This window comes from Conexibacter sp. DBS9H8, assembly GCF_023330685.1.
Lineage (GTDB): Bacteria > Actinomycetota > Thermoleophilia > Solirubrobacterales > Solirubrobacteraceae > Palsa-465.
This window is the reverse complement of record NZ_CP097128.1, coordinates 2,090,536-2,203,782: the sequence shown is the minus strand read 5'-3', so window position 1 is coordinate 2,203,782 and position 113,247 is coordinate 2,090,536. Positions and strand designations below refer to the sequence as shown.

Sequence of the window (113,247 nt, the reverse complement as noted above, 5' to 3'; positions counted from 1 at the left end):
CCTGAAGGAGGTCGGCGCAGCCGGTGTCGTCGGCCGGCGGGTGGAACACCATGATGTCGCCGATCCGGGGTTTCTGGAAGCGGAGCCCGATCCGGCTGACGAGAATCCGCTCACCGACCGCGAGGGACGGCTGCATCGACGCGCTCGGGATCCGGTAGGGCGTGAGCACCCACGCTTGGATTGCGGCGACGAGCGCGAGCGCGGCCACGGCGATGATCGCCAGTTCGACGACCGCGCGCCCCCGGGTGCGACCGGAGGCAGAGCCCGGCTCTGCCGGGGCCGTGCGATCACGTGAGGCCAACGGCGACCTCACGCCGCGGCCTCGGCTCTCAGGCCTCGGCAGACGTGGGTGAGTCTGCGTCCGAGTCGGCGGACTCGGACGGGGCAGCCGTCTCCGGCTCGACGTCGGCGGCCTCCCCGTCGGGGGCGCCGCTGTCGACGGCCTCCGCGGGTTCCGGCTCGGCCTCAACCTCGGGCTCGTCGGCGAACGCCGGCCCGTAGAGCAGCTCCCGGGTGATCACGGGCTCCGGCCCGGTGTTGCGACGCTCCTTGACCCGGGCACGCTTGCCGACCCGGTCACGGAGGTAGTAGAGCTTGGCGCGCCGGACGTCACCGCGGGCGGCGACTTCGATCTTCTCGATCTTGGGCGAATGCAGCGGAAAGGTCCGTTCGACGCCAACCCCGAAGGAGGTCTTGCGCACGGTGAAGGTCTCACGGGCCCCGTGTCCCTGACGCTTGATCACCACGCCCTCAAACACCTGGGTCCGGCGGCGGGTGCCTTCGATGACCTGGAAGTGGACGCGCAGGCGGTCTCCGGCGTCAAAGGACGGTACGCGGCGGAGCTGGGCGCGCTCCAGGGTTTCGATCACTGTGCTCATGGGCGACGGCTGAGGATAGCGGGTCACTCTGAGGCGGCCTGCCCGCCCCGGAGCCGTGACTGGTCCAGGCGCCAGGCCCGGATGTTGGCGTGATGTCCGGAGAGGAGGATGTCGGGAACCGTCCAGCCTCGGAACTCGGCCGGGCGCGTGTAGTGGGGATATTCGGGCGCGCCGTCGAGGGCGGCGCTGTAGGACTCCTCGATGACGGACTCCTCATGGCCGAGCGCCCCGGGGAGCTTGCGCAGGACCGCGTCCGCGAGCACCATGGCGGCGAGTTCACCGCCGGCGAGGACGTAGCGGCCGATCGACACGCGATCGGTGCAGTAGTGATCGAGGATCCGTTCGTCGAAGCCCTCATAGCGCCCGCAGAGCAGGGTCAGCTCGGGAGTGTTGGCGAGTTCCTCCACCAGTTGGTCATCGAGGATCCGCCCGCCGGGCGTGAGCGCGATCACCCGCCTGGCGCCGCCGTCGGGCCGGGGCCCTCCGAGGGTCACCGGATCGACCCCGTATCGCGCCCGCAGCGCCCAGTCGACGACGTCGACGCGCATCACCATGCCGACGCCACCGCCGAAAGGGGTGTCGTCGACGACGTGGCCGGAGAGCGTCGTCGTGTCTCGGTAGTTGACGTAGGCGAGGCGATGGCCGGCGGCGAGCGCGTTGCGAACGTGGCGCTGGGTCTCAAACCAGCCGAAGGCGTCCGGAAACAGGGTGAAGACGTCGATCTCCACGGTCACCGCTCGCCGAGGAAGTCGAGGTCGACGTCAATCAGCTTCGCCTCGATGTCGACGGTTCGCACCGCGTCGCCAACGAGCGGAATGAGCAGGGTCGGCCCCGGTTGCGCGCGAGCGACTTCGAGCACTTCACAGGAGGGCAGCGCGACGAGCCGCAGCACCGTGCCGACCGGGATGGCACCGTCGACGACCCGACAGCCCTCCAGATCGGTCGCCCACCATTCATCCTCACCGAGCGGCGGGGCAGCGCTTTGAGGCACCGTCAACGTGGCTCCACGCAGCGCGAGGGCTGCGGCGCGATCGGCCACCCCGGCAAGTCGCAGGATCACGTTGCGATCGTGGCCGGCGCGACGGTCGATCGCGTAGGCACGCGCATCGATCCAGACGATCGCTCCCTCACTGAGCAGGCCGGGTGCGGGCTCGGCGACGTGAAAACTGCCGTCGAGTCCGTGGGGTGACGCCACCCGGCCGGCGAAGAGCTGGCCGCCGTCCTCGACCACCGTCAGTCGTCGACGATGTCGACGAACACGCGACCGCCGCCGGAGGCGGAGGCGGCCGCCTTGATGATCGTGCGCAGAGCGGTCGCGGTCCGTCCACCGCGCCCGATCACGTTGCCGTAGTCGTCGGGTCCGACGGTGAGTTCGAGCACGGTCGCGCCACCGTCATCGGCGGCGACCTCCTTGACGGCCACCTGCTCCGGGTCGTCGACGAGCCCCTCGGCGAGGTACTCGAGCAACTCCCGGGGCGAGAAGGCTTCGTCACTCAAGCGACGATGTCTTGGGTCTTGAGGAGCTTCTTGACCGGCTCGGACGGCTGGGCACCGCGGGCGAGCCAGTCACGGATCCGTGCCTCATCGAGGACGATCGTCGAGGGCTCGGTCTGTGCGTTGTAGTGGCCGACGGTCTCAATCACGCGACCGTCGCGCTTGGAGCGCTGATCGGCGACGACGACGCGCCAGATGGGGTTCTTGCGTCCGCCGACGCGGGTGAGTCGAAGTCTGACTGCCATAGGTGGCGCTGAGAGTAGCAGCGAGTCATCCCTGCGTCCCTCGGATCAGCGCCGACGAGGCCCACCGCCCATCAGGGCCCCGAGGTCTGGCGTCTTGCCCTGGGACACCTGGCGCATGACCTTGCGCATCTGCTCGAACTGGGTGATCAGCGCCTTGACCTGCTGGACGCTCGTTCCCGACCCGTTGGCGATCCGCAGCCGGCGCCGGCCCTTGATGATCTCGGGGCGTCGCCGCTCCTGAGCGGTCATCGAGAGGATGATCGCCTGTATCCGATCGAATTCGCGCTCGTCCACCTTGAGATCCTTGATCTGAGAGCCGACCCCCGGAAGCATCCCGAGAATGTTCTGGAGCGGGCCGAGACGGCGAATCTGCTTGAGCTGATCGAGGAAATCGTCGAAGGTGAACTCGTTCTTACGGAACTTGCGCTCCAACTCGCGGGCCTGCTGCTCGTCGTAGGCGGCCTCCGCCTTCTCGATGAGTGACATGACGTCACCCATCCCGAGAATCCGCTGGGCCATCCGGTCGGGATGGAAGCGTTCGAACTGATCCTGCTTCTCACCGGTGGAGGCGAAGATGATCGGCTTGCCGGTGACCGCCTTGACCGACAGGGCCGCGCCACCGCGGGCATCCCCGTCGAGCTTGGACATGATCACCCCGTCAAAGTCGACGGTCTCCCCGAACTGCTCGGCGACGTTGACGGCATCCTGACCGGTCATCGCGTCGACGACGAGCCAGATGTGGTCGGGTCGGATCGCCCGCTTGATGTCGGCGAGCTCCCGCATCAGCGCCTCGTCGACGTGCAGGCGCCCGGAGGTGTCGACGATCAGGACATCTTTGCCTTCGGAGATCGCCCTGTCGCGAGCCCAGGCGGCGATCTTGACCGGGTCGCGGTCGGTCCCCTGCTCGTAGACGGCGGCGCCCGCCTGGGTGCCAACCTTGATCAACTGCTCGACCGCGGCGGGGCGGTAGACGTCGCAGGCGGCGACGGCAACACTCGAGCGGTGCTGTTCGCGGAGGTAGCGCGCGAGTTTGCCGGTGGCGGTCGTCTTTCCCGACCCCTGGAGGCCCGCCATCAGAATCACCGTCGGAGGCCGTGGGGAGAAGGTGAGCTCCTCCGCCTGGCCGCCCATCAGTTCGGTGAGCTCGTCTGAGACGATCTTGACGACCTGCTGGCCGGGGTTGAGCTTGCCGATGATGTCCCCGCCGAGCGCCTTCTCGCGCACGGCCCCGGTGAAGGACCGCACGACCTGGAAGTTGACGTCGGCTTCCAGCAGGGCAAGCCGGATCTCCCGCATCGCAGCGCTGATATCGGCCTCGGTGAGGGTGCCGTGGGCGCGGACGTCGGCGAGCGTCGCCTGCAGCTTTTCCGAGAGAGATTCGAGCATCGCGGACGGGAGGCTAGCGGGCGGGTGGGCTGTCGCCGCCGCCGTCGGTGAGCTGCGAAGGGTCCGTCGGACCGGCCGGCGCGTTGATGTTGCCGAGCCCCCGGGCGATCCCGTTGATCGCCTGGGTGTACTCGGAGGGGATCACGAACACCTTGTTGGCGCTCCCCTGGGCGAGCTGGGGCAGCATCTGCAGGTACTGGTAACTCAGTAGCTCCGCGTCCGGCTTGCCGTCGTGGATCGCCTCGAACACGGTGGCGATCGCCTTGGCCTCACCCTCAGCCCGGAGGATCGCCGCCTGGCGTTCACCCTCGGCCTTCAACACGGCGGCCTGCTTCTCCCCCTCGGCGGTGAGGATCTGTGACTGCTTGACTCCCTCGGCGGTGAGGATCGCCGCCCGACGGTCCCGCTCGGCCCGCATCTGCATCTCCATGCTCCCCTGGATCGAGGCGGGCGGATCAATCGATTTGATCTCGACGCGGTTGATCCGTACCCCCCATTTGGAGGTCGCCTCATCAAGGACGCCACGCAGCTGGGCGTTGATGTGATCCCGGCTCGTCAGGGCCTGTTCGAGGGTCAGTGAGCCGATCACGTTGCGTAACGTCGTCACGGTGATCTGTTCGATCGCCTGCAACGGATTGGCGACCTCGTAGGTGGCCGAACGGGGGTCATTGATGGTGAAGTAGAGGACCGTGTCGATTCCGACCACGAGGTTGTCCTCGGTGATCACCGGCTGGGGCGGGAAGCTGACGACCTGCTCGCGCAGGTCGATCAGTGGACGGACCGTGTCGAAGAACGGAACGAGCAGCGTCATCCCGGGGTTGAGCGTGCGGTGGTAGCGGCCGAGCCGCTCGACGATCCCGGCCTTGGCCTGAGGGACGATCCGCACGCTCTTGGCGGCGGTGACGATCAGCAGAACGACGATCACCGCGGCAACGATCAACCCTGCCATCTGCTCAGCTCCTTGATCTGTGGGTCACGCACCGGCCCGCACCCGGCGGCCGGCACGCTCACTCCATCACGAGCGCGGTCGCGCCCCGAATGTCGACGACTTCGACGTCGGCACCGACCGGAATCTCGCGGCCCTCGTCAAAGGCCCGCGCGCTCCACACCTCGGCGCCGATCCGGACCGTCCCGGACCCCTGACGGTTGACGATCGGTTCAAGGACGATCGCGTGCTGTCCGATCAGCGCCGCGGCCCCGGTCCGCAGCGTCGGCGTGCTGTGCAGCAGTCGCGAGGCGACGATCGGGCGCAGGCTCACCAGAGCGGCAACCGTGAAGATGATGAAGACGATGAAATCGACCGGCTCGCCGAGCCCGATCGCATTCGTGGCGGCCGCAAGCGCGGCCCCAAGGGCGAACGGTGCCAGCCAGAAGCCGGCGGTGAGCGTCACCTCTCCAACCCCGAAACCACAGGCGACGATGAGCCACCAGATCCAGCCGGTCATTGTCCCTGAGAGCTTACTCCTCACGGCGGGGGCGACCACCAGGGAAGGGGTGGGCGGGCATTGCCGGCCAGGCCCAGGCGGAGTGGTTCGCTCAGCTGACGAGCGCCCGGGCGAACTCGGTCGGCTCGAACGGACGGAGGTCCTCGAGGGTCTCGCCGATTCCGATCAGCTTCACGGGGATCCCAAGATCGTGAGCGATCGCCAGGGCGATACCGCCCTTGGCGGTGCCGTCGAGCTTGGTCAGGACGAGTCCCGTCACGGCGATCGCCTGGCCGAACAGCTGCGCTTGGCGCAGGCCGTTCTGGCCGGTGGTGGCGTCGACGGTGAGCAGGGTCTCGTGCGGGGCCTCCGGGATCTGCTTGGCGATGACCCGCCGGATCTTGGCGAGCTCTTCCATCAGGTTGTCTTGGGTGTGCAGCCGGCCGGCCGTGTCGATGATCACGACGTCCGCGCCGATCTCGATCCCGGTCCGCACGCCCTCGTAGGCAACGCTGCCGGGATCGCCGTTGTCAGGACCGCGGACGAACGTCGCCCCCGAGCGTTCCGCCCAGGTGTGGAGCTGCTCGACCGCAGCGGCCCGGAACGTGTCAGCGGCGGCGAGGACGACACGGTGGCCCAGTTCGCGGCTGAGATGGTGGGCGAGCTTCCCGGTCGTCGTCGTCTTTCCGGTCCCGTTCACGCCGGCCATCAAGATCACCGTCGGTTTGGCCCGCAGGTCGATGCGGTCCTCGGTCCCCTCCGGCCGGGCGATGCCTGCGAGCAGTTCGACGAGTCGATCGGTCAGCTCCTGCCCGCCGGTGAGGCCACCCGCGGTCGCCTCACGTTCGAGCACGGCCACGACTTCTGCGGTCGTCCGGGCCCCGACGTCGGCGTAGATGAGCGCCTCCTCGAGCCGCTCCCAGGTCTCGTCGTTGAGCTCCTCGAACAGGGTCGCCTGGATCTCAGCTCCGAGCGCCTGTCGGGTCTTGCGCAGGTTCTCACGCAGACGTCGGAAGCGTCCGACCCGCCGCTCCTCAGGCTCAGGGGCAGGCCCGGGCGACGTGCCGCCCGCATGGTCGGTGATGAACAGGTCCGTCCACTCGCGCGGCATCGACGGCGAGCTTAACAGCGGCGCGGCCGGTTCACTGGGACCGACCGCGCCACAGTCGGTTCAGCGCTGTCCGCCGGAGTCGGCCCGGTGGAGGGAAAAGCTGACGCGCACGTCCTTGAGGTCCGCGTCGAGCACCTGGTCCTCGAGGGCACCCGTCACCTCCGGGGACAGATACAGGTCGTGGCCGTCCCCGGCCGGAACGAGCTGGTCGCCGTCCTGGGGGGCGGGGACGATCTCGATCCCGATCCCGGCCCGGCCGTCTGTCCCGGGTTGCACCTGCAGACGGAGACCGGCCCCTTCCGGCAGATCGGGGTTGTCGAGGAGGGCGTTGACCGCCGCGGAAGCGGTCGGCGTGAGCGTGAGCATCGGCTGCTCCTTTTCGTGATCGGGGCGGTCTGCCCGCCATAAGCGACACAGACCTCTCCCCCAACGTTCTCCCCCTCCCCCGGGCCCACCACATTAAGGGACCCGAAATTCGCTCCGCGCCGCGGGCTCAGGCGGCGATCCGGCCCCCGCCGCCGCGTCGGCCAGGACCCCGGGCCCGACGGTCAGGCGGCGAGAGGAGCGGCCGGACTCCGGGCCGGAAGCCGGCGGGAGATCACCTTGGAGACACCGTCGCCGCCCATCGACACGCCGTACAGCACGTCCGCGGCCTCCATCGTGCGCTTCTGATGGGTGACGACGATGAACTGGGCCCGCTCGCTGTAGGTGTCAAGCAGATCGAGGAAGCGCGAGATGTTGAGGTCGTCGAGGGCGGCCTCCACCTCATCGAGAATGTAGAACGGGCACGGCTGAGCGAGGAAGACCGCGAACAGGAAGGCGAGGGCGGTCATCGACTTCTCGCCCCCCGACAGCAACGACAGTCGTTTCATCGCCTTGCCGGCGGGCGTGATCTCGATTTCCACCCCGAGCTGCTCCCCGTCGGGATCAGCCGGAGCCTCCTCCTCACCGGATGCCGGGTCCGGGACCCCCGGGCCGGTGGCGGCCTGCCCGCCGAGCGTCGCAGCCCGACCGTCCCGATCCGTGACGAGCCGAAGGCGCCCGTTTCCGCCGGGGAAAACCCGTGCCGACAGCTCGGCGAAGTTGGCGGCCGCGGCGGCGAACGTCACCTCGAAGGTCTCGCGGATCTGGCGGTCGGTGTCACGGATGAGCTTCTCCAGTTCGCGCATCGCCGCCTCCAGGTCGTAGCGCTGGGTCTCGAGTTCCTCAACGTGGGCGAGCGCCTCCTCGTACTCCCGCTGGGCAAGCGGGTTGACCGGTCCGAGCTGCTCGCGCCGGCGCAGCAGCCGACTGATTCGATCATTCAGCGCCTCTCGTGCTGCGGACTCGAGGCCCGCCTGCGCCGGCGAGGGCTCGAGACCGAGTTCCGCGGCGAGGTCGTCGAGGGTCCTGCGGGCCTGGGCGACATGGTCGTTGGCGCGCTCGGCGCGCACCTCACGCCCGGTGAGCACGTTGGAGGCGTCATTCAACGCACTCTGAAGCGTCACCTCGGCGCTGGCGGTCTCGCGCAGCTCAGCGGCCGCCGCCTCGCCGGCGGCCCGGTCGGCGGTGAGCGCGGCGTCGAAATCGCCGCGACGGACCGTGATCGCCGCGATGATCTCGCCCAGCGCGGCGGCGATCCGCTCCACCCATGGCACGAGTGCCCGGTCGCGGTCGATCTGCGCCTGCAGCCGCCCGATCCGCTCCGCGCGGGCGGCGCGGTCGGCGACGTTACGGTCGGCCCGGGACTGTTCGGCACGCAGCTCGGCTTGGAGCTGCGCGCGCCGGCCGGCGTGCTCCCCTTCATCCGGAGCGGTGCGCCGCCGCTCGATCTGGGCGCTGAGACGCCGCAGCGCCTCGGCGGCCTCGTCGCGACGATGGACGGCCGCCCGGTGGGCCTGGACGGCGCGGTCGCGGTCGCCACTGCGGAGGTTCGCCGCCTCGAGAACCTCGGCGAGATGGGTCCGCGCCACCTGCTCGGCCTGCACGGCTCCATCGGCGTCAGCAAGCAGCTGCTCGCGACGGTTGCGTTCGGCGAGCACCCGCTCCTCCCCGACCGCAGGCGCTTGGCGCATCTCCCGCGCCGCGGGCGCGTGGACGCGGCCCTCCCGGGTGACGAGCAGCCCAGCGAACCCCTCGGGCGGGGCGGTCAGTTCCGGCAGCACCCAGGCGTCGGCGAGCAGGATGCGCGCGAGCTCTGCCGCGGGACCATCCCCGGAGACCTGGTCGGCGAGGCGCTCGGCGCCGACCTGAGGCGAGGCTCGGGGCCCAGACGCGGGCGCCCGCTGCTCGGGGTCAGCGATCAGGACGCGGCCGCCGTCACGGCCGGCCCGGGCGAGCAGCTCGGCGGCCGCCGCGGCCGTGTCGACGACAGCAGCGCCGAGTCGTCCATCGAGCGCAGCGGCGACCGCCAGCTCATACCCGGCGACGACCGCGAGCCCGTCCGCCAGCGGGCGGCCACCCCCCGGTGCCGCCTGGTGGCTACGCAGAAACTGGTTGACCGCCGCCAGCTCGCCGCCGATGCGGGCGCTCTCCCGGCGGCGGGCGTCGACGACGCGCTCAGCGTCGCGGACCGCCCCCCGCGCCTGTTCGTGGGCGGCCTCAGCCTCATGCCGAACCCGCAGTGCGGCGTCAAGGTCCGCCTCAGCGGCGCCGAACACCGTCTCGGCATCCGTCCGCTGGCCCTCCAGCTCGGCGAGCTGGCGGGCCAGCTCAGCCTCACGGTCGCGCTCCAGCGCGTCCAGCTCGCGCGTCAGCGCGCGGACGCGCGCCTCGAGCTCGAGGTCGGGTTGATCCTGTGCGCGCTCGGACATCGCCGCCGCGAGCGCTGCCTCGGACCGAGCGACCCGGGCCGACAGCGTGGCGAGTGCCCCCGCGACGGCCTCCGCGCGATCACCGACGCGGTCGGCCGCCGATTGCGCAGCGAAGCTGCGCCGGGACAGCTCCTCACGGCGGGCCGAGCGGGCCGCGAGCGTCTCCTCGGCCGCCCGCCGTGCCGCGGCGACCGTCGCGAGGTTCGCCGTGATCCGGTCTCGTTCGGTCCGGGCTTGGGTGGCGGCGGCGACCGCCTCCGCCTGATCGGTGAGGGCCCGGAGCAGGTCATCGCGGCCCAGTTCCCAGCGCGCCTCTAACGTCTGGCGGTGGATCCGGTCGTGCAGCTCTGCCGCCTCGGACTGACGTTTGAGCGGCTTCAGGCGGGTGCGCGCCTCACGCTCGACGTCGAGTGCCCGGTCGAGGTTGTCCTGCGTGTGCCCGAGCTTGAGGGTCGCCCGCCGCCGCCGCTTGCGATGTTTGCCCAGGCCCGCCGCCTCCTCGATCAGCAGGCGACGGTCCGCCGGCTTGGACATGACGATCGCATCGACGCGGCCCTGGGAGATCACCGAGTGCATCTCCTTGCCCAGGCCGGTGTCGGAGAGCACCTCGAGGATGTCGGTGAGCCGACACCGGGCGCCGCTGAGCCGATACTCGCCGTCCCCGCCACGGTCGAGGCGACGATAGATGGACACCTCCGAGCCCATCCCGAGCCGCCCCTCCGAGTCGTCAAGGACGAGTTCCACCTCCGCCGCGGATGCCGCCTGACGGCCTGGGGCCCCGCCGAAGATGACGTCGGCCATGGTCTGTCCGCGCACCGCGGCGGGCGATTGCTCGCCGAGGGCCCAGAGAACGGCGTCGGTCACGTTCGACTTGCCAGATCCGTTGGGGCCGACGATCACGCTCGTCCCGGGGCCGAACTCGAGCCGGGTCCGGTCCGGAAAGGACTTGAACCCCTTGACGGTGACGCTCTTCAGGTACACGCGTCAGACCTCGAACTCCGCCGGGGCGGGCCGGTCCCCCCCGGCGAGCGCATCGAGCGCCGCCTGGGCGGCCGCCTGCTCGGCATCTTTCTTGGACCGTCCGACGCCAACACCCAACTCGCTCTCGTCAATCCGGGCGGCGACGGTGAACGTGCGGTCGTGCGGGGGGCCCTCCTCGGAGAGGACGACATAGGTGACAACGGCGCCGCGACGAGCGAGCTGTTCCTGGAGGGCCGACTTGAAGTCCCCGGGCCGCTCGAGCGCGTCGGCGAGCTCAGGCGCGAACGCCTCCACGACCGCCTCTGCCACCGGCTCGTAGCCGAAGGTGAGGTAGACGGCACCGATCACCGCCTCGATCACGCTCGCGAGCACCCGCTCGGTGCCGAGCAGGGCCGGGACGGTTGCCAGCGCACTCTCGGGCGCGGCCGCGGTGAGGCGGTCGGGTACCCCGAGCCGCTCGGCGACGGCCCGGCAGGAGCGGCCCGACACCGTCTGGGCGCGCACCTTGGTGAGCTGTCCGGCCCCGAACCGGTCCGCTTCCAGGCTCGGGTACAGGTGGCTGGTGATCGCGAGCGAGAGGACGCTGTCACCGAGGAAGGCGAGCCGCTCGTAGGAGTCCGAACGTCGCGTCGTCCAAGAGGCGTGGGTAAAGACGTTGCGGGCAAGCTCGGGCGACAGGCCGTCGAGCAGGGCGGCGAGCTTGGCTGGCGGGTCGGCGCGCAGATGGTTGTCGGTCGCGCGGGGCGGCGGGTCAGTGGCCACTGGCGGTCGTGCTCGGGTCGTTCGCGAGCACGAACTCGACCGCTTGGCCGACCGTAAGGATCTGGGCGGCCTGTTCGTCGGACATCGTCACGCCGTAGCTGTCCTCGAGCTCCTGCACGAGCGTGTAGAGGTCAAGCGAGTCAGCGTCGAGATCCTCGCGGAAGCGGGTCGCCTCGGTGATGGTGGTGGGGTCGATCTCCAGCTCGTCACTGAGGTGACGGCGTACGGCCTCGAGGATCTGCTCACGGGTCATGGGCGATTTACCCTACCGACCGGCACGGACGGCTAGGAGGGAACATCGCGGGCAAGGTCAGCGGGCCGCCGGAGCGCACCTGCCTCCTCGAGCGCTGCACGGGTCCGGATGATGACGCGCTCCTCCACTCCCCGGGCGGCCACCTCGATCGCGCGGGCGAACCCGGTCCGAGTGAACCGACCGTGCGCGACGACGCCGAGCTGGCGCAGCCCGAGCATGTAGGCGCCGCCCTGAAGTTCGGGATCGATCTGGGCCCGCAGCCGCCGGACCGACGGCGCGAGCAGCAGCCCGCCGAGCTTTCCGCGGGTCGAAGACAACGCGGCGTCACGGACGGCATGAAGAACCTCACTGGACGTCGCCTCGATCGCCTTGAGCGTGATGTTGCCGGTGAATCCGTCCATCACGACGACGTCGATCTCCTGCTTGAGCATCGTCGTCGCCTCGATATTGCCGGCGAAGTTGAGTCCGGCCCCTGCCTCCCCGGAGAGCCGCTCGAACACCTCGCGGAGATCCTCGGTGCCCTTGGACGGTTCCTCACCGTTGGAGAGCAGCGCCACCCGCGGGGCGGCACGCCCGAGCACCGCCTGGGCGAAGGCCGAGCCCATGTGGGCGAACTGGACGAGGTGCTCGGGACGGCAGGAGACGTTGGCGCCGACGTCGAGCAGCAGGACCGGATCGCCCCCGGGCCGGGGCAGCGGAAGGGCGAGCGCGGGCCGGTAGATCCCGCGGTCGCGCTTGATGTTGAGCAGGCCGGCCGCGAGGGCAGAGCCGGTCGAGCCACCAGAAACGAGCGCGTGGGCGCGGCCGTCTGAGACGGCCCGCGCGGCTTGGACGATGGAAGCCTCCGGTGTCGTCTTGACCGCCGCCGCCGGGTTGGGCGCCTTGGCGATCGACACGGGAGCGTCGATCAGCTCGACCCCAGCCGCCGCGAGTCGGGCACGCTCAGCGACATCGCCGACGCCGTTCGCGTCGGCGAACAGGATGACATGGATCCCGTGGCCGGCGGCGATCTCCGCCCCGGCGGCCACCTCTGAGGGCCCCAGGTCAGCCCCGTTCCCGTCAACGGCAACGGTCACCATCGCCGCGAACCGTCGCCGGAATCAGTCGAAGTGGTTGGCACCCTCGACCACGGACCGCCCCTTGTAGCTTCCACAGGTAGGGCAGACGCGGTGCGGAAGCCGGGGGCTGTGGCACTGCGGGCAGGTGTTGGTCGCGGGCACGAGGGCCTTGTGCTGGCTACGGCGCTGGGTCGTGCGCGCGTGGGACTGCTTCTGCTTGGGGACGGCCATGGCGATGCAGCCTAGCAGGGGCGATCGGGGTCAGACACCCGCCGATGGTCGGGTCTTCTCCGGGGTCGACTCGCCGCCGGTGTCGATCACGGTGAGGTCGGCGAGTGCGGCCCAGCGCGGGTCGGGATCCGCTGCGTGCTGGTGATCCTCCCCCGCGAGGTTGAGGTTCGTCCCGCACGCAGGGCAGAGGCCACGGCACTCCGCGTCACAGACGAGCGCCGGGGGCAGGGCGAGGACGAGCGCATCCCGCACCCAACCCCCGAGGTCGAGCGTCGCGCCAGTCACGTACGGAGACTCCAGCTCGCCCGCTTCCCCAGGCGCGGACACCTCGCGCGCCTCGACGCGGAACTCCGGAGCGGCCGGTTCGAGGCAGCGCATGCACGGCCCGGTCAGCCGGGCGGAGAAGGCGATGTGAAGGGCATAGCCGTTGGAGACCATCCGTGAGAGGTCGAGGGTGACGTCGGGGTCGGGGCCGGCGAGCTCGCCCGGTCCGGAGGGGCCGCTGCCCGTGACGGTATAGGTGTGGCCGCCGAGGGCAAGGGCGTCGATCGCGACGGTGAGCCGAAGGCGACGGCCCTCGCCGGAGCTGAGCCGGAGAGCAGCGAGGTCGAGAGTGTCGGTGCCTGACGTCATCGGCCAAGGCTACCCCGCCCCGGCGGGGGTCTGCCATGCTCGGTCCGCGAATGTCGCAGTGGTTTCAACGTCACGGGTGGGCGAGCGTTCACCCGGACCTGCTCGTCGGTGCCGGCCTGTTTGACGCCAACGACGCCGCGGCGGTCGCGGCCGAGGGCGTCACGGCCGTCCTCAATCTGATGGAGGAGTCCGAGTATCCCGCCGGCAGCCGGCTCGAGGTCGAGATCGCCCTCGACGCCTACGGCATCGAGGAACGCCGGATCGCGATCACGGACTTCGGCGGCCTTGGAGCCGACCATCTCGAGGCGGCCGTCAGCCTGCTGGCCGGTTGGCTCGACACGGGCGAGCGGGTGTACCTGCACTGCCGGGCTGGATGGCAGCGCTCGGCGACGGTCGCCGCGGCGCTCATCGTCCTCCGGGAGGACCGTCCGCCCGAACAGGCCCTGCAGGTCCTCGCCGAGCGCAAGCCGACGGCCTCCCCCCTCCCCCACCAAGTCCGCGATCTCCTCAGCTGGTGGGAGCAGCGCCGGCCGCGGCCCTGATCGGGTCCCCGACCACTTGCATCAGCCGGCGCGACGACCGAGTTCGACGACCGCTCCGTTGCCCTCCCTCGACTCAGCGGCGAGCGCGGCGTGCTGATCCTCACTTCCGAGGTTGAGCGACCGGGCCGACAGCGTGACCGGGTCGAGGTCGGGCAGCTCGCTTCCCTCGGCGACCGCGCCGTGGTCGGCAAACTTGCGCGCCCCCGGAAGGACCCGGGTCTCAAAGGAGCCGACGGTGTCGTTGTAGGCCTTGACCGTCGAGTTGAGCCGGCTGCCGAGCGTCGCCAACAGCGACGACAGACGCGCGATGCGGCCGTGCAGCTCGCGTCCGAGGTCGGAGATCGCCTGCGCGGACTGGGCGACCTTCTCCTGTTGCCAGCCGTATCCGACGGTGTGGAGGAGCGCGAGCAACGTCGTCGGGGTCGCAATCAGGACGTGGCGGGCCATGGCGTCTTCGATCAGCTCGGGGTCGGCCTCCAGGGCGGCCGAGTAGAAGTGTTCGCCCGGGAGGAACAGGACGACGAAGTCCGGGGTCGTCTCGATTCCCGCCCAGTACGCCTTGTCCGACAGTTGGCGCACGTGCCGGCGCAGGAGGCGGGCATGGTCGGCCATTGCGCGGACGCGCTGTTCCTCATCTGGCGCCTCATAGGCGTCGAGGATGGCCTGCAGCGGCGCCTTCGCGTCGACGAGCACGTGCCGGCTCCCCGGAAGGTTGATGACCATGTCCGGGCGCAGGGTGACGTCGTCGGCGCCGCTGAAGCTCACCTGCTCGCTGAAGTCACAGTGGCGGACCATCCCGGCGAGCTCGACGACCTTGCGCAGCTGCATCTGGCCCCACTGCCCGCGAACGTTCGGCTTGCGCAGGGCGGTGACCAGGGAACCGGTCTCACTGCGAAGACGGTCCTGCCCCTCAGCCATCCCGCGCAGCTGAGCGGCGAGCATCCCCTGCGAGCGCGCGCCCTCCTGTTTGAGGGCAGCGAGCTGCTGGTCGACTCGGCCAAGCTGCTCGCTGATCGGCTTGACGAGCTGCTCAACCGCCCGCTGACGTTGCTCAAGCTCACCCTTGGCGGCGGAGTGCGCCGAGCCAAGCTGCGCGCGAGCGAGCTCGAGGATCTGCTTGGTGTTGGCCTCCAGGGCCTCGGCACTGAGCGCTCGGAAGGCGGTGCTGAGCTGTTCCTGGGCGGCAGTGACCGCGCTGACCCGCTGCTCGGCGAGCGCCCGTTCGTGCTCGAGGTCGCGCTCGGCCTGGGAGACCACGGCGGCGAGCGCCTGATCGAGGGCGTGAATGCGGCCGCGTCCCCACAGCCACGCCACAAACGCTCCGAGAAGACACCCGATGAGGAGAAAGGCGAGACTCATTGAGCTCACCATGATGTGCCCAGAGGCGGACGGAACGGAATTCAGGGAGGGTGGGCTCCGGCTTGCGCCGACGACAGGCCGGCGGTGGGCCAGCCGACCGTCGGCCGCCACCGGTGGCCCGTCCGTCTCGAGCGGGTCAGAGCATCTCGGCCGGCTCGTCCTTGCCGGCCAGGCGGTCGCGTCCCCGTTGGACGGCCGCGATGAACTTCGACAGGTTCGTCTCCAGGGTACCGAGGATCTCGTCGGCGTAGTCCTCGGCGCCGAGTCGGATCTCGCGCTCACGCCCGCGGGCTTCTTCGATGATGTCTTCAGCGGCCCGCTCGGCCTGTTTGACGATCTCTTCCTCGGAGATGAGCCGCTCCTGGCGATCGCGGGCTTCCTTGACGATCCGCTCGGCCTCGCGCTTGGCCTCGGCGAGCATCTCCTGGCGCTCCTTGACGATCCAGCGCGCCTGCTTGATCTCCTCCGGGATCGTCGCGCGCATCTGGTCGAGGATGTCGTAGATCTCCTCTTTGTCCACGCGCACCTGATCGGTCATCATCACGCCCTTGGCGTTGTGGACCAGGTCATCCAGCTTGTCGATCAGTACAAGAACGTCCATTGACACCGTCTGTTTCGTCAGCGGCCGAGTCGTTCCTTCAAAGCGGAGGCGACCTCGGCGGGAACCAGGTCATCGATGCTGCCGCCATAGGTGGCAAGCTCCTTGACCCCACTCGACCTGATGAAACTGTACTTCGCCGAGGCCATCAGGTAAACCGACTCGACATCCGGAGCCTGAAGATTGTTGAGCTGATTCATCTCCAACTCGTACTCGAAGTCCGAGATCGCCCGTAATCCCTTGACGATCGCCTTGGCACCGTGGGCTTGGGCGAATTCGACCACGAGGTTCGCGAACGGCTCGGCGGAGACGTTGCCGAGACCCGCTGTCGCGTTGAGAATGAACCGCACGCGCTCCTCAGCGGTGAAGAGCGGCTTGGATTTGCGGAACGGGCTGTTGGCGACCGCGACGATCACATGGTCGAACATCGCGGAGGCCCGAGCGATCACGTCGAGGTGGCCGTTGGTGACCGGATCGTAGGAGCCGGCGCAGACGGCGATGCGGTTATCAGGTGTCATTCACCGTGCATTCTGACGAGTGTGTCCCCGTAGCGGCGCTCGGTGCGCAGCGGGAGTGTGAGCTCCAGCGGCGCACGGCGATCGCTTTCGGCGACCACGCGGGCTCCGGGAGCGAGGAGCGGGTCAAGCGCGGCACTGAGCGCCGGCCCGAGGTCGACGGCCTTCGCGTAGGGTGGATCGAGGAAGACGAGGTCGTAGCGCAGGCCCCGGGCGGCGGCGTCGGCGAGGTAGGCGATCGCGTCCCGTCGCGACACTGTGAGCTCGGCCCCGAGCGCGTCCGCGTTGGCCCGGATCGTCACGACCGCCCGGGGGGCGATGTCGACGCAGACGGCGGCCGTCGCGCCGCGGGAGAGCGCCTCGATCCCCAAGGCGCCCGATCCGGCGAAGAGGTCGAGCACATGGGCCCCGTCAAGAGGCCCGAGCATCGAGAAGATCGCCTCTTTGACCCGGTCGGAGGTCGGACGAACCGCTCGCCCCGGTGGGGCATGAAGCGTCCGTCCGCCAAAGCGTCCAGCGATCACGCGCATCCCGGGAGGCTAGGAGCGTGGGTCGGTAACGGTTCTGGGCAGGAGTGAGCGCGGCTTGGACAGGCCAGGTTCGCGGTGGGCGGGATCGGTTGGTTGCGGACAATCGGGTTGAGCGCGTCGGTGGCGCCGCTCAGGGCACGTTGGGGCGGGTCATCCGGCCGAGATCAGCACCAGCCCGCCGTTGCGGTGCAGCTTGAGCAGGTTGTGCACCGCGCAGTGGAATCGCCATTGAGCACGAGCGGCGGCCTTGCCGCGTAGCCTCAGCTCACGCGCGTTCTGGACGGTGCTCATCTGTCCGAACACCGGCTCAACGATCGCTTTGCGCCGCTTGTAGACAGCTGCGCCGTTCTTGGTCTTCAGCTTCCGTGCCATCAACTGCTTCGGTGTCGCGTCCTTCGGGATCCGCCCACGCGGCGCCGGCACGGGCGGTTCTGTGTGCTTGAACCGGCCGGTCGCGAGATACGGGTCAAGGCTGTGCTGAGCAGTAACCCGAACGTTCTCCTCGGAGAAGTAGCCGGCGTCAGCGACCAGCGCCGCCTTGTCCGGCAATGACGCGTCGATCGCCGCCAAGTTCTCATCAAGCTGATCCAACGCCGGCTCCAGTTGCCGGGCATCCGGGGCCTGGTCAGAGACATCTGCGACCACGATCACCTGGGTGTGAGAGTCAACGACAGCCTGGGCGTTGTAGCACTGATGAAACGCCCCATCTGACGTTTTCATGATCTTGGACTCAGGGTCGGTGAAGTTCCGTTGCGCCTTGGGTTTGGGCTTGAAGGGATCACGCCCCGACGGTGAAGTCCGCGGCTCGCGACCCTCCTCACGCATCTCCGCCCGCCGGGCTTCCTCAGCCGCTTTGGCCTCAGCCTCCAATGCCTCTTTCGCTTCACGGATCACAGCGAGACGACTTTCGCGCCGCTGAAGCTCATCGGGCAACTCATCACCACGACGATCCACGCCGAACTCAACATCCTCAGCGGCATCGGTCGCGGCAGCGTCCGCGAGAACATCCTTGACCTGGGCACGCAACGCGGCGATCTCCACATCAAGCTCGGTCTCTTTCTTGACCATCCGCCCGTAGCTCATCGCCTTATGCCTGGACGCGTTCGCACGGAGCTTGGTGCCATCCAACGCCAGGGTGCCCAACCCGACCATGCTCGCCTTCTGACACAACCTCAGAGCCTGGACGAACAACTCTCCCAACGCCTCAAGATGACGTTCACGGAACCGGCCGATCGACCTGAAGTCCGGATGCTGATCTGCGCACAACATCCGGACCGCCACGTCACGGTAGGTCGCACGCTCCAGCTTGCGAGACGACGTCACCGCGTTCGCGTACCCATAGATCAACAGCTTGAGCATCAGGCGCGGGTCATAGGGCGGAAAGCCACGCTGCTCCGTGTAATCCGCATAGATCGCGGACAAGTCCAAAACACCGGAATCGACCAGGTCCGACACGAAGTGCGCCAGATCCCCCTCAGGCACCCAGTCCCGAAGCACCGGCGCCATCAACAACACCTGCTCAGGGTCATAGGCCCGGAACGTCTTCTCCACCGCCAGCCGCTCCGCGGCCACCGACACCTCGGGCAGGGCCTCTACCTCAACCAGCCGGTCCTGAACAATCGCGCTCATGACCACATGGTCTTAAACCCGCCGGACGGACCCGGCCGGGTTACCGACCCACGCTCCTAGTGCTCCCGGGCTCGGCTACGACGTGCGGGCTCCCCCCGAGTGCGGCCCCGACCCGGCATGCCGGCGGCCTCAGTGCGGACCCGGTCCGACATGGTGGCGGCCCGAGGTGCCGAGCTCAGGCCGGGATCGGGGCGATCGGTCCGAGGGCGGGGTCGCCGGTGATGGCCCTGGCAAGCAGCCGGTGGGGCGGCGCCTCCAGGGCCGGATCCGCATCGGCGATCGCCCGGGCGAGAAGGGTCGCGCGCTCGAGCAGTTCGGCATCCTCGGGCAGTCGCGCAAAGCGGAAGCTGACGGCTCCGGACTGACGCAGGCCGGCGATCTCCCCCTCGCCACGGAGGGCGAGATCGATCTCAGCGAGGGCAAAGCCGTCGGACTCCCGCTCGAGCGCCTGTAACCGCAGCGACTCCCGCCGTCCGAACAGCACGCACCATGACGCGTGAGTGCCACGGCCGATTCGGCCCCGCAGCTGGTGCAGCTGGGAGATGCCATAGCGGTCGGCGTCCTCGACGAGCATCACGGTCGCGTTCGGCACGTCGATACCGACCTCAATCACCGTCGTGGCGACGAGGACGTCGGCGTCCCCGGCGCCAAAGCGTTCCATCGCCGCCGCCTTCACACTCGGCTTCATCTGACCGTGCAGGAGGACGACCTCATACCCCTGGAGCTCGCCGTGGCGGAGCCGCTCGAACTCGGCGGTGGCCGCTCGGGCCTCGAGGGCCTCGGACTCCTCGACGAGGGGGCAGACGACGAAGGCTTGGCGGCCCCGATCGAGTTCGGCCCGCATCCGGGCGTAGGCGTGGGACCGTTCGGCGTCACTGGCACAGATCCGGGTCTGGACCGGCTGGCGGCCGCGGGGAAGCTCGGCGAGCACGGTGAAGTCGAGGTCGCCGTAGCGGGAGAGCGCGAGGGTCCGTGGGATCGGCGTCGCGGTCATATGGAGGACGTGCGGAGCTTCCGCCCCAGCGCCGAGGTCGGCGCCCTTGCGGTCCAGGGCCGCCCGCTGGGCAACCCCGAACCGGTGCTGCTCGTCGACGACGACCACCCCCAGACGCCGGAACCGGACAGCCTCCTCAATCAGCGCGTGGGTGCCGACGATGAGGGCGAGCTCGCCCGATTCGAGCCGGTTGAGGATCTCGCTGCGCCGGGCGCCCGGAGTCGATCCGGTCAGCAGGGCGGCTTGGAGGAGTTCGGCTCCGAGCAGGCGTTCCAGCGTGCTGAAGTGCTGCTCGGCGAGCGTCTCGGTCGGGGCCATCAGGGCGGCCTGGCAGCCGTGTTCGACGGCGCGCAACATCGCATACAGGGCGACGACGGTCTTGCCGGTCCCGACATCACCCATCAGCAGGCGCTGCATCGGCTCAGGCCGGGCGATGTCAGCGTCGATCGCCGCGAGCGCCGCACGCTGCTCGCCGGTGAGGGTGAAGGGCAGCCCCGTCGCGAGCCAGCGTTCGGTGAGGGTCCGCTCGGTTGCCAGGACGGGAGCACGGAGAGCGTGCTTGCGGGCTCGCCGCGCCAGGCTGAGGGTGAGCTGGCCGGCGAGCAGCTCGTCGAAGGCGAGTCGGCGCCGGCCGGTGTCGACGTCCTCGGGTCCGATCGGAAAGTGAACGGCCATCAGCGCGTCCGGTCGGCTGAGCAGGCGTTCGCGGCAGCGCACGCGCGGCTCGAGCGGGTCGATGACGTCGGCGACGTGGACGGCGTAACGCTGAATGAGCGCGAGAATCTGCGTCGAGGAGAGCCCGTCCGTCGAGGGATAGTGCGCGACGGACGCGGGTCCCCCGCCGGCCCCGGCGACGGCGTCGGTGACGGCGTGAGCCTGGACGGTGAAGCCGCGGGCCGCGTCGAAGCGCCCGTGCAGCAGCAGCGTCGTTCCCGGCGGATAGCGTTGGACAAGCCACGGCTGGTTGAAGAAGGTGACCCGGAGCGTGCCTGACGGATCGCTGACGCGGGCGACGACGAGGGGCCGCATGCCCGGACGACGAACCGGGCGGGTGCCGATCGAACCGACGACGACGACGATCGATGCCGTCTCACCGTCCTCGAGCTCGGCGATCTGGCGGGCCTCACGCCGGTCACGGGGCAGATGCTCCAGCAGTGACTGCACCGTCTCGAGCCCGAGGGTGCGCGCTCCGGCGCGCGCCTTGGCGCCGTCGAACTCGACCACGGCCGCCAGCGCGGACGGGCGCGGCCAGCGGACCGGCGCGGCAAGTAGGTCGGCGGCGGTGCACGCTCTGTCCCCGGTGAAGCGGCGCAGAGAGGTCATATCGAGAGGATGGCGGACGATGGGGACGGCCTCCCGACCTCAGCCGCCACCGAGCCGAGCGCGCCGGCGATGTTGCGATCCGTCGCCACCTCCGAGCCGGCCGCACCGGTGACGTGGACCTCAGCCGCCTCCGAGCTGCACCGCCTTGACGATCAGCAGGACGATGGAGACGACGAGGTAGGACCGCAGCGTCAGCATCGCCGCCCGCTTGCCCGTCGACCAGGTTGGGCGCGAGAGCAGAACCGAGGACGGCATCGTCCACTCCTCCTTGGGGATCAGCCCCTCCCCCTCCCCGATCACCGCAACGTCGCGCCCGAGCCGGTGGGCGCGCAAGACGACGGCGCCGAAGCCAAGCCCGCCGAACGCGAACACGCCGCCGCCGATCAGCGCGACCGTGGTCACGTCGATGGCCGGGAACAGGGTCGTCGCCATCAGGATCAGGGAGAGGAGGATGAGCACGCCGACGATGATTGCGGCGATGACGTTCAGCCAGGCCGGATTGGACCACGGTCCGAGCACCTCGCGGTCGTTGCAGAGCAGCAGCAGGAAGACGCTCGCGGACGGCAGCAGCACCCCGGCGAGGGCCTGCACGGCGAGGGTGATGACCCCGAGCGGCGCGCCGGGGATGAGCACGATCGCCGCCGCGAGCACGATCAGGAGACCGAAGCCCGCGTAGAAGGACTTCGCGTCCTTCACCGAGCGGTGCAGCGACGCCTTGGTCCCGAACACGTCCCCGAAGGCGTAGCTCGTCGACAGGGTGAGGGCGCCCGCACCGATCAGGGACGCGTTGAGCAGGACGATCGCGAACAGATCACCCGCGACGGTGCCCAGGGTGTGGCTGAGCGCGGTGGCGGTCGCCCCCGCGTTGGCGAAGCCGCCGAAGTAGCGCGTGTGCGCGAAGGCGAAGGCGGCGACGGCGATGATCGCCGCCCCGCCGATGACGACGACGACGGCCCCGACGTAGGTGTCGACCCGCTCGTAATTGATCCAGCGCGGAGTGATCCGCTTGTCGATGATGTTCGACTGCTGGAAGAACAGCTGCCAGGGCGCGACGGTCGTCCCGACCATCCCGATGATCAGCAGCACGGAGGTCGAGTTCGCCCCGCCGCGGATGCCGGGAACGATGAAGTGCTCGGCGATCTGGCCGAGGTGCGGATGGGCGAGGATCACCAGCGGCACGACGAGGAAGTTGAGGAACACGAACACGAACATCGACCGTTCCCATGCCCGGAAGCTGCCGGTGGCGGTGATCGCCATCAGGGCGACGGCGGCGATCGGCACGGCGAGGTACTTCGAGACCCCGAAGTAGCCGAGCGCGAGGCTGACGCCGATGAACTCGGTGACGATCGTGAGGAAGTTGAGGATGAACAGGTCACCGACTGAGAACCATCCCCAGAACCGCCCGAACCGCTCGTTGATCAGCTTGGCGTGCCCGACCCCGGTGACCGCGCCGAGCCGGACGACCATCTCCTGGTTGACGATCAGCACGGGGACGAGCAGAAGCAGGACCCAGAGCAGGCTCGTGCCGTAGTTCTGGCCCGCCTGGGCGTAGGTTGCCACGCCGCCGGCGTCGTTGTCCCCGACCATCACGATCAGGCCCGGGCCGACGATCGCCAGCAGCGCGAGCAGCCGCTGGCGCACGGTCCGACGGGCGTCCCGGTCCGCCTGGGAGATCGTGCCGAAGGCACCTTTGATGTCGCCGACGTGGGCGTCGTCGAGGACGAACCGCTCCCGCGCGGGGGCGGTGGGCGGCCGGGAGGGGCGCTGGGGCGTTGTGGGGCTCATCAACTGACCTCCTTCGCGTAAGGTCGGTGTTCGCCGCGACCTCCGCGCTGAGCCCGACGCCCCGGTCAGCGTGACCGCAGGCACACCGTCGAGCCGCCGAAGGCCGCCTGCGGACTTCGGGGTTCGGGTGTCTCCTGGGTGCAGCTGAATGCGGGCATGGCCGCTACAGCATAGCCCGGGGTTCGGCCTAGCGTCGGCGCCAATCCTCGGGCACGACGACGGCGAGCACGTCATCGACGCCGATGACCCCGAGCGGCGTGCCGTCCCCATCGATCACCGGGAGGCCGACGAGGTTGTAGTCGGCCATCGTCAGCGCGACCTCGGGAAGGTCGGCCTCCGGGGTGACGCTCGGACTTGACGCGGCCCGGAGTCCGTCGAGGGTCGCCCCGGCCGAGGCCGCGAGCAGATCCTCGAGGCCGACGGTACCGGCAAAACGGCCGGCGCCGTCGACCAGGACGACGGTGCTGATCGGCTGGGTGTCCGGGTTGACGCCACGGAGGCGGGCGAGGGTCTCCTCGACCGTTGCATCCGGGGCCATCGTCACGAAGTCCGGGTTCATCAGCCCGCCCGCCGTCGACGGGTTGTGGCTGAGCAGGCTGCGGATCTTCACCTGCTTGGCGGTCGGCAGCTCGTTGAGGATCGGCAGGCGCCGCTCCTGACGGAGTTCGAGCAGGAGATCAGCGGCGTCATCGGTTTCCATCCGGGCCATCACCTCGGCGACCTCCTCATCGGAGCGGCCGCGCAGGAACTCGACCTGATGCTCGTCGTCGAGTTCCTCAAACACGTCCGCCTCGAGCTCGGGGTCGTCCCCGACGGCGGCGAGGATCTCGGCGCCCTCATCGTGAGAGGCCGCCTCAACGAGGTCGGCGATCTGGGCCGGGTGAAGCCGTCCGAGCCGCCGGGAGGTGAGCTTCAACCGCGAGCTGGGCACGTGTCCGACGAAGGGCTCGAGATCGGTCCAGGGGATGAGCTGGCCGTGCTCGCTGTCATGTCCGCGGAATCTGCGCGGAGCGAGGCGCCAGAGCCGGGGGCGGAGACTCGGGTCGATCCCGACGACCCGCCAGGTGCCACCTTCGTTGACGAGCTCGACCTCCCGCGCGTTGACGAGCCGGGCCGAGTTCACATCGATGACCGAATGGTCGAGCAGGTCAGCCCGCAGGAGCACCTCCCCCTCGCGGCGTTCAAACTGGGCGAGGTTGAGCTTGGTCGTGTTGGTGACGGCGACGTCCGGTCCGAGCTTGGCCACCCGGGCGATCGGCACGAACATCTCGCGACCGGCGATGCGCGCCTTGAGACCGACGAGGACGGGCAGCGCGTCACCGGCTCCGAGCCGGACGACGGCATCATCGACCTTGCCGAGGCGGTCGCCACTGGGCCCGCAGAGGGGGGCTCCGGCGATCGAGGTGATGTGCGCGATGGCGTCGGGCATAGGCCGAATCCGGCCTGCTCAGCCTAGCGCAGCGACGGCCCGACGGGTCGAGGCGAACGTCATTCGGCCGCCACCAGCCACCAGTAGCTGTCCTGACCCCCGTAGGAGAGTTCGAGCTCGAAGCGGTCGGAGTCGACGAGGCGGCGGACACCGGACTCGTCGAGGGGCGCTCCCTCACCGTGCAGGCAGGTGACGAGCTCGGCTCCGTCGCCGAGTGTGGAAATCACCCGCTCCAGGGTCTCATCGACCGACCCCCAGGCGACGAGTTCCTCCTCCACGAAGCCGATCGCGTCGCCCGTACGGAAACGACCCTGGGGGTCATCGCGAGCGGCCTGAGCCACCGCACCGGTCCGGACCGACGCGAGAAGCTCAGCCATCGCCTCCGCGTTGTCGGCGGCCTGCCGAGCCGGGTCGAGTCCGACGGCGACCGCGAGGCCGGCCTGCTGTGAGCGGGTGGGCAGCACGACGACCTGTTTATCGGACAGCTCTGCGGCCCGCTCGGCGGCCATCCACACGTTGGAGCTGTTGGGGAGCACGACAACCTCCTCAGCCGGCACCGCATGGATGGCGGCGAGCAGGTCATAGGTGGAGGGGTTGAGGGTCTTGCCTCCGTCGAGGGTGACCGTGCCGAGCTGCTCGAACAGCGCGGTGATGCCCGCCCCGGTGACGACCGCAAGGGCACCGCAGACCGGGTCGCCGTCGGATGCCTGCTGGGCGCTGAGTCGGGCATCACGGTCCCGGACCTGCTCGGACATGTCGGCGATGTCGATGTGCGAGACCGTCCCGTGATCGTGGAAGAGGCCGGTCGCCGCGTCAGGGTCATCGGTGTGGACGTGGACCTTGAGCGTCGTGGCGTCGCCGACGACGAGGACGGAGTCGCCGATGCGCTCGAGTTCGGCGGCGAACTGGCGCTGGTCGAGGTGCGCACCGGTGACCGCGAAGTTCGTGCAGTAGCGGAACGTCGCGGACGCGTGCTGGGGATGGGTGACACGCGCCGGGCCGTGGTGGTCGAGGTCAAGGGCCTGTTCCCCGCGCAGCGCACCGGCGATCCCGGAGAGGAGGACGGTCAGACCGTAGCCGCCGGCGTCGACGACGCCGGCATCCCGGAGCACCGGGAGGATGTCCGGTCCCCGCCTGACCGACTCCTGCCCGGTCTCCAACGCCGCTTCAAGCACGTCGGCGGCGACGCGATCCTGATCGCCGTTGGTCGCGCCGGGGGCGAGCCGGGCGTCCTCCATGTGCGCGATCTCGGAGGCGATCCGGTGCGCCATCTCCCGTGCGACGGTGAGAATCGTCCCCTCGGCGGGTTCGCGGACCGAACCGTAGGCCTGGTCGGCGGCGCGAGCGAGCGCGGCCCCGATCAGCATCGGGTCGATCATCTCCCCGGGCCGGGAGGCGAGCTCCTCAGCGGCGCCGCGGATGAGCTGGGAGAGGATCACCCCAGAGTTTCCGCGGGCGCCGAGCAGGGCGGCGCGAGCGACCGAGGCGACGATCTCCTCGCGTCCGATCTCATCGATCGAGCGTCCGTCACTTGCCGATGCGAGCCGGTCGAGCTCGCTCAGCACGGCGCGGAGCGTGAGCACCATGTTGTCCCCGGTGTCTCCGTCGGCGACCGGGAACACGTTCAGGTCGTTGACCTCTTGGCGGCGCTCCTCGAGAGCGGCGAGCCCGGCCGCCACAAGCGCACGAAAGCGAATGATGGCGGGATCAGTCACGAAACTCGCCGACGTCGGGCGGGAGCGGGTGGGTGGCGTCGTGGAAAGCGGCGCCCGGAGCCGCTAGACGGCCTTGGTGACCTTGTTGGCCTTGAGGCAGCGCGTGCAGACATACACCCGCCGGGGCGTGCCCTTGTCGTCGATCCGCACCTTCTGCAGATTCGGGTTGAAGCGCCGGTTGGTGGCGACCATCGAGTGGCTGCGGCTGTGACCGAAGCTCGGGCCCTTGTGGCAGACGTGACAGACCTTGGACATATCGGGGCGGGAGTATAGCCGCGCCCCAACCATCAGCTCGAGCCGGCGGCTAGGCTCCCGTAGATGGAACCGCTCGAGCATCAGGTCAGGACACCGGACGAACGCACGCTGCAGGTCCAGGAGGCCGGGGACCCCGACGGCGTCCCGGTGCTGTTTCACCACGGCACCCCGATGTCGCGGCTGATCTACCGCGGCTGGGATGAGACCGCCCGTGCCCAGCACGTGCGCTTCCTCGCCTATGACCGTCCCGGCTACGGGCGCTCTAACCGCCTCCCGGGCCGTGACATCGCCGCCTGCGCAGAGGATGTCCGCGCGATCGCCGCCGCCCTGGACATCAACGCCCTCGGCGTGATCGGGCTGTCGGGAGGCGGACCGCACGCGATCGCCTGTGCCGCCCTACTCGAGGATCTCGTTCCGCGCGTCGTCAGCCTCGCCGCGGTGGCGCCCTTCGACGCCCCGGGACTCGACTGGTTTGCCGACACGGGCGCCTCGAACGTCGAGGAAACCGAGCTGTTCCTGTCCGATCGTGCCGCGGCGCGAGTTGCCTTCGAGGCGGACATGGCCGCGCTCATGACGATGACGCCCGAGGAGAGCCGGCTCCGCTACGCGTCGATCTACAGCGAACTCGACCTACGCTGCATGGAGGGCGATTTCGGGACCTTTCTCGACGCGAGCACGAAGCTCGGACTGGCTGAGCAGATCGAGGGTCCCTGGGACGACGAGTACGCCTTCGTCGCCGTTCCGTGGGGTTTTGACCTGGGCGCGATCCGCACGCCACTGCGTCTGCGCCAGGGTCGACAGGACCTGATGGTGCCCTACGGTCACGGGGCGTGGCTGGCCGCGCACATCCCGAGCGCCGAGCCGCTGCTGTCGGAGGCCGAGAGCCACCTCTCCCTGCTCGACCACCTCGCCGAGGATCTCGCCTGGCTCACCGCCGGGTGGTGAACGCCCGGGCTCCCGGAGGCATGGAGCGACCCGCGCCGCTTCAGCCGGTGAACCCGGCGCGGCGCGGCCGTTCGCTCAGCGAGCGCTTGACCGCGAGGGCGGCCAGCGCGGCCTCGACGGCATGTGCGCCGCTGTCGCGCTTGGCGCCGCCCTGGACGCGGGCGAGGGCCTGCTCGCGCGTGTCGACGGTGAGCAGGCCGAACCCGACGGGCACGCCGCTGAGCAGCTGCACCTGGCTGATCCCGCGCGCCGCCTCAGCACACACGTACTCGTAGTGGTCGGTCTCTCCGCGGATCACCGCGCCGAGCGCGACGATTGCGGCGAACCGGCCCGAGTCGGCGGCAAAGCGGACGATGAGGGGCAGCTCAAAGGCCCCGGGAACCGCGAAGCGGGTGATCGCCTCCTCCTCCACGCCCGCTTCGGCGAGCGCCGCGCGGGCACCGGCCTCGAGCTTGTCGGTGAGATCCGTGTAGAAGGTCGCGACGCACAGGGCGACGCGGTCGTCGGGCTCGGCGGTCATCGCGATCCTTCCGGTCCTGAGCCCGCCCCCGGCGGATCCTCGCGTCGGTCCCGGTCCCGCTCCTCACGCTGCTCCTGGGCGAGCATCTGCTCGTCGAGGTCGAGTCCCTGGTGGTGGAGCACGTGGCCCATCTTGTCACGCTTCGCGTCGAGGTAGGCGACGTTGTGCGGGTTGGGGGCGTGCTGGATCGGGACCTGGTCGGTGACCGACAGCCCGTATCCGGCCAGGCCGGAGATCTTCTTCGGGTTGTTGGTGAGGATGCGAATGCTGCTGAGGCCGAGGTCCTTGAGGATCTGGGCGCCGATGCCGTAGTCGCGCAGGTCTGCGGGGAGGCCGAGGGCGAGGTTCGCCTCCACCGTGTCGTAGCCCTCCTCCTGCAGCTTGTAGGCGCGCAGCTTGTTGAGCAGGCCGATCCCGCGCCCCTCCTGGCTGAGGTAGAGGAGAACCCCGCGTCCCTCGGCTTCGATCATCGCCAGCGCCGACTCGAGCTGCTCCCCGCAGTCACAGCGCAGCGAGTGGAAGACGTCACCGGTGAGACATTCGGAGTGAACGCGGACGAGCACGTCGCGCCCATTCCCGATGTCCCCCTTGACGAGCGCGACGTGGTGCTTGTGGTCGAGCAGCGAGCGGTACCCGACCGCGGTGAACTCGCCGAAGACGGTCGGAAGGTTGATGTCGACGACCCGTTCTATCAGCTTCTCGGTCCGGCGACGGTAGGCGATCAGGTCGGCGATCGTGATCATCTTCAGACCGTGCTTGAAGCAGTAGGCGGCGAGATCGCCACCGCGGGCCATGCTCCCGTCCTCGTTCTGGATCTCGCAGATCACCCCGGCCGGATTGAGCCCGGCGAGGCGGGCGAGGTCGACGGACGCCTCGGTGTGACCGGTCCGTTCGAGCACACCGCCGGCTCGGGCCTTGAGCGGGTGGACGTGACCGGGCTGGACGATGTCGTCAGCCCCCTTGGTCGGGTCGATCGCCACCTGCATCGTCCGCGCCTGGTCGTGTACGGAGATGCCGGTCGTCACCCCCTCACGCGCTTCGATCGTGACGGTGAACGGGGTCTCGTGCATCGACTCGTTCTTGGCGGTCATCAGCGCCAGGCCGAGCTCATCACACCGTTCCGGGGTGAGGGTCAGGCAGATCCAGCCGCCGGCCTGGCGGGTCATGAAGTTGATCGCGTCCGGGGTGACGAACTGGGCGGCCATCACGAGGTCACCCTCGTTCTCCCGGTCCTCGTCATCGACGACGACGACCATTCGCCCCTCAGCGATGTCCTCGAGCGCGTCCTCGATCGTGGCGAAGGTACTGCTCACGGCGGTCACGCGGCCGGGGTGGGAAAGTGCGCGAGGCTGGCCGTCGCCAGCCGCTCGACGTATTTGGCCACGATGTCGACCTCCAGGTTGACGATCCGCCCGGCAGCCGCCGAGCCGAGGTTGGTGCGGGCGAGCGTCTCGGGGATGAGCGAGACGGTAAAGGTCGCCGAGTCGAGGGCGGCGACGGTGAGCGAGACGCCGTCGACGGTGATCGACCCCTTGACGACGACGTAGCGCAGCAGCTCGGGGGACGCCGCGACCAGAACCCGACGGGAGAAGCCGTCCTCGAGCACGTCGAGCACCTCACCGGTCCCGTCGACGTGCCCCTGGACGATATGGCCGCCGAGGCGGTCGGTCGGTCGCATCGCCAACTCGAGGTTGACCGTGCTCCCCGGCGCGATCTCGGCGAGCGAGCTGCGGGAGAGCGTCTCATTCATCACCTCGGTGTCAAAGCCCGTCGCCGAGACGTTGACGGCAGTGAGGCAGACCCCGTTGGCGGCGACCGAATCGCCGGGCCGGATCTCCCCGGCCAGCTGCGTGGCGACCGACAGCACGACCCCGTCGCGCGACCGGGCGACCGCGGTGATCTCACCGCGATCCTCAATCAATCCAGTGAACATGGGCTCTCCGTCGGTTGGCTTCGGGGTTGGCGCATCACCACTCCGTCAGCCGAGCGCTCATCAGCAGGTCCGATCCGACGTGCTCGCAGTCGAAGCTGAGCGGGCGGACGGCGTCGGCGATCCGGTCAACGCCACTGGAGTCGACCGCGTCCCGGGAGCGGCCACCGAGCAGCAGCGGGGCGATGAAGAAGCGGACCTCGTCAATCTCACCGGCGTCGAGAAATGCGCCCGCGAGGCGAGGGCCGCCCTCCAGCAGAAGCGAGGTGACCCCCGTTGCGCCGAGCTGGTCGAGGGCGCACCGCACCCGGGCCGGCTCGTGCTCGCCGGTCGCGACGATCACGTCCACGCCCTTGACCTCGAGCGCGTCCGTCGCCGCGCGGGGCGCGGCCCGCGAGACGACCACCGTCAGGTCGCCCGCGTCGGTCTCGGTGATCAGGCGCGAGTGCAGCGGCAACCGGCCGAGAGAGTCGAAGACGATCCGGCGGGGCTGGCGATCGGCCGGCGGGTCAAGCCGCGCGGTGAGACGGGGGTCGTCGGTCAGGGCGGTGCCGATGCCGATGGCGACGGCGTCCAACTGCGCTCGCCAGCGGTGGACGAGCGCGCGACTCGCCTCCGAGGAGATCCACTGCGAATCTCCGCTCGAGGTCGCGACCTTGCCGTCCATCGACATGGCCGCCTTGAGCCGCACCCACGGACGCCCGGTCCGGGCGTGTTTGCGGAAGGGCTGGTTCAGCAGCCGTGCCTGCGTGACGATCGCGCCCTCGGCGATCACCACCTCGATCCCCTCATCGCGGAGGATCCCGAGGCCGCGACCGGCGGCGTGGGCGGACGGATCGTCGGAGGCGATCACCACCCGTCCGATACCGGCGGCTCGGATCGCGTCAGTGCAGGGAGGCGTGCGTCCGTGGTGAGCGCACGGTTCGAGGGAGACATACAGCGTCGCGCCGCGCAGGTCGACGGCGTCCCCGACCGCGGCGAGGGCCTCCACCTCGGCGTGGGGACCGCCGGCCCGGCGGTGGTACCCCTCCCCCAGCACTCGCCCGTGTGCGTCGGCGACGACGGCGCCGACCCGGGGGTTCGGGCTCACCTCCCACCCTCCACAGGCCGCCAGCTCAACCGCCCGGGCGAGGTGGCGCGCGTCAGTGTCGGTGTGGGCACCCATGCGTGAACGGACAGGATAGGTGTCGGGAGCCGCTCACTCCCGGCAGGCGCCGCCGCTGAGGTGGTAGATCGAGATCACCGGACCGGGAAGGCGGTACTGCGGCGGTTCGTAGTCGATCGCCCAATCGAAGTTGAACGGCACCGGGTTCGCGCCCGACCGGTAGGGACTGACGCGGTAGACGAGGCGGCCGACGTGGGCGAGACGTCGATAGTAGGCGACCGCGCCAGGCGCCTCGTCCGGCGCGACGAAGGCGCGGCCAGACTGGAGTGTGCCCGAGACGACCCAGCAGAAGGCGTTTGCCTCAAGCCGGGCGATCAAGCCCGGATAGAGCGTCGTCTCGTACTCATCGAGGGTGACGTAGCGTTCCCGGCCGGCCGGGAGGGGGCGGCCGTTGGCCCCGAGGTTCGAGATCTGGGTCGGGTACTGATACCACCGGGCGCCGTCGGGCTCGAACGCGTTCGCCACCCCGGGCGTCGAGCTCCAGTTCCCCGGGATGACCGGCTCGATGTAGACGTTCTCACCAGCCGGAATGTGGGCGATCATCCAGGCCCGGGCGAGGTTGGTCGTGTAGGGACGCGAGAGCACCCGGTCGCTATGCAGAACCGAGGTGAGGCTCTGTCCGAGCAGGGCGACGGTGACCGAGGCGGCGGCGAAGATCGGCGGCAGCGGACGCGGCAGGCGGCCCGACCAGCGGATCAGCTCGACCCCGGCGTAACCGGCAAGCAGCGCGACGGTGGGGAAGATCGGCATCAGCCAACGCCCGAAGAACCGGGCTTGAAGGCCCATGAAGACGATGAACGCGATCTGGCCGGGCACGAGGCAGGCAAGCAGCCACCAGCGCCGCCGGCGCAGAAGCAGGGCGACACCCGCAAGCGCGGCGAGCGCCGGACCGAGCCCGAACCCCCAGCTGAACGTCCACAGGTAGTAGAGGATCCCGGTCTGTTGGCCGCTGCCGAGCTTGGGCGACCCAGCCGCGGCGGCGGCCTGCGCAGCAACGCCGGCGGTGAAGCCGGAGAAGTCGAGGAACCAGTAGGGGTTGGCGAGACTGAACGCCGCCAGCGCGGTGAGCAGCGCCGCGGCGCTCCAGACGAGCGTCCGAACACCCTCCCGCGGACCGGGCCGCCTCGTCGCTGAGGCGGTGGCGGCGACGACGAGCACGACGACGACCCAACCACCGGTGTACTTGGTCGCCGCCGCCAGTCCCACCCCGACCCCGGCGACCAGGTAGTCCACGCCGCGCCCGGCCTGCCAGACCCCGGCTGCGCCGTAGAGCCCGAGGCAGACGCCGAACAGGGTCGGAACGTCGTTGAGCGCGAGGTGGGAGTAGAAGACCGGCAGGAACGCGCACCCGAAGATCGCCGCCGCCAGCAGCGCGGCGGCCCGATGGACGAGCAGGCGCACGCCGGCGCCGTAGAGCAGCCAGACCGCGAGGGTGCCGAGGATCGCGGCGACGACCCGGGCGATAAGGAAGAGGGCACTCGGATCGAGGGTGTAGGCCCGCGTCACCGCGTCAGCAGAGCCGAACCACAGCTCGAAGACGATCGCCAGCAGGTAGGAGTAGGCCGGCGGGTTGAGGAAATAGTGGGGGTTCCAGTCGCCGCCGAGGAATTGCACGGCCTTGGGGAGGAAGTGCTCGGCCTCATCGGCGTTGTAGGAGAACGGGAGCCCCTGGCGGATCCCCCACAGCCGCAGCCCGAGGGTGAGGACGAGCAGGACGGCGAGACCGACGTGGACGGGGTCGAGCCGGCGAGTCCGTCGCGCGAAGCGGCCCCGGCCCGGCGGCCGGCGGCCGGGTCCGGGAGGGGCCACGGTGAGGCGGCCGCGCCGGACGGGCTCGTGGGCGGTGCTCACCAACTCCATGTCGCCGTCGAGTATCCCGCTACCGTTTGGGAACCGCGCTGCCCGCAGCCCACCGCCCGGCCGCGAACGGCCGTTCCCTGTCATGAAGCTCATCATTCAGATCCCCTGCTTCAACGAGGAGGCCCAGCTGCCCGCGACGCTGGCGGACCTGCCACGGCGGGTACCGGGGTTCGACGTCGTCGAGTGGCTGATCGTCGACGACGGGTCGACCGATCGCACCGTGGAGGTGGCGGTCGCCCACGGGGTCGATCACATCGTCAGCTTCACCAACAACAAGGGGTTGGCCGCGGGCTTCCAGGCCGGGCTCGACGCCTGCCTGAAGCTTGGCGCCGACGTGATCGTCAACACGGACGCAGACAACCAGTACGACGGCAGGTGCATACCGGACCTCGTCGCACCGATCCTCGAGGGCCGTGCCGACATGGTCGTCGGGGACCGCCGGGTGATGACCATCGAGCACTTCTCGCCGTTCAAGAAGCGGCTGCAGCGGCTTGGCTCCTGGGTCGTCCGGCAGGCGTCGAGCACGACGGTGCCCGACACGACGTCGGGGTTCCGCGCCTACAACCGGGAGGCGGCGCTGGCGATTCAGCCGGTGTCAAAGTTCACCTACACGCTCGAGACGCTCATCCAGGCGGGCAAGCTCAATGCCGCGGTCGATCATGTGCCGATCCAGACGAACCCGAAGACCCGAGAGTCGCGCCTGTTTCCGTCGACCTCCGCCTACGTCCGCCGCAATGGACTGTCGATCTTCCGGATCTACTCCCAGCACCAGCCGCTGAAGGTGTTCTGGACCGGGGCAGCGTTCTTCGGGGTGATCGGGTTGGGGCTGTTCGTCTACTTCATCGTCGACTTCATCGCCCACGGTGGCCGCGCCGGCCATATCCAGCTGCTGATCGCCGGTGCCGTCCTGTTCAACGCCGCAATGCTGCTCGGAGCACTCGGCGTCATCGGCGATCTCCTCGACGCCCAGCGCACCCTGTCGCAGCGCACCTTCGAACGGGTCCGCCGGATCGAGCTACAGCTCGGGATCGCACCATCGCACTACCAGCCCGCCCAGCCGCGGCTGGCCCGCGGGGACCAGACCGACCCGGCGACCGAGGAGCACCTTCCCGTCTGAGCGGGGTTGTCATCGCGATGCCGTCCGATACGTCCAACCCCCCGGTTCCGACCGGCAACACCTTCGACAAGTACGGGTCGACGAACCCGCTCGTCCGGCGGCTGATGGCCGGCTTCGAGGGGACCCTCGACGAGCTCTTCACCCGGGCCGCCCCCCGGTCAGTCCTCGACATCGGCTGCGGTGAGGCGGTGCTGACGAGCCAGTGGGCCCAGCGACTCGGTGACGGTCGCGTCGTCGGCGTCGACCTCGAGGACCCCAAGCTTGCCGCGCACTGGGCACGCCAGCGGCAGGCGAACCTCGAGCTGTCCGCCCTCGACGTCACCGGCGGCCTGCCCTACCGGGACGGGGAGTTCGACCTCGTGTGCGCGACCGAAGTGCTCGAGCACGTGCCGGCACCCGAGCGTGTGGTCGCCGAGATGGCGCGTGTGAGCGGAGCGCATCTGCTCGTGTCGGTCCCGCACGAACCGCTGTGGCGGGCGCTCAATCTCGCCCGCGGCGCCTACGTGAGCGCGCTCGGAAATACGCCCGGGCACATCAACCACTGGTCCCGACGCGGCTTCGTCGCCCTGCTCGCCCGGCACGGTGAGGTGATCGCGGCGCGGTCGCCGTTCCCGTGGACGATGCTGCTTGTCCGCACCCGCTGAACGTCCGTCCGGCCCGGCCGACGGCGCCGCGACCGCCCGGCAGCTCGCGTCGGGCACGCGCATCCTCTCGGTCGGGATCGCCTCGACGGGGCTGTTCACCTTCGCCTACCTCGCCTTCGGGGCGAACCTGCTGAGCCCGGCCGACTACAGCCGTGTGTCGATCTGCTGGGCGATCATGTACGTGATCCTGTCGGTCATCTACCGGCCGGTCGAGCAGCTGCTGTCCCGCACGATCGCCGACCGACGGGCCCGCGGGGAACCGTCCGCACGGGTGCTGCGGGTGCCCGCACTGCTGCAGGCGAGCTTCGCGGCGATCTTCGTCGCCCTCGCCTTCGGGCTGCACGGACCGCTCGTCCACGGCCTGTTCAAGGGGTCGCGGGAGCTGTTCTGGATCCTCGTCATCGGGGTGCTCGCCTACGCCGCGTCCTACTTCGCCCGGGGGTGGCTGGCCGGGAACCAGCGCTTCGCCCTCTACGGCGGCCTCGTGTTCCTCGAATCGACGAGCCGGTTCAGCTTCGCCGTCGTCGCGGTGCTCGCCGTCGGCGCCCACCTCGGCGCGGTCGGCCTCGGGATGGCGGTGGCCCCGTTCGCCTCTCTGCTCGTCATCCCGCTCGCGTTCGGGCGCGTGCGAGGGCGGCACCGCGAGACGTCCGGGGGCCAGGGGCCGCACCGGGCGGCGGCCGCGGCGGAGATCGAGCGGGTCGACGCCGCGCTGCAGTCCGGCCCCGGCGGCGAGTCCACCGAGGCGGCCTCCACCGACCTGTCCCTGCGCCACGGCAGCGGGTTCGCTGCGGCCGTCGTCGCGATCATGGCCTCTGAGCAGACGTTGATGAACGCGGGCGTCCTGATCGTCGCCCTCGGGCGCGGGGGCGGTGACATCACCAACGGGCTGGCCGGATTCGTCTTCAACGTCCTGTTGATCGTCCGGGCGCCGCTGCAGCTCTTCCAGGCGGTGCAGACCTCGATCCTGCCCCACCTCACCTCGATGGAGGTGGTCGGATCCGCCTCCGAGTTCGCCCGGGCGGTGAAGACGACGGTGCGGGCGATCGCGGTGTTCGCCGGGCTCGTCAGCCTCGGGCTGCTCAGCATCGGACCGTTCGTGATGTCGCACCTGCTCGAGAGCCACGCCCGCCACGCCGCCCACGTGCCGTGGAACCGATACGGGCTCGCCCTCGTCGGCATCGGAATGGGGATGCACCTGTGTGCGGGCACCTTCAACCAGGCGCTCCTCGCCCGCGGCCGGGCGGGGCGGGCGGCGTGGAGCTGGCTGAGCGCCGCCGTCGTGTTCGTCCTGTTCGTCGCACTCCCAACCGTCGGGAGCGGCCCTGACGCGAAGGTCTGGCGCGTGGAGGTCGGCTACCTGCTGGCGACAACGCTGCTCGCCGGCCTGCTCGCACTCGCCTACCGCGGCTCGGGTGCCCCCGCCGGCCCCGAGGACGTCCACGGCGGGCCCCACCCCGGGGCCGAGGACGCCGACGGGGGGCCCAGGCACGGCGGTGGCGTGACCGTTCAGAGCGCGTGACAGGCAGGCACCTTCGCTGCGGCCGCGTCAAGCACCCGATTGCCCTTGGTGGAGAGCCCGACCCCAAGTCGGCCGAGCGAGTCACGGACCGCCGTGGCGAGCGTGACCGCGGCGCTCCGGAAAGCGGTCTGGCTCGTCGTCGGCAGGGCGGCGGCGAGCTTCTCCGAGCGGCCGAGGGTCACCTCGAGCCGGCGGAAGGTCGACAGGATCGTCGCAGCGAAGCTGTTCCCGCCACTGACGGCGGGAACGCCGGCGCCGCCGAGCCGGACGACCGCCCGGCGGCTGTCGCGTGACAGCGCGCCGAGGTAGCTGACGAGTTCTGACCGTCCGGCCGCCGGGGTGAGGCCCGAGGTGCTGGTGAGGCTGCCGCTGCGGGCGGCAACGTCGCGTTCGAAGGGGCCAACCGCCTCACACAGGGCGGTGACATAAGCGGTCGGGGTCACCCGGTTCGTCGACGGCGTACTCGCGCCGCCACACCCCGACAGCAGCAGACCGAGGGCAAGGGCGGCGACCAGGGGGCCCCGGAGCGCTAGCACGGCCGCACCTCTCAGGACTCCCATGCGCTCCGCTCGAGCTCGCGGAAGGCCGCCCCCGGGTCAGTGGCGCCGAACACGGCCGAACCTGCGACGAGCAGGTTGGCGCCCGCGGCGCTCACCTTCGGCGCCGTCGCCGCATGGACCCCGCCGTCGACCTCGAGCCCGATCTCGGGCCCGAGCCGCTCCCGCAACCGGGCGAGCTTCGCGTAGGAGTGGGGGATCAGCTCCTGGTTGCCCCACCCCGGGTTGACGCTCATGCACAGAAGGAGATCGAGCGTGCCGGCGCACTCCTCCCAGACCATCGCCGGGGTGGCCGGACAGAGCGCCAGGCCGGCCCGGGCGCCGCCCTCCCGGATCATCGCCAACGCGTAGTGCACGTGCGGAGTCGCCTCGTAGTGCACGGTGATCCCGTCCGCCCCGGCAGACAGGAAGTCCGGAATCTGGCGTTCGGGCCGCTCGATCATCAGATGAACGTCGATCACCCCGCCGGCGGCGTGCACCTGGTCGGCGAGGGCGGACACCGCTACCGGCCCGAAGCTGATCGGGACAACGAAGTGACCGTCCATCACGTCCACGTGGATGACCCGCGCCCCCACCGCCATGATCTCCGCGACCTGGGCCCCGAGCCGGGCGAAGTCCGCCGACAGGATCGACGGGGCGACGGCGCGGTCGGTGCTCCAGCTCACAGCGCCCGGAGCATCGACGCTCCGCAGTGGTTGCAGGCGACCACGGAGGTCGAGGACATGCGCACGATGGTGGAATGCTCGCCGCAGTTGGGACACATGGACATCAGCTCGTAGCGTTGCAGACAGTTGACACAGCGGTAGCGTCCCGCCGCGGTGGCGCGCAACCACGGCTGACCGCAGTGTGGGCACTCGGCGCCGAGCTTGATCGCGTCCTCCACGCCCGGGGACTCTAACGGCGCCCGCGGTCCGCTGATCGCCGCCTGCGCGGTGGCGTGGCGGCGCCCGCTCATGCCCGCTCGAGTTCGGCGACGAAGAAGCCGTCGGTGCCCTCGACGTGGGGAAGCGTGGTGCGGCGCGAGCGCTGCCACCAGCCCGGGTGGGCGGCCAGGAACGCGTCGACGATCGCCTCGGCCTCGGCCCGGTGCAGGGTGCAGACGCTGTAGACGAGTCGCCCGCCCGGCCGGGTCCGGGCCGCCCCCGCCTCCAGCAACGCCGTCTGCCGTTCACACAGCGAGTCGAGTCGTTCCAGGCGCGGCTGCCAGCGGATGTCCGGGCGCGCGGCGAGCGTCCCCAGGCCGCTGCAGGGCGGATCGACGAGGACACGGTCGAAGCTCCCGATCTCCCCGAGGTTGGCGCCGTCACCGACGTGGACGCGGACGTTGACCGCGCCGGTTCGCTCCGCGGTCCGCGCCAGCGCTGCCGCCCGGCCGGGATGGACCTCGACCGCGACGATCTCCCCGACCCCATCCATCCGGGCGGCGAGGTGAGTCGTCTTGGCACCCGGGGCGGCACAGAGATCGAGCACCCTGTCGCCGGGCTGAGGATCGAGGGTGGCGGCGACGAGCATCGAGGCGCGAGACTGGCCGATCACCTCACCGGCCGCCCACTGGGGGGTGCCGAACAGGTCGACGGGACCGTCGAGGATGCGGGCCTCGGGGAGGACCGGCGCCCCCTCGGTGAGCGGGCCCGCCCAGGGCGGCGCCGGTGCCCAGTCCAGCGGGCGCCCCGGGGGGCGCAGCGTGTTGATCCGCACCGAGGATTCCGCCGGACGGTTGGCCGCCGCCAGCAGCCCCCGGGCGTCCGCCGGGCCGAACTGATCGAAGAACAGGTCCGCCAGCCAGTCCGGGACCGAGTGCAGCACCGCCGCCCGGGCCGGCGTCGCGTCGTCGAGTTCGGCCAACCGCGTCCGCGCCTCGGCGGTGGCGGCGCGCAGCACCGCGTTGACGAGCCGCGCGGCTCCATGGCCGCCCGACTCGCCCTTCACGAGCGCGACGCTGTCGTGCACGGCGGCGTGGTCGGCGACGCCGTCGAGCAGCGCAAGCTGAAACATGCCGAGCTCGAGGGCGGCCCGGGCGCCCGGATCGAGGCGCGTGACAGGACGGCTGGAGAAGCTGTCGATGAGATGGTCGAGGGTACGGCGGCGCTGGACCGTCCCGTAGCTGAGGATCGTGGCGAACGCCCGGTCCCGCGGGCCGAGCCCAGCCGCCCCGAGCGCCCCCTGCAGGGCCCGGTCCGCATAGGCCCCGTCCTCGAAGACGCGGCGGATCACCGTGTAGGCGACCCGCCGAGCGGGGGTGACGCTCACCGTCCGCGCGCCCAGTCGGCAGCGTCCATCCGGCGACCACCGGGGGGCTGGACGCTGAGCAGCTCGAGGGTCCCGGACCGGCACGCGACGAACCGGGGGCCCTCCCCCGTGCTGACCGCCCGGGCGCTCCAGACGCCGAGCCGTCCACCGTGGTGGTCCTCGAGAAACGCCCCGATGTGGGGGGAGAGGGCACGCACCCGGCGGGCAAGGGTGAGAGCGTCCTCGTCGCCGGGATCGAGGCGCCGGTCGGCGGCGGTGATCTTCTCGGCGTAGGTGACCCCCGCATCGGGCTGGGGCACGAACGGCGGACGCTCGTCGAGGGCACGGATGAGCAGATCCGCGCCGATCGCCTCGAGCCGCTCACTGAGGCTGCCGTAGTCGTCCTCGGGCCCGATCGGCGTCTCGTCCCGCAGGCACACCGGGCCGCTGTCGAGTCCGGCGGTGAGCGCCATGATCGACACTCCGGTGCGTTCGTCCCCGGCCAGGATCGCCCGTTCGATCGGCGCCGCCCCTCGCCACCGGGGCAGGAGGCTCGGGTGGACGTTGAGGATCTCCATCCCCCCGAGCAACGGCTCGCGGATGATCGCCCCAAACGCACAGACAACGACGACCTCCGCACCGGCCGCGCGGATCACTTCGACCACCTCGGCGCGGTTGACCGAGTCGGGCTGGGCGATCGGGAGTCCGAGCTCGACGGCGGCGTCGATCACCGGCGGGGCCGCGAGCCGACGCCCGCGGCCCTGGGGCGCGTCAGGCCGGCTGAGCACGAGGACGGGCCGGTGGGGCGAGCCGGCGAGGATGCCCAGCACGCGCGCAGCGAACCGGGAGGTCCCGAGATAGACGGTGGCGGTCACGGGAGGCAGATCACGGCGGCACGGAGACCCGTCAGCGCCCCGACTCGTCCTGCCACTCCCGCAGGCTGCGCAGCGCCTCGCGACGTTCCTCGCGTGAGGTCCGCTTGAGAATGAGGACGCCGTCGAGATGGTCGATCTCGTGCTGGATGACCCGGGCCTCAAGGCCCGAGGCCTCGACCGTCAGGGGGGCGCCAGACGGGTCCTGAGCACGGACGCGGACGTGGATCGGGCGTTCCACCTCGACGTGGATCCGCGGGAGGCTGAGACAGCCCTCGAGGGAGATGTCCTGCTCGCGGGAGTGCCACTCGATCTCCGGGTTGACGAGCGCGGTGACCGGGCCCTCCTGGGTGACGCGGTAGACGAGCAGGCGGCGCAGCCGTCCGACCTGGGTCGCGGCGAGACCGATGCCGAGACCGTCGTGCATGATCTCACCCATCCAGGCGACCTCCGCAGCGAGCGCGTCGTCGAAGACGGTCACCGGACGCGCCTTCTCCCTGAGGATCGGGTCCCCGAAGGTCCGCACATGCGCGAGGGCGGCGTCCCGACGGGCGATCCGCTCGGCGTCGAGCTCGATCGCCTCCTCCGCGTCAAGCTCGGCCGACTCCGCGACGTCCACGGGGTCGGAGGGACCGCCCGCCTCGGCGGCCGGTGGGCCGGCGGCGCGGGCCGCCGTGGCCTGCTCACCGTGGGAAGTTGACTCTGACATCTCCCACTGAGTGTAAGAAAGCCCACGGGCTTTCAGGTTCCGGTGCGGTCTACTGGGGGTCGACGTCGACGCTCACGGCGACCCGGGTGAGGGCGCGTGCGTGCACGAGTGCGTCGACGGCGGCCCGGACGGCACTGATCGCTCCCCCCCGGTCGGCGGCGCGGATCTGCAGCTGGCTGCGGTGGCGGTTGCGCAGACGGAACAGGGGGGCGGGCCCGAGCACCCGGTAGCGGTCCGGGGCGTCCCCGATGGCCGCGCGCAGGGCGGTCGCGACCCGCTGGGCCGGCTCCGGCTCGGGACTGGAGCAGATCACCCGGATCAGCGTGCTGTAGGGCGGGTAGCGCAGGCCCGCCCGACGGCCGAGCTCGCCGGCGAGAAACCCGACGCTGTCGTGGCGGGCGGCGAGCAGGATTGGACGGGCCGCCGGCGCCCGGGTCTGCACGAGCACACGACCGTCCCCGCCGGCGCCGCGGCCTGTCCGGCCGGCGAGCTGGGTGAGCAAGGCGAAGGTGCGCTCCTCAGCCCGGAAGTCGGGGAACCGGAGGGTCTGATCGGCGTCGAGGACGATCCCGAGGCTGACGTCGGCGAAGTCGTGTCCCTTGGCGATCATCTGCGTGCCGACGAGCACCCCGGCGGGCGCGGCGTGGAAGGCCGCAAGGGTCCGAGCGCGCGCCTCATGGCCGGGGGAGTCGGCGTCGAGGCGGAGCACCGGGAAGCCGGGATCGGCCCCGACGACGGCGAGGAGTTCCTGTTCGAGGGCCTCGGTGCCGGCTCCGTGGCGGGCGACCGACACCGACCCACAGTCGGGGCAGCGGCAGGGCGCCGGCTCGCTGTGCCCGCAGTGGTGGCAGGCGACGTGGGCCGGCCCGCCCGCGCGGTGGAGGATGAGCGAGACGTCGCAGTTGGGACAGCTCCAGACCCGGCCGCAATCGGCGCAGCTGAGAAAGTTCGACCAGCCGCGCCGGTTGAGCAGGACAACCGCCTTGGCCCCGCTGCGGCGCACCTCCGCCAGCGCGGCACGCGCCTCCGGGTGCAGCGGATGGTGACGGCCGCGCATGTCAAGGATCTCGACGCGCGGCAGGGGCCGGCCGTCAACCCGGGAGGGCATCGTCAGCGTGCGCTGGGTGGCGACGCTCTCGGGCCGGGGGGTCGCCGACCCGCTCAGCATGACGGCGGAGAAGTACCGCGCCCGCCGCGCGGCAACGAGCCGAGCGTCGTAGCGAGGGTCCCCCTCATGTTTGTAGGAACTCTCATGCTCCTCGTCGATCACGATCAGGCCGAGGTCGTCCACCGGCGCGAACACGGCCGAGCGGGCGCCGATCGCGACACGCGCCTCCCCGCTGCGCACCCGCCGCCACTCCTCGGCGCGTTCGGCGGCGGTGAGTCCCGAGTGCAGGACCGCGACGACCGCACCGAGCCGGGCCTCAAAGCGCGCTCGCGCCTGGGCGGTCAGGCCGATCTCCGGAACGAGGATGATCACCCCCCGACCCGCCGCGAGCGTCGCCGCCGCGGCCGCGAGATACACCTCGGTCTTGCCCGACCCGGTGACTCCGGAGAGGAGCAGCTCGGCGTGGGCACCGGTGCGGATGCAGTCGGTCACCGCCGACAGTGCGACCTGCTGGCCGACGGTGAGCGGCGGGGCGTCGGCCGCGGCGCTCGAGACGGTGTGACGGCGCGGGTCACGGCGGACCGACGCGGCGGCGATCGTCACGAGGCCGCGCTGTTCGAGACGGCGCAGCAACGAGGTGCCGATCGCCCTCGCGGGGGTCGGACCGTCGGCGGCGAGCCGCGCCAGCGCCGCGTGCTGACCGGCACTGAGGCGTGTCTCACCGGCCAGCGCCACCTCACCGGCCGGGGTGAGGGCGGCGGTGAGCGTCGGTCGCGCCGGCGCGGACCGGCCGGCGCCGGGCGGCAGCATCAGCGCGAGCGCGCGGGCGGTCGTCGAGCAATACTCGCTTGCCACCCACTCGGCGAGGTCGACAAGGTCGCCGGGGAGTGAACTGTCGTGCACGGCGGCGATCGTCGCGAGCCGCTCGGGGGGCACGTCGCTGTCGGGCGCGGTGCCGCTGACGACGCCGAGCATCCTCCGGTGGGCGAAGGGAATGTCGACAAGCGTCCCGACGTCGACGGTGACGCCGGCGGGGATCAGATAGTCGAAGCTTCCGCGTAGCGCACGGGTGGTGGTGAGCGGCAGAACCCGCGCGATCCGGCCGTCGTCCATGGGCGTCCGGAAGCGTAGAGTGCGGCCACGACGATGGAGGAAGCGTCCGCAGACCGTGACGGGGAGCCCGATCTCGGGAGACCTGACCGGGGGGCCGAGGCCCGGACGGCCCTCGATGACCTTGACGAGCGTCTCGGTGAGATCGGCCGGCGCGAGCATCGCTTCGCCTGGCTGCGTGACCCAGGCTCTGGCGAGTGGGCGACGATCCCGGCCTACTATCCCAGCCACCGCCTGATCGCCCTGGCCGACGACACCGACCCGGCGCTGCTCGCCCTCGCCGACTCTCTCGCCCCTGCCCACGGGCTCACGCTGCTGCGAATCGGAGCGACGGCCCCGGTCGCCGTGCCAACCCCGGGCGCCAGTCCGGCCGGGGCCCGACCGCCCGTCCCCGGACCTGGCGGAGCGGGCGCGGAGGGGCCGAGCGGCCCGCTCTCCCCCGCCCGCGGGGCGCTCACTCCCCGTGATCGCGACGGTGGTCTGCGGGCCCCGCCGACGGGACGGGACGGCGTCGCGGCCGGGGTCACGCTCGTGTTCGTGGTCGTCGCCGAACTGCTCGTCGGCGGGGTCGCGATCGGGCTCAACGCGGGCGACCCCGTCCTCGGGCTCGGCTGTCTGTTCGACGCCGCCGCCCGGGTGCTCGGCACCGTCCGGGCCTCTCAGGCCGGTGATCTCGATGCCGCCTGGGCAAGCGTGGTCGCCGGATCCCCGGCGATCTGGGGCGCCCACACCGTCGGGGACGGGGAGTTGGGCACGCTCGCCCGCGCGACCGCCGCCACAGCTGGGACGGTTCTCTGCCTCGGCCTCGTCCTCGCGGTCCTGTGACCGGGTCGGATGGCGAGAACGGCTCAGGCGCCGACGGCGCTGCCCAGCCCGGCGGCCTCCCGGAGCAGCCCGGCCTTGTCCGTCGCCTCCCAGGTGAAGTCGGGATCCTCCCGGCCAAAGTGGCCGTAGGCCGCGGTCTTCTGATAGATCGGGCGGTGCAGGCGCAGGTAGCTGCGGAACGCGCCGGGGCGAAGATCGAAGTGCTCGTTGATCAGCTCGAGGATCCGTCCGCGGCCGATCTTCTCGGTCCCGTAGGTCTCGACCATCACCGACACGGGCTTGGCGACCCCGATCGCGTAGGCGACCTGGACCTCGACCCGATCGGCGAGCCCGGCGGCGACGACGTTCTTGGCGACGTACCGGGCCGCGTACGCGGCTGAGCGGTCGACCTTGGAGGGGTCCTTGCCCGAGAAGGCGCCGCCACCGTGGCGGGCAAAGCCCCCGTAGGTGTCGACGATGATCTTGCGTCCGGTGAGGCCTGCGTCCCCGACCGGCCCGCCGATCACGAACCGTCCGGTCGGGTTGACGAGAAACTCGGCCCGCAGCGCGACGGGGTCGAACAGGTCAGCCGGCAGGGTCGGCAGCACGACCTGCTCCCAGAGATCGTCGCGGATGAGCGCCTCCGCCCCCTCGGCGTGCTGGGAGGAGATCAGCAGCTTCTCGATCTGCACGGGCCGTCCGTCGACGTAGCGGACCGAGACCTGGGTCTTGCCGTCGGGTCGCAGGTAGTCGAGCAGCCCCTCCTTGCGCACCTCCGCGAGCCGCTTGGCGAGCTTGTGCGCGAGGCTGATCGGCAGCGGCATCAGCTCCTCGGTCTCATTCGACGCGTAGCCGAACATCATGCCCTGGTCGCCCGCCCCGGCGCGGTCCAAGGGGTCGCCGGCCCCCGCCGCGCGGCTCTCGTAGGCCTCATCGACCCCTTGGGCGATGTCAGGGGACTGCTTGTCGAGGGCGTTGAGGACCGCGACGGAGTCGGCGGCGAAGCCGAGCTGGGCGTCGGTGTAGCCGATCGAGCGGATCGTCTCCCGCGCCACCTCATGGATGTCGACGTACGTTTCCGTGGAGATCTCCCCCGAGACGACGACGAGTCCCGTGTTGACAAGCGTCTCGCAGGCGACGCGCGCGTCCGGGTCGGCCGCGAGGACGGCGTCGAGGACCCCGTCGGAGATCTGGTCGGCGACCTTGTCGGGGTGCCCCTCGGTCACCGACTCGGAGGTGAACAGGTATTCGTTGTCAGCGAACGTCGTCATGAGGTCTGGGCTGGCGCTCCGCGGTCGTTGGTGGCCTTCAATGTACCGGAGCCGTGCGGGCTCTCAGTGCCGGCGCTCGGGGGCGCGGCGTTCGTTGCGCTCGACGAAGTCGATCACGAGCGGGATGCCGTCCATCCGGTAGCGCTCCCGCATCCGGTTCTCGAGATAGTAGGCGTAGTCCCGCGTGACGAGACCGTGCGAGTTGACCTGAATGGCGAAGCGCGGCGGCCGCTCCCCCGTCTGGGTCATGTACAGCAGCTTCAAACGCTGGTTGTGCGCGTTGGCGCCCTTGCCCGCCGGCGGCTGGCGTTGGGCGACGACATCAGCGATGAACCGGTTGAGCTGGCTGGTCGGGATCCGGCCCTGGCGACGGTCCGCGAGCCCGACCGCCTCGGTGAGGATCCGCTCAACGTGGCGGCCCGTCAGCGCCGATGCGGTCATCACTCGCGGCCGGAGCCGCAGCTTGCGGTTGACGCGGACACGCTCGGACTCGAGCTGGTCGGGACCGACGACGACGGCGGGATCCTCCCCGGCGGTGAGATCCCACTTGTTGAGGATGATCGCCGTCGCACAGCCGCTCTTCATCGCCATCTCCGCGACGCGCAGGTCCTGGGCGGTGACCCCCTCGGCGGCGTCGCAGACGACGAGGGCGACGTCGGCGCGCTCGGCGGCCCGCTGGGAGCGCAGGGTCATGTAGTACTCGAGGGACGCGTCGACCTTCGACTGGCGGCGCAGACCCGCGGTATCCACGAGGATGAGCTCGCGACCATCGAACCGGAACGGAATATCGATAGCGTCTCGGGTGGTGCCCGCCCGATCTGAGACGATGACCCGCTCATCCCCGAGGAAACGGTTGACGAGACTCGACTTACCGACGTTCGGTCGCCCGATCAGGGCGAGCCGGATCGGATCGTCGACGGAGGCGGCGAGTACGTCCGCCTCCGCCGGACCGATCTCGACGATCCGGTCGAGCAGATCGCCGGTACCGAGCCCCTGGGCGGCCGACACGGGGATCGGGTCGCCCAAGCCGAGCGCGTGGAACTCGGCGGCGAGGACGATGTCCTTGACCGAGTCGACCTTGTTCGCCGCGACGATCACCGGCACGCGGCCGTGGCGCAGCAGATCGGTCATATCGAGGTCGCCGGGGCGGACCCCGGCCTTCGCATCGACGACGAGCACGGCGACATCGGCGTCGAGCAGGGCAGCGCGAGCCTGGGCCTGGATCTTGCGGGCGAGGTTGTCGGTCTCCTCGAGGTCGACGCCACCGGTGTCGACGAGCGTGAGCCGACGACCGTTCCACTCGGTGTGGAGCTCCTTGCGGTCGCGGGTCACCCCGGCGCTCTCATGCACGACCGCCTCGCGCGACTCGGTGAGCCGGTTGACGAGCGAGGACTTGCCGACGTTGGGATATCCGACGATCGCGACCTTCATTGCCCCGCCCAGCCTAGTACGGGTGGCCCGATGAGCACGCGTGCGCTGCCTCCAGCGACGGTGGCGCTCGCGCGTCCGACAGCGCTGGAGCGGCTGTGGCCGACCGTCCTCGCGGCCCTGCTCGTGAGCCGAGCCGTCGTCTGGGTGGCCGCGGTGATCGCCCTGATCAGCTCCCCGCCCGGGGCGGGCGTCGTGGCGATCTTCGACCCTCGCGGGCTCACGCACCCGTTCAGCTCGCTGCTGCTGAACCGCCTCGTCGCCCCCGCGGCCCGCTATGACTCGGTCTGGTACCTCGGGATCGCCCACCACGGGTACTTCAGCGCCCAGTCCCGCGCCTTCTTTCCCCTCTACCCGCTCGCGATCTCGATCGTCTCCGCGGTGATCGGCACGCCGCTGCTCGCCGGCATGCTCATCTCCGTCGCCTGCTTCACCGGCTCGCTCGTCCTGCTCTACCGGCTCACCCGGCTCGACTTCGGTCCGCAGGTCGCGCGGCTGGCGGTGTGGCTGCTCGCCCTCTTCCCGATGTCGCTCTTCTTCAGTGCCGTCTACACCGAGTCACTGTTCACCGTCCTCTCCATCGCCGCGATCTACAGCGCCCGCACCGAACGCTGGGCGCGCGCAGGGATCTGCGCGGGCCTGGCGGCGGCGGCCCGCAGTGACGGGTTCGTCCTGATCGTCCCGCTCGCCTGGATCTACCTGTGGGGGCCGCGCGCCGCACTGGGGTCGGTCCGGTCCGACTGGCGGACGCCACGCCGGTGGTTGGCGGCGGCCGGGCCAGGGCTCGCCTGGAGCACCCTCGCCCCGCTCGGGCTCGTCGCCTACCTCGTCTACTGCGCCCTCAGCGGGGCGAGCGTCACCGCCCCGTTCCATGCGGCCGCCCACTTCTGGGGGCGCCCGTTTCGCGGCCCGTTCTCAGAGATCTGGATCGCCGTGCGTCAGCTTCCGGCCGACGTCTCGCACCTCCTCACCGGCCAACACGTCCGGCTCTTTGACCAGGACGACCCGCTCAACTGGACCGCCGACAACGTCATCGACGTCGCCTGGCTCATCCCGCTGCTGCTCACCCTCGTGATCACCTGGCGGCGGCTGCCTCGCGTCTATTTCGTCTACGCGCTCGCGATCGTCGTCGCGAGCGCATCGAACCCGTCGCCGCTCGAGCCGATGATGAGCTTCGCCCGGTACGTGATGCCGGCCTTCCCGCTCGTGATCGCCGCCGCGGTCACGCTCGTCGACCGGCCGCGGCTGCGCTGGCTCGTGCTCGCCGGTTCGACGGCGCTGCTCGCGTTCTTCAGCGCCCTATGGGGCATCTGGGCCTGGGTCGCCTGAAGCGACCGGGTCGGGGCCGTCCGCCGACCCGGACCCCGGGCCTCTCACCTCGGCATCACGACAGCGCCGGCCGGTTGGCCATCCGCTCGCGGGCGAGCCTGGCGATCGCGGCGACGACCTCGCTGAGACGCAGTCCGGTGCTGTCGAGACAGATCGCGTCCGCGGCGGCCCGCAGCGGCGACTGGGCCCGGGAGCCGTCCCGGGCGTCGCGCTCGATCTGCTCGGCAAGCGTCTGCTCGTAGGGGGCGCCCGTTTGGGCGCTGCGGCGGCGGGCGCGCGCCTCCGGGCTGGCGGTGAGGAACACCTTCAGCTCCGCCTCGGGCCAGACGACGGTGCCGATATCGCGGCCCTCCGCGACCCAGTCCCCGCCGGCGGCGATCAGCTCGCGCTGGCGGGTGACGAGGGCCGCCCGCACAGCGGGAAGCACGGCGATCCGGGACGCCTCGGCGGACACCTCGGGGTCACGGATTGCGGCGCTCACGTCGACCCCGTCGAGGCGGACAGCATCGGTCAACTCGATCCGGACGCTCGTGGCAACCCGGTCGGGTGCCTCGCCCCGCGTGAGGGCGGCGAGGGCGACGCAGCGGTACATCGCGCCGGTGTCGAGGTAGGTGAAGCCGAGCGCATCCGCGACCGCCCGGGCGACCGTCGACTTCCCGGCCCCGGCGGGACCGTCGAGGGCGATCACCACCGGCGCACCTCCGCCCCCGTGCTCGGCCACAGCTCCCAGAAGGTCGGGCACGTCTTGGCGACCACCTCCGGGTCCTCGAGGGTCACCGGCACCCGCAGCCCGATCAGGCTGAAGGCCATCGCGATGCGATGGTCCTCGAACGTCGGCAGCCGCGTGGCGGGCCGCGGTCGCCCCGGATGGACGGTGAGGCTGTCGTGACCCTCCTCCACTCCGATCCCGAGCCGCCGGAGGTTCTCAGCGGTCGCGGCGAGCCGGTCGGACTCCTTCACCCGCACGTTCGCGAGTCCTTCGATCGTCGTCGGGGTGTTCGCGAACGGAGCGACGCAGGCGAGGGTCATGAACACGTCGGTGGCGTCGGCCATGTCGACGTGCACGCCCGTCAGCGCGCCCGCGGGGCCGTGCAGCGTCAGCCCCCCGGGCGAGTCGCTGAGCGTCGCGCCCATCTGCACGAGATGGTCGGCGAGCCGGATGTCCCCCTGGCCGGCGCGGGCCCGGCTGAGCCCGGGGAGGGTGACCGCCGACCCGGTGAGCGCGGCGGCGGCCAGGAAGTAGGACGCCGTCGACGCGTCCGGCTCGACGTGGTACTCGCAGGCCCGGTACCCGCCGGCGCGGACCGTCACCCCGGTCTCCGTCCGCGCGACGGACGCTCCGAAGGCGGCCATCACCGCGGCGGTCAGTCCGATGTAGGGGGCCGACACGGTCGCCCGGAAGCGCAGCTCCGTGTCGGCGCGGGCGAGCGGCGCGGCGAGCATCAGGCCGGACAGGAACTGGCTTGAGAGGGAGGCGTCGACGTCGATGACCCCGCCGCTGAGCCCGTGCGCCTCGACGGTGAGCGGAAAGGCGTCCCCGTCGATCTCGGCCCCCTGGGCGGTGAGGGCGCCGAGCACCGGGCCGAGCGGCCGCCGGCGGAGCTGCGGGTGCGCGTCCACCTCGAAGCGGCCCGCCCCGGCCCCGAGGACGGGCAGCAGGAAGCGCCCGACCGTCCCGGCCATCCCGCAGTTCACCACGGCCGGCCCCGTCGGCGGGCCTGTGAGCCCGCCGACGGCCACCACGCCCGGCTCGACGTCCTCGACGCTGACGCCGAGGGCCGCCAGGGCGGCGCGCATCACCGCGGTGTCGGCGGCGTCGAGCCCGCCGTGCAGGCGTGAACGACCGGCGGCGACCCCAGCGAGCAGCAGCGCCCGGTTGGTGAGCGACTTGGAGCCGGGGACGGTGACCGTCCAGGCCGCGGACGGCCGGCCGGGCGCGACGGTGACGTGGCCGCTCACGGGCGGTACACCGTGAAGTCGAGTGCGCGCAGGGTCGCCTCGGTGCGGTCGGCGGCCTCGGCGCCGGTCACCCACAGGGCGACGACGCCCTCGGACATGTCCGGGGCCGGGTACAGGGCGAGGTCGGCGAGGTTGACCCCCGCCCGGGAGAGCTCGAGGGTGAGGCCGGCGACGACCCCGGGCCGGTTGGGGACGGGAACCCGCAGTTCCGTCAGCGCCCCGCCGGCGAGCTGCGCGTCGACGAGCGCGCGCCGGTCAGCCCCGGCCCGGTCGTTCCACGCGCCGATTTCCACCCCGTCGCCGGCGGCGAGGAGGGTGCGGACCTCCGCGAGCCGGGCGCTGACCGCGTCGATGCGGGCGAGCAGCGCCTCCCGGTTGGCGAGATAGATGTCGGTCCAGATCGCGCTGTTGGCTCCCGCGACGCGGGTCGCGTCACGGAAGCTCGGCCCGGTCGCCGGCAGGCGCTCCCCCTGGCTGGTGAGCACCGCGGCAGCCTCGGCGACGAGGACGTTGGCGAGGATGTGCGGCAGGTGGGAGACCGCGGCCATCACCGCGTCGTGGGCGTCGGGCTCGATCGCCACCGGGTGCGCTCCGAGCGCGCCGATCAGCCGGTGCAGACGCTCATAGAGGATCCCGTCGGTGTGCTGGGCGGGCGTGAGATACCAGGTCGCGCCGTCGAACAGGTCGGAGCGGGCGTGGACGACCCCGGCGGTCTCGGCGCCGGCGAGCGGGTGACCGCCGATGAACCGGGGGTCGTCGAGCAGCCCGGCGATCTGGCGCTTGGTCGAGCCGACGTCGGTGACCACGCAGCCCACGGGGGCGGCGGCGAGCACCCGCGGGGCGAGCTCGGCGAGCCGCCCGACCGGGGCGGCGATCACGGCGACGTCGGCCCCCTCGAGCGCCCCGGCAAGGGACGCGGCCGCGCGGTCGAGGACGCCGCGGTCACAGGCGATCGCGATCGCCTCCGGGTCGGGGTCGTGACCGACGATCTCGGCGCCGACGCGTTCCCGGGCGGCGAGGGCGATCGAGCCCCCGATCAGTCCGACCCCGATGACGGCGATACGCACGGGCGGGGACGTCGGGCGGGCTCAGGCGGTCGGGGCGCGGCGTCGCGCCCGGACGCCGGCCGCGAGCGTGTCGAGCAGTTCGACGCTCTGCTCCCAGCCGAGACAGCCGTCGGTGATCGACTGCCCGTAGGTCATCGTCGCGCTCTGATCCTGGCGGCCGGCGACGAGGAAGGATTCGACCATCACGCCGGTGATCGCGCGGGAGCCGGCGGCGAGCTGACCGGCGATGTCGGCCGCGATCGCCGGCTGGGCGAGCGGATCCTTGGCGCTGTTGTCGTGGCTCGTGTCGATCATCACCCGCTGGGGCAGGCCGGCGGCGGCGAGCAGCTCAAGGGCGGCCGCCACCTCCGCCGCCCCGTAGTTCGGGCCCGCGTTGCCGCCCCGGAGGATGACGTGGCAGTCGGTGTTGCCGCGGGTATGCAGGATCGCCGAGCGGCCGTCCGGGTCGATGCCGGCAAAGGCGTGGCTCACCCCGGCGGCACGGACCGCGTCGACGGCAACCTGGACGTTGCCGTCGGTCCGGTTCTTGAACCCGACGGGCATCGACAGGCCCGAGCCGAGCTGGCGGTGGATCTGGGACTCGGTCGTCCGTGCGCCGATCGCGCCCCAGGAGACGAGGTCGGAGATGTACTGGGGGATGATCGGGTCGAGGAACTCACACCCGACCGGAAGGCCGGAGCCGAGGACCTCTGAGAGAAGTTGGCGGGCGATCCGCAGGCCGGCGTTGACGTCACCGGTCCCGTCGAGGTGGGGATCGTTGATCAGCCCCTTCCAGCCGATCGTCGTCCGTGGCTTCTCGAAGTAGACGCGCATCGCGATGAGCAGGTCGCCGGCGTGCCGCCGGGCCTCCTGCGCGAGCCGGGCGGCGTAGTCGCGGACAGCTGCGGGATCATGAACGCTGCACGGGCCGATGACGACGAGGAGACGGTCATCGTCCCCGTCGAGGATCGCGTGGGTGGCGGCGCGGCCGCCGAGCACGACGGCCGTCTTCGCCTCATCGAGGGGGACCTCGTCGTAGAGCTCCTGCGGTGTGATGAGGGGAACGAGCTGGGCGATCCGCTGGTCGCGGACGGCGTCGGCGGACACTGATCGGGTGGCGAACATCATGGCGGGGGTTACCTCTGACTGGGCGGAAGGGTAGTTGGTCGCGCGCACTCGAAGCCTGCTCGACGGCGCCCGGCCCCTGGTGTCGACGTCCGCGTGCGCGCACGGACTCAGGGTTCGCCGGCCGGACGCCTAGCTAAATCGCCAATAACGGGACCAACGCGAGATCCGGGATGCGGGAGCGCTGGCCATCGTGACCGTCAGCCTAACAGTTCGCTGAGCGCGGCGACGAAACGGGCGTTCTCCGCCGCGGTGCCGACGGTGACCCGTAGGAACCCGGGCCCGCCGAGGGCCGCGCCGGCGCGGACGAGCACGCCGCGGCGGCGGAGCCCGGCGACGATCTCCGCTTCAACGGTCGCCGTGTCCGCCGTCGGGGCGACCTCGCGCGGCCCGAGCTTGACCCAGAGGAAGTTCGCGTCCGAGGAGGCGACCCAGCAGCCGAGGTCACCGAGCCCGGCCAGCAGCGTCTCACGGGCGGCGACCGTCGCGCTGACGCGCCGCTCGACCTCGTCCTGGCGGGCGAGCGCCTCGACGGCGGCCGCCTGGGCGGCGGTGTTGAGGAAGAACGGCTGACGGACCTGATCGGTGGCGACGCGGAACTCGTCGGTGGCGGCGAGCCCGTAGCCGACCCGCAGCCCGGCGAGCCCGTACACCTTCGAGAACGTCCGCAGCAGGATGAGGTTCGGGTAACGGGCCAGCAGCGGCAGGGAGGCGAGCGGGTCACCGACGGTGAGGCTGAACTCGACGTACGCCTCATCGAGGATCACCGCGACGTGGCGGGGGACCTTGGCGAGGAACGCATCGATCTCCTCGAGCCCGAGCGCCGTCGAGGTCGGGTTGTTCGGGTTGCAGACGATCACCAGCCGAGTGGCGACGGTGATCTCGGCAGCCATCGCGTCGAGGTCGTGGCGGCAGTCGCGGTCGAGGGGCACCTCGATCGCCCGGGCGCCCGCCGCGGCGGCGAGGTGTGGGTAGACGCTGAAGGCCGGCCAGGCGTAGACGATCTCGGCGTCCGGTTCCAGCAGGGCCTCCCCGGCGGCTAGCAGCAGCTCACAGGACCCGTTGCCGAGGGAGATGTGGGCGGGGTCGAGCTCGTACCGCGCCGCGAGCGCGGCCCGCAGCGACTGATAGGCCGGATCGGGGTAGCGGTGAACGCCCGCCAGCGCGCGGGCTGCGGCCGCCTGGACGGACTCGGCCGGGGCGAACGGCGCCTCGTTGGAGGCGAGCATCGCGACCCCGTCGGGCAGATCGTAGGCGGCGGCGGCGGGGTAGACGGGAATCCGTCTCAGTTTCTCGGCGAACTCGATCGGCATCAGGTCAGGACGCTACTGGGCGGAGTCGAGGTCGGTCCGCAACGCCTTCGCGGCGCCGAGGTAGACGTGCCGGGGGATGTGGTCGTCGCCGGCGTAGTAGTGCACGAGGGTGCGCACGACGCGGGGCAGGCTGCCGGGAACGGGAATCTCCCTCGCGCACAGGAGCGGAACGCGATCGAGCCCGAGCGCACGAGCGGCGACGGCAGGGAACTGGGCGTCGAGGTCGTCGGTGACGGTGAAGATCGCCGACACCATTGCCGCGGCGTCGAGGCCGTTGCGGGCCATCAGCTCGCGCATCAGCACGTCAGTGGCCGCGAGGATCGAGTCGGGATCGTTGCGCTCCACGCTATTGGCGCCCCGGAGCGCGAACAACCGCTGCATCGTCGGGCGGAGTGTAGTGAGCGGCGCGCCGGCCCTCAGGCGGCGCGCCGGCGCATCCCGATCGCACCCGGTGCCGGGGTTCCCCTCGGCAGCACGAGCCGCCGCTGCCGGTAGGGGTGAAGCGCACGCCGCCGCCGGTGTCCGTGGTGGTGACCGAGGTGCTGCCACTGCAGGCTCTGCTCAAACGCGCTGGCGGCCCGGCCGACCGGGGTGTCCATCGGGTTGAGTCCGTTGGCGTTGAGCACGCGACTGGTGACCGGCAGGAAGCTGAGGATGAGGAACAGGGTCATCAGGATCGAGACGGTGCGCAGCGCCGGGCTGCGCGCGAGCGCGGCGAGTGGGAGCGTCCAGACGAGATACCACGGCATCAGCCAGGCGATCGACGCCATCAGCGCCAGCTGGGCCCAGCCGGCTCCCGCGATCCAGTCACGGCCCCGCAGGTTGAGCAGGACGACGACCCCGACGGCGAGCTCCATGACGCGGATCAGGGTCGGGGTGGCGCCCCCGATGCCGAGGGCGAGCCCGACGAGGTTCGGGATCGAGTAACCGGTGACGAGTCCGCTCTGGTCCGACACGTTCGGGATGCTCCATCCGAACAGCGCGACGCTGAGCAGCCCGAGCGGAACGGCGGCGAGGACGGCGCCCTCACACAGCCGGCGCCGCCGCGGGTTGGTGAGCACGGCGAGCAGGAAGAACGGGAGCAGGACGATCGTGGTGAACTTGACGGCGACGGCCAGCATCAGTACCGCCCCGGCGCTGCGGTCACGCCCGTCGAGCAGGAGTGCGACAGCCCCCATGGACGGCACGAGCATGAGAAAATCGTTATGAAAACCCGCCAGCTCGAAGAACAGGAAGAGCGGGTTGGCGGCGAGGAACAGTACCGCCGGGCGCCAATCCCGGCCGAGCCGGCGGGCGCAGGCGGCGAGGATCGCGACGAGCCCGAGGTCGAGCAGGACCATGCCCACCTTCAGGGTCCAGTAGGCCGCCGGGAGCGACAGCTGCGCGAGCGGATAGGTGAGCGCGGTGAACAGCGGGCCGTAGGGGCTGGCGAGGTTGCGCCAGCTCGTGAACCCGAAGACCGGGTCGCCCCGTTCGTTGCCGATCACGTGGCGGTAGGGGCTGAGATGGTGGACCGCCCCGAGCCGGGCGTACCCGAGATAGTTGAACACGTCGTTGAGCCGGGTCGGCGGACCGAGCAGGAAGATCGCGGCGGAGCCGACGACAAAGGCGACGATCACCGGCCCCGGAAGCGACCGGGCGCCGGCGAGGACGGCGAGGTAGGCACCGAAGACGACGAGAAAGCCGGCGCTGTAGACGCCGGGGGTTCCGATCGCGGTGATCAGGCGGTGGCTGAGGAGGTGGGCGAGCGGTCCCGCCTGCCAGGCCGGGAACAGGTGAGCCGGGTGCGGGGCGAACAGGTTGTCCCCGCCCGCTCCCAGCAGCACGGCCGCGACGGCCGCGATCAGGAGCAGGCCGAGCCCGCCGAGGGCGACCAGCACCCGGACGCCCACCGGCACCCCCGGAAGGGCGAAACTGGGGAACCTCGGCTCCAGCCCGCCGGTGACCGGCAGGGCGATGGCGCCGTTGCCGGGGTCGGACTGCTGGGGTCGACGTTCAGGAGAGTGCGCCTGCTCCTGCATTGACTCACAGGCTGGCGCGTGCTCAATGGACTGTGGCTGACGGCCAGTTGCGATTCGGTTAGCCGTTCTTGCGGGCACGCGGCCGGCTCCCGACACTGGCGGCGATGGCCACCCTGGCGACCCCCTCCGCCGCCGCTCCCGCACGGGGCGCCTCCCGCCCCCGGACCCGCACGCTTCTGCTCCTGCTGATCGCCGCCGGGGCGCTGCTGCGCTTCTGGGGGCTCGGCCAGCAGGGGTTCTGGTACGACGAGGCCTACTCGGCCCTGCTCGTCCACTTCCGCTTCGGGGACATGCTCGGGCTGATCCCGCACACCGAGTCGACGCCGCCGCTGTACTACTGCCTCGCCTGGGTGTGGGTGCGGATCTTCTCCGATCACGAGGCGGGACTGCGCTCGCTGTCGGCGGTGATCGGTGTCCTGGTCATCCCGACGCTGTACGGAGCCGCCCTCGCCCTCACACGATCGCGGGTCGCCGCCCTCGCCGCGGCCGCCCTCGCCGCCTTCAGCCCGCTGCTGATCTGGTATTCCCAGGAAGCCCGGGCCTATGAGCTGCTCGTGCTCGGGGCGAGTGCCTCCTGGCTGTGTCTCGGGGCGATCCTCGCCTCCCCGCGGCCGCGTTGGTTCCTCGCCTGGGGGGTCGTCGGTGCGCTCACCCTCGCCAGCCACTACTACGCGGTCGTCGTGCTCATCCCCCAAGCCCTCGTGTTGCTCGGGCGCTTCTGGCGGCGGCCGGCCGCCTGGGCGGGTGTCGCCATCGTCGCCGCCGCCGGCGGTGCGCTGCTGCCGCTCCTGATCACCCAGAACAACACGCACAACGACAGCTGGATCGCCCATGTTCCGCTCAGCCTGCGCCTCGGTCAGATCCTCCCCCAGTTCGTGCTCGGGACGGGCACGGCGGCGCGGGTGCCACTGAAGTTCGCCGCCTTCGGACTCGCTGGCGTGGGCGTGGTCGGGCTGGTATGGAGCCGCGCGCGCGGCGCGGTCCTCGCCGCCGTCCTCACGGTCGCGGGCTTCGGTCTGGCGATGCTGTTCGTCGCCGGGCCGAGTGACACGCTGTTGGGCCGGAACCTGATCGGCCTATGGCCGGGGGCCGACCTCGCCGTCGCCGGTGGCCTCGCGGCCCTGTGGCGGGTCCGGCCGCTGCGCTGGGCACCCCCGCTCGCGGTGGCCGGGCTGTGTCTCGTCGGGGTGGTCGCCGTCGTATCGGTTGCCACCACCTACGCGCTGCAGCGGCCGAACTGGCGCCCGGTCGCCCGGCTGCTCGCCGGCCAGCGCTCCGCCGCCAACCGGCTTGTGCTGATCCAGCACTACAGCTATGACCTGCCGCTCTCCCTCTACCTGCCGCGACTCAGGTTCGCGCGTGCGCCGACCGACCCCCGGGTCGGGGAGATCGACGTCATCGCGATGGCCCCCGAGCCCGGCGGTCCGGTGTGCTGGTGGGGGTCGGGCTGCAACCTCGAACCGAGCGCCCTGCAGCGCAGCTACCGGATCCGCGGCTTCCGCGCCGACGGCGTCACCCACATCGAGCAGTTCAGCATCTTCCGCCTCATCGCCGCCCACCCGCGGACGGTCACCCGGGCCGAGATCGCCCGCGCGCTCGTGACGACGACCCTGCCCCGGGACGTGCTCCTGTTCCAGCGCCAAGCAGGGCGGCGACCTCAGCCGGCGTGAGCCGGCGGGCGGCGCCGGCCGGGAGCGGGCCGAGCTGGAGGGGGCCGAAGCCAACGCGCTGTAGTGTGCGGACGCGATGGCCAACGGCGGCGCACATCCGTCGCACCTGGCGTTTGCGCCCCTCCCGCAGCGTGATCTCCAGCCGGCCGGGTCCCAGCACCCGGACCTCGGCGGGTGCCGTCGGACCGTCCTCGAGGAGGACGCCGTCGCGGAGCCGGCGCAGGGCGTGCTCGGAGACCGGCCCGCCGGTGAGGGTCACGACATAGGTCTTGGACACCCCGAAGCTCGGGTGGGTGAGCCGGTGGGCGAGCGGGCCGTCGTTGGTGAGCAGGATCAGCCCGGAGCTGTCGGCGTCGAGCCGTCCGACCGGATAGAGCCGCAACGGGCTCGGAACGAGCTCGACGACCGTGGCTCGGCCGTGAGTGTCCCGGGCCGTCGAGACGACCCCGACGGGCTTGTGGACGGCGTAGAGCACGCGATCCTCGGCGCCGAGCAGCGCGACCGCCTCTCCGTCGAGGGTCACCTCGGCGTCCTCACCGACGTCCCGGGCCGGGTCGGTCACCACCGTCCCGTCGACGGTCACCCGCCCGGCGGCGATGATCTCCTCCGACCGTCGCCGCGAGGCGACGCCCGCATGGGCGAGGTACTTCTGGAGACGCACGGGCTCTCAGGGTAGGGCGTGACGGTCACCCGCCTGCCCACTCGCCGGCGTCGCCTGTCACCCTGTGGGCGTATGGATCTCGCCCTGCTCGAATCGACCCTCGCGGAGTTGGGGGAGCCGGCCTACCGGGCCCGGCAGATCTGGGAGTGGACGGCCCAGGGGGCCGACGGGTACGCCCAGATGACCAACCTTCCGGTGCGGTTACGCGACGCGCTCAGCGAGCGGGTGCCCTTCAGCACGATGACCGTGGAGCGGGAAGCCCGCTCGGCGGACGGGACGATCAAGGTCCTGCTGTCCACCCATGATGGCCGTCCGATCGAGGCGGTGCTGATGCGCTACCGGGACGGCCGTCACTCACTCTGCCTCTCCTCCCAGTCGGGCTGTCCGCTCACCTGCGCGTTCTGTGCGACCGGGGCGATGCGGTTCGGGCGCAACCTCACCGCCTCCGAGATCCTCGATCAGGCACTCCACTTCCGCCGCCTCGGCCGGGTCGATCACGCCGTCTTCATGGGGATGGGTGAGCCGATGATCAACCTCGCCAACGTGCTCGCGGCCTGCCGGCGGCTGCCGGATCTGGGGATCGGCCACCGGCACACGGCGATCTCGACCGTCGGTTGGATTCCCGGGATCACGACGCTCGCGGCCGAGCCGATGCCACTGCGTCTCGCCCTCTCCCTCCACGCCGCCGACCCGGCCCTGCGGGAGGAGCTGATGCCCGTCAACGCCCGCTATCCGCTCGCCGAGGTGATCGCCGCCTGTGAGGCGTTCTATGCAGCCAAGCGCCGGATGGTGTTCGTCGAGTACGTGATGCTCGCCGGCGTCAACGATTCGGTCGGCCAAGCCCGCGCGCTCGCCGACCTGCTCGACCCGCGGATGTTCAAGGTCAACATGATCCCCTACAACCCGACCGACTCGACCTTCACCGGCTCCTCCCCCCGGGCGATCGCCGCCTTCGCCGCCGAGCTCGAGCGCCGCGGGCTGTCGGCGACCGTTCGGCTCACCCGGGGGCGGGATATCGACGCCGCCTGCGGGCAGCTCGCCGCCCGCGTCTGAGGGCCGCCGGGGTCCACCGGCCCTTCACGACCCCCAGTGGAAGCTGGCCGTCGCCCCGGCCGCGAGCGTGTCGGTGAAGTACGCCCCGCCGTCTCTGACCGCGAAGGTGATCGGGGCGGCGGAGTGGTTGTAGGCGAGCAGGGCGAGGCTGCCGTCGGGCTCGACGGCAGCGACGTCATCGAGCCCGGCGCTGAGGTAGTCGCGGCCCGGTCCGGTGTAGTGAGCGGTGACGAACGTGTTGGAGGCGATCCGCACCGCCCCGGGAGCGAAGATCTCCGACGCCTGTCCGACCTCGTCGAGGCTGACGGTCGGCGTGACGGTGTGGGTCGCCGGGTCGATCGTCACCGCGCCGCTGCAGCCGGGGCAGCCGCGGTTGGGCTCCTGCACCGGACCGCCGGCCGGGTTCAGGGCGAGGTTCCACAGCAGGACCTGTGAGGCGTCGTTACGCAGCGACTGGATGACGATCTCAGAGATCGGGACGGTGCTGATGCCGGGAGAGCATTCAGTGACGATCGCCCCGAGGCGCGGGTCGAGCGCGTGGACGGCGCTCATCACCGTCGGCGGGCCGTAGTAGCAGTGCCAGGCGATCGCGGCGAGGTTGCGCGCCGCGTCGCCGGTCGCGATCGCGCGCGCGTAGGCGGGCGACCCCCAGCCGACGTCGGCGCCGTCGATCTGCACGTGCAGGCCGGCGCGGTGCAGGCGGGCGGCGAGGGCGGCGTTGATGAGGGCGGACTCGAACGCGGGCCCGATGTTCATCCCCGGGTAGGCGGTCGGGTTGCCCGGCTCATTCGCCGGGGTGATCGCGGTGATCGGAATGCCGGCGGCCCGGTAGGCCTGGAGGAACCGGATCATGTAGGCGCCGTACTCCCCGCCCGCACCGGGCCGGAGCGTGCCGCGGTCACCGACGTTGCCGAGGGAGTCGTTGCTCTTCATCCACGCCGGCACGCTCCACGGCGTCGCAAGCAGGCCGAGGTGCGGGTCGACGGTGAGGGCCTGATGGAGGGCGGGCAGCACCGCGGCGCGGTCATGGGCGATCGAGAACCGGCGCAACGTCGGATCCGGCGGCCCGTCGTCATAGCTGTAGGGGACACCGTTGGTGGTGAAGTCCGAGGCGCCGATCGGGATCCGCAGGACGCGCAGGTCGAGCTCGGCGGGGCTGAACAGCTCGGTCATCAGCGCCTGGCGGGTCGCCGGGGTGAGGTCACCTTCGATCAGTGCGGCGGCGCTGTCGGTCAGCGCGGCCCCGAAGCCGCTGATCGTCTGGGCCCGGGCGCTCGGGTCGAGACGGATCACGCGTGTTCCCGGGGGCGGGGAGCCGGTTGTCAGGGTGAGCGGCGGCTCGGCCCGGAGGGCGACGTGGGCGGCCGGGTCGGTGAGCAGCACCGAGACGGCCGCGGAGCTCGGGCTTGTCGCCTGCGCGGTCGCCGCTCCGACGGCGAGCAGGAGCGCGAGCAGAGCGACGGCCAGCCGCCCCCAGCCGAGCCACCGTCCGGGTGCCGACGGCCGGCGTGTGGGGGACCGGGCCACCCAGGGGCCCATCAGCCGCTCAATGCGTCAGCCGGCGGAGTCGAGTCGGTCGCCCGGTCCCCGCGGCGCGCCTCCCCCGCGGCGAGGAGTCGCTCGCGCAGCTCCTCCTCAACCTCGGGAGCAGGGTCAAAGGCGCTCGGGTCGGGCAGGTCCGCGAGCGAGCCGAGACCGAACAGCTTGAGAAACAGCTCGGTGGTCCGGTACAGGCTCGCACCGAACTGGGAGCGCCCGGCTTCCTCGATCAAGCCACGCTCGAGCAGCGTCTGGGTCGCCGACTCGGCGTTGACGCCACGGATCCGCCCGATCTCGGGCCGACTCACCGGCTGGAGGTAGGCGACGATCGCGAGTGTCTCCGCCTGAGCGCCCGACAGCGGCGGGGTACGTGGCTTGGCGAGCAGCCGCCGGGCGGCGGCCTCGGCATCGGGGTGGCTGGCCAGCACCCAGCCGCCCGCCAGCTCGCGCAGGACGATCCCGGCGTCCCGCTGACGGTAGCCGTGGGCGAGCTCGGTGAGCGCTGCTGCGATCGCGTCGGGTTCGGCCTCACATGCCTCGGCGATCACCGCGAGGTCGAGCGGGTCGGAGCTCAGGAAGAGCAGGGCCTCCACGTCGCGGACGAGGCTCACTGGCCCACCTCAGGCGCTCGCCCGCAACCCGCGGGCGGACCGGTCAGTCGCGGCGACGGTGATCTCGCCGAAGGGCCGCTCCTGTACCCAGGCGAGTTCGCCCTGCTTGTAGAGCTCGAGCAGGGCGAACAGGGTCACGGCGACAGTGACGCGGTCGGCCCCGATGACGGCGTCGTCAAAGCGGAAGCTGCCGCGGCGCAGCAGCGCGCGGACGTGAGCGAGCCGCTCCGCGACGCTCACCTTCGCGGTCGGGATGTGGCTGACGTTGACCTGGGGCGGCAGGGTAAGCAGCGCACCGATCGCCCGCGTGAGCCGGGCGGGCGGGTAGATCGCGTCCGCGAGCGGGAGCGTCGCGCGAGCGAGCGGCTCAGGCAGCGGAGCCGAGCGGAACCGGTAGGGCCCCTCCGCGGCGAGGCGAGCGCTGAGAAAGTCCGCGGCGCCGCGGTAGCGGTGGGCGGCAAGAAGCCGCTCGAGCAGCTCGGCGGCCGCCTCATCCGGGGCCAGCTCGAGGAGATCCTCAAGTTCCTCGCCGGGCAGCATCAGCCGTGACTTGAGCTCGAGCAGCGCCGTGATGAGGACGAGGAACTCCGTCGCGAGCTCGAGGTCGAGCTCCCCGCGCGCCTCGAGGAAGTCGATGTAGGTGATGACGACATCCGCGAGATCGACCTCGAGCAGGTCGATCTCCTCCCGCAGGATGAGGGTGAGCAGCAGATCGAAGGGGCCGGCGAACACCTCGAGGTCGAGTTCGAGATCGATCAGGCGCAGCGGCGAGGGGCGACCGGGCGGGGGCACCGTGCTCAATCTACCGACGGGGGCGGCGGTGGCCCGGTGGCCACCGCCGGCTCAGGCCCGCCCGGTGGCGCCCGGTGCCCGGAGCGGGCCGACGCCCATCGCCTCCCGCACCTCCGCGAGGGTGCCCGCGGCGATCTCCCGGGCGCGGTCGGCGCCGTCCGCGAGGATCGCCTCAAGGCCGGTCTCATCCGCGCGCAGGAAGCTGTAGCGCTCCCGAACGGGGGCGAGATAGCCGACGACGGCCTCCCCGACGGCACGTTTGAGATCGCCGTAGCCCGCCCCCTGAAAGCGTTCCTCGAGCGCAGGCAGGTTCGTCGACTCGACGACGGCGAGGATCTCGAGCAGGTTCGAGACCCCCGGCTTGTCCGTCCCATGGCGGATCTCCCGGTCTGAGTCGGTCACCGCGGAGCGGAACTTCTTCAGGATCGCCTCCGGTTCATCGAGGACGAAGACGGTTCCCTGCGGGCTCGGGCTCGTCGTCGACATCTTCCTCGTCGGCTCCTGGAGGTCCATGATCCGCGCTCCGATCTCCGGGTAGACGCCCTCGGGGACGACGAGCCGGTCCCCGAAACGGCCGTTGAAGCGGTCGGCGACGTTGCGCATCAGCTCGATGTGCTGGCGCTGGTCCTCCCCGACAGGGACGATACCGGCCCGGTAGGCGAGCACGTCGGCGGCCATCAGCACCGGGTAGGTGAACAGGCCGACGGAGACGAGCTCCTGGCGTCCGGCCTTGTCCTTGAACTGGGTCATCCGCTGCAGTTCGCCGTAACCGGTGACGCTCGTCAGCAGCCAGGACAGTTCGGTGTGCTCGGGCACGTCGGACTGGCGAAAGAGAATGCAGCGCCCCGGTTCCAGCCCGGCGGCGAGCAGGAGCGCGGTCAGGTCATACAGGCTCGCGCGCAGCGCGACGGGCTCGTAGGCGACCGTCGTCGCGTGCAGGTCGACGATGCAATAGATCCCCTCGCCGCGGTCCTGCCAGTCGACGTAGGGGCGGATCGCCCCGATGTAGTTGCCGAGGTGCTTGCGCCCGGTCGGCTGGATCCCGGAGAAGATGCGCGCCATCGTCGCGCTGAGGCTAGCGCCCGGCCGTGAGCGCGGCCCGGGCGACCGCGAGCGCGACCCCGACCCGCGGGGCGAGACTGTCGGCGCTCACGTACTCACCCGGGTTGTGGGCCCCTCCCCCCCGCGGGCCGAGCCCGTCGACGGTGAGCGGGATCGTCGGCGCGAAGTGCGACGCGTCGGAGGCGCCGCCGCGCCCGCCGGCGACGATCGGCGCGCCGTAGCCGGCGGCGGCGGCGGCGATCAGGTCGGTGGTTGCCGCCGCCGCGTCCATCGCCGGCCACACCCGCTCGAGCCGAGGGTCGATGCCGACCTCCCCGACACTGCGGGGCACCGTGTCGAGCACGACGGCGAAGGCCTCCGTGTCGTCGGCGCGGATGTCAACGGTCAGCTCCCCGTGCGGGGGGACCATGTTGAGTGCCTCCCCGGCCTGGAGGATCGTCGGGACGACCGTCAGCCGCTCCGGGCCGGCGGGCGCGTGCAGGCGGGCGAGCCCGGTCGCGACCTCCGCGAGGGCGAGCAGCGCGTTGGCTCCGCGGTCGGGCTGGCTGCCCGAGTGGGCGGCCCGTCCGGTCGCGGTGACCCGCAGCGTCCCCGCCCCCTTGCGGGTGACGATCACCTTCTCCTCGCCGTCACCGGTTCGCTCCCCCGCCTCAAAACAGAGGCAGGCGTCATAGCCGCTAAAGCGGGGCGGGTGGATGAACGGGGCCGTACGCCACTCCTCGTCGCAGACGAGCAGCAGCGCGAGCTCGTTGAAGCGACCCGGTTCGGCCAGCAGCGCCCGGAGCACGGCGAGGCTGACGGCGACCCCGCCCTTCATGTCCGCGGTCCCCGAGCCGATCAGGCGATCTCCCTCCCGGCGCACCGGCTGGTGGCGCTCGTGGGAGACGACCGTGTCGAGGTGCCCGAGCAGCAGCAGCCGACGCGTGCCGCTACCGCGGTAGCGGATCAGCAGGTCCTCAGCACAGGCCGGCGAGGAGCAGGGGATTCGTTCCCGCTCAGCCTCGGCGGGAAGGAAAGAGCTGACGAGCTCGATGCACCGTTCGGCCCCGGGATGGTCTCCCCACGGACTGGAGACCTCACACAGGGCCGCCATCTCCGCGGCGACCCGCGCGACCGTCGCCTCATTCACCTCGCTGCCCATCGCCGCCCCGCCGCCGGCCTACAGTATCTGGCGCAGCACGGGCCGGCGGGCCGCGCCGGCCTCGTCGAGGCGCCGCACCGGGGTACCGTAGGGGGCGTGACGGGCGATCTCGGGGTCGGCTCGGGCCTCCCGGAGGACCTCCGCGACGATCTCGACGAACCGGTCGAGCGTCTCCCGGGTCTCCGTTTCGGTCGGCTCGATCAGCAGCGCCTCCTCGACGAGGAGGGGGAAGTACACCGTCGGCGGGTGGACCCCGAAGTCGAGCAGCCGTTTGGCGAGGTCGAGCGTCTTGATCCCCAGCTCGGCCTTCATCGGCGCACCCGAGAGGACGAACTCGTGCATCGCGAGACGGTTGTAGGCGGCGGGCAGGTACTCCCCGACCCCGGCGGCGGCGAGCTTGGCGAGGAGATAGTTGGCGTTCAGCACCGCCGTCTCCGATGCCTCGCGCAGCCCCTCGGCGCCGAGCGACAGGATGTAGGCGTAGGAGCGGACGAACACGCCGTAGTTGCCCTGAAAGCCGCGGAGACGGCCGATCGACTTGGGCCGGTCGAAGTCGAGGTCATAGACCCAGCTGGTGGCGGGAGGGGTGGCGGTGGGCTCACCCCCGCCGTCCGGCGTCGCCGGCCGCCGGATCACCTGCGGGCGCGGCAGGTAGGGCTCGATCCGGTCCGAGACCGCGATCGGCCCCGACCCGGGGCCGCCGCCGCCGTGCGGCTGGGTGAAGGACTTGTGCAGGTTGAAGTGGACGATGTCGAAGCCCATATCCCCGGGGCGGGTGATCCCCATGATCGCGTTGAGGTTCGCGCCGTCGTAGTACAGCGTCGCCCCGACGCCGTGGATGATCTCGGCGATCTGGGAGATGTTCGGCTCGAACAGCCCGAGCGTGGAGGGGTTGGTCAGCATCAGGCAGGCGACGTCTGAATCGGCCTTGGCCCGCAGGTCGGCGAGGTCGACGTTGCCGTCGCGGTCGGTGGCGAGCTTGACGACCTCATAGCCGGCCATCGTCACCGTCGCCGGGTTCGTTCCGTGCGCGGTCTCGGGCGTCAGCACCTTGGTCCGCCGCTCACCGCGGTCCTCGTGGTACGCGCGGGTGAGCAGCACGCCGGCGAGCTCCCCGTGGGAGCCGGCTGAGGGTTGCAGGCTGACGTGCGGAAGGCCGGAGATCTCCGCGAGCGCCTCCCCGAGCCGGTACATCAGCTCGAGGGCCCCCTGGGCCCGGGCGGGGTCCTGGAGGGGGTGCAGGCGGCTGTTGCCGGGCAGCGCGGCGACCCGCTCGTGCAGCTTCGGGTTGTGCTTCATCGTGCAGGAGCCGAGCGGGTAGAACCCGGTGTCGAGGTCGAAGTTGCGCTTGGAGAGCCGGTTGTAGTGGCGGACGATCTCCGGCTCGGTCACCTCGGGCAGCCGCGGCGGCTCGGGGCGGCGCAGGTGGGCGGGCAGGAGCGCCTCCACCGACACGGCGGGCACGTCGAGGGCGGGGGCGACGAACGCCCGTCGGCCGGGCACGGACCGCTCGTAGATGGTCAGCTCGTCATCTGCGGCCTGGGTGAAGGACCGTCCCGGTCCTGGGGCGACGGCGGTCATCTACAGCGCCTCCTCGATCGTGGTGGCCAGCAGGTCGATGTGGGCCCGGGTCCGCTGTTCGGTGATCGCGATCAGCAACTCGTGCTCCGAGAGCCGATAGCCGGGGTTGATCTGTGCCCGCCGGCAGTGGGCGATGACCGCATCGAGGTCACCGTCGACGGTGATCGGGAACTCCCGGATCACCGGCTGGGTGTGGGAGAGCCGAACGCCCGGAATCGCGGCGAGCCGGCGACGGGCGTAGTCGGTCCGGGCGAGCAGCAGCTCGGCGAGCTCGACGATCCCGCGCCGTCCGAGCCAGCTGAGGTAGATCACGCCGGCAAGCGCGTTGAGCGCCTGGGCGGTGCAGATGTTCGAGGTCGCCTTGTCCCGACGGATGTGCTGCTCGCGGGTCTGGAGGGTGAGCACGAACCCGCGGCGCCCGTCGAGGTCGCGGGTCTCCCCCGCCAGCCGGCCGGGAAGGCGGCGCAACAGTGCCTCGGTGACGGCGAAGAACCCGAACGACGGTCCCCCGTAGTCGAGCCGGTTGCCGAGGCTCTGGCCCTCCCCGACGACGATGTCGGCGCCGACCGCGCCGGGAGCCTGGATGATCCCGAGCGGGATCGGGTCGGCCGCGCAGACGAGCAGCGCCCCGGCGGCGTGGGCGGCCTCGGCGCAGGCGGCGATGTCCTCGACCGCGCCGAGGAAGTTCGGCTGGGCGACGATCACCGCGGAGACGTCGTCGCCGAGCGCGCCGAGCACGGTGACGCCGTCAGTGAGCTCGACGACCTCGACGGTCATCCCGTAGCCGTGCGCGTAGGTGGCGAGCGTCTCGATTGCGTGCGGGTGCACGCCGGCGGAGACGACGAACCGGCGGCGGCCGTTATGGTGCTTGGCGACGTACCCGGCGGCGGCGACCGCAGAGGGCCCCTCGTACACCGACGCGTTGGAGACCGGCAGCCCGACGAGCTCGGAGATCGCCGTCTGGTATTCGAACATCGCCTGCAACCCGCCCTGGGAGATCTCGGGCTGATAGGGCGTGTAAGGGGTGAGGAACTCCGACCGGGAGATGATCGCGTCGACGAGCGCGGGCACGTAGTGGTCATACATCCCGGCGCCGAGGAAGGTGATCTCATCCTCGGCGGACACGTTCGCCGAGGCGAGCCGGGACAGCTCACGGAAGACCTCCTGCTCGGCGAGCCCGGCGGGAAGATCGAGGCGCCGTTCCAGCCGCAGCGGGGCGGGGATGTCGGCGAACAGCGCCTCGACGGAGTCGACGCCGATGACCTCGAGCATCTCGGCCCGGTCGGTGGGGGTGACCGACGTGTAGGTGCTCATGGCAGCGTCGCCGCGTAGGCGGCCGCGTCCAGCAGCGTCTCGATCTCCGCCGGGTCCGACAGGCGGACCTTGACGAGCCATCCCGCTCCGTAGGGGTCCTCGTTGATCGCCTCCGGGTTCGCGGCGAGCGCCTCATTGACGGCGACGATCTCCCCCGACAGCGGGGCGATCACCTCCGACACGGCCTTGACCGACTCGACCTCGGTGTAGGCGGCGTCCTTGCTGACGGTGCTCCCGACGGCGGGCGCCTCGAAGAAGACGACCTCGCCGAGCGAGTCCTGGGCGTACCAGGTGATGCCGAAGGTCGCCTCGTCCCCGTCCACGCGCGCCCAGTCATGCTCGGCGTGGTACTTCAGCTCGCTGGGATAGTCGCCATCAGCCATCAGCAGGTTCCTTTGGGTAGAGGGGCTTGGATGCGACGACGGCCTCACGCGGCGCGCCGCGAACGTCGATCGTCAGGGGGGTGCCGACCGCGGCGTGGTCGGCGAGCACGTAGGCGAGCCCGATCCCCTGCTCGAGGCTCGGGGAGAAGCTGCCGCTCGTGACGGTGCCGATCGGGTGCCCGTCCGAGTCGATCACCGGGTTGCCCGGCCGGGGAATCCCGGGGCCGGTGAGCGTGAAGGCGATGAACCGCACGCTCGGGCCGGCGGCCCGGATCGCGGCGTTTGCCTCCGCGCCGATCCCGCCGCTGTCCTCCTTGACCGCCCAGCCGAGACCGGCGCTGATCGGGTCACGGTCGGTCGACAGGTCGTTGCCGTAGAGGTGAAAACACGCCTCGAGGCGGAGCGTGTCACGGGCGCCGAGACCGGCCGGGACCGCGCCGGCGCTGAGCAGGGCCCGCCACACGGTGGGTGCGTCGGCCGGAGCGAGCAGCAGTTCGACGCCGTCCTCACCGGTGTAGCCGGTGCCGGCGATGAGCATCTCGACACCGGCGACGCGCCCGGGCCGGATCTGGAACCGCTCCGGGAGCGGGCCGTCGCCGAGTCCGGCGACGAGCCTGCGGGCGGCCGGCCCCTGGACGGCGAGCATCGCGTAGTCCTCGGCGGCATCGACGATCTCGACGTCGGCGTTCAGGCCGTGGGCGCGGAACCAGGCGAGGTCGGCGGCGTGGTTGGCCGCGTTGGTGACGGTGAGGAACTCCGTCGCCGACAGCCGGTAGCTGAACAGGTCGTCGAGGACCCCGCCGTCGGGCCGGCACAGCAGGCTGTACTGGGCAGCGCCGTCACCGAGCCGGCTCACGTCGTTGCTGCTGAGGTGCTGAAGGCAGGCGAGCGCGCCGGGGCCGCGGGTGAGGATCTGGCCCATGTGGGAGACGTCGAAGATCCCGGCGTGAGCGCGGACCGCCAGATGCTCGCTGCGGATCGATCCATAGTGGATCGGCATCTCCCATCCGGCGAAGGCCACGAGCTTGGCGCCGGCGCTCACGTGCTCCTGATACAGCGGGGTGCGGCGGATCTCGGCGCTCACCTCCGGGAGGATAGGACCCGGGCCGATGGATCCGGTCACGGCCGTGGTCGCCCACGCGCGTCCGCTCGGGGCGCAGCGGGGCCGACCTGAGCGGTCGCGTGATACAGGCTCGACATCACCTGAAAGGACGGCTTCGGATTGCCGTACTGATCGAGCACGCCCTTGTCGACGAACGGCGGGTTGCCGATCGGGTCGCCTCCGTCGTAGCCCGGTTCGGCGGCGAAGTCCTGCATCGGGAACCAGATCGCCCCCGCGAGCCAGTCGAGCTGGTCGAAGACGCCCATCGAGTAGGCGAGCATGTCGTCCTGATACTGGTAGGTGCCGCGAACCTCGACCGGCCCGTTGCGGTCGCCGCCGTAGCCGACCTCGGTCACCATCAGCGCCTTGTCCGGATAGCAGGCGCGAACGCTCTGCAGGAACGGCTCCAGGGCTTGGCGGTCGGCGGTCGCCCCGCCGTTCTCATCGAACCACCCGAAGTACTCGTTGATCCCGATCACGTCGAGCGGGGCGTAGGCGACGGGTTGGCAGCCGATCCCCGGCCAGTCCTCGACGGCCATCCCGACCGGTCGGGTCGGGTCGAGGCGGTGAGCCTCGGCGGCCTGAGATTTGATGTAGGAGATCTCCGGACCGGTCGCGGTCGCCGGGAGCTCGTTGGCGATGCTCCAGAGCAGGATCGACGGGTGATTCTCGTTCGTCATGATGTTGTCGGCCAGCAGCCGTGCGGCCGCTTGGCGCCAGCCGGGGGAGCTGAGGTTGGCGTCATTCTGCTGCTCGGAGAGGAAGCTGCCGTAGACGGGGATCTCAGACCACAGCAGGATTCCGTCCTCATCGGCCATCTGCTCGGCCTCCGGATCGAGCGGGTAGTGCTCGCGGATGATGTCGGCTCCGAGGTCGTGGGCCCAGGTGAGCAGCTGGCGTTGCTGGGCAACGCTGAGGGCGGCCCCGGTCTGCACGGTCTGCTCGTGGATGCTGACGCCGCGCAGGTGCAGCTGCTGCCCGTTGAGATAGAGCAGACCGCCGTGCCAGCTGATCTCCCGCACCCCGGAGGCGTAGCGGTAGCCGCCCAGGCGCCGTCCCCGCGCATCGGTGAGGGTGAGCGTCGCGGCATACAGGAACGGGTGCCCGGGCGCCCACAGGCGCGGGTGAGCAAGCGTCGCCGTCGCAGTCGGTCGCCACACCCCCCCGACAGGGATGCGCGCCTCACCGAAGTCGAGTGTGAGCGGTCCGTAGCGGCCGGCGAGCGCGACGGTCTCGGGACGACGGGTCGGGTTCGTCACCGTCGCCTGCTCCTCGATCTTCGCCGCGCAGCGTGGGCAGGGCAGGACCGGTCGGATCACGGCCGCGTCGAGGTTCGCCTCGGCGACGGGCCGCAGGTAGACGGCGTCGAGGATGCCTCCGAAGTTCCACCAGCCGCTCTGGGGCCCGGCGGGGAGAGTGGTGGGGGTGTGGGTGTCGTCGACCCTGACCACGAGCGTGTTCGCGCCCGCACGGAGGTCGCCAACCACGAACTCGAACGGAAGGTAGGCGCCCGCGTGGGTTCCGAGCAGGTGGCCGTTGAGCCACACCTCGGCGTCGTAGTTGACCGATTCGAACTGGATCACCCAGCGACGGGCCGAGCGCGGCACGTACCGAGTGAAGGCGTGCGCGGGCACCGTGAAGTCACGCCGGTACCAGCCGACCGTTCCGGCGAAGCCCGCCGCGGTGTAGTTCCCCGCGTTCCAGGCGTTCGGGATCGCGACCTCGCTCCACTGACTCGTCGGGTTGCCCGGTCGCCAGTACCCCTGGCTGATGCCGAGGTTGTCGGGGTCGGGGCGGTAGAGCCAGGTGCCGCCGAGCGTGTAGCGGTTCTCGGGGCCGTCGGTCTCGAGCGCCCCCGGGGTGGGCGGCTGGGCGACGTAGGGAGTGAGCTGGCGGTAGGGCAGGCCGTAGGTCGGGGTGACCGTCGTACCGTTGGCGACCGGCGGCCCGGGTGCCGGGGCGGCGGGCGTCGTTGCGACGCTCCCCCGATCGGGGACCGGTGTCGCTTGGGCCGGCGGCTGGCCGGTGACGCCGAACCAGCCGCCCGCGACGACGACCGTGAGCGCGAGCGCGATCGGGGCCCGGCGGGAACGGCGGCGGTTATGCGCACGCCCGATCACGGCAGGACCCGGATCAGCTCGGTGAGGGTGGTGAGGTTGCCGGCGTGGTCGCGGACGCTGGCGGTGATCCGGTAGACCCCCGGGTCGGCGTAGCGGTGGCTGACGCGGGCGAGCCGGGGGCCGTGCACGGTCGGGGTGCCGTCGCCCCAGTTGAGGGTCACGAGAGCGACGCCGCTGGCGGTGGCGCCCGGCTCGGTCGGGTTCGGCGGATCGGTGGCGTGCAGCGCCGCCCGCTCGAGGAGCCCGGCCCGACGCGGGCCGCTGAGGCGCAGGGCGAGGGTTGGTGGGTAGGTGTCGACGACGAGCACCCCGGCGCGTGAGGTGGAGGTCTGCCCGGCGGGGTTGGTGGCGGTCACCTGCCAGGCGTAGGTGCCGTCGGTGAGCGGGCCGAGGGGGATCGCCGTCGCCGCCGTCTGGGCGACCGGCCGCCCGTCAAGGCTGACCGTGTAGGTGACCGGGCCCCAGTCCTCGGGCGCCGGGTTCCAGGCGAGAGTGGGCCGGCTTGTCGTTGCCTCGACCCGGCCGGGGGCGAGCCCGGGCGAGCCCGGCGGAGTGTAGAGCTGCTCGGTGTCGATCGCCAGCGCTCCCGGGCTGCCCTGGACCCACGCGACGATCCCGTCGCCGCGGCCGTCCCCGGCGATCGCGAGCCCGTCGGTGGACTGGACCGGCCCGTTCGCTGGGCTCGACAGCGCCACCGGCCCACTGAAGTCGACGCCGTCCTCGGCAACGTCGACCATCACCGAACCGAGGCCCGGCCCGCCGTCGGCGACCCAGGTGAGCGCGCTCGTGATGAGGCCGAACACCCCCGGCACGGGGTCCGGAGCGGCCGCATTCGTCTGCGCTCCGACGGGCTGGGTCGCCTGGGGCACGCCGTTGGTGTCGAGGACGGTGCCGGCGACACCGTAGGGAGCGGTCGGGCCGCCACCGGAGGTGGCGGTCCCCGCGACGATCGGTGCCTGTCCGACCGCGGCGGTGATCAGGCCGCGACCGTACTCGCTCATGGCGATCTGTGGATCGTCTCCTGCCAGCCCGGATTGGGTGATCCCGTCGACCGCCGTCGTCGGCCCGGTGTCCTCGGCGATCAGCCGGGTGAGCATCGCCCTCGTCACCGTACCTCCGCCGTCGGAGAACGTCTCGTCGAAGACGATGTCGGGGTAGCTGGAATCACCGCCGGAGGCGACCTGGGGGGCGCCGGCGCTCACTTCGGTGAGCCCGGCGTACGTCGCCGGGTCGTCCTGCTCGGTCTCGACGCTCGTCTCGGTGCCCCACACCCGCCGTGAGTAGACGTGCCCGTTCTCACCCCAGGCGACGATGCCGACCCCGTCACTGGCGGCGACGATGCTTGGAGCGCCCGATCCGGTGCCGGCGTCGTCGGGGGTGACGTTCATCGCCTCCGGACTCGCGGGCGTCCAGGCGGTCCCGTTGAAGTACTCGACGTCGACGGAGCTGCCTGCACTCATCGTGGCGGTGTAGGCGAGGTAGCCGACCCCGAACAGGTTCATCGAGATCGCGGGCGCGGACGCGTCGGTGGCGAGCAGCTGCGGAGGGGTCAGCGCGCCGGCGCCCGAGGTCGCGTCGGTGACGTAGAGGTCCGATCCGCTGAGGAAGGCGATCAGCAGACGACCGCCGGTGTCGGCGCTGATGACCGGATCGGTCGCGCCCGCCAGAACGCCCGTGTCGAGTTGCTGGGGTGGCTGGAGGACACCCCCGAGCAGGCGGGCAAGGTAGACGTGGCTGATCCCGCCGACGGTGGCCGAGTAGACGATCCCGCCGCTGCCGTCCCGGGCGACGGCGACCCCGCCCAGCGTCACCTGACCGAGCCCGCTGACGAGCTCGTGCACCCCGCCGGGCACATCTTGGGCGCCGGCCGGAGCCGGCGCCAGGGCGACGGCGGCGCCGGACAGGAGCGCGACCAGGCACACGGATGCGAGCCACCGCGAGGCGGCGACGGGCAGGTGCCGCCGGTTCGCGCCCGCCACCGCACGCTGCGCCGCGCAGCGGCGGCGGTGATCGCGCGAGGGGGTGGTCAGCGGAACTCGGAAGACGTGCACGGCACTGGGGCGCGCTCCCGCAAGCGCTCCGGGTGAACGGCCTGCGACGCCTCCGCTCTCTCAACGAGACGGTGGGCGGAGAAGTTGCGCGGCGCGTCGGCGCCGCGCGTCTTCGCCATGCGGTCTAGCGGTCCTTGAGGAAGGACGGGATGTCGATCTCGTCGTCCCGGATCTCCAGGCTCGAACGCTGGCGGTCATCGAGTGACACGTCACCGCGCTCGCGCCGCCGCGGACGATCGGTCCCCGCCGGGGCCCGGCGCACGCTGGCAAGTCCGGCGCTCGTTCCGCCCCGTTCGCGGTCAAAACCGGTCGCGATGACGGTGACCCGAACCTCATCGGACATGTTGTCGTCGATCACCGACCCGAAGATGATGTTCGAGTTCGTCGCCGCCGCGGTCTGGACGATCTCGGCGGCCTCGTTGACCTCGAACAGACCGAGATCGTGGCCGCCGGTGATGTTGAGGAGGATCCCGGTCGCGCCCTCGACCGACTCCTCGAGCAGGGCGCTGGAGATCGCCTGCTTGGCTGCCTCGGCCGCGCGGTTCTCACCGGATGAGCTGCCGATGCCCATCAGCGCGGTGCCGGCGTCGTGCATGATCGTGCGGACGTCGGCGAAGTCGACGTTGATCAGGCCGGGGATCGTGATCAGATCGGTGATCCCCTGCACGCCCTGGCGCAGAACGTTGTCGGCCTCACGGAAGGCGTCGAGGATCGTCGTGCGCCGCTCGACGAGCGCGAGCAGCTTCTCGTTCGGGATCACGATCAGAGTGTCGACGTACTCCTTCAGCTTGGCGATCCCGTCCTGGGCCTGGCGGGCGCGCTGGGTCCCCTCGAAGGAGAACGGGCGGGTGACGACGCCGACGGTGAGGGCGCCGATCTCGTTCTTGGCGATGTCGGCGATCACCGGGGCCGCGCCCGTGCCAGTGCCGCCGCCCTCCCCCGCGGTCACGAAGACCATGTCCGCACCCTTGAGCGCCTCCTTGATCTCGTCTCGGGATTCGGCGGCCGCGCCCTGGCCGACCTCCGGGTTCGCCCCGGCCCCGAGGCCCTTGGTGAGCTCGTGGCCGATGTTGAGCTTGATGTCGGCCTCACACATGGCGAGCGCCTGGGCGTCCGTGTTCGCCGCGATGAACTCGACGCCGCGCAGGCCCGCGTCGACCATGCGGTTGACCGCGTTGGTTCCACCGCCGCCGACACCGACGACCTTGATCACTGCGAGGTATGAGCCGCTGCTCTCCATGCTCTTCTTTCGTCCGACCCTGAATGTAGCGTTGAGGCTTTATTGCCCAGCGCCCGTGTTTCGGCAGAGTTTGGCACCTTACGCACCCAGGTTCCGTGCCGTCAACGCGCCGGCGGGGGCGCAACAATTCTTTCAGAACCCAGAACCCTCGATCCTCGCCCGAGACTCTCGACTCGTCTGCGGTATACCTCGACTTTAGGTTGAGGCTTACGTCACCCTCCGGCACCGACCCCTGCGGCCGGCCGCTCGGGGGCTGTGACGTCGATGTAGGACGCGCCGGCCGAGTTCGGGCTCGCGAGCACCGCGTCCGCCGCCGCCCATTTGGCCGCGAGGTCTCGGGTGCTGCCGAAGTACAGCGCCGGTCCGTTGTGCAGTTGCAACGTGACCCCATGTGCGGTGTCGGAGCGGGCGGCGGTGATCTCAGCGAGCATCTGGAACGGTGCCGCGCTCAGGACCGCGAGTGTTGCGAGCGTTCCCGGGGCCGTGATCGGCCGGCCGGCGGCGTCGGGCGCCAGGGTGAGGAGGGGAAGACCGCGCACCGGCCGGCCGGGAAGCAGGACGCCGTGGGCGTCGACGGCGACGAGGGCCCCCCCACTGTGGACCGCGGCGACGGGGATCGTCTCATCGACGGCGATCGTGACCCCGTGGGGGAAGTGCAGCTGCGCGGTGACCCCTGCGATGTCCGGATAGCCGGCCACGGCCTGTTTCAGGGCCGCTGCGGAGAGATCGAGCGTGGTCATCCTCCGGGCCGTGCGCGTGAGGACGGTGCGGATCTGGCGGGCGTACTCACCGGAGAGGCCGGTCACCTGGACCTGTCGGATCGCCACGAGTGAGGATGAGCGCAGCCACAGCCAGCCCCCGCCGAGGAGCAGGAGCCCGATTCCCATGGCCAGGAGGATCCGGCGCCAGCGTCTGGGGCGTACGATCCGCACGCGCCCGCGCGGTCGGCGCAGTGCGGTCGCCACCATCAGCGCTCTCGCCACCTGGCGGGCAACGTCACCTCACCGAGGGTCTGCACCTCGGGCTCGAGCTCGACACCGAAACACTCGTGCACGCGCCGGGCGCCGAGCTCCATCAGGGCGACGACCTCCGCGGTCGTCGCCGCACCGTGGTTCTCGATGAAGTTCGCGTGCTTGGCGGAGAACCCCGCCCCCCCGACCCGGAGGCCGCGGCAGCCGGCGCGTTCGAGTAGCTGCCCGGCGGTCGCCCCCTCGGCCCGAGGGTCGTCGGGGTTCTTGAATGTGGAGCCGAAGGTCTTGATGCCGGCGGGCTGAGACGCCCGCCGGCGCGCCCGCAGGTCCGCCAGCGCCGCTCGGACGGCGGCGGGGTCGGCTGGCCTGAGTCGGAACCGTGCGCGGGTGACGATCTCCCCCGACGTCAGGTTCGACCGACGGTAGGCGAACCCGAGGTCCGCCGGGAGCCGTCGGTTGGTTCCGTCACCGGAGACGACCTCGACCCAGTCGAGCGTCCGGGCGAGCTCGCCACCGTAGGCGTTGGCGTTCATCCGCACTGCACCCCCCACCGTGCCGGGGATCGAGACGCCGAACTCGAGCCCGGCGAGGCCGGCCGCGGCGGCGGCGGCGGCGACGGCGGGCAGGCGCGCCCCCCCTCCGCAGGTGATCGAGGATCCGGTGATCTCCGTGTCGGAGAGATGCTTGTCGAGTTTGATGAGGACACCGTGGAAGCCCTGGTCGGCAATGAGTAGGTTCGACCCGGATCCGATGACCCCTACCTCCAGCCCGCTGACGGTCGCCCAGTCGAGGAGGCCGCGCAGCTCATCGAGGCCGCTGGGGCGAGCGAAATAGGCTGCCGGCCCCCCGGTGCGAACGGTGGTGAGGCGGGCTCCGGAGACGTCGCGGTTCACGCCGGGGGGCGGATGGGTGACAGAGGAGGCCATGGTGGTGCGAGGAAAACGAGGCTGCCTCAGCCAGAGTAGAGCGACCGTCGGAGGGAGCGGCACCCGGCGGTCGGGCCCAACCTCCGGCCGTGATCCGGAGCCGCGCCATCACGGCGGCGCGGCTCAGTCGGGGCTGACGAGCTCCCGGCCGAGCCGGTCAAGGTCACCGGCACCCATCAGCAGGCACAGGTCGCCCTCCCTGAGGGTGCTCGTGAGCCAGCCGCGCAGCTCCTCGCGGGCCCGCAGCCAGAGCACGGTCCGGCCCGCGCCGTGATCGGCCGCGGCCGATGCGACGAGGCGCCCGTCGACTCCGGGAAACGCTCCTGCGCACTCCCGGGCGGGGTAGATGTCGGTGACGGCGACGAGGTCGGCGCCGGCCAGTGACGCCCCAAACCCGTCGGCGAGCATCCGGGTGCGGCTGAACAGGTGCGGCTGGAAGACGGCGACGAGGCGGGCGGGAGCGAGGGTCCGCGCGGCGGCGATCGCCGCCGCGAGCTCGGTCGGATGGTGGGCGTAGTCGTCGTAGACCCAGGCGCCGGAAACGGTGCGTCCGAGCCGCTCCATCCGTCGGCGGGCGCCGCTGAAGTGCGCGAGGGCCGCGACGGCGGCGACCGGCTCGATCCCGGCGAGCGTGCTCGCCCACAGCGCCCCGGCGGCGTTGACGGCGTTGTGCTGGCCGGGAACGGCGAGGGTCACCGTGTGGCCTTGCCAGACAAAGCGAGCCCCGGCCGGACCGAGGCTCGCGGCTGGCGCGTCATAGGCGATCGTCTCCCCCGCCCGGGCGGCGAGCCGACGCAGTGCGGGACGGTCCCAGACGACGGCGCGCTCGGCGCCGCCGAGGAACGTCGCGAGCGTCTCCTCGAGGTCAAGGCGGGAGCGGTAGGTGGCGTGGTGGTCGAGTTCGGCGTTGGTGAGCACCGCGATCGCCGGCCGGTAGTGCAGGAGCGAGCGGTCCGACTCGTCGGCCTCAACCACCATCCACTCGCCCGCCCCCCATTCGGCGTTGTGGCCGCTGCTGCGCAGCTCACCGCCGATCATGTAGGCCGGATCGGCCCCGCACGCGCGGAGGATGTGGGTGATCATGCTCGTCGTCGTCGTCTTCCCGTGAGTTCCACTGACGGCGATCAGTCGCTTGAGGGCTGTGATCTGGGCGAGCAGTTGCGCCCGGTGCAGTTCGCCGCCGCCCCCCTCTGACCGGGCGACGACCCGCTCGGGGTTGTCAGGGTCGACCGCGCTCGAGTAGACCACCTCCGCCCCGGCGGGGACGTGGTCGGCGGCGTGTTCGCCGACGATCGGTTCGATGCCCGCCGACCGGACGTCACGGAGATGGGTGCTCTCGGCCCGGTCAGAGCCGGAGACGGAGGCGCCGAGGCGGTGGGCGATGACCGCCAGGCCACTCATGCTCGCGCCGCCGATTGCGCAGAAGTGCAGCCGCCGTCCGGCCCAGGGCCGGTCGGCGTCCGTCGGGCTGGTGAGACTCACTCCCGGGTGAGGACGACCACGGGGATCTGGCGGTCGGTCTTGGTCTGGTACTCGTCGTAGGCCGGCCACTCCCTGACCATGATCGCCCACAGCTCGTCGCGCTCGGCGCCTTCGGCGTCGCGGGCGCGGGCGGCGAACACGTCCGGACCGACCTGCACCTGCACGTGCGGATCGGCTGTGAGGTTGACGTACCAGGCCGGATGCTCGGGAGCGCCTCCCTTGGAGGCGACGACGACATAGTCGTCGCCTCGGGTGCCGTAGATGAGCGGGGCGATCCGCGGGTCACCCGAGCGCTTCCCCGTCGTCGTCAACAACAGGCAGCGGGTACCCTGCCACTCGTGCCCCTCGGCCCCCGCCGTCGCGATGTACCGCTCGACGTGTTCTGTTCCAAACAGCGCGCTCATGGCTGCAGCGTAACGCGTGCGGCAGCCCGGCTCCCGGCTCGCCTGGCGTTGATCGGCCTGCTCGCCGCGCTGATCGCCGCGGGTGCCGTCGCGGCGCCGGGTCCGGCGCGCGCCGGGGCTCGAATCGGCGCGGCCCGTCCGAGGCGGGGCGGGTGCGCGGCACCGCGTCTGCCGGCGACCCGGGAGCCGAGCAACCCGCTGATGCTCACTCCCGCCCCGTCCGGCGGTGATCCGCTGCGGGGCGCGCACTTCTACGTTCCCGGGCCGGCCCGGGGGGCCGCGGCCGGAGCGATCGCCCGACTGCTCGGCCTCACGAGCGCCCCACTGGGCTCCGGTCGCGCGCTCGCTCCCTTCTCTGACTCGCTCTCCTGGGCGGCGTTCTCCCGCACCGTCGCCGAGGACCTTCCCCATGCGAGCCCGAGGGTCGCTCGACAGGTCCGCCTGCTCGAGAGGATCGCCGCCGAGCCCCAGGCCCAGCGGGTCTCCCGCTACTCCCAGGGCGGCACCCCCGCCGGGATCTTCGCCCAGACCGAGAAGATCTTCTGCACCCTCCTGCAGGCCGACCCGCACACGATCCCGATCATCAGCACCTACTTCCTGCATCCCGAGCTCGGCGGGTGCGCGACGCGGGCCGAAATCGACGCCGACGCGCCGAACTTCCGCGCCCAGATCGACGCGATGGCCCAGGCGATCGGCCGGCGCCCGGCCGTCCTCCTGCTCGAGTTGGATGCGGTCGGCTCCTCCTCCTGCATCGCCCGCCACGGCGGGCTCGGCGCCTGGGAGGGGCTGATGCGCTTTGAGGCGCTCACCCTCGAGGCCCTCCCCCACACCGCCGTCTACCTCGAGGGCGGTTACTCGGATTCCAACTCGCCGGCCTATGCGGCGCGGATGCTCAACGCCGCCGGGGTCCGCCTGATCCAGGGTTTCTTCACCAACGACACCCACAACGAGTGGACGAGCGACGAGCTGCGCTACGCGAAGGCAGTGTCGGCCCGCACCGGTGGCGCCCACTTCATCATCAACACCGCCACCAACGGGCGCGGACCGCTGCTCAACCGCCACCCGCGCACCCAGGGGATCGAGGCGCTCTGTAACCCGCCGGGTCGCGGCCTCGGTATCCCGGATACGACCACCCCGGGCCTCAACAGTCACCTCGACGCGCTGCTGTGGACCTTCCCCCCGGGGAACAGCTCCGGCTCCTGTCACGGCGGGCCGCCGAGTGGCACCTTCTGGGTCGCCCGAGCGATCAGCCTCGCCGCTCACGCCAACGATCAGCTCGGGCCCGGGTACCCGTCCCGCCCCTACTGAGCCGCTCCGCCGCTCGATCCGTTGCGGCTCGCCACGCGGGCGGACCGGGTCGGCGCGTCCGCCCGCGATGAACCTCCCGCGGCGAGCATCTCCGTGTCCGCCCGGCCGATCGTCGCCCCGATGCTTTCGGGGGGTCGCCACCGGGCAAATCCGATTCGGACCGGGACGGCGCCGTCCGCGTCTGCGGAGGCGCTGAAGCGGGCACGAGCGACCTCAATGTCGATCCCCGCCATCACGCAGAGGAACTCGTCGCCCCCGAGCCGGATGATCAGGTCGTAGGGGCGCACGAGCGACCGGAGCCGCGCGACGACACGGAGCAGCAGCGCGTCGCCCGCGGCGTGACCGGCGCTGTCGTTGACCGCCTTCAGGCCGATCACGTCGAGATAGCCGACGACGATCGAACCGCCGTTGCGGCTCGCGCGCACGCACTCCAACTCGAGCTCAGCGAGCCCCGGCGCCCGGGTGAACGCCCCGGTGAGAGAATCCTGCACGCTGGACTGGACCATCGCTGCGAGAGCTCGGCAGTGAGTGAGGGCTTCCGCCCGGTCCTGGGCGGCCCGTTCGCGGTCCCTTGCGGCCCACGCCCGTTCCTCGGCTGCATTTTTCATCCGGGCCGCGGCCGCCTCTGCGCGATAGCGCTCGGCGAGCTGACGCGATCGGGCGGCGCTGGCCAGCAGTTCCGCCCCGGTGACCGGACGCCGGCCCCCGGCCCGGAGGTCGTCGAGGTCGAGGGCGTCGAGTTGCACGTCCCGGAGATCGGCAGCGCCGTCACGGGCGCGAGCCGCTGCGTCGGCCGCTCGAGCCCGTGCCTCGCGGGTCTCGGCCGACTGCACGTACTGAGCCGCACTCCGAATCGGTGATCGCGATGGGAGGAGGTGCAGGTGGGGGTCAGGGGGCATGACGCCCCGTCCGAAGTCGGATGCGGCTCGAGGGGCCTCCCGGCTCTCCGCGCGCGACCGGACAGGATTCACCGGCGAGCCTCCCGGGGTGGCCGATCTCAGGCGAGGGCCCCCTGGGTCCGCGGAGGGCGCACTCTCCGTCACGTCTGGGTCGACGTCACGAGGGACCGGCTGAGTGCCGAGTCCTGACTCACGTGCTGGTGACGCGGTGCCAGGAGGTTGAGGTGGCGTCATGCGAACTCCCGGGTTGTCAGCGAGAACAACGCGAAAGTCCGACCGGACTGCTGTCTCTGACAACGGTTCAGCCTCGCCCTTCCAGCAGGACGCTATCACTGCCGGCGGCCAGGAGCAAGACGCGTGCCCGCGGCGGCTGATCTCGCATCGGCCGCCGTCCGTCACCCGCACGGGCGATGGACGGTATGGTGATGGACAGAGGGCCACTCACGGGGCTGGCGATGACAGAAGCGTGAGCCTGGACTTCCGCGGTCCCAGGCACGCGCGGTTCCATGCTCCCCTTTCAACCTCACTCTGCTGCGCTCGGCTCTCGCGCAGCCACTCCGGGCTCTCGAGGGCTGACGACCGCCCTGGATGTCGCCCTCATGAACGCAGTCTGCCTCGGCCAAGCGGACGCGTACGCGGAGCTCTACCGGCGCTATCACCGGCGCGGTCTACGCCTGGCCCAGTCGATCTGTGGACAGTGGACCGACAGCGAGGACGCCGTCCAGGACGCGTTCCTCTCCCTCTGGCGTAACCCGCGGAGTTACCGGGCAGACCGCGGCACGGTCGCCGCCTGGCTCCTGGGGACCGTTCGCAATCGCGCGATCGACGTGATGCGCCGGAACGGGCGCGAACTCGCCCGCCAGACGGTCGCGCAGGCGACGTGCCTCGAGGATGACGGTCCGGCCGATCTTGCTGATGCGACGGCTCTCACTGAGCAGGTGGCAGAGGTGAGAGCCGCACTGCTCCGGCTTCCCGAGCGCCAACGCGAGGCCATCTGCCTGAGCTACTACGCTGGCCTCTCCCACACCGAGATCGCCCGACGGGTCGGACTACCGCTGGGCACGGTCAAGGGGCAGGTGCGTCTCGGTGTCGGCACGCTGGAGCGTCGGCTCGCCCGCCCGAGTCGCTGAGGCTCCATGCGGTGGGGGGGTCTCGGACAGCAGGATGCCGTCGGGACGCAGGGCGGGCGGCATCAGGCCATAGAGGCGCGCAACCTGTCCCGTGAGGCCGACGAGGATCAGGCGCCCTCCCGCGCGTCGCCTGCCTTCGCCCGCCATCGTGATCGTCCACATCCCGACGAGGTCGATGAACGCGAGCGCGCTGACGTCGAGGACGACGAGGCGCTCACGGCGAGCCGCCAGCGCCGCACTCAGCAGCGGGGCGGACATCAGGTCAAGTTCGCCCCACAGAGCGAAGTTGACGGCATCATGGCGGCCACACCGGATGGTGAGCCCCCACTGACGGAGCACCTCCTCCGGGACTGCGGTGTCTGGGGCGGGGGTGGGTGCTGAGGACATGGGCGCGGCTCCGCGATCGCGATCAACGTTCGGCGAAGTCAGAGCGTGCTGCCGGTCTGCACCGACGTCAGTCGCTGCCCTCCTTCCGAACGATAGTGATCAGGGTCGTCGACGTCCAGTCTCCAGGACCCCCACCCGCGGGGCTCAGGCATCCCGCCGAAGCCCCGTTGGCGAGTCACGTCTCGCCGGTCCCCCGGTCCTCCGGAGTTGCCCCTCCGGAAGCCGCCGGGGTGAGGAAGAACAACTCGATCTCGATGTCCGGGCCGACGTGATGGTTGGAGATGAACGCGAGCACCGTGCGGCCCGTGAGTCGCTCGACCGCCTCGATGAACCGATCCTGCATGGCGTTCTGGAACGCGTTGCGCACCTCTTGCACGATCGTGCCGCGCTGGACCTCGATCAGCGTCTTCTCGACGTCGGTGTAGACGCCACTCAGCACGCAGGCGAGAAGATCGTCGCCAAGGAGGATCGTCCTGGCGGACACCGGCTCGCGGTGGTAGTACCGGTAGTGAAATCCGACCATCGCGCTCGTTACGGCGAGCAGCAGTTCGCTGCCACTGAGCGGACCTCGGGGGGACGCCATGCGCCGCTCTCTCTCATCCTCCGGTTCGGTGTCGCACGAAAGGCAGAAGGACGGGAACCCGCCGGGCTCCTGCGAGCATACCCGACCCGCCGCGCGCAGATGCGAAACGCTTGGTCCTCGGCGGTATGGTGGGTCGATGAACCCGCCGAAGGTCACGCGTCCCCAGAATCACGGTGACGCGCTGACGGAGATATCGGACGGCCTCGTCGCGCTGCTCAAGGAGTTCTACGGTCGTGGCCCGAGCCGGGCCAAGACCTACTACGAAGACGACCTCGTCGTCTGCGTCCTCCGCGGGGGCTTCACGCGGGTCGAGCAGACCCTGCTCCAGGGTGGCCGCGGCGCGATCGTCATCCAGCAGCGGATGGCCTTTCAAGACCTCATGCGCGATCGCTTCGAGGCGGTGATCGAGCAGGCCACAGGACGCAAGGTGATCGGCTTCATGAGCGGCAACCAGCAGGACCCGGACATGATGTGTGAGGTCTTCATCCTCGCTCCCAGCGACCTGATCAACGAGCCCGGCGAACCGGGGGATCCCCGGACGTCCTGAGCGTCACTTCCCTACTCTGACGGTCGGCGGCTCCCGTGCGCGAGGGAGAGCACCTCTGCGGCCACGGCCGTCGCCGCCCCGGGGCGGGCACGGCCAGCCGCAGCGGCCGCCATGTTCGCACGGCGGGTACCGTCGGCGAGGATCGTCGTCGCCTCAGCGGCGAGACGCTGAGGGGTGAGTTCATCGTCGGGGAGCAGGACGGCGCCACCGGCGTCGACGAGCCAGCGGGCGTTGGGCGTCTGGTGGTCGCCGGTCACGTTCGGGGACGGGATGAGGATCGAGGGAACCCCGGCCGCTGCGATCTCGAAGATCGAGCCACCGGAGCGCGAGATGACGAGGTCGGCCGCCGCGAGCGCGTCGACGAGGTTCGGGACATAACCGCGCAGGTCATAGAACGGGCCAGGGACGGTGAGGGACGGAAGGTCCCGCTCACCGGCGGCGTGCAGAACCCGGATCGCGCCGACCCCGGGCAGGGAACCCTCAGCGAAGGCCTTCAGTGCGGCGCCGTTGATGCTCGCCGCCCCGAGCGAACCGCCACAGACGACGATCAGGACCTCAGCGTCCGCCACGCCGAAGCGGGCGCGGCCGGCGGCCCGGTCGCCGCGGGCGGCTGGGAGCGGGCGGCCGGTGACGACGTAGCGCGCTCCGGAGCGCCCCGGGATCGGCAGTCCGAGGCAGATGCGCTGGGCGAACGGGGCGAGAAGCCGGTTCGTGAGCCCGAGGTGAGAGTCGATCTCGGTGAGCACGAGCGGCCGGCCCTGCAGGCAGGCGGCGAGCCCGACCGGCCCGGCGACGTACCCGCCGCCGCCGAGCACGACATCGGGATCGATGTCGCGCAGCAACTGTCGGGCGACCACCAGGGCGCGGGCATCGATCGCCACCGCCCGCGGCACCCGAAGCGGATCCCGCCGCGGCAGCGACACGACTCGGAGCCCGTGGAAGGGGTACCCGGCCTCAGGGACGAGGACCACCTCCTGACGGTCGCCGCCGACGAAGATGACGTCGGCGCCCTCAGCCGACAGCGCGTCGGCGACGGCCAGCGCCGGCACCACGTGCCCCGCCGTACCGCCCGCCGCGATCAGCACCCGAGGTCTCGCCACGGCGTTCACCTCCTCGCGTCTGGGACCCGCCCGCACTCGCCGGCACCGCAGCGCGGTCGGCGTCGACGGCCCGGAGCTCCCGGGCTGAGGGGCGGGCGATGTTCAACAGCACCCCGACGGAGGCGAGCAGCACGATCAATGACGTCGGAGCGTAGGACACGAACGGCAGCGGGACGCCCGTGAGCGGGGCGATTCCGAGCACGACGAAGGAGTTGAGCAGCGCCTGGCAGAGGATCAGGGAGGTGATGCCAACGGCGACGAGCTTTGCGTAGCGGGTCGCCGCCTTCCGGGCGGTACGGAGCCCGGCGAAGGCGATCATCCCGTACAGCACGAGGAGGCCGACGATGCCGACGACCCCGAGCTCGTCGCCGATCACGGCGAGGATGAAGTCGGTCTGGGCCTCGGGGAGGTAGAAGTCCTTGATCAGCCCCTGCCCGAGCCCGACCCCGAAGATGCCGCCGGAGCCGACGCCGACCATCCCCTCGACGCTCTGGAAGCCGGTCGTCTTGATGCTCGACCACGGGTGCAGGAACGACGTGAGCCGCGCCGCCTCATAGGAGCTTGACATGATCAGCCCGAGAACGATGACGAAACCGACCGCGGCGACCGTGCCGAGGTACTTCATCGGAACCCCGCCGGCGACGAGGAGCGCGCCGATGCTGAAGATCACGATCATCGCGGTCCCGAGGTCGGGCTCGAGGTAGATGAGTCCACACGCGGGCAGCACGGCGACTCCGACCGGCGCGAGCGCGGGCCGCAGCCCGCGCGTGAGGCGCCTGGGGTTGTCGGCGAGGTAACGGGCGACGTAGAGGATGAGCGCCAGCTTCATGATCTCGGACGGCTGAAACTCGAGACTGGACGTGCCGATCCAGCGGCGGGCGCCGAGAACCGAACGTCCGATGCCGGGGACGAGAACGGCGACGAGCAGCGCAAACGATCCCCACAGCCCCCACCGGACGACCTCCGGGGTGAGGAACGCAAATCCGTGCCGCTCGGTGAAGCGCATCACCGTGAGGCCGATCGCCGCGGCGATGAGGTACATCACGAACTCCTTGGTCCCGAGCCCGCCGCCGCTGATCGCCCCGAGGGGGCTCGACGCCGAGTAGACCATCACCGCCCCGAAGGCGAGCAGGAGCAGGGTCGCCGTCATCAGAACGCGGTGTTCGAGCGGAGGCTGGGACCGGCGGGTGGTCCGCCGGGCGCCGGTGCGGCTCGCGGCGGTCACTCCGGCCGTTGGGGTGCTCGTGGTCGTGGTCGTCGTCATCAGCGGACGAGCTCCCGGAACGCGTCCCCGCGGGCCTCGAAGTCGGCGAACTGATCAAAACTCGCGCACGCCGGTGAGAGCAGGATCGTCACCGGCGCCGGCGCCGCACTCCGCCGGACCGCGACTCGGGCCGCCTCGACGGCGTCGGCGAGCTCGCCGGCGTGGATGATCGGGACGCCCGCCCGCGCGAGAGTCCTCCCGATCTGCTCGGCGTCCTCTCCGATCAGGTATACGGCCGCACACCGTGCGGCGACCGCGTCGACGAGGGGACCGAAGTCCTGAGCCTTGCCCTGGCCGCCGAGGATGAGGTGCACCCCGGCGGGGACGGCGGCGAGCGCGGTCAGCGTCGAGTCGACGTTCGTCGCCTTGGAGTCGTTGACGTAGCGAATGCCGTCGCGGTCGCTGACGAGCTCGAGGCGATGGGGTACCCCGCGGAAGCTGAGGAGGCCCTCGGTGACGGCGTCGGGAGCCAGGCCGCGGGCGAGACAGACCGCCGCCGCAGCCGCCGCGTTGGCGCGGTTGTGACGACCCGGGAGAGTCACCGCGGTCTCCGCCACGCCACCAAAGCGAACCTGGCGGGCCCGGGTGGGCACTTGATAGCCCTCCGGGAGGACGGCGACGTCGGTCGGCCGCTGGTGGGCGAAGATCCGATGCTTGGCGTCGCGGTAGGCGGCGAAGCTGTGGTGTCGGTCGAGGTGATCGGGGCTGAGGTTGAGCAGGACGGCCGCCTCCGGGGAGAAGGCGACGCAGTCCTCCAGTTGAAAGGAGGAGCATTCGGCGACGATCGTGGCCGCCGGGTCGACTCGGTCCACGAGTGATGAGAGGGCGGTGCCGACGTTACCGGCCGTGGCCACCGGGGCGCCGGCAACCCTGTGGATATGGGCGATCCACTCGGTGGTGGTGGTCTTCCCGTTCGTACCGGTCACCGCGATGAACTCGTTCGACAGGAGGCGCCAGGCCAATTCGAGCTCGCCGAGCACCGGCATCCCGCGCTTGCGGGCGCCCGTGACGAGCGGAGCTTCGGCGGGGACGCCGGGGCTCTTGACGAGCGTCTCGGCGCGTGCGAGGAGAGCGAGATCGGCGGCATGCAGCTGGACTTCGACGCCGATCGCCGAAAGCCTCTCAGCGACCTCGCTGAGGCGATCAGAGCCGGCGGCGTCGGCACCGATGACCGTCTCGCCGCGCTCGGCCAGCAGCCGAGCGGCGGCCTCTCCGGACCGGGCGAGCCCGACGACGAGGAAGGGGCCCGCGGGCAAGCTTGGGTGTCGAGCGTCCGCGGGCACGGCAGCGGGAGCGGGAGGCGTCAGTGGGCCGGCAGGCCGCGGATGCTGTGCTGATAGAGGGTGAACCCGACGGCGCCACAGGCCGCCGCGACGATCCAGAAGCGGAGGATCACCTTCGTCTCTGACCAGGCCTCCATGATGAAGTGGTGGTGGATCGGCGCCATCTTGAACACGCGGCGTTGGAAGTAGCGGAAGGAAAACACCTGGACGATCACTGACGCGGCCTCAATCACGAAGATGCCTCCGATGATGATCAGCAGGACCTCCGTGTCGGTCATGATCGCCAGCGCCGCGATACCGCCACCGAGGGCGAGGGAACCCGTGTCCCCCATGAACACGCTGGCGGGAAAGCTGTTGAACCAGAGGAAGCCGATGCAGGCGCCGCACAGGCAGCCGGCGGCCAGCTCCAGGTCGTGATAGCCGGTCCCCGTGGTGATGAAGGTGATGCCCATGTAGGCGAGGAAGGCGATCGCACAGCATCCGGCGGCGAGCCCGTCGAGGCCGTCGGTGAGATTGACGGCGTTCGTCGTCGACGCAACGACGAGGTAGACGAAGACGATGAAGAACGGTCCGAAGTCGATGTGAGCGTCGAAGGGCCGCAGCGACACGGACGTCGAGACGTGGGCCCAGTGCACCGCGATGAACCAGATGAGCACCGAAATGGCGATCATCCCGATCATCTTCGTCCGGGCGCGCAGCCCGAGCGAACGCTGGTGGTGGACCTTGATGTAGTCGTCGCAGAATCCGAGGAAGGCGCAGGCGAGGACGGCGGCGAACACCCCCATCGACTTGGCCTCCCGCGTGGAGAGGGAGATATAGGGGATCGCGAAGGAGAGCACGATCACGATTCCGCCCATGTTCGGCGTGCCCTGCTTGGCCGCGTGATGGGTGATCTCCTCCTGGATGCTCTGCCCCGAGCTGCGCCGACGGAGAAACTCGATGAACTTCGGGCTGAGGAACAGGCACATCAACAGGCTCGCGGAGGCGGAGATGAGCACGCGGCCGGCCTGGGAGGTGATGAGCGCCGCATGGTCGACGGCGAGCACGAGAAGCCGGTTCATGCCGGCACCAGGGCGGCGCACACCTGGTCGAGGGCGACCCCTCGCGAGCCCTTAACGAGGACAACGTCCCCGGGGCCGAGAAGGTCATGGAGCCGAGCTTGCGCTGCCGCCGCGTCAGCGACCCGATGGATCGGCCCGCTGAAAGCGTCGGCGATCGCCGCGGCACGCGGACCGACGGTGATGATCACGTCGGCGCGCCCGTTCGCGTACGCCCCGATGGCGCGATGGAAGGCGATCTCCGTCGGGCCCAGTTCGAGCATGTCGCCGAGGACGGCGACACGGCGACGGCGCTCGGGCGCCGCCGCTGCCGCGAGCTCGTCCAGGGCGGCCCGCATCGAGACCGGGTTGGCGTTGTAGGCGTCATCGAGCAGGGTCACCCCGTCAGGAAGCTCCACGCGGGCGCCCCGGCCCGGTGAGAGAGCGAGGCGAACCGGGCCGGACGGCGTGACGCCGACCGCGTCAGCGGCGGCGACCGCGGCCAGCAGATTGCGACGCAGATGGGCCTGGGGAAAGTCGACCTCGAGGACGAGCTCACGATCAAACAGGGCGATCTCGACCACGCCGGGCCCCTCCGCACGCAGAAACACGTCTCCTCCCGGCCCGAACCGGACCGTGGTCAACTCCGGCCGGACATGCGGCTCCAGCAGCGGCTCGTCAGCCGGGATCACCGCCGTCCCCGTCACCCCGAGGCCGGCGATCAGTTCGGCCTTGGCCGCCGCGATCGCCGCAATGCTCCCGAGCAGTTCGAGGTGGACCGGGCCGATCGAGACGATCACGGCGACGTCCGGCTCGGCGATCGCGGCGAGTTCGGCGATCTGGCCGGGCCCGCGCATCCCCATCTCGAGCACGACGACCGCGGTGTCAGGCGGCACGGCGAGAAGCTCGAGCGGGAGCCCGATCTCCGTGTTGTGGTTGCCTCGCGACGCGTACGTGACACGCTTGCCCTCGAGCACGGCGGCAAGGAGATCCTTGGTGGACGTCTTGCCCGTCGATCCGGTGACCCCGATCACGCGGGCGCCCGCCTGACCAAGCTCGCGTCGCCACGCACGCGCGAGGCGCTGCAGGGCCGCAAGCGGGTCCCGCGCGGACAGAACGACTCCCGGAGCCGTGGGTTCGGACCCTCCCAGGAGCGACGACGCGTGGTCCGGGGTGGTGAGCACACCCCACGCCCCCGCGGCAAGGACCACGGGCCCGAACCGCCCGCCGTGGGTGCGTTCCCCCGGCAGGCCGACGAACAGGACCCCTGGACCGGCCGCGCGCGAGTCGACGCTGACGCGGACGGGGCCGACCCCCGCCTCGGACCTGACGAGGAGGTCCGCCCCCGCCTCCCGGGCGATCCTCTCGGCGTTCCAGCTCAGCATCGGGACGTCAATCTAGCCATGCCGCTGGACGGCGCCGAGCGCCTCACGCGCGACCGCGAGGTCGTCAAAGGGCAGCTTCCGGCCTCCGGCGAACTCCTGGCCCTGCTCATGGCCCTTTCCGGCGATCAACACGATGTCTCCCGCCTCTGCAGACGCGATCGCGCTGTGGATCGCCCGGGCGCGGTCGACCTCGACTTCCGCCCGTCCCGGGATCGGGGCGACGATCTCCGCAATGATCTCCGCCGGATCTTCTGAGCGCGGGTTGTCGGATGTGATGATGACGTGGTCGGCCTCACGGACGGCGATCTCCCCCATCAACGGCCGCTTGCCACGATCCCGATCCCCGCCGCAGCCGAACACGACGTGCACGCGCCCGGTGGTGAGCGCACGAGCCGTGAGGAGTACGTTGTGCAGCGAGTCGGGAGTGTGGGCGTAGTCGACGATCACGGCAAAGGGCTGGCCGGCGTCAACGGTCTGGAAGCGGCCCGGCACCTGCCCGGCCGAGGCGATCGCCCGGCGGCTCACCGACAGCGGAACCCCCTGGCTGTGGGCGGCCGCCAGGGCGGCGAGCACGTTCGCGACGTTGAAACGGCCCCGCAGCGGGGAACGGAGCTCCTCCTCACCCTCGGGGGTCCGGAGGGTGAAGCGGGTGCCGTGGATGTCACTGTCGATGTGATCGGCCCGGACGTCCGCCCGCGGATTGTCGATGGCAAAGGTGATCCCTCCGAACTCGGCGGCAAGCCGAACCCCGTAGGGGTCGTCGAGGTTGAAGATCGCCACCTCCGGCGCGTGCTCGGAAAACAGCCGCCGCTTGGCCTGGAAGTACGCCTCCATCGTCTGATGGAAGTCGAGGTGATCCTGGGTCAGGTTCGTGAACACGGCGGCGGTGAAGTGGACACCGTCGACGCGGTGCAGGTCGAGGGCGTGGGAGGACACCTCGATCGCGGCGGCACGATCACCGGCGCTCACCATCTCCCGGAAGCTCTGCTGCAGGTCGACGGCCTCCGGAGTCGTGCGGCTGACCGTCGCAGCCGTCCCCCCGATGATGCTCGTGACCGTTCCGAGCAGTCCGGTCTGACGCCCGTCGGCTTCCAGGAGCGATCGGATCAGCGTCGCGGTCGTCGTCTTGCCATTCGTGCCGGTGACCCCGGTGACGGCGAACTCACGGGTTGGGTCGCCGAAGAAGCGGCTTGCCGCCGGGCCCATCGCCGCGCGCACGTCCTCGACAACCACCTGCGGGAGCGCGAGCCCGTCAACGCGGTGGTCGACGACGATCGCCACAGCGCCGGATGCGGCGGCCGCAGGCGCAAAGGCGTGGCCGTCGGAGGTGAAGCCGCGCACGCAGAAGAACAGCGACCCGGGCGCGACCCGGCGGTGGTCATAGTCGAGCCGCACGATCTCGGGCCCGCCGCCCGGCACCGGGATGGGGTCGAACAACTCGCCCAGTTGCATTGGCTCGACGTTAGTCGATCGGGACCGGGCGGTTCGTCACGGCTTCGATGGCGTCGCCGGGACGAACGCGCTGGCCGGGCACACGCCAGGGCACGGGTTGATCCCGAAGTGCGGCACGGCCCAGCCGACGATCTTCTGGAACGCCGGACCGGCCACGGTGCCGCCGTAATTGTCGACTCCGCTCACGACGACGGCGACGACGAGTTTTGGTGCTGACGCGGGCACCATCCCGATGAAGGACGCGTCAAAGAGCGAGTTGGAGTAGTGCCCGTTGATGACGACCTGGGAGGTGCCGGTCTTGCCGGCCAGGTCATAGCCGGGGATCTGGGCGCCGGAGGCGGTCCCTCCGTCGGCCAGCACGCCGCGCATCATCACCCGGACCTCGGAGGCCACCTGTGGGGTGATCACGCGCGTCCCCTTGGGGGTGGGCACGCGGTGGTGGTTGATCGCGTAGATCAGCTGCGGCGTCCGTCTGATGCCACCGTCGGCGACCGTGTCGTAGAGCTGGACCATCTGCATCGGCGTCACCTCCTCCCCCTGGCCGAAGGGGAGGTTGTACATCGTCAGACCGGAGTAGTTGGCGAGCGCAGGCAGGACGCCGGCGGACTCTCCGTTGAGCGCGACCCCGGTCGGACGCCCGAAGCCGAACCTGCGCATCCAGTAGTTGAACCGAATCGCCCCGTTATCGGGGCCGTCCCGCTGAGCGATCAGGTCGGCGCCGATATTGGAGGAGTACTTGAGGATCTGAGCGACCGAATAGTTGACGTAGCCGTGCACCTCGGCGTCGGAGATCTGGATTCCGTAGGGGTCGAGGTAGGGCGGCTCGTGGATGATCGTCGTCGGCGTGATCGTGTGATCCATCAATCCGCCGGAGACGGTCACCGCCTTGAACGTCGACCCGGGCTCGTAGCTGAGATCGACCGACTCATCTTCGGTATTGGCCGCTGGGGTCGCCCCGATGTCATTGGCGTTGACGGACGGCCAGTTCGCGTCCGCGAGGATCTGCCCGTTCTGGGGGTTTGTGACGATCGCCGTCTCGGACTGGGTGTGATACTGCGCGGCGGTCTCGGCGAGCACCTTCTCCACCTCCTGCTGGAGCGGCAGCGAGAGGGTGAGGGTGAGGGTGGCTCCGGGCCGCATCCGCCGGATCGTGTCGACGCCGATCGGTTGTTGGTTGCCGGCGTTGATGATGCGGGTCAGCCCGGCGCGCCCCGACAGGGCGTGGTTGAAGACGTACTCGACCCCGGAGGCCCCCTGGCCGGCGCCGTTGACCCAGCCCACCACCTGGGCCGCGGTGTCCCCGAGTGGATAGACGCGCTGCTCGACCGGGGAGTCGGAGATCCCGTTGATGTGGAGCTCCATGATCTTGGTCGCGTTCGCCGACGGCACGTCGTAGGCGAGCGGCACATACCCCTTGTTCGGGGTCGTCAGGCCCGCGAGCACCCTCGGTACGCTCATCCCGAGCAGCGGCGCAAGTTCACGCGCTTGAGCCTGGGCATTGCTGATCAGGTAGGGGTCGGCCACCACCTCATCGGCCGACTCACTGAGTGCGAGCACCTGCCCACCGCGGGCAGTGATCGTCCCCCGCACCGCCGGGATCACCTTGGTGTCGACGGCCTGATTGGTCGCAAAGCTGCTGAGCGCCGAGGAGCGGAACACGCCGAGGTAGGCTGCACGCAGCGACGCGACGCCGAGCAGCACGACAAAGGCGGCGAAGAGAAGGCCGATCCGCCGGTCGATCCGCTGCATCGCCTTAGCCCACCGCCCCCGGTGCGACCCCACCGGTCCCGGTCACAGCAGCAGCCGTCCCGGACGACGCACCCGCTGCCGCCGCGGGGCTCGGTGCCGTCGCGGCGGGGGTGTTCGTCGCAGGGCTCACCGTGGCGGGGACCGAGTTGATCGCCGCCGCGGCCGCGCCGTCGTCGATCGCCAATTGGGCGGCGAGATTGGCGCTGAACGCGCTCGCGTCGACCGGACGGATGCCCGCGATCGCCTGGGCCACGCTTGCGTGGGCGGAGAGGAAGTGATAGTCGGTCGGACCGGGCGCCATCATCCCCCAACGGGCCGCCAGCGCTTCGATCCGGGCGGGTGAGGCGAGCTCGCTCACGCGTGCGCGCTCGATCTGGATCTGCCCCTGCAGTTCCGTTGCCATGTCCATCGAGCGCCCGACGGACGCGCCGAGCTTGAGCACCTCTACCTGCATCGCGACGATTCCGACGAGCATCACCGCCAACACGGGAATCCACGCCCGACCGCGCACGATCCGGTCAAACAGCGTCTCCGGCCTCGGCATCCGCACCTTGAGCGCAAGACCGAGGTTAGGCAGACGAGCGGGATGTGGGAGAGCGACCGCCCGCGAGTGGGAGATCGATCGGTGCGCCCCGCGCAGGGAGCGTGGCGGGGCCTGACGGGCCCGCGCCGTCCGGCCGGCCTGCGCGGTTCCCCGCATCGGCCGAGCCGTCGCGACCGCCCCGCGCAACGCCCGGCCGGCCGGCGTCGCACCGGGCAACGGCCGGGCCGTCGCAGCGGTCGCGACGGGCGACCGTCTGACAGCGGACGTAGCCGCCGCCGGCCGATTCGTCCCGGACACGGCGCGCGACGGCCGGTCCGCCGCGACCCCCGGCCCGGAGACGCGTCGCGGGACGAGGGGGACGCTGACGGACGGCCGGGCGGCCCGGCGTCCGACACGGGCCGTGCCGCGGGCAGCGAGCGGAGCCGATGACCGACCCCGGTCCTCTCCTCCCGCACTCCGGCGATCACGTGGCACCGCCTCAGACCGTGCCGCATACGAGGCGGCCCGGCCGGCGGCCGTGCTCGGCGCTGGTGGGGTCATGACCGTTCCTCCTGATGGGCGGGCGTGAGCTTCCTGACTCCGCGCAGATGAGCCGAACGCGCCCGCGGGTTCGCCGCGATCTCACCGGCTGTCGCCGCGATCGCCCGGCGCGTGAGGAGTTCACCCTCTGGCTCGCGGTGACAGATGCAGATCGGCAGCTCCGGCGGGCAGATGCAGCCGCGGGCTCGGTCGGTGAGGAACCGCTTGGCGCGACGGTCCTCCAAGGAGTGGAAGGAGATCACCGCGAGGCGTCCCTGAGGTGCGAGAAGATCCCACGCGAGCGGCAGCGCGGCATCGACCTGGGCGAGCTCATCGTTGACGGCGATCCGCAGCGCCTGGAAGCTCCGTTTGGCCGGATGACCGCCCGCGAACTGAGCGGGCACCGGGATCGCCGATTTGATCACGTCGACGAGCTGCTGGGTGGTGGTCAGCCGGCGCCGAACCCGGTCCCTGACGATCGCCCGGGCAATCTGGGCGGCATAGCGCTCCTCCCCGTACTCACGGAGGAGGCGGGACAGCTGCCGCTCGTCCCACTCGTTGACGATCGTCGTCGCGGTGAGCTCCTGGGCCTGATCCATGCGCATGTCAAGCGGCGCGTCATAGGAGTAGGAGAAGCCACGGATCCACGTGTCGACCTGCATCGACGACATTCCGAGGTCCATGTAGAGGAGGTCGACGAGGACGCCTTCAGCCCGCAGCTGGGCGAGCCCGGCGGTGAAGTCGGCGGCGATGAAGCGGGTGGTTGCGCTCGTCTCGCGCTCGAGTTCGGTGAACCGCTCCCGCGCCGCGGGGTCGCGGTCGATCGCGATCAGCGTCCCCTCGGCGCCGATGCGCTCGGCGACGAGCCGAGCGTGACCGCCCGCGCCGAAGGTGCAGTCCACCGCCACCTGCCCCGGCCGCGGGTCGAGCAGGTCGATCAGCTCGCCCGCGAGAACGGGAACGTGCGCGGTCGCCATGTCAAGGAGTGTGATCAAAGCTTGCGGCAATGTCGGAGAAGCGCGCGAGCGCGCCTTCGTTGTAGGTCGTGTAGGCGGTGCGATCCCAGATCTCCAGGCACTCGCCCGCCCCGGCGATGACGGCCTCCTTGTCGAGCCCGGCGAAGGCCATCAGCTGCGGCGGGATCATCACCCGGTTGGCCGAGTCGAGCTCGACATCCTGAGAGTTGGCAAACAGCAGTCGCTTGAGTTCGCGGGCCCGCGGCGACATCGGGTTGAGTCCCTCGAGCACAACGCTCGTGTACGCCTCGTAGGCCGTCGGCGTCCACATCGCGATCGACCGTGGCGTGTCGGCCGTCGTCCCGGGAACGATCGCCAGGACCACGCCGTCGGCGAACGCCGAACGGAACTTCGACGGGACCGTCAGGCGGTGCTTCGCATCCAGCGAATGTTCGAAGGTCCCGCGGAAGTTCAAGGTGCCTGTCTTGCATTGAGAAGAGGAGAGGGTGAGGCCCGGGTGGCTGGGTGGGAGGAGCCCTGCCACCCGGGTCTCTGCATGCGAGCGCCAGACTAACCCACCCTCTCCCACTTTGCAACACCAAATCTTTCATTTGCCCCACCTGCATGCTCTCACCTCCCATCGGGCGCTCGATCGCCCCCGACTCCTCAGCGGGGTGGGAGCCGATCCGACCTCCTCCTTCCTCCTTCACACGACGACGCCGACGCGCGGGACCGATCATGCGACCGCCGCAACCCGGCGAGAAGCCGGCCGTTCAGGGATCTCCGCCACATCCGCCGGCTCCCACGCGTCGGCCGGCTCACCACCGCTGAGCGCGGTGACGAGCTTGTACCCCTCCCCCCAGGCGTTGACCACGAAGCGCTCTCGCGGGTGGGCGAGCTTGCGGCGTAGTCGGCTCGCGTGAACGTCGACGGTGCGTGAGCGGTCATCGGGGGCGAACCCCCACACGCGCTCGAGCAGCTCCCCGCGCGTGAACACCTGCGTGGGACGGCTCGCCAGAACGGTGAGGAGGGCGAGCTCCTTGGCCGTGAGGGGAAGCGGCCGGGCGTCCATCCACGCCTGACGCGCTCCGGCGTCGATCTCCAAGGGACCGACCCGGATCCGACCGGCCCTCCACTCACCCTGGGCGCGGCGCAGCAGCGCCGCGACCCGCGCCCGAAGCTCGGCGTAGGCGTAGGGGATCTGAAGGAGGTCATCACTGCCTCGCTCGAGGACGCGCACGCGCTCGAGCTCACCGAGCCGTGGCGCCAGCGAGATGATCGGGACCGCCGCATCCGTGCCTGCCCCGAGCCGAGCCGGCTGTCGGACCCGACCGATGAACTCGAGTCCCGCCCGGTCATAGCGTCCGAAGTCACTGAGGTCGACGATGACGAGGTCGACGGAGTCTGCTGCGAGCATCTGCCAGGCCGTCTCCACCGTGGGCGCGACGCGGACGTCGTGTCCGTCGGCGGTCAGGTTGTCTCCGACATAGGCTCGGGCCGCACGGTTGGGGCCGGTGATGAGGATCGTGGCGCAGTTGCAATTCATGTGCCATAGAGGCGTCGGAGCGCCCCGTCTCCCCCGCTCTTGGCACACTCGACCGGCGCGTTTTCTCGCTTTCTGCGGCAATCTCAGCGCCCCCCGCCCCGCCCGCACTGCAACATCCCGCCCAGTCACTGCGCGGGGGCAGGAATCGGCCATAAGATGCCGACGGCTCATGCACAGACGCGGCAATTACAGCTCCGGGGACGACTTCGTCCTGGAATACGGCGACCTACGCTTCACCTTCAACGAACGCGATTTCCGGGAGCGCTGCGAACAAGCCGCCCGTCGGCTCGGCTTCATCGGCGCCGAGGTCGAAGAGGATGAGGCGGAGGATCTCATCAACCTCGTCGTCAACGGCGAGGTGACCGACCCGGCCTCCGCGCTGGGAGAGCATGTCAACGACTGCTGGCCCGAGCTCGTCGGCCCCTCGGACCGATCCCTCGTGCACTGGCTCAGGCGCCTCATCTTCCGCACCGCCTGGCTCGACCAGCGGGTCAAGGAGGGTGAGCTCGACGTCTGCTTCGACGTGCACAGCACCGGCTTCGTTTACATTCAGCCTGAACGAGGCGGCGAACCGATCGAGCTCGCCCCCGAGCCGAGCTGGAATCGCGTCGCCTACGTCCGGCGCTGAGCTCCACCGAGCCGGGCAACCGCCCGGCCGGCCCCACCTCCTACGATCTTCCCCCTATGCATGAGCGCGTCTGGTTGGTGATGCCGACCTACAACGAGGCGGAGAACATCAACCGGATCATCCCGGCCGTTCACGCCGCCCTCGAGCAGGTCGCCCCGGGCGATCATCGTGTTCTCATCGTCGACGACAACTCCCCCGACGGGACCGGCGCGCTCGCGGACGCGCTCGCCACCGAATTCGACTGCGTCGAGGTGCTCCATCGTCTCGAGAAGGCGGGCCTGGGCAAGGCCTACACGGCGGGCTTCACTCGGGCGCTCGCCGCCGGCGCCGAACTCGTGATGGAGATGGATGCCGATTTCTCCCACGATCCCGCTCATCTGCCGGCCCTCGTCGCCGCCGCAGAGGAGGCTGACCTCGTGATCGGGTCGCGCTACGTCCCCGGCGGGGGTACCCGCAACTGGGGCATGCTGCGCCGACTGATCAGCCGCGGGGGCGGCCTCTACGCCCGCACGATCCTTGGGATCGACGTCCGCGACCTCACGGGCGGATATAAGTGCATCCACCGGCGGGTACTCGAGCGGATCGATCTCGAGTCCGTTCGCGCGGACGGCTACGGGTTTCAGATCGAGGTGACCTACCGTGCGATCCAGGCCGGCTTTCGAGTCCGTGAGGTGCCAATCATCTTCACCGACCGCCGTGCCGGTTCGTCCAAAATGTCGTGGCGGATCGCCGCTGAGGCGTTCCTCCTCGTGCCGAAGATGCGCCGGACCCATCCGCCCTCGCTTACACGATCTTAACGTTCGTCTCATGCTTTCCCGCTGGTTGAGCGGGCATGCTTCCCTCCCGTGAGTTCACTTGGAGGCTTCACCACCGCGGGTCAGCCCGCCCTCGAGCTGGGCAGTGCCGCGGAGATCAGCCCCGAACGCGATCTCCGTACGGTGGCCGGCCGCGCCGGTCTCATCGCCATCGTTCTCACCGGGGCGCTGCTCTCCCTCGCCGCGCTGAAGACGAGCACGCTCCTCCCCCAGTCGATCGCCGTCGTCTCCTCACTACCGGCCCTCGCGGGACCGCTGCTTCCGCTCGGTCTGCACCTGCGGGCCGGTGAACTGCTCGCCACCCTCGCCGTCATGTTCGGCGGGTGGATCGCCGTCGTTCTCTGCGCCGACCGCCTCACCCCACGGGCCGTCATCCTCGCGATGGCCGGCTTCCTCACCGTCGTGCTGCTTGCGCCGCCGCTCTTCTCGACTGACCTGTTCAGCTACCAGGAGTACGCCCGGATGTTCTTCGGGTTGCACGTGAACCCGTACACCCACGGTTCCCAGGTGCTCGCCCTCGATCCACTCGCTCCCTACATCGGGGACAAGTGGATCCGCACGCCGACCGTCTATGGGCCACTGTTCACGCTGCTGTCGGGACTGTTCGCGAACACCGCGACAACGGGTGCGATCGCCTTCAGTGCCTACGCGTACAAGACGATCGCGGCACTCTCCACGGTCGCGATCACCGCCATGCTGTGGCGGGGGGCGCGGATACGGGGGGTGAATCCGGTGCGAGCGGTCGCGCTGTTCGGGCTCAACCCGTTCGTCGTCCTCTATGCCGTCGGGGGCGGGCACAACGACCTGCTGATGCTCGTGCCGGCGACCGGCGGGATCCTCGCGCTGCTCTCCGGGCGCGAGCGCGCGAGTGGCGCGTTGGCCATCGTCGCCGCGGCGATCAAGCTCACCGGCGGCGTTTTCCTGCCCTTCGCGCTGCTGGCAGAGCCGCCGGCGGGCGGTCGCACGCTGCGCCGCGACGTCCTGCTCGGAGCAGCCGTCGCGGCCGTGGTTTCCATCGGCGTCGGCATCGCGGTGTTCGGGACGGGCCTGGTGCAGATGTTCCACACTCTCAGCCAGGTTCAGGGCGAGGGCGGCTGGCAGAGCATTCCCGGCTTCTTCTCGACCGCCTTGCAGTGGCAGGCGGCCAGCCATGTGATCTCGATGCTGTTCGGGGCGGTGTTCGTGGTCATCTGCCTGCGGTTGCTCTGGCGGGTTCGGAGCGGCGAGCTCGACTGGATCGACGGGGCCGGCTGGGCGACCTTCTGGCTGCTGATGGCGACAAGCTCGATCCTTCCCTGGTACGTCAGCTGGATGCTCGTTCCCGTCGCCCTCTCAGCGGACCGCAAGCTGGCCAAGGCGGCGCTGTGGTTCAGCGCCTGGGTGATGCTGAGCACCGCGATCCCCTACATCCCCCACGGCCCGGTCATCCTCGGCTTCCAGACCTGAGCACGTGCAGGGCACTACGATCGCGGGTGTGAGCTTGGCGTCCGGCCGCACCCTGGATCTGTTGAGCGTGGTCGCGCCGGTCTACAACGAGCGGGGCACCCTCGAGGCCTTCTACGGCCGGGTCTGTTCGGCCCTCGCCGACGTTCCCTTCGAGCTCGTCCTCGTCGACGACGGATCCAGTGACGGCTCCGAGGTGCTGCTGGCCGCCCTCGCCGACCGGGACCCGCGGGTCAAAGCGATCTTCCTCTCCCGCAACTTCGGGCATCAGATGGCGCTCACGGCGGGGCTCGACCATGCCGATGGCAACGCGATCGTGATGCTCGACGCCGACCTGCAGGACCCGCCGGAGCTGATCGTCGAGATGCTCGACCGCTGGCGGTCGGGCTCTGACGTCGTCTATGCGGTCCGGGCGCGGCGCGCCGGGGAGTCGCGCTTCAAGCTGACGACCGCCTCGCTCTTCTACCGGCTCTTTGACTGGTTCACGAGCGTCGACCTCGTCCACAACTCGGGGGACTTCCGCCTGCTTGACCGCCGGGCCCTCACCGCGCTGCTGTCGATGCGCGAGCGCAGCCGCTTTCTGCGGGGCATGACGGTGTGGGTCGGCTACACGCAATCCGCGGTCGTCTATGACCGCGACCCGCGCTTCGCCGGTGAGACCAAGTACACGCTCGCGCGGATGCTGAGCTTCTCACTGGATGCGATCTCCGGGTTCTCGCACCGGCCGCTGCAACTCGCGACGCTGCTCGGGTTCGTCATCTCCGCCCTCGCCCTCGTCGCGATTCCGGTCGTCATCGCACTCAAGATCGTCGGCTCCTACCTGCCCGGTTTCTCGACCGTCGAGATCTCCATGCTGCTGCTCGGAGGCATCCAGCTGATCACAATCGGGATCATCGGAGAGTACGTCGGCCGCATCTACGACGAGGTGAAGGGCCGTCCGCTGTACCTCATCCGGGCGACCGCGAACGTCGACGTCGATCCTGACTCACCCGCCGGCCGGGCTGGGGCCGACGCGCCCCCCGGCCTCGAGACGAACCGGAGCTGAGGCCTCGGACCTGCCCTCGACCGCGTCAAGCCGGCGAGACAGCACGGTCATCGCGTCGGCGATCGGGTCGGGCAGGTGAATCCAGTCGAAGTCGGGCCCCTCCGGACGACGCCCCTCGATCCGCACCGGGCGGCCGGGGTTGCCGACGACGGTCGAGTTCGCCGGGACATCGTGGATCACCACGGTGTTGGCGCCGATCTTGGCACCGTGGCCGATCCGGATCGGGCCCAGGAGCTTGGCCCCTGACCCGATCACGACGTTGTCCTCCACCGTCGGGTGGCGTTTGCCGATGATGAAGCCCGTTCCCCCGAGGGTGACCCCCTGGTAGACGGTGACGTCGTCGCCGACTTCGGCGGTCGCCCCGATCACGACCCCCATCCCGTGATCGATGAAGAAGCCTCGACCGAGCCGGGCGGCCGGATGGATCTCGACGCCGGTGAGCGTCCGGGCAAGGGCGGCGATCAGGCGGGGCAGGAGCGGCACACCGAGCTGATGCATGCGGTGGGCGAGCCGATGGGCGAGCACCGCCTGCAGGCCCGGCCAGGTGAGCAAGATCTCGGGCGTCGAGACGCCGGCGGCCGCCGGGTCTCGGGCACGCACGACGCTGACGTTGTCACGAAGCTCGCGGACGAGCGCTGTGAAGGGACCCATCAAAGGAGCGTAACCAGATCCACTGGCGGGCCCGCTCACCGGCCCTGGCTCGCGGCGCCCAACGGCTCGGGGGCAAACCACGGCAGCGAGGCGTAGCGCTCGCCCGAGTCGGGAATGATCGCGATGATCCGCGCCCCGGCGAATCGGTCACGAGCGGCCACCTGCAGCGCCGCGTACGCGGCCGCGCCTCCGCTGAGGCCGGCGAGGACTCCCTCCCGGGCCGCCAACGCCTGGGCGGTGCCGACCGCGTCATCATCCTCCACCGGGAGAATCTCATCGATGATCTCCCGGTTGAGCACTGCGGGCACAAAGCCCGCACCGATGCCCTGAATGCGGTGCGCGCCGGCCGGACGGCCCGAGAGCACCGCCGAACTGGCGGGCTCGACCGCGACCACCCACAGGTTCGGATTGCGCTGCTTGAGGTACTCGCCGGTCCCCGTGATCGTTCCCCCGGTCCCGACTCCGGCGACGAGCACGTCGACCTGCCCGTCGAGAGCCTCCCAGATCTCAGGCCCGGTCCCGGCGCGGTGGGCGGCGGGGTTGGCCGGGTTGGAGAACTGGTCGGGCAGGAAGACGTCGTCACGGCTTGCAAGGGCTCGGGCGGCGGCGACCGCCTCATTCATACCGCCCATCGACTCGGTGATCTCGAAACGAGCCCCGTACAGAGCGAGGAGGCGTTCGCGTTCACGGCTCATCCCCTGCGGCAGGGTGAGGATGAGGTCATAGCCCTTGGCGGCGCACACGAACGCGAGCGCGATGCCCGTGTTTCCGCTCGTCGCCTCAACGATCGTCGTTCGCCCGGGCTCGATCCGGCCCTCCCGCTCAGCCGCCTCGATCATCGCCAGCCCGACCCGGTCCTTGACGCTCCCCCCCGGGTTCTGGGCTTCGAGCTTGACGAACAGTTGCCGATCTTCAGCCATCCGGCTCAGTTGGACGATCGGGGTATGACCAATCAGCTCAGAAATGTCAGTCGGGATTCGCGCCATTCCCAAACCCTAGTACAGGCGCGGACCGACCGGCAGCACCCTGCTCCGCGCGCCGGTGCTCGCATACGCTTCGCTGGCCACCCTCGGCGCGCCGACGCGCGAAGGCGAGGGCAGCGGCGGGACTACTTCCAGAGCCGCCGCCACACACCGGCCTTGCCGAGCGAGCGACCGACAACGATGTTCTTGACGCGCCGGGCCGCGTAGGTCGGGTCCCCCGTCTCGAGGCTACGCTCAACGGCGTGGACGTCGCTGGAGAGCCGCGCTGCCCGGTAGAGGTCCGAGCTATCACCGGAGAGCCCCGCGGCGACCCCAAGCGCCGCGGTGGCGTGGGAGCCGCCCTCGTGGCTGGCGTGGTGGGGAGCGGCATGGACGAGGCTGGCGTACACCGCGGCGGCGAGCGCCGGGCCCTCGCCGTCATCGACCATCCGCGAGAGGATGCCCGCCAGCTTCTTCGAGTCCCCGTGGCTGAGCTGGTGCAGGTGCGCGAGGGTGGAGCGTCCGGCCTCCAGGAGGTCCTGCTCGCCCTGTTGGAGCGGGTCGGTCATGGTGTTGCCTCCTCCGTCGGTCGTGCATCCTCAGCTCCGGCCGGGAAGGCTACGCCAGACCAGGCTGGCCCGCGTCAATATGACCGCACGATGAGAGTGGTGAGATGAAGCCGCTTGCCACGCTCTAGATGAAGTACATCGTCGCCCCGGCGGCGCGGGCTTCCGCCTCCGCGACGTCGGCGATCGTCGCCTCAGCCAGGACCCGGCGAGCCGCCTCGGCCGCCTCCGCGAAGATCCCCGTCGCGTCCTGACCGAGGGGTCCGTCGAGCAGCTCGACGACCTCGAGGACGGTCAGCTGGTGGGGGTCGACGGCGAAGCTGTAGCCGCCCTTGACGCCGCGCTGGGAGCGGACATGGCCGGCGCGACGCAGCGCCGCGAAGAGCTGCTCGAGGAACTGGACGGGGATCTCTCCGCGGCGGGCGAGCTCGCCGATCGGCACCGGTTCGGCGTCCCCGAGCCGGTGCAGCTCCACCAGCGCCCGGACGGCGTACGGCGACTTGGAGGTGATCGACAGCATCGCCCCCCGGAGCTTAGATCAGATCCAGCCGCGCTCGGTCGCGATCAGGACCGCCTGGGCCCGGTCCATCGCACCAAGCTTCTTATAGACGTTGTGGAGGTGGGTTCGCACCGTGGACGTCGACAGGCCCATCTCCCCGGCGATCTGCTTGTACACCATCCCTTTGGCAAGCTTGCGCAGCACGTCAACCTCGCGGCTCGACATCGGGGAGGGCTCGATCAGCCGGGGACGTTCACTGACGGCCGGCATCGGCAGGTCATACATCACGGTGCGCAGTTGGGCGGGGGAAAGCCCTGTGCTCCGGCTCACCTTGAGCAGTTCATTCGGGCTGACTGCCGCGCCGAGGAGGTAGTGGGCGAGCATGTCGGCGAGCCGCACGATCGCGGTGGCGTCGGCGACCTCATCGGCGTGATGGCCCTCGATCACCGCCGCGATCGACCGGGGCAGACCCCAGCGCCGTGCGAGCACCCCGCCGACGAGCGCGTGATCGACCCCGAGCTCCCGCCGCTCGGCGAGGATGCGCTCCTCGGGCGTGCGGGCATCGCCGTGCACCTGACGCGGGTAACCGGGATAGGCGTGCACGAGCACGAGCTTGCCGATGTCGTGGAGCAGCGCGCCGAGCATCAGCTGGTCGCGCTGGCCGAAGTCAAGCTCCCGGGCGATTCGATCGGCGGCGCGCTGGGTGGCGATCCCGTGCAGTCGGAAGCGCTCGGGAATCCCCTGCCAGACGGGGGTACGTTCGAAGAAGTCATATGTCCTCGCCCGGGAGACGATCGCGAGGATCGTCTGCGGGGAGAGGGCGTCGACCCCGCGCGTCGCACTGTCGACGTGCCCGCGGTGCGGACCATCGACCTGGTTGGCAAGGCGGAGCACGGCGATGGCGAGCGCGACGTCACCCTCGATCGCCCCGACCACCTCATGTACCGGCGGGACGCCATCCTCGAACAGGCGGAGGATGCGGTTGCGTGACTCGGCCATGACCGGAAACGCCTCGAGCGCCTCGAACGCCTGGGTCAGGCGGCGGCCGTGGCCCTCGTTATGTCCGCGGTCGCGGCTCGCGTAGGGGTCGGTGGGGACGATGCGCGGGGGGGAAGAGGGGCTCAGTTGATTCACAAAGTTCGGTCGGTGGTGGGTGGGCGGCGTGGAAGAGGACCTCTCCCACTATCTGAACCAGGTGGATGCTCTATCGGCGAATGTTCGAGAAAACTCCAGCCCAGATACGCCTTTGGTCACCTCGCGGACATTCCTGGACGCGCTCGTCTGGACATGTGTTCGAGCCTATGGGGGGGCGCCCGGCGCCGTCATCAGCAGAAGCCCGCAAACTGAGCGCGAAACCAGCCGCAGGGCGACTCGGGGTCAGCCGCGGGTCGTGAGCGAGCGGTCGATCCGGGCGAGGCTCGCCTCGGGTCCGAGAACCGCAAGGGTCTCGAAGATGCCCGGGGAGACGGTGCGCCCCGCGAGCGCCACCCGGATCGGCTGGTAGAGCTGGCCCGGCTTGAGACCGAGTTCGTCGAGCAGATCGCTCAACGCGGCCTCGAGGCTCGCGACGTCCCAGGTGGGGACCTGAGCAAGCCGGTCACGCGCCGCGCGGAGCGTGGCGATCTGCTCTTCGGACCCCAGCCACTTGGCGGCCGCGGCCGGATCGTCGGCGGGGCCGTCATAGAGAAAGCCCGCCAGCGGCCAGAAGTCGGCGAGTGTCTGGATCTTCTCGCGGCAGATCGCCACCGCCGGCCCCAGGTCGACGTCTGCGCCGGTGAACGCCTGCAGGCGGCGGGTGAGCTCCTCCACCGGCAGGGCACGGAGATGCTGGCCGTTGAGGTGACGCAGCTTGCGCTCGTCAAAGACGGCGGGGCTCTTGGAGACGGCGGCGAGCCGGAAGCGCTGGGCCAACTCCTGAGGGGTGAAGAACTCCTCGTCCGCGGCGAACCCGGCTCCGAGCAGGGACAGGTAGTTGACGACCGCCTCCGGGAGGTAGCCGAGATCGCGCAACTGTTGGACGGAGGCGGCGCCGTGGCGTTTGGAGAGCTTCTTGCCGCTCTCATCCCGGATCAGCGGAAGGTGCGCGTACACCGGCGGGGTCGCTCCCAGCGCCTCCATGACCAGGAGTTGCCGCGGCGTGTTGGAGATGTGGTCCTCGCCGCGGAGAACGTGGGTGATCTGCGCGTCGATGTCATCGACGGCAACGGCGAAGTTGTAGAGGACGCTGCCGTCGGCCCGGGCGATGACGGGATCGTCCATGCTCACGTTCGGGGTGGCGATCTCACCCCGGATAACGTCGGTGAACGTGGTGGCGCCGGTGTCGGGCACGCGCAGGCGAACGGCACCTTCGCCGTCATCCTCACCGCGAAAGCCCCGCTCCGCCCCGTGCGTCGCCCGGTAGGCGGCCACCTCGGCCGCGCCGGCCCGGGACCGGTAGGCGCGGCCGTCGACGAGGAGCGTGGCGAGCGCCGCCTGGTGCCGAGCGGTGTTGTCGGTCTGGCGGATCGGGCCCTCGTCCCAATCGAGCCCGAGCCAGGCGAGGGCATCGAGGAGGAAGGCGACGTTCGCCTCGCTGGAGCGTTCCGGATCGGTGTCCTCGACGCGCAGCACGAAGGTCGCCCGCTCCGGCCCGCGGGCGAGCAGCCAGTTGTAGATCGCCGTCCGAGCGTTGCCGATGTGCATCTGGCCGGTCGGGGAGGGAGCAAAGCGGACGCGCATGTGCTGCGATCCTAGCCATGCTCATCGGTGCACACGTTTCCACCTCAGGCGGCCTCACCAAGGCGGTCGACCGCGGCGTCGACCTCGGCGCCGACGCGATTCAGATCTTCAACCAGTCCCCGCGGATGTGGAAGCCGACCGCCTACCGGGAGGAGGACTGCGCCGCCTTCTCTGCGGCGATGGCCGGCTCGCGCCTCGGCGCGGTGGTGATTCACGCCGTCTATCTCATCAACGCTGCCAGCGATGATCCGGAGATCCGGGCCAAATCACTCGCCTCCCTGATCCAGTCGCTCACCGTCGGCGCGGCGATCGGCGCGGCCGGGGTCATCCTCCACGCCGGATCGGCCAAGACCGGTGACGTTGCTGCGGCGATCGCCCGGGCCGGCGAGGTGATCGCTGAGGCGCTCGCCCAGTCGCCGGACTGTCCCCTCCACCTCGAGAACACCGCCGGTGCCGGGGGCACGCTCGGACGGTCCTTCGAGGAACTGGCGGCGCTGCTGGAGGCGAGCGGCGGATCGCCTCGGCTCGGGCTCTGCCTCGACTCCTGCCACCTCCTCGCCTCCGGCTATGACATCCGCACCGTTGACGGCCTCACCGACGTCCTCGACCGTTGTGCGGCCACCGTCGGTCTGGACCGGCTCGGATCGCTGCACCTCAACGACTCGACCGCGCCGCTGGGCTCCAACCGGGACCGCCATGCCGCCCCGGGCGCGGGTGAGCTGGGGGTCGACGGCCTCGCCGTGTTCCTCTCCGAGCCGCGCTTCTCCGGACTCGCGGTCATTCTCGAGACCGGCAGCGCCGAGGGCGCCGTCGCCCCGGCTGACGTCGATCTCGCCCGTGAACTCCAGCGCCGTGGAGCGACGGCGCGCCGTCAGTGATGTTCGCGGGCGGACGTGCGAGCCACCGGCGCACCAGGGACCCTGTAGGCTCCGCGAGCGTGAACGACACGCGGACGGCCGACGCCCTCGTCATCTTCGGGATCACCGGAGATCTGGCCCACAAGATGACGTTCCGCTCGCTCTACAGGCTCGAGCGGCGGGGACTGCTGAGGGTGCCGATCATCGGCGCGGCGGTCGAGGATTGGACCCTGGAGCAGTTGATCGACCGGGCTCGGGAGTCGATCACCTCGGCCGGGGAGAAGCTTGACGAGAAGGTGTTCAAACGGTTTGCGCGCCGACTGTCGTTTGTCGGTGGGGCCGCGCAGGAGGACTTCTATGACCGTCTCGCCACCGCGTTGGCTGACCATCCCCACCCGGCCTACTACCTCGAGATCCCACCCGCGCTGTTTGAGTCGGTGATCGGCGGCCTCTCTCGCAAGGGGCTGCTCGCCGACGGCCAGCGCGTCGTCGTCGAGAAACCCTTCGGCCACGACCTCGATTCCGCCCGCGCGCTCGCGGCGGACCTGCACAAGTACATCGAGGAGGCCCAGCTCTTTCGCATCGACCACTTCCTCGCCAAGATGGCTCTGCGCGAGATCCTCTACCTGCGGTTCGCGAACACGATGCTCGAGCCGGTGTGGAACCGCAACCACATTGCCGCCGTGCAGATCAACATGTTCGAGTCCTTCGGGGTGGAGGACCGCGGCAGCTTCTATGACCCGGTCGGGGCGCTGCGGGACGTCGTCGTCAACCACCTCCTGCAGGTGCTCGCCGCCGCCGCGATGGAACCTCCCGCCGGCGGTGACGCGACGACGCTTCAGGACGCCAAATATGCGGTGCTCCGCTCGATGCGCGACGCCGACCCCGCCCATTACGTCCGCGGTCAATACGTCGGTTACACCAAGGTCAAGGGCGTCGCCAAGGGCTCTGAGACCGAGACCTACACCGCGCTGAAGCTCGAGATCGACAACTGGCGTTGGGCGGGGGTGCCGTTCTTCATCCGGGCCGGCAAGGAGATGTCGACGACCGCGACGGAGATCCGGCTCATCTTCCGCGACCCGCCGCGGGTTCCGTTCATCCCGGCCGGAGTCGGGGAGCCCGAACCGGCCCAGCTTGTCTTCAAACTCGATCCCGCCACCGGCGTCCAGGTGCTCCTCGACGCCCACCGGGCTGACGCCCGCGACGGCCGAGGGACGCTCGCGCTGGCGGCCGAGCTGGCCAGCCAGGGCGGCGAGGATCCGACCCCGTATGAGGTGCTGCTTGAGGCTGCGCTCGCCGGTGATGCCTCCCTGTTCACGCGACAGGACAGTGTCGAGGAGTCCTGGCGGGTGCTGCAACCGCTCCTCAATCACCCGCCGGCCGTGCACCGCTACAAGCGCGGGTCGGCCGGCCCGTCCGCCGCGGACGTGCTCACCGCTGAGATCGGCGGTTGGCGCGGACCGTGGATCGACGCACCCTGAGTCGGCCGGACCGGACGGACCGGCTGGCGCTCAGGCGGCGCGGGCGTCGACGGCGGCCGCGTCCCCGTCGTCAGGCCCCAACAGCGCCCCGCCGAGCAGACGGTCGAGCTCGGCGTGAAGGCTCGCGTCGTGACGGGTCACCCGGTAGCCGGCGCCGAGCCGCAGTGTGCGCGTTCCGCGGCGCGTGACCAGGTCGAGCAGGACCTCTGACTCGCCCGGAAAGTTGACGAGGACGTCACGCAGGTCGGTGATCGTGCTCGCCGTGAGGGCACCGGCGGCGAGACGAAGACGGAAGGGAACGGTCGCCGGCGCAACTGGCCGGTCCGCGGCGGCCGCCTCGGCGGCGGCGACCTCCTCGGCGGTCGGCGCGAACCGCTCGACGTGGTTGACGACGAGGCAGGTGCGGCCGGCGTCCTTGTGGTCGACCTTGCCTTTGACGAGCACGATCACATCCGGGCTGAGAATCTCCTCGCACTCCGCGAGGGTGTCCCCGAAGATGACCATCTCCACGCTCGCGCTGAGGTCCTCGAGGGTGGCGAACATCATCCAGTCGCCCTTCTTGGTCTTGATCCGCTTGGTCGCCGAGATGATGCCGCCCGCGATCACCCGCTCCTGGTCGGGGACGCCGTCAAGTTCGGCGAGGCGATAGTCGATCTCCGCCTCAAGGGTCGCGGCGATCGCCTTGAGCGGGTGCGTGGAGATGAACAGTCCGATCGACTCCTTCTCCATCGCCAGCAGCTCGGAGGGCTCGAACTCGCCGGCGGGGACCGGGGCGTGCGCGACGCCGCCTCCCGTGACGGGTGCGGCCTCGGCCTCACCGAGCAGATCGAAGATCGACGCCTGGCCGCGCTCCTGATCCTGCTGGGCCTGCTGGCCAGCCGCCTGGGCCTGTTCGAGCACGAGCAGCATCCCCTTGCGGCTGTCCTGGGTCGACCCGAACGCCCCGCATTTGATCAGCGATTCGATCGCCTTGCGGTTGACCGACCGTGAGTCGATCCGCTCACAGAAGTCGTAGATGTCCCGGAACGGGGTGAGCGGTCGGCCGGTGACCGGATCAATCTCCCCGCGGGCGGCCTTGATCGCCTCCACCGCGGCGTACCCGACGCCCTTGACCGCGTCGAGGCCGAACCGGATCTGGGAGTCGACGACGACAAAATTGTGGTCGGACAGGTTGACGTCGGGCGGGAGGATGTCGATGCCCATCTGCTCGGCCTGGGACACGAAGAAGGGCACCTTGTCCTTGGTGTCCATCACCGAGGAGATGAGCGCGGCCATGTACTCGGCCGGGTAATTGGCCCGCAACCACGCGGTCCGGTAGGAGATCAGCGCATAACAGGCGGCGTGGGACTTGTTGAATGAGTAGTCGGCCGACTTCTCGTTCGTCGTCCACAGCCAGTCGATCACGCTGTCGGCGGTGCCTGACGCGCGGCAGCCGTCGACGAACTCGGGCTTGAGCTTCGCCATCGCCTCACGGTTCTTCTTCCCGATCGCCTTGCGGAGATCGTCGGCCTTGGCGCCCGAGAATCCGCCGAGCTCCTGGGCGATCAGCATCGCCTGCTCCTGGTAGATGATCACGCCCTTGGTCGACTCGAGGATCGGGATCAGCCGGTCGTCGCGGTAGTCGATTGACGCGGGGTCGTGCTTGCCGCGGGCGTAGGTGGGGATCGAATCCATCGCCCCGGGCCGATACAGAGCACCGAGGGCGATCAGATCGTCGAACTCGGTCGGACGGACCTTCTTGAGCGCCTCGCGGAAGCCTTCGGACTCGAACTGAAACACGCCGATCGATTCGCCGCGGGCGAGCATCTCGTAGGTGCGGACATCATCGAGGGCGAGGTTGCGCATGTCCGGGCGCCCGCCGGTGGAGCGCTCGATGATGTCGAGGGCGTCCTCGATCACATCGAGGTTGCGCAGGCCGAGGAAGTCCATCTTCAACAGCCCCATCGCCTCGACCGGCTTCATCGAGAACTGGGTGACGGTGCGATAGACCTTGTCCCCGTTGGCATCGGTCGAGCGCGTGTCGGCGAGCTCGACGGGGACGAGGTCAGTCAGCGGTCGCGGCGCGATCACCACCGCAGCGGCGTGGATCGACGCGTTGCGGACGATCCCCTCGAGCCCGCGCGCGACCTCGATCACCTTCGCCGCCTCAGGATCCCGAGCGACTTCGAGCGCGAGCGGCTGACCGTCGGCGAGACAGTCGGCGAACTTCGGCGCCCGCCCCTGCTCGGGGTCGGGGATCAGCTTGGCGAGCTTGTCCCCGAGCGCGTAGGGGAAGCCGAGCACCCGCGCGGCGTCCTTGGTCGCCGCGCGCGGGAACATCCGGCCGAACGTGATGATCTGAGCGACCGACTCCTTACCGTACTTCTCGGTCACGTACTGGATCACCCGCTCACGGCCACGGACGGAGAAGTCGACGTCGATGTCGGGCATCGACACCCGCTCGGGGTTGAGGAACCGCTCGAACAGCAGGTCATAGGCGAGCGGATCGAGGTCGGTGATGCCGGTGCTGTAGGCGACGATCGACCCGGCCGCCGAACCACGGCCCGGACCGACCGAGATCCCGTTCGACCGCGCCCAGTTGATGAAGTCCCAGACGATCAGGAAATAGCCCGAGTAGCCCATCCGGTCGATCACACCGAGCTCATATTCGGCGCGTTCCCGGGCGGCGGCGGGAACCGGGTCGCCGTAACGGTGGGCGAGCCCCTCCTCCACCAGGCGGCGGAGGTAGCCCGCCTCAACGAGACCGTCGGGGCACGGGAAGGTCGGGATCAGCTGCTTGCCCAGCTCGATCTCGACGTCACAGCGTTCGGCGATCTCCAGGGTCGAGGCGAGCGCCTCCGGCCACGGGGAGAACTTGTCGGCCATCTCCTCACTCGAGTGGAGGTAGAACTCGTTCGTGGAGAAGGCGAGCTTCGGGTTCGCGAGCGTCGACTTGGTCTGCACACAGAGCAGTGCGGCATGGTTGTCGAAGTCCTCGCGCCGCAGGTAGTGGACGTCCCCGGTACCCACGAGCGGACGGCCGAACTCGCGGGCGAGCGCGATGATGCCCGCGTTCGCCTTCTCCTGTTCGGGAATGCCGTTCTGCTGGATCTCGAAGTACACCTGCTCGGGCCCGAAGATCTGGATCAGCTCATCCGCGGTTCCCCGGGCCGCGTCAACCCGCCCCTCCACCAGCGCGGAGCAGAACTTCGAGGCAAGACAGCCCGTGAGCGCGATGATGCCCGTCGCATAACGCGCCAACAGTTCCGCGTCAACGGTCGGGTACCCCCGCTGGAGCCCCTCGAGGAAGCCGGCCGAACACAGCTTCACGAGGTTGCGGTAGCCCTCCGGTGTCTCGGCGATCAACGTGAGATGGTGGCGCTTGCCCTTCTCCCGCCGGTTGTTGGTGACGTACACCTCACAGCCCTGGATCGGCTTGATGCCGTGCTTCCTGGCGGCCTGGTAGAGCTCTACGGCCCCGTTCATCCGGCCATGATCGGTCAGGGCAAGCGCCGGCTGATCGAAGGCGGCGGCTCGCTCGGCGAGCGCGTCGATCTTGTTGGCGCCGTCGAGCAGCGAGTACTCGGAGTGGACGTGAAGGTGCGCGCAGGTGGGACTCATCCGAGGGCGGAGAATATGTCCTGTCGCGGACGGCTCCCGCGTCCGAGCCCGCTCCCTGCGGACAATCGCTACGCGACGTCCTCGGGGGCGGGGGTGCTCGCCCGCAGCCGTTCAAGCGCGGCGTCGAGCCGGTCGGACTCGAGCCGGTCGGGGACCGGCCGCGACGGACCGGACGGGACCGTGGGGCCCCCGGCAGGCGCGGCCGGTTCGAAGCCCGACGACGGCTCCACCGTGCCCCACGGACGCGCGGACAACCCCGACAACCCGGGGAGTTCGGGGAGACCGGCGGCGGTGAGGACGGCGTCAAGGCGGGTCGAGGCGCCGCGCAGCACCGTGAACGCGTCGAGGACGGCGATCCGGATGCCGTGCTCGAACTCGGCGGCGCGCCGGAGGACGAACTCGAGTTCGGCCTCGAGACGACGGACCCGCTGCTCGGCCGCGAGTTGGCTGCGCAGGTGGTCCCGCTGCTCGGCTTCGGCGCGGACGGCGCCGAGCTCCTGCTCGAGGGCGCTCGCGCGCCGTCGCTCACCGAGGTAACGCTGCTCGGCCTCCACCGCCCGCCGGCGGGCGCTCTCCAAGGCCGCCTGATACTGCTCGAGGTCGCGCTCACGGGCGGCGATGCTCGCTTCCAGCGCTGACTCGACGTCGGCGACCTGGGCCCGCAGGGTGCGGATCGCCTCGTCATTGTCAAAGCGTCGCTGCCGTGCGGTCGCAAGCGCGATCTCCGCGGCCCGCAACTGGCGCTCGATGAGCATCTGCTCGGAGCTGGTGTCCCGCATCACAAGGCTCGTCCCGACGGCATCACCGCAAGGGTAAGGGAGATCCCGCCGCGTCTCACGCGGGAACGGCGAGCCGACGGCGGAGGTCCCACCACAGGGCCTCATAGGCCATCGCCGCGCTCGACGCCGGGGCGAAGGCGCCGACGGGATCGCGCTCCTCCCCCATCGCCTCGACGTCCTCAGAGGCGGGGATCGCCGCGCCGAGCATCGTCAGCTGATGGACGCCCCGGAGGCGGGCCATCACCCTGCGGTGCAGGGCCTTGTGAGTCTCCACCATGGAGAAGAAGGCAAACACGCGCGGCCCCCCGGCGGCGCCGGCAAGCTCGGCGAGCTGGTCGAAGGTGCGGGAGGACAAGGTCGCCGGGATGATCGGAACGAGCAGCACATCGGCGGCGTCGAAGACCGACTCGGAGACGAGCGAGATCGACGGCGGACAGTCGAGGAAGATCGTGTCGTAGTCCTCGGCGAGGGGCTCGAGCACCTTGGCGAGCCGGCGGGTCGGATGCTTGAAGCTGTCGAGGGCGAGATCCATGTGCCGGTAGGAGAAGTCGGCGGGCAGGAGGTCGAGGCGATCGTGGTCGGTTGCCTTGATCTGGGCGAGGACCGGGGTGCGACGGCGGATGAGCGCGTCAGAGCCGCCCCGCACACGCGGACGGATCCGGAACAGGTACGTCGACGCCGCCTGGGGGTCGAGGTCCCAGAGCAGGGTGCGCCCACCGTCGCGGGCGGCGAGGTAGGCGAGGTTGACAGCGGCGGACGTCTTGCCGACCCCGCCCTTGATGTTGTAGGTGGCGATGACGGTCGCCATCAGCGCCCGAGCGCGGTCCGGAGCGCCGCCTGCTGCGGCTTGGCGGCAAAGGCCCCAAAGGCGGCGGCGAACTCGCCGCGCGCGTCGGCACCGTCGGCGGCGAGCGCGCCGAGCAGCCGGCCGAGGGCGATCAGCGCCTGAGCGCCGCCGGGCAGGGCGGCGATCTCCTCGGCCATGCCGCGCAGGGTGTGGGCCTGGATCTCTCGGTCCTGGTGGCGGCCGAGGACCTCCTGGAGGTCCTTGAGGGCATCGAGTAGCGGGGCGATCTGCTCACGCTCGCCGAGCTCGAGCCCGAACAGCTCGAGCAGGTAGCGCAGCTCCTTGCCGTGCTTACGGAGGGTGTGATACTCCTCGGGCGCCGAGTCGGGGCCGATCGCCCGCCCGAGCTTGACCATCTGGCGGGCAACGGCAAGGATCCGGTCCGCGGCGAGCCGGCCGATCGGGGTCGCGCCGTCGGGCCGGTCGGCCTCGGACCGCTCAGGGAGGCCGGTGAGCGCCGCCGTCCACGCCGGTCCGAGCGCGCGGGCTCGCCCGCCGCGCAGCTCGCGAACCATGATCCGCCGGGCGGCCGCCCGGCGCCGGGCGATCACGGTCGCGAGCGGGGCGAGCGCGCGCCGGTCCGTCTCGTCCTCGAGCAGGCCGGCGAGCGCGTCAAGGTCCTCGAGGGCGACGTCCAGGTCACGGCTCTCGCCGGTGATCTGCTGGAGCCAGCGGAACTCCTCCCGCCAGCGGGCGCGCTCCCCCGGCTCCCACACGCCCGGCAGCTCCTTGAGCACCGAGCGCGTCTTGCGCACGCAGACGCGCAGGTCGTGGAGGAACTCTGCGTCGGTGTCCGCGAGCGTACCGGGAAGGTTCGCGTCGACCACCTCCCACAGGGCGAGGCAGATCGCGGCGACGGCCGCGTCGGATCGCTCGCCGGGGTTGAGGGAAACCCGGACCTTCGCCCGCACCCCGCCGGGTCGCCCGCCGGCGGCGAGGATCGCCTCGTCGGTCAGGCTGAGCGGCGCCTCGGTGAGGGCGAGCAGCTCGAAGATGAGCGCCCGCTCGGCCTCATAGCCGCGGAGACCGTGGAGGCGGACGCGCGGGGTGAGACCGGGCGCGCTGATCAGCTCGAGACGCAGGACCGTCTTGTCGAGGTCGTCCCAGAGCGACACCGTCTCCGTCCGCACCGTCACGGTCGCCAGCTCGAGCAGGGCGCGGCGCCCGGCGAGCGCACGCGCCCGGGCGGGAATCGCCTCCGGGCCGGTGACGGCCACGGCGAGACCGGCCGCCGCGAGCCGACCGTCGAAGGTGTCATAGACGGTGAGCGCTTCCTCACGGACGCTCACCGGGCCGAAGCGGAAGGCACCGTCAAGGGCCGCCGCGATGACCCGGAGGGAGAGCGGCTGCTCCGCGACGTACTCGGGGCTCACGCGAGCAGCTTACCCAGCCGGGCGACCGCCTCGTCGACCTCGGCGGCGCTGACCGTCAGCGGCGGCTCGAGCCGCAGCGTCGCCGGCCCGGTCGCGTTGACGACGAGCCGCTGGTCCAGCAGCGCGCGCCGGGCCACGTCGATCGCGTCGACGTCGAGGTCGACGCCGACCATCAGGCCCCGGCCACGCACCTCCCGCACGTGCGGGAGCTCGGCGAGCGAGCCCGTCAGCCGCTCGCCGAGCTGGGAGACCTGGGTCAGCAGCGCCGGGTCGCTGCAGATCGCCAGCGCCTCGAGTGCGGCCGCGCAGACGAGCGGTCCACCGGCGAACGTCGAGCCGTGATCGCCGGGCCGGAAGGTGTCGGCCAGGCGCGGGCCGGTGATCAGCGCCCCGATCGGGACGCCGCCGCCGAGCCCCTTGGCGGAGGTGAGCGCATCGGGGACGACAGGCCCGCCCTGGTACGCCCAGACGGTGCCGGTCCGGCCCATCCCGGTCTGCACCTCGTCGTAGATGAGCACCGCGCCGGTCCGGTCACACGCCGCCCGGGCGGCGAGCAGCACCGGGTCGGGGAGCGGGTGGATGCCCGACTCGCCCTGGATCGGTTCGAGCATCACCGCCGCCGTGTCGGGGCCGACCGCGGCGGTGATCGCCTCCGGGTCGCGAGCGACCGCGGTGAACCCGGGCA

General features: G+C 70.7%; 108 protein-coding genes (2 of these 108 cut by a window edge). 18 read left to right on the top strand and 90 right to left on the bottom strand.

Features of this window, described 5'->3' with window-relative positions; translation table 11 throughout:
• The 17 genes from lepB to M3M55_RS10385 all read right to left on the bottom strand — a co-directional run.
• On the bottom strand, nt 1–301 hold the beginning of the coding sequence (lepB, locus tag M3M55_RS10465; RefSeq protein WP_249009449.1) for a signal peptidase I. Its footprint begins 350 nt before the window's first position; only the first 301 of its 651 coding nucleotides appear in the window; its start codon is at nt 299–301; its stop codon lies beyond the left edge, outside the window.
• 28 nt (nt 302–329) lie between these two features.
• Entirely contained in the window at nt 330–878 is a 549-nt protein-coding gene (gene rplS / locus M3M55_RS17640) for a 50S ribosomal protein L19 (protein ID WP_371878693.1), read from the bottom strand.
• A 23-nt stretch (nt 879–901) separates the two neighbouring features.
• Nucleotides 902–1,606: a tRNA (guanosine(37)-N1)-methyltransferase TrmD gene (gene trmD, locus M3M55_RS10455; RefSeq protein ID WP_249009448.1), complete on the bottom strand. Its 705-nt coding sequence runs from the start codon at nt 1,604–1,606 to the stop codon at nt 902–904.
• A gap of 2 nt (nt 1,607–1,608) precedes the next feature.
• The gene (rimM, locus tag M3M55_RS10450) at nt 1,609–2,109 is read right to left on the bottom strand and encodes a ribosome maturation factor RimM (RefSeq protein ID WP_249009447.1); all 501 of its coding nucleotides are present in this window, start codon (nt 2,107–2,109) and stop codon (nt 1,609–1,611) included.
• 2 nt (nt 2,110–2,111) lie between these two features.
• On the bottom strand, nt 2,112–2,375 hold the full coding sequence (locus M3M55_RS10445; protein WP_249009446.1) for a KH domain-containing protein: 264 nt from the start codon (nt 2,373–2,375) through the stop codon (nt 2,112–2,114).
• Complete coding sequence (gene rpsP / locus M3M55_RS10440) at nt 2,372–2,617, bottom strand: 30S ribosomal protein S16 (RefSeq protein ID WP_249009445.1); 246 nt, start codon at nt 2,615–2,617, stop codon at nt 2,372–2,374. The genes M3M55_RS10445 and rpsP overlap by 4 nt, the downstream gene beginning before the upstream one ends.
• Nucleotides 2,618–2,662: 45 nt before the next feature.
• The gene (ffh, locus tag M3M55_RS10435; RefSeq protein WP_249009444.1) at nt 2,663–4,003 is read right to left on the bottom strand and encodes a signal recognition particle protein; all 1,341 of its coding nucleotides are present in this window, start codon (nt 4,001–4,003) and stop codon (nt 2,663–2,665) included.
• Between the two features lie 13 nt (nt 4,004–4,016).
• Nucleotides 4,017–4,952, bottom strand: coding sequence for an SPFH domain-containing protein (locus M3M55_RS10430; RefSeq protein WP_249009443.1), 936 nt, complete (start codon nt 4,950–4,952; stop codon nt 4,017–4,019).
• Between the two features lie 58 nt (nt 4,953–5,010).
• The gene (locus M3M55_RS10425; protein ID WP_249009442.1) at nt 5,011–5,448 is read right to left on the bottom strand and encodes an NfeD family protein; all 438 of its coding nucleotides are present in this window, start codon (nt 5,446–5,448) and stop codon (nt 5,011–5,013) included.
• A 91-nt stretch (nt 5,449–5,539) separates the two neighbouring features.
• Entirely contained in the window at nt 5,540–6,538 is a 999-nt protein-coding gene (gene ftsY, locus M3M55_RS10420) for a signal recognition particle-docking protein FtsY (protein ID WP_249009441.1), read from the bottom strand.
• A 60-nt stretch (nt 6,539–6,598) separates the two neighbouring features.
• Nucleotides 6,599–6,904, bottom strand: a complete 306-nt coding sequence (locus M3M55_RS10415) for a hypothetical protein (RefSeq protein ID WP_249009440.1) — start codon at nt 6,902–6,904, stop codon at nt 6,599–6,601.
• 182 nt (nt 6,905–7,086) lie between these two features.
• On the bottom strand, nt 7,087–10,311 hold the full coding sequence (locus tag M3M55_RS10410; RefSeq protein WP_249009439.1) for a chromosome segregation SMC family protein: 3,225 nt from the start codon (nt 10,309–10,311) through the stop codon (nt 7,087–7,089).
• Between the two features lie 3 nt (nt 10,312–10,314).
• Nucleotides 10,315–11,073, bottom strand: a complete 759-nt coding sequence (locus tag M3M55_RS10405; RefSeq protein ID WP_249009438.1) for a ribonuclease III family protein — start codon at nt 11,071–11,073, stop codon at nt 10,315–10,317.
• Complete coding sequence (gene acpP / locus M3M55_RS10400; protein ID WP_249009437.1) at nt 11,063–11,326, bottom strand: acyl carrier protein; 264 nt, start codon at nt 11,324–11,326, stop codon at nt 11,063–11,065. The genes M3M55_RS10405 and acpP overlap by 11 nt, the downstream gene beginning before the upstream one ends.
• Nucleotides 11,327–11,358: 32 nt before the next feature.
• The gene (gene plsX / locus M3M55_RS10395; protein ID WP_249009436.1) at nt 11,359–12,405 is read right to left on the bottom strand and encodes a phosphate acyltransferase PlsX; all 1,047 of its coding nucleotides are present in this window, start codon (nt 12,403–12,405) and stop codon (nt 11,359–11,361) included.
• 21 nt (nt 12,406–12,426) lie between these two features.
• Entirely contained in the window at nt 12,427–12,615 is a 189-nt protein-coding gene (gene rpmF, locus M3M55_RS10390; protein WP_249009435.1) for a 50S ribosomal protein L32, read from the bottom strand.
• 30 nt (nt 12,616–12,645) lie between these two features.
• Nucleotides 12,646–13,248, bottom strand: a complete 603-nt coding sequence (locus M3M55_RS10385; protein ID WP_249009434.1) for a DUF177 domain-containing protein — start codon at nt 13,246–13,248, stop codon at nt 12,646–12,648.
• A gap of 50 nt (nt 13,249–13,298) precedes the next feature.
• Here M3M55_RS10385 and M3M55_RS10380 point away from each other — a divergent pair, with 50 nt between their 5' ends.
• Nucleotides 13,299–13,790 (top strand): dual specificity protein phosphatase family protein, encoded by a 492-nt coding sequence (locus tag M3M55_RS10380; protein WP_249009433.1) that lies wholly within the window; start codon nt 13,299–13,301, stop codon nt 13,788–13,790.
• Nucleotides 13,791–13,811: 21 nt separating this feature from the next.
• Here M3M55_RS10380 and M3M55_RS10375 read toward each other — a convergent pair whose 3' ends face one another.
• The 10 genes from M3M55_RS10375 to rpmB form a co-directional block, all read right to left on the bottom strand.
• Entirely contained in the window at nt 13,812–15,149 is a 1,338-nt protein-coding gene (locus M3M55_RS10375) for a DNA recombination protein RmuC (RefSeq protein WP_249009432.1), read from the bottom strand.
• Between the two features lie 136 nt (nt 15,150–15,285).
• On the bottom strand, nt 15,286–15,750 hold the full coding sequence (locus tag M3M55_RS10370; protein ID WP_249009431.1) for an ATPase: 465 nt from the start codon (nt 15,748–15,750) through the stop codon (nt 15,286–15,288).
• A 17-nt stretch (nt 15,751–15,767) separates the two neighbouring features.
• A complete protein-coding gene (gene coaD, locus M3M55_RS10365) occupies nt 15,768–16,265 on the bottom strand; it encodes a pantetheine-phosphate adenylyltransferase (protein ID WP_249009430.1) in 498 nt (165 codons plus the stop codon).
• The gene (gene rsmD / locus M3M55_RS10360; RefSeq protein WP_249009429.1) at nt 16,262–16,792 is read right to left on the bottom strand and encodes a 16S rRNA (guanine(966)-N(2))-methyltransferase RsmD; all 531 of its coding nucleotides are present in this window, start codon (nt 16,790–16,792) and stop codon (nt 16,262–16,264) included. The genes coaD and rsmD overlap by 4 nt, the downstream gene beginning before the upstream one ends.
• Nucleotides 16,793–16,942: 150 nt before the next feature.
• On the bottom strand, nt 16,943–18,421 hold the full coding sequence (locus M3M55_RS10355; RefSeq protein WP_249009428.1) for an IS1182 family transposase: 1,479 nt from the start codon (nt 18,419–18,421) through the stop codon (nt 16,943–16,945).
• 175 nt (nt 18,422–18,596) lie between these two features.
• Nucleotides 18,597–20,738: an ATP-dependent DNA helicase RecG gene (locus M3M55_RS10350; protein WP_249009427.1), complete on the bottom strand. Its 2,142-nt coding sequence runs from the start codon at nt 20,736–20,738 to the stop codon at nt 18,597–18,599.
• Nucleotides 20,739–20,858: 120 nt separating this feature from the next.
• Nucleotides 20,859–22,523: an NRAMP family divalent metal transporter gene (locus M3M55_RS10345; protein ID WP_249009426.1), complete on the bottom strand. Its 1,665-nt coding sequence runs from the start codon at nt 22,521–22,523 to the stop codon at nt 20,859–20,861.
• 187 nt (nt 22,524–22,710) lie between these two features.
• Complete coding sequence (locus M3M55_RS10340) at nt 22,711–23,952, bottom strand: magnesium transporter MgtE N-terminal domain-containing protein (protein ID WP_249009425.1); 1,242 nt, start codon at nt 23,950–23,952, stop codon at nt 22,711–22,713.
• Between the two features lie 59 nt (nt 23,953–24,011).
• Complete coding sequence (locus tag M3M55_RS10335; RefSeq protein WP_249009424.1) at nt 24,012–25,667, bottom strand: DAK2 domain-containing protein; 1,656 nt, start codon at nt 25,665–25,667, stop codon at nt 24,012–24,014.
• 63 nt (nt 25,668–25,730) lie between these two features.
• A complete protein-coding gene (gene rpmB, locus M3M55_RS10330; RefSeq protein ID WP_249009423.1) occupies nt 25,731–25,922 on the bottom strand; it encodes a 50S ribosomal protein L28 in 192 nt (63 codons plus the stop codon).
• Nucleotides 25,923–25,985: 63 nt separating this feature from the next.
• Between rpmB and M3M55_RS10325 the strand changes: the two genes are divergently transcribed.
• Nucleotides 25,986–26,867, top strand: coding sequence for an alpha/beta fold hydrolase (locus M3M55_RS10325; protein ID WP_249009422.1), 882 nt, complete (start codon nt 25,986–25,988; stop codon nt 26,865–26,867).
• Nucleotides 26,868–26,907: 40 nt separating this feature from the next.
• On the opposite strand, the gene ribH is transcribed toward M3M55_RS10325, so the two are convergent.
• The 5 genes from ribH to M3M55_RS10300 form a co-directional block, all read right to left on the bottom strand.
• Nucleotides 26,908–27,387 (bottom strand): 6,7-dimethyl-8-ribityllumazine synthase, encoded by a 480-nt coding sequence (ribH, locus tag M3M55_RS10320; protein WP_249009421.1) that lies wholly within the window; start codon nt 27,385–27,387, stop codon nt 26,908–26,910.
• Nucleotides 27,384–28,643, bottom strand: coding sequence for a bifunctional 3,4-dihydroxy-2-butanone-4-phosphate synthase/GTP cyclohydrolase II (locus M3M55_RS10315; protein ID WP_249012411.1), 1,260 nt, complete (start codon nt 28,641–28,643; stop codon nt 27,384–27,386). Before M3M55_RS10315 ends, ribH begins: the two co-directional genes overlap by 4 nt.
• A gap of 62 nt (nt 28,644–28,705) precedes the next feature.
• Nucleotides 28,706–29,320 carry a riboflavin synthase gene (locus tag M3M55_RS10310; protein ID WP_249009420.1) on the bottom strand — a complete coding sequence of 205 codons (615 nt, stop codon included), beginning with the start codon at nt 29,318–29,320 and terminating at the stop codon, nt 28,706–28,708.
• A gap of 34 nt (nt 29,321–29,354) precedes the next feature.
• Nucleotides 29,355–30,482 (bottom strand): bifunctional diaminohydroxyphosphoribosylaminopyrimidine deaminase/5-amino-6-(5-phosphoribosylamino)uracil reductase RibD, encoded by a 1,128-nt coding sequence (ribD, locus tag M3M55_RS10305; RefSeq protein ID WP_249009419.1) that lies wholly within the window; start codon nt 30,480–30,482, stop codon nt 29,355–29,357.
• Between the two features lie 33 nt (nt 30,483–30,515).
• A complete protein-coding gene (locus M3M55_RS10300; protein WP_249009418.1) occupies nt 30,516–32,333 on the bottom strand; it encodes a glycosyltransferase family 39 protein in 1,818 nt (605 codons plus the stop codon).
• 91 nt (nt 32,334–32,424) lie between these two features.
• Between M3M55_RS10300 and M3M55_RS10295 the strand changes: the two genes are divergently transcribed.
• The 3 genes from M3M55_RS10295 to M3M55_RS10285 are packed head-to-tail and all read left to right on the top strand — an operon-like array spanning nt 32,425 to nt 35,625.
• Nucleotides 32,425–33,459, top strand: coding sequence for a glycosyltransferase family 2 protein (locus M3M55_RS10295; RefSeq protein ID WP_249009417.1), 1,035 nt, complete (start codon nt 32,425–32,427; stop codon nt 33,457–33,459).
• A gap of 17 nt (nt 33,460–33,476) precedes the next feature.
• Nucleotides 33,477–34,103 (top strand): methyltransferase domain-containing protein, encoded by a 627-nt coding sequence (locus M3M55_RS10290; protein ID WP_249009416.1) that lies wholly within the window; start codon nt 33,477–33,479, stop codon nt 34,101–34,103.
• Entirely contained in the window at nt 34,087–35,625 is a 1,539-nt protein-coding gene (locus tag M3M55_RS10285) for a lipopolysaccharide biosynthesis protein (protein WP_249009415.1), read from the top strand. Before M3M55_RS10290 ends, M3M55_RS10285 begins: the two co-directional genes overlap by 17 nt.
• On the opposite strand, the gene M3M55_RS10280 is transcribed toward M3M55_RS10285, so the two are convergent.
• Genes M3M55_RS10280 through priA form a run of 7 tightly spaced genes read right to left on the bottom strand, consistent with a single transcriptional unit; the run spans nt 35,613 to nt 42,213 of the window.
• A complete protein-coding gene (locus tag M3M55_RS10280) occupies nt 35,613–36,161 on the bottom strand; it encodes a hypothetical protein (RefSeq protein WP_249009414.1) in 549 nt (182 codons plus the stop codon). The two genes, M3M55_RS10285 and M3M55_RS10280, sit on opposite strands and share 13 nt — an antisense overlap.
• Nucleotides 36,162–36,172: 11 nt before the next feature.
• The gene (gene rpe, locus M3M55_RS10275; protein ID WP_249009413.1) at nt 36,173–36,847 is read right to left on the bottom strand and encodes a ribulose-phosphate 3-epimerase; all 675 of its coding nucleotides are present in this window, start codon (nt 36,845–36,847) and stop codon (nt 36,173–36,175) included.
• Complete coding sequence (locus M3M55_RS10270) at nt 36,844–37,137, bottom strand: zinc-ribbon domain-containing protein (protein WP_249009412.1); 294 nt, start codon at nt 37,135–37,137, stop codon at nt 36,844–36,846. The genes rpe and M3M55_RS10270 overlap by 4 nt, the downstream gene beginning before the upstream one ends.
• Nucleotides 37,134–38,432, bottom strand: coding sequence for a transcription antitermination factor NusB (locus M3M55_RS10265; protein WP_249009411.1), 1,299 nt, complete (start codon nt 38,430–38,432; stop codon nt 37,134–37,136). The genes M3M55_RS10270 and M3M55_RS10265 overlap by 4 nt, the downstream gene beginning before the upstream one ends.
• On the bottom strand, nt 38,429–39,286 hold the full coding sequence (locus M3M55_RS10260; RefSeq protein ID WP_249009410.1) for a methionyl-tRNA formyltransferase: 858 nt from the start codon (nt 39,284–39,286) through the stop codon (nt 38,429–38,431). The genes M3M55_RS10265 and M3M55_RS10260 overlap by 4 nt, the downstream gene beginning before the upstream one ends.
• Nucleotides 39,287–39,317: 31 nt before the next feature.
• Nucleotides 39,318–39,992, bottom strand: a complete 675-nt coding sequence (gene def / locus M3M55_RS10255) for a peptide deformylase (protein WP_249009409.1) — start codon at nt 39,990–39,992, stop codon at nt 39,318–39,320.
• A gap of 49 nt (nt 39,993–40,041) precedes the next feature.
• On the bottom strand, nt 40,042–42,213 hold the full coding sequence (priA, locus tag M3M55_RS10250; protein WP_249009408.1) for a primosomal protein N': 2,172 nt from the start codon (nt 42,211–42,213) through the stop codon (nt 40,042–40,044).
• Between the two features lie 33 nt (nt 42,214–42,246).
• On the opposite strand from priA, the gene M3M55_RS10245 reads away from it, so the two are divergent.
• Nucleotides 42,247–43,035, top strand: a complete 789-nt coding sequence (locus M3M55_RS10245; RefSeq protein WP_249009407.1) for a hypothetical protein — start codon at nt 42,247–42,249, stop codon at nt 43,033–43,035.
• Nucleotides 43,036–43,058: 23 nt separating this feature from the next.
• On the opposite strand, the gene metK is transcribed toward M3M55_RS10245, so the two are convergent.
• Both metK and der read right to left on the bottom strand, forming a co-directional pair.
• Nucleotides 43,059–44,285 carry a methionine adenosyltransferase gene (metK, locus tag M3M55_RS10240; RefSeq protein WP_249009406.1) on the bottom strand — a complete coding sequence of 409 codons (1,227 nt, stop codon included), beginning with the start codon at nt 44,283–44,285 and terminating at the stop codon, nt 43,059–43,061.
• Nucleotides 44,286–44,348: 63 nt separating this feature from the next.
• Nucleotides 44,349–45,716, bottom strand: a complete 1,368-nt coding sequence (der, locus tag M3M55_RS10235; RefSeq protein WP_249009405.1) for a ribosome biogenesis GTPase Der — start codon at nt 45,714–45,716, stop codon at nt 44,349–44,351.
• A gap of 30 nt (nt 45,717–45,746) precedes the next feature.
• Between der and M3M55_RS10230 the strand changes: the two genes are divergently transcribed.
• On the top strand, nt 45,747–47,042 hold the full coding sequence (locus M3M55_RS10230) for a mannosyltransferase family protein (RefSeq protein WP_249009404.1): 1,296 nt from the start codon (nt 45,747–45,749) through the stop codon (nt 47,040–47,042).
• Between the two features lie 55 nt (nt 47,043–47,097).
• Here the strand turns inward: M3M55_RS10230 and cmk are convergent, their stop codons facing one another.
• From cmk to M3M55_RS10195, 7 genes are all read right to left on the bottom strand, one after another.
• On the bottom strand, nt 47,098–47,733 hold the full coding sequence (gene cmk / locus M3M55_RS10225; RefSeq protein WP_249009403.1) for a (d)CMP kinase: 636 nt from the start codon (nt 47,731–47,733) through the stop codon (nt 47,098–47,100).
• Nucleotides 47,727–49,001, bottom strand: a complete 1,275-nt coding sequence (gene aroA / locus M3M55_RS10220) for a 3-phosphoshikimate 1-carboxyvinyltransferase (protein ID WP_249009402.1) — start codon at nt 48,999–49,001, stop codon at nt 47,727–47,729. Before aroA ends, cmk begins: the two co-directional genes overlap by 7 nt.
• Complete coding sequence (locus tag M3M55_RS10215; RefSeq protein ID WP_249009401.1) at nt 48,998–50,068, bottom strand: prephenate dehydrogenase/arogenate dehydrogenase family protein; 1,071 nt, start codon at nt 50,066–50,068, stop codon at nt 48,998–49,000. Before M3M55_RS10215 ends, aroA begins: the two co-directional genes overlap by 4 nt.
• Nucleotides 50,069–50,089: 21 nt before the next feature.
• Nucleotides 50,090–51,172, bottom strand: a complete 1,083-nt coding sequence (locus M3M55_RS10210; protein ID WP_249009400.1) for a 3-deoxy-7-phosphoheptulonate synthase — start codon at nt 51,170–51,172, stop codon at nt 50,090–50,092.
• A 200-nt stretch (nt 51,173–51,372) separates the two neighbouring features.
• A complete protein-coding gene (gene hisC, locus M3M55_RS10205; protein WP_249009399.1) occupies nt 51,373–52,485 on the bottom strand; it encodes a histidinol-phosphate transaminase in 1,113 nt (370 codons plus the stop codon).
• A 12-nt stretch (nt 52,486–52,497) separates the two neighbouring features.
• Entirely contained in the window at nt 52,498–52,866 is a 369-nt protein-coding gene (gene aroH, locus M3M55_RS10200) for a chorismate mutase (RefSeq protein WP_249009398.1), read from the bottom strand.
• A 35-nt stretch (nt 52,867–52,901) separates the two neighbouring features.
• A complete protein-coding gene (locus M3M55_RS10195) occupies nt 52,902–54,506 on the bottom strand; it encodes a glycosyltransferase family 87 protein (protein WP_249009397.1) in 1,605 nt (534 codons plus the stop codon).
• Nucleotides 54,507–54,610: 104 nt separating this feature from the next.
• Between M3M55_RS10195 and M3M55_RS10190 the strand changes: the two genes are divergently transcribed.
• The gene (locus M3M55_RS10190; protein ID WP_249009396.1) at nt 54,611–56,176 is read left to right on the top strand and encodes a glycosyltransferase family 39 protein; all 1,566 of its coding nucleotides are present in this window, start codon (nt 54,611–54,613) and stop codon (nt 56,174–56,176) included.
• On the opposite strand, the gene M3M55_RS10185 is transcribed toward M3M55_RS10190, so the two are convergent.
• Entirely contained in the window at nt 56,076–56,837 is a 762-nt protein-coding gene (locus M3M55_RS10185; RefSeq protein ID WP_249009395.1) for a pseudouridine synthase, read from the bottom strand. The genes M3M55_RS10190 and M3M55_RS10185 overlap by 101 nt on opposite strands.
• Nucleotides 56,838–56,909: 72 nt before the next feature.
• Here M3M55_RS10185 and rlmN point away from each other — a divergent pair, with 72 nt between their 5' ends.
• Entirely contained in the window at nt 56,910–57,890 is a 981-nt protein-coding gene (rlmN, locus tag M3M55_RS10180; protein WP_249009394.1) for a 23S rRNA (adenine(2503)-C(2))-methyltransferase RlmN, read from the top strand.
• Nucleotides 57,891–57,914: 24 nt separating this feature from the next.
• Here the strand turns inward: rlmN and M3M55_RS10175 are convergent, their stop codons facing one another.
• From M3M55_RS10175 to M3M55_RS10100, 16 genes are all read right to left on the bottom strand, one after another.
• Nucleotides 57,915–59,429: a glycoside hydrolase family 30 beta sandwich domain-containing protein gene (locus tag M3M55_RS10175; protein ID WP_249009393.1), complete on the bottom strand. Its 1,515-nt coding sequence runs from the start codon at nt 59,427–59,429 to the stop codon at nt 57,915–57,917.
• Nucleotides 59,429–60,040 carry an SMC-Scp complex subunit ScpB gene (gene scpB, locus M3M55_RS10170; protein WP_249009392.1) on the bottom strand — a complete coding sequence of 204 codons (612 nt, stop codon included), beginning with the start codon at nt 60,038–60,040 and terminating at the stop codon, nt 59,429–59,431. The genes M3M55_RS10175 and scpB overlap by 1 nt, the downstream gene beginning before the upstream one ends.
• A gap of 9 nt (nt 60,041–60,049) precedes the next feature.
• Nucleotides 60,050–60,832 carry a ScpA family protein gene (locus tag M3M55_RS10165; protein ID WP_249009391.1) on the bottom strand — a complete coding sequence of 261 codons (783 nt, stop codon included), beginning with the start codon at nt 60,830–60,832 and terminating at the stop codon, nt 60,050–60,052.
• Nucleotides 60,833–60,883: 51 nt separating this feature from the next.
• Nucleotides 60,884–61,894, bottom strand: coding sequence for a tryptophan--tRNA ligase (gene trpS / locus M3M55_RS10160; protein ID WP_249009390.1), 1,011 nt, complete (start codon nt 61,892–61,894; stop codon nt 60,884–60,886).
• 13 nt (nt 61,895–61,907) lie between these two features.
• Nucleotides 61,908–63,035, bottom strand: a complete 1,128-nt coding sequence (locus M3M55_RS10155; protein ID WP_249009389.1) for a M20/M25/M40 family metallo-hydrolase — start codon at nt 63,033–63,035, stop codon at nt 61,908–61,910.
• An 18-nt stretch (nt 63,036–63,053) separates the two neighbouring features.
• On the bottom strand, nt 63,054–64,616 hold the full coding sequence (gene gcvPB / locus M3M55_RS10150) for an aminomethyl-transferring glycine dehydrogenase subunit GcvPB (protein WP_249009388.1): 1,563 nt from the start codon (nt 64,614–64,616) through the stop codon (nt 63,054–63,056).
• Entirely contained in the window at nt 64,617–65,930 is a 1,314-nt protein-coding gene (gene gcvPA / locus M3M55_RS10145; RefSeq protein WP_249009387.1) for an aminomethyl-transferring glycine dehydrogenase subunit GcvPA, read from the bottom strand. It abuts the gene before it with no gap.
• Entirely contained in the window at nt 65,927–66,313 is a 387-nt protein-coding gene (gene gcvH / locus M3M55_RS10140) for a glycine cleavage system protein GcvH (RefSeq protein ID WP_249009386.1), read from the bottom strand. Before gcvH ends, gcvPA begins: the two co-directional genes overlap by 4 nt.
• Complete coding sequence (gene gcvT / locus M3M55_RS10135) at nt 66,306–67,397, bottom strand: glycine cleavage system aminomethyltransferase GcvT (protein WP_249009385.1); 1,092 nt, start codon at nt 67,395–67,397, stop codon at nt 66,306–66,308. The genes gcvH and gcvT overlap by 8 nt, the downstream gene beginning before the upstream one ends.
• 35 nt (nt 67,398–67,432) lie before the next feature.
• Nucleotides 67,433–69,535, bottom strand: coding sequence for a glycoside hydrolase family 2 protein (locus tag M3M55_RS10130; protein WP_249009384.1), 2,103 nt, complete (start codon nt 69,533–69,535; stop codon nt 67,433–67,435).
• Complete coding sequence (locus M3M55_RS10125) at nt 69,532–71,457, bottom strand: PKD domain-containing protein (RefSeq protein ID WP_249009383.1); 1,926 nt, start codon at nt 71,455–71,457, stop codon at nt 69,532–69,534. Before M3M55_RS10125 ends, M3M55_RS10130 begins: the two co-directional genes overlap by 4 nt.
• Before the next feature lie 253 nt (nt 71,458–71,710).
• Nucleotides 71,711–72,826: a cell division protein FtsZ gene (ftsZ, locus tag M3M55_RS10120; protein WP_249009382.1), complete on the bottom strand. Its 1,116-nt coding sequence runs from the start codon at nt 72,824–72,826 to the stop codon at nt 71,711–71,713.
• A gap of 212 nt (nt 72,827–73,038) precedes the next feature.
• On the bottom strand, nt 73,039–73,713 hold the full coding sequence (locus M3M55_RS10115; protein ID WP_249009381.1) for a cell division protein FtsQ/DivIB: 675 nt from the start codon (nt 73,711–73,713) through the stop codon (nt 73,039–73,041).
• Between the two features lie 80 nt (nt 73,714–73,793).
• Entirely contained in the window at nt 73,794–74,723 is a 930-nt protein-coding gene (murB, locus tag M3M55_RS10110; RefSeq protein ID WP_249009380.1) for a UDP-N-acetylmuramate dehydrogenase, read from the bottom strand.
• A gap of 123 nt (nt 74,724–74,846) precedes the next feature.
• On the bottom strand, nt 74,847–76,205 hold the full coding sequence (gene murC / locus M3M55_RS10105; RefSeq protein WP_249009379.1) for a UDP-N-acetylmuramate--L-alanine ligase: 1,359 nt from the start codon (nt 76,203–76,205) through the stop codon (nt 74,847–74,849).
• Nucleotides 76,202–76,609, bottom strand: a complete 408-nt coding sequence (locus M3M55_RS10100; protein WP_249009378.1) for a nitroreductase family deazaflavin-dependent oxidoreductase — start codon at nt 76,607–76,609, stop codon at nt 76,202–76,204. The genes murC and M3M55_RS10100 overlap by 4 nt, the downstream gene beginning before the upstream one ends.
• A 201-nt stretch (nt 76,610–76,810) precedes the next feature.
• Between M3M55_RS10100 and M3M55_RS10095 the strand changes: the two genes are divergently transcribed.
• Nucleotides 76,811–77,917, top strand: coding sequence for a glycoside hydrolase family 6 protein (locus M3M55_RS10095; protein ID WP_249009377.1), 1,107 nt, complete (start codon nt 76,811–76,813; stop codon nt 77,915–77,917).
• Here M3M55_RS10095 and M3M55_RS10090 read toward each other — a convergent pair.
• Nucleotides 77,911–78,750 carry a diguanylate cyclase gene (locus M3M55_RS10090; RefSeq protein WP_249009376.1) on the bottom strand — a complete coding sequence of 280 codons (840 nt, stop codon included), beginning with the start codon at nt 78,748–78,750 and terminating at the stop codon, nt 77,911–77,913. The genes M3M55_RS10095 and M3M55_RS10090 overlap by 7 nt on opposite strands.
• 665 nt (nt 78,751–79,415) lie before the next feature.
• Here M3M55_RS10090 and M3M55_RS10085 point away from each other — a divergent pair.
• On the top strand, nt 79,416–79,946 hold the full coding sequence (locus M3M55_RS10085) for an RNA polymerase sigma factor (protein WP_249009375.1): 531 nt from the start codon (nt 79,416–79,418) through the stop codon (nt 79,944–79,946).
• Here M3M55_RS10085 and M3M55_RS10080 read toward each other — a convergent pair.
• Nucleotides 79,866–80,333, bottom strand: a complete 468-nt coding sequence (locus M3M55_RS10080) for an STAS domain-containing protein (RefSeq protein WP_249009374.1) — start codon at nt 80,331–80,333, stop codon at nt 79,866–79,868. The genes M3M55_RS10085 and M3M55_RS10080 overlap by 81 nt on opposite strands.
• Before the next feature lie 175 nt (nt 80,334–80,508).
• Entirely contained in the window at nt 80,509–80,916 is a 408-nt protein-coding gene (locus tag M3M55_RS10075; protein ID WP_249009373.1) for a Na-translocating system protein MpsC family protein, read from the bottom strand.
• Between the two features lie 136 nt (nt 80,917–81,052).
• Between M3M55_RS10075 and M3M55_RS10070 the strand changes: the two genes are divergently transcribed.
• Entirely contained in the window at nt 81,053–81,463 is a 411-nt protein-coding gene (locus M3M55_RS10070) for a DUF2294 domain-containing protein (protein ID WP_249009372.1), read from the top strand.
• Between the two features lie 11 nt (nt 81,464–81,474).
• On the opposite strand, the gene M3M55_RS10065 is transcribed toward M3M55_RS10070, so the two are convergent.
• From M3M55_RS10065 to M3M55_RS10015, 11 genes are all read right to left on the bottom strand, one after another.
• Entirely contained in the window at nt 81,475–82,512 is a 1,038-nt protein-coding gene (locus M3M55_RS10065; RefSeq protein ID WP_249009371.1) for a glycosyltransferase, read from the bottom strand.
• The gene (locus M3M55_RS10060; RefSeq protein WP_249009370.1) at nt 82,475–83,827 is read right to left on the bottom strand and encodes an FtsW/RodA/SpoVE family cell cycle protein; all 1,353 of its coding nucleotides are present in this window, start codon (nt 83,825–83,827) and stop codon (nt 82,475–82,477) included. The genes M3M55_RS10065 and M3M55_RS10060 overlap by 38 nt, the downstream gene beginning before the upstream one ends.
• Complete coding sequence (murD, locus tag M3M55_RS10055; RefSeq protein ID WP_249009369.1) at nt 83,827–85,083, bottom strand: UDP-N-acetylmuramoyl-L-alanine--D-glutamate ligase; 1,257 nt, start codon at nt 85,081–85,083, stop codon at nt 83,827–83,829. Before murD ends, M3M55_RS10060 begins: the two co-directional genes overlap by 1 nt.
• A gap of 47 nt (nt 85,084–85,130) precedes the next feature.
• Complete coding sequence (mraY, locus tag M3M55_RS10050) at nt 85,131–86,171, bottom strand: phospho-N-acetylmuramoyl-pentapeptide-transferase (protein ID WP_249009368.1); 1,041 nt, start codon at nt 86,169–86,171, stop codon at nt 85,131–85,133.
• Complete coding sequence (murF, locus tag M3M55_RS10045; RefSeq protein WP_249009367.1) at nt 86,168–87,532, bottom strand: UDP-N-acetylmuramoyl-tripeptide--D-alanyl-D-alanine ligase; 1,365 nt, start codon at nt 87,530–87,532, stop codon at nt 86,168–86,170. The genes mraY and murF overlap by 4 nt, the downstream gene beginning before the upstream one ends.
• Nucleotides 87,533–87,544: 12 nt before the next feature.
• Nucleotides 87,545–88,984: a UDP-N-acetylmuramoyl-L-alanyl-D-glutamate--2,6-diaminopimelate ligase gene (locus tag M3M55_RS10040; protein ID WP_249009366.1), complete on the bottom strand. Its 1,440-nt coding sequence runs from the start codon at nt 88,982–88,984 to the stop codon at nt 87,545–87,547.
• Nucleotides 88,985–89,020: 36 nt separating this feature from the next.
• Complete coding sequence (locus M3M55_RS10035) at nt 89,021–90,733, bottom strand: penicillin-binding protein 2 (protein WP_249009365.1); 1,713 nt, start codon at nt 90,731–90,733, stop codon at nt 89,021–89,023.
• Nucleotides 90,734–90,737: 4 nt separating this feature from the next.
• Nucleotides 90,738–91,277: a hypothetical protein gene (locus tag M3M55_RS10030; protein WP_249009364.1), complete on the bottom strand. Its 540-nt coding sequence runs from the start codon at nt 91,275–91,277 to the stop codon at nt 90,738–90,740.
• Between the two features lie 536 nt (nt 91,278–91,813).
• Nucleotides 91,814–92,773 (bottom strand): 16S rRNA (cytosine(1402)-N(4))-methyltransferase RsmH, encoded by a 960-nt coding sequence (rsmH, locus tag M3M55_RS10025; protein WP_249009363.1) that lies wholly within the window; start codon nt 92,771–92,773, stop codon nt 91,814–91,816.
• A 1-nt stretch (nt 92,774) separates the two neighbouring features.
• A complete protein-coding gene (mraZ, locus tag M3M55_RS10020; protein WP_249009362.1) occupies nt 92,775–93,227 on the bottom strand; it encodes a division/cell wall cluster transcriptional repressor MraZ in 453 nt (150 codons plus the stop codon).
• 261 nt (nt 93,228–93,488) lie between these two features.
• Nucleotides 93,489–94,298, bottom strand: coding sequence for a response regulator transcription factor (locus M3M55_RS10015; protein WP_249009361.1), 810 nt, complete (start codon nt 94,296–94,298; stop codon nt 93,489–93,491).
• Between the two features lie 169 nt (nt 94,299–94,467).
• Here M3M55_RS10015 and M3M55_RS10010 point away from each other — a divergent pair, with 169 nt between their 5' ends.
• Genes M3M55_RS10010 through M3M55_RS09995 form a run of 4 tightly spaced genes read left to right on the top strand, consistent with a single transcriptional unit; the run spans nt 94,468 to nt 98,229 of the window.
• Nucleotides 94,468–94,926 (top strand): hypothetical protein, encoded by a 459-nt coding sequence (locus tag M3M55_RS10010; protein ID WP_249009360.1) that lies wholly within the window; start codon nt 94,468–94,470, stop codon nt 94,924–94,926.
• A gap of 56 nt (nt 94,927–94,982) precedes the next feature.
• Complete coding sequence (locus M3M55_RS10005) at nt 94,983–95,723, top strand: polyprenol monophosphomannose synthase (protein ID WP_249009359.1); 741 nt, start codon at nt 94,983–94,985, stop codon at nt 95,721–95,723.
• 48 nt (nt 95,724–95,771) lie between these two features.
• Nucleotides 95,772–97,187, top strand: a complete 1,416-nt coding sequence (gene mptB / locus M3M55_RS10000) for a polyprenol phosphomannose-dependent alpha 1,6 mannosyltransferase MptB (protein WP_249009358.1) — start codon at nt 95,772–95,774, stop codon at nt 97,185–97,187.
• A gap of 28 nt (nt 97,188–97,215) precedes the next feature.
• Nucleotides 97,216–98,229, top strand: a complete 1,014-nt coding sequence (locus tag M3M55_RS09995; protein ID WP_249009357.1) for a glycosyltransferase family 2 protein — start codon at nt 97,216–97,218, stop codon at nt 98,227–98,229.
• On the opposite strand, the gene cysE is transcribed toward M3M55_RS09995, so the two are convergent.
• From cysE to gltX, 6 genes are all read right to left on the bottom strand, one after another.
• Entirely contained in the window at nt 98,170–98,880 is a 711-nt protein-coding gene (gene cysE, locus M3M55_RS09990) for a serine O-acetyltransferase (RefSeq protein ID WP_249009356.1), read from the bottom strand. The genes M3M55_RS09995 and cysE overlap by 60 nt on opposite strands.
• A 35-nt stretch (nt 98,881–98,915) precedes the next feature.
• On the bottom strand, nt 98,916–99,866 hold the full coding sequence (cysK, locus tag M3M55_RS09985) for a cysteine synthase A (protein WP_256469006.1): 951 nt from the start codon (nt 99,864–99,866) through the stop codon (nt 98,916–98,918).
• A 122-nt stretch (nt 99,867–99,988) separates the two neighbouring features.
• Entirely contained in the window at nt 99,989–100,411 is a 423-nt protein-coding gene (locus M3M55_RS09980; RefSeq protein WP_249009354.1) for a hypothetical protein, read from the bottom strand.
• A gap of 124 nt (nt 100,412–100,535) precedes the next feature.
• Nucleotides 100,536–100,928 carry an Rrf2 family transcriptional regulator gene (locus tag M3M55_RS09975; protein ID WP_249009353.1) on the bottom strand — a complete coding sequence of 131 codons (393 nt, stop codon included), beginning with the start codon at nt 100,926–100,928 and terminating at the stop codon, nt 100,536–100,538.
• 18 nt (nt 100,929–100,946) lie between these two features.
• Nucleotides 100,947–102,041 carry an HDOD domain-containing protein gene (locus M3M55_RS09970; RefSeq protein ID WP_249009352.1) on the bottom strand — a complete coding sequence of 365 codons (1,095 nt, stop codon included), beginning with the start codon at nt 102,039–102,041 and terminating at the stop codon, nt 100,947–100,949.
• Nucleotides 102,042–102,284: 243 nt separating this feature from the next.
• Nucleotides 102,285–103,625: a glutamate--tRNA ligase gene (gene gltX, locus M3M55_RS09965; RefSeq protein ID WP_249009351.1), complete on the bottom strand. Its 1,341-nt coding sequence runs from the start codon at nt 103,623–103,625 to the stop codon at nt 102,285–102,287.
• Nucleotides 103,626–103,642: 17 nt separating this feature from the next.
• Here gltX and M3M55_RS09960 point away from each other — a divergent pair, with 17 nt between their 5' ends.
• Together M3M55_RS09960 and M3M55_RS09955 are read left to right on the top strand one after the other, a co-directional pair.
• Nucleotides 103,643–104,503 (top strand): deoxyribonuclease IV, encoded by an 861-nt coding sequence (locus tag M3M55_RS09960; protein WP_249009350.1) that lies wholly within the window; start codon nt 103,643–103,645, stop codon nt 104,501–104,503.
• A gap of 59 nt (nt 104,504–104,562) precedes the next feature.
• Nucleotides 104,563–105,963 (top strand): glucose-6-phosphate dehydrogenase, encoded by a 1,401-nt coding sequence (locus tag M3M55_RS09955; protein WP_249009349.1) that lies wholly within the window; start codon nt 104,563–104,565, stop codon nt 105,961–105,963.
• 30 nt (nt 105,964–105,993) lie between these two features.
• Here M3M55_RS09955 and dnaE read toward each other — a convergent pair whose 3' ends face one another.
• The 5 genes from dnaE to M3M55_RS09930 form a co-directional block, all read right to left on the bottom strand.
• Nucleotides 105,994–109,563, bottom strand: a complete 3,570-nt coding sequence (gene dnaE / locus M3M55_RS09950; protein WP_249009348.1) for a DNA polymerase III subunit alpha — start codon at nt 109,561–109,563, stop codon at nt 105,994–105,996.
• Between the two features lie 68 nt (nt 109,564–109,631).
• Nucleotides 109,632–110,342 (bottom strand): hypothetical protein, encoded by a 711-nt coding sequence (locus M3M55_RS09945; RefSeq protein ID WP_249009347.1) that lies wholly within the window; start codon nt 110,340–110,342, stop codon nt 109,632–109,634.
• A gap of 55 nt (nt 110,343–110,397) precedes the next feature.
• Nucleotides 110,398–111,150 carry a ParA family protein gene (locus tag M3M55_RS09940; protein WP_249009346.1) on the bottom strand — a complete coding sequence of 251 codons (753 nt, stop codon included), beginning with the start codon at nt 111,148–111,150 and terminating at the stop codon, nt 110,398–110,400.
• A complete protein-coding gene (locus M3M55_RS09935) occupies nt 111,150–112,562 on the bottom strand; it encodes a CHAD domain-containing protein (protein ID WP_249009345.1) in 1,413 nt (470 codons plus the stop codon). The genes M3M55_RS09940 and M3M55_RS09935 overlap by 1 nt, the downstream gene beginning before the upstream one ends.
• Nucleotides 112,559–113,247, bottom strand: partial view of an aspartate aminotransferase family protein gene (locus M3M55_RS09930; RefSeq protein ID WP_249009344.1) — the 3' portion only. Its footprint extends 466 nt past the window's final position; only the last 689 of its 1,155 coding nucleotides appear in the window; its start codon lies beyond the right edge, outside the window; its stop codon occupies nt 112,559–112,561. The genes M3M55_RS09935 and M3M55_RS09930 overlap by 4 nt, the downstream gene beginning before the upstream one ends.

Bases quoted from the DNA above. Each gene is read 5' to 3' on its own strand.
- rpmF (WP_249009435.1), bottom strand. From the start codon at position 12,615: ATGGCCGTCCCCAAGCAGAAGCAGTCCCACGCGCGCACGACCCAGCGC.
- M3M55_RS10415 (WP_249009440.1), bottom strand. From the start codon at position 6,904: ATGCTCACGCTCACGCCGACCGCTTCCGCGGCGGTCAACGCCCTCCTC.
- M3M55_RS10270 (WP_249009412.1), bottom strand. From the start codon at position 37,137: ATGAGCGGGCGCCGCCACGCCACCGCGCAGGCGGCGATCAGCGGACCG.
- M3M55_RS10040 (WP_249009366.1), bottom strand. From the start codon at position 88,984: ATGCAACTGGGCGAGTTGTTCGACCCCATCCCGGTGCCGGGCGGCGGG.
- ribD (WP_249009419.1), bottom strand. From the start codon at position 30,482: ATGGGTGCCCACACCGACACTGACGCGCGCCACCTCGCCCGGGCGGTT.
- gltX (WP_249009351.1), bottom strand. From the start codon at position 103,625: ATGCGCGTCCGCTTTGCTCCCTCCCCGACCGGCCAGATGCACATCGGC.
- def (WP_249009409.1), bottom strand. From the start codon at position 39,992: ATGTCAGAGTCAACTTCCCACGGTGAGCAGGCCACGGCGGCCCGCGCC.
- M3M55_RS10355 (WP_249009428.1), bottom strand. From the start codon at position 18,421: ATGAGCGCGATTGTTCAGGACCGGCTGGTTGAGGTAGAGGCCCTGCCC.
- rplS (WP_371878693.1), bottom strand. From the start codon at position 878: ATGAGCACAGTGATCGAAACCCTGGAGCGCGCCCAGCTCCGCCGCGTA.
- M3M55_RS10325 (WP_249009422.1), top strand. From the start codon at position 25,986: ATGGAACCGCTCGAGCATCAGGTCAGGACACCGGACGAACGCACGCTG.
- M3M55_RS10075 (WP_249009373.1), bottom strand. From the start codon at position 80,916: ATGGCGTCCCCCCGAGGTCCGCTCAGTGGCAGCGAACTGCTGCTCGCC.
- M3M55_RS10010 (WP_249009360.1), top strand. From the start codon at position 94,468: ATGCACAGACGCGGCAATTACAGCTCCGGGGACGACTTCGTCCTGGAA.
- M3M55_RS10070 (WP_249009372.1), top strand. From the start codon at position 81,053: ATGAACCCGCCGAAGGTCACGCGTCCCCAGAATCACGGTGACGCGCTG.
- gcvPB (WP_249009388.1), bottom strand. From the start codon at position 64,616: ATGACCGCCGTCGCCCCAGGACCGGGACGGTCCTTCACCCAGGCCGCA.
- plsX (WP_249009436.1), bottom strand. From the start codon at position 12,405: ATGGTGACCGTTGCCGTTGACGGGAACGGGGCTGACCTGGGGCCCTCA.
- M3M55_RS10210 (WP_249009400.1), bottom strand. From the start codon at position 51,172: ATGTTCGCCACCCGATCAGTGTCCGCCGACGCCGTCCGCGACCAGCGG.
- M3M55_RS10175 (WP_249009393.1), bottom strand. From the start codon at position 59,429: ATGGGCCCCTGGGTGGCCCGGTCCCCCACACGCCGGCCGTCGGCACCC.
- ftsY (WP_249009441.1), bottom strand. From the start codon at position 6,538: ATGCCGCGCGAGTGGACGGACCTGTTCATCACCGACCATGCGGGCGGC.
- rsmH (WP_249009363.1), bottom strand. From the start codon at position 92,773: ATGGCGACCGCGCACGTTCCCGTTCTCGCGGGCGAGCTGATCGACCTG.
- cysE (WP_249009356.1), bottom strand. From the start codon at position 98,880: ATGGGTCCCTTCACAGCGCTCGTCCGCGAGCTTCGTGACAACGTCAGC.
- M3M55_RS10095 (WP_249009377.1), top strand. From the start codon at position 76,811: ATGCTCACTCCCGCCCCGTCCGGCGGTGATCCGCTGCGGGGCGCGCAC.
- M3M55_RS10430 (WP_249009443.1), bottom strand. From the start codon at position 4,952: ATGGCAGGGTTGATCGTTGCCGCGGTGATCGTCGTTCTGCTGATCGTC.
- M3M55_RS09945 (WP_249009347.1), bottom strand. From the start codon at position 110,342: ATGCGGGACACCAGCTCCGAGCAGATGCTCATCGAGCGCCAGTTGCGG.
- M3M55_RS10310 (WP_249009420.1), bottom strand. From the start codon at position 29,320: ATGTTCACTGGATTGATTGAGGATCGCGGTGAGATCACCGCGGTCGCC.
- gcvPA (WP_249009387.1), bottom strand. From the start codon at position 65,930: ATGAGCACCTACACGTCGGTCACCCCCACCGACCGGGCCGAGATGCTC.
- M3M55_RS10380 (WP_249009433.1), top strand. From the start codon at position 13,299: ATGTCGCAGTGGTTTCAACGTCACGGGTGGGCGAGCGTTCACCCGGAC.
- ffh (WP_249009444.1), bottom strand. From the start codon at position 4,003: ATGCTCGAATCTCTCTCGGAAAAGCTGCAGGCGACGCTCGCCGACGTC.
- M3M55_RS10375 (WP_249009432.1), bottom strand. From the start codon at position 15,149: ATGAGTCTCGCCTTTCTCCTCATCGGGTGTCTTCTCGGAGCGTTTGTG.
- M3M55_RS10295 (WP_249009417.1), top strand. From the start codon at position 32,425: ATGAAGCTCATCATTCAGATCCCCTGCTTCAACGAGGAGGCCCAGCTG.
- M3M55_RS10345 (WP_249009426.1), bottom strand. From the start codon at position 22,523: ATGAGCCCCACAACGCCCCAGCGCCCCTCCCGGCCGCCCACCGCCCCC.
- M3M55_RS10385 (WP_249009434.1), bottom strand. From the start codon at position 13,248: ATGACGTCAGGCACCGACACTCTCGACCTCGCTGCTCTCCGGCTCAGC.
- dnaE (WP_249009348.1), bottom strand. From the start codon at position 109,563: ATGAGTCCCACCTGCGCGCACCTTCACGTCCACTCCGAGTACTCGCTG.
- M3M55_RS10190 (WP_249009396.1), top strand. From the start codon at position 54,611: ATGGCCACCCTGGCGACCCCCTCCGCCGCCGCTCCCGCACGGGGCGCC.
- M3M55_RS10060 (WP_249009370.1), bottom strand. From the start codon at position 83,827: ATGACGACGACCACGACCACGAGCACCCCAACGGCCGGAGTGACCGCC.
- M3M55_RS10080 (WP_249009374.1), bottom strand. From the start codon at position 80,333: ATGTCCTCAGCACCCACCCCCGCCCCAGACACCGCAGTCCCGGAGGAG.
- mraY (WP_249009368.1), bottom strand. From the start codon at position 86,171: ATGAACCGGCTTCTCGTGCTCGCCGTCGACCATGCGGCGCTCATCACC.
- M3M55_RS10195 (WP_249009397.1), bottom strand. From the start codon at position 54,506: ATGCAGGAGCAGGCGCACTCTCCTGAACGTCGACCCCAGCAGTCCGAC.
- M3M55_RS10370 (WP_249009431.1), bottom strand. From the start codon at position 15,750: ATGGACGTTCTTGTACTGATCGACAAGCTGGATGACCTGGTCCACAAC.
- M3M55_RS10290 (WP_249009416.1), top strand. From the start codon at position 33,477: ATGCCGTCCGATACGTCCAACCCCCCGGTTCCGACCGGCAACACCTTC.
- gcvH (WP_249009386.1), bottom strand. From the start codon at position 66,313: ATGGCTGATGGCGACTATCCCAGCGAGCTGAAGTACCACGCCGAGCAT.
- acpP (WP_249009437.1), bottom strand. From the start codon at position 11,326: ATGACCCGTGAGCAGATCCTCGAGGCCGTACGCCGTCACCTCAGTGAC.
- ribH (WP_249009421.1), bottom strand. From the start codon at position 27,387: ATGACCGCCGAGCCCGACGACCGCGTCGCCCTGTGCGTCGCGACCTTC.
- M3M55_RS10315 (WP_249012411.1), bottom strand. From the start codon at position 28,643: ATGGTCGTCGTCGTCGATGACGAGGACCGGGAGAACGAGGGTGACCTC.
- rlmN (WP_249009394.1), top strand. From the start codon at position 56,910: ATGGATCTCGCCCTGCTCGAATCGACCCTCGCGGAGTTGGGGGAGCCG.
- trpS (WP_249009390.1), bottom strand. From the start codon at position 61,894: ATGGCGCGCATCTTCTCCGGGATCCAGCCGACCGGGCGCAAGCACCTC.
- M3M55_RS10115 (WP_249009381.1), bottom strand. From the start codon at position 73,713: ATGGGAATCGGGCTCCTGCTCCTCGGCGGGGGCTGGCTGTGGCTGCGC.
- M3M55_RS09975 (WP_249009353.1), bottom strand. From the start codon at position 100,928: ATGCTGTCGATCACCTCCAAGTCGCCGTACGCCGTCCGGGCGCTGGTG.
- M3M55_RS10350 (WP_249009427.1), bottom strand. From the start codon at position 20,738: ATGACCTCTCTGCGCCGCTTCACCGGGGACAGAGCGTGCACCGCCGCC.
- M3M55_RS10085 (WP_249009375.1), top strand. From the start codon at position 79,416: ATGAACGCAGTCTGCCTCGGCCAAGCGGACGCGTACGCGGAGCTCTAC.
- murF (WP_249009367.1), bottom strand. From the start codon at position 87,532: ATGCTGAGCTGGAACGCCGAGAGGATCGCCCGGGAGGCGGGGGCGGAC.
- ftsZ (WP_249009382.1), bottom strand. From the start codon at position 72,826: ATGGAGAGCAGCGGCTCATACCTCGCAGTGATCAAGGTCGTCGGTGTC.
- M3M55_RS09940 (WP_249009346.1), bottom strand. From the start codon at position 111,150: ATGGCGACCGTCATCGCCACCTACAACATCAAGGGCGGGGTCGGCAAG.
- rpsP (WP_249009445.1), bottom strand. From the start codon at position 2,617: ATGGCAGTCAGACTTCGACTCACCCGCGTCGGCGGACGCAAGAACCCC.
- M3M55_RS09960 (WP_249009350.1), top strand. From the start codon at position 103,643: ATGCTCATCGGTGCACACGTTTCCACCTCAGGCGGCCTCACCAAGGCG.
- M3M55_RS10425 (WP_249009442.1), bottom strand. From the start codon at position 5,448: ATGACCGGCTGGATCTGGTGGCTCATCGTCGCCTGTGGTTTCGGGGTT.
- murB (WP_249009380.1), bottom strand. From the start codon at position 74,723: ATGGCCTCCTCTGTCACCCATCCGCCCCCCGGCGTGAACCGCGACGTC.
- M3M55_RS10015 (WP_249009361.1), bottom strand. From the start codon at position 94,298: ATGAATTGCAACTGCGCCACGATCCTCATCACCGGCCCCAACCGTGCG.
- M3M55_RS10155 (WP_249009389.1), bottom strand. From the start codon at position 63,035: ATGGGCAGCGAGGTGAATGAGGCGACGGTCGCGCGGGTCGCCGCGGAG.
- M3M55_RS10005 (WP_249009359.1), top strand. From the start codon at position 94,983: ATGCATGAGCGCGTCTGGTTGGTGATGCCGACCTACAACGAGGCGGAG.
- aroH (WP_249009398.1), bottom strand. From the start codon at position 52,866: ATGCAGCGGTTGTTCGCGCTCCGGGGCGCCAATAGCGTGGAGCGCAAC.
- M3M55_RS09980 (WP_249009354.1), bottom strand. From the start codon at position 100,411: ATGACCGACCCGCTCCAACAGGGCGAGCAGGACCTCCTGGAGGCCGGA.
- M3M55_RS10035 (WP_249009365.1), bottom strand. From the start codon at position 90,733: ATGCAGCGGATCGACCGGCGGATCGGCCTTCTCTTCGCCGCCTTTGTC.
- coaD (WP_249009430.1), bottom strand. From the start codon at position 16,265: ATGACACCTGATAACCGCATCGCCGTCTGCGCCGGCTCCTACGATCCG.
- M3M55_RS10245 (WP_249009407.1), top strand. From the start codon at position 42,247: ATGGAGGAAGCGTCCGCAGACCGTGACGGGGAGCCCGATCTCGGGAGA.
- cysK (WP_256469006.1), bottom strand. From the start codon at position 99,866: ATGGCGCGAATCCCGACTGACATTTCTGAGCTGATTGGTCATACCCCG.
- hisC (WP_249009399.1), bottom strand. From the start codon at position 52,485: ATGCCGATCGAGTTCGCCGAGAAACTGAGACGGATTCCCGTCTACCCC.
- rsmD (WP_249009429.1), bottom strand. From the start codon at position 16,792: ATGCGCGTGATCGCTGGACGCTTTGGCGGACGGACGCTTCATGCCCCA.
- M3M55_RS10230 (WP_249009404.1), top strand. From the start codon at position 45,747: ATGAGCACGCGTGCGCTGCCTCCAGCGACGGTGGCGCTCGCGCGTCCG.
- metK (WP_249009406.1), bottom strand. From the start codon at position 44,285: ATGACGACGTTCGCTGACAACGAATACCTGTTCACCTCCGAGTCGGTG.
- der (WP_249009405.1), bottom strand. From the start codon at position 45,716: ATGAAGGTCGCGATCGTCGGATATCCCAACGTCGGCAAGTCCTCGCTC.
- M3M55_RS10340 (WP_249009425.1), bottom strand. From the start codon at position 23,952: ATGCCCGACGCCATCGCGCACATCACCTCGATCGCCGGAGCCCCCCTC.
- M3M55_RS10100 (WP_249009378.1), bottom strand. From the start codon at position 76,609: ATGAGCGCGCTGTTTGGAACAGAACACGTCGAGCGGTACATCGCGACG.
- priA (WP_249009408.1), bottom strand. From the start codon at position 42,213: ATGGACGACGGCCGGATCGCGCGGGTTCTGCCGCTCACCACCACCCGT.
- rpmB (WP_249009423.1), bottom strand. From the start codon at position 25,922: ATGTCCAAGGTCTGTCACGTCTGCCACAAGGGCCCGAGCTTCGGTCAC.
- M3M55_RS10030 (WP_249009364.1), bottom strand. From the start codon at position 91,277: ATGCCGAGGCCGGAGACGCTGTTTGACCGGATCGTGCGCGGTCGGGCG.